106 protein-coding genes and 1 pseudogene (2 of these 107 cut by a window edge) are annotated in these 112,722 nt (G+C 71.0%); 55 read left to right on the top strand and 52 right to left on the bottom strand.

What is annotated here, in order from left to right:
- From G4Z16_RS31290 to G4Z16_RS31265, 6 genes are all read left to right on the top strand, one after another.
- Positions 1-883, top strand: partial view of a M20 family metallopeptidase gene (locus G4Z16_RS31290; RefSeq protein WP_246531167.1) — the 3' portion only. It extends 317 nt beyond the left edge of the window; the window shows 883 of its 1,200 coding nt (coding positions 318-1,200); its start codon lies beyond the left edge, outside the window; the stop codon is at positions 881-883.
- Positions 880-2,364, top strand: a complete 1,485-nt coding sequence (locus tag G4Z16_RS31285; RefSeq protein WP_246531166.1) for an aldehyde dehydrogenase family protein — start codon at positions 880-882, stop codon at positions 2,362-2,364. The genes G4Z16_RS31290 and G4Z16_RS31285 overlap by 4 nt, the downstream gene beginning before the upstream one ends.
- Positions 2,365-2,396: 32 nt before the next feature.
- Complete coding sequence (locus tag G4Z16_RS31280) at positions 2,397-3,197, top strand: SDR family NAD(P)-dependent oxidoreductase (RefSeq protein WP_197353918.1); 801 nt, start codon at positions 2,397-2,399, stop codon at positions 3,195-3,197.
- A gap of 69 nt (positions 3,198-3,266) precedes the next feature.
- Positions 3,267-3,653, top strand: coding sequence for a DUF3311 domain-containing protein (locus G4Z16_RS31275; protein WP_197353917.1), 387 nt, complete (start codon positions 3,267-3,269; stop codon positions 3,651-3,653).
- Complete coding sequence (locus G4Z16_RS31270) at positions 3,650-5,176, top strand: sodium:solute symporter family protein (protein ID WP_197353916.1); 1,527 nt, start codon at positions 3,650-3,652, stop codon at positions 5,174-5,176. Before G4Z16_RS31275 ends, G4Z16_RS31270 begins: the two co-directional genes overlap by 4 nt.
- The gene (locus G4Z16_RS31265; protein WP_197353915.1) at positions 5,173-6,798 is read left to right on the top strand and encodes an amidohydrolase; all 1,626 of its coding nucleotides are present in this window, start codon (positions 5,173-5,175) and stop codon (positions 6,796-6,798) included. The genes G4Z16_RS31270 and G4Z16_RS31265 overlap by 4 nt, the downstream gene beginning before the upstream one ends.
- Before the next feature lie 100 nt (positions 6,799-6,898).
- On the opposite strand, the gene G4Z16_RS31260 is transcribed toward G4Z16_RS31265, so the two are convergent.
- The 5 genes from G4Z16_RS31260 to G4Z16_RS31240 all read right to left on the bottom strand — a co-directional run bounded on the left by G4Z16_RS31260 (position 6,899) and on the right by G4Z16_RS31240 (position 10,883).
- Positions 6,899-7,108: a hypothetical protein gene (locus tag G4Z16_RS31260; protein ID WP_197353914.1), complete on the bottom strand. Its 210-nt coding sequence runs from the start codon at positions 7,106-7,108 to the stop codon at positions 6,899-6,901.
- Positions 7,109-7,251: 143 nt separating this feature from the next.
- Positions 7,252-8,391: a LacI family DNA-binding transcriptional regulator gene (locus tag G4Z16_RS31255; RefSeq protein WP_197353913.1), complete on the bottom strand. Its 1,140-nt coding sequence runs from the start codon at positions 8,389-8,391 to the stop codon at positions 7,252-7,254.
- A gap of 85 nt (positions 8,392-8,476) precedes the next feature.
- Complete coding sequence (locus G4Z16_RS31250) at positions 8,477-8,923, bottom strand: SRPBCC family protein (RefSeq protein WP_197353912.1); 447 nt, start codon at positions 8,921-8,923, stop codon at positions 8,477-8,479.
- Between the two features lie 46 nt (positions 8,924-8,969).
- Positions 8,970-9,506: a Dps family protein gene (locus tag G4Z16_RS31245; protein WP_197355044.1), complete on the bottom strand. Its 537-nt coding sequence runs from the start codon at positions 9,504-9,506 to the stop codon at positions 8,970-8,972.
- A gap of 222 nt (positions 9,507-9,728) precedes the next feature.
- Positions 9,729-10,883 carry a polyprenyl synthetase family protein gene (locus G4Z16_RS31240; protein ID WP_197353911.1) on the bottom strand — a complete coding sequence of 385 codons (1,155 nt, stop codon included), beginning with the start codon at positions 10,881-10,883 and terminating at the stop codon, positions 9,729-9,731.
- 496 nt (positions 10,884-11,379) lie between these two features.
- On the opposite strand from G4Z16_RS31240, the gene G4Z16_RS31235 reads away from it, so the two are divergent.
- Positions 11,380-11,724: a DUF3140 domain-containing protein gene (locus G4Z16_RS31235; RefSeq protein WP_246531165.1), complete on the top strand. Its 345-nt coding sequence runs from the start codon at positions 11,380-11,382 to the stop codon at positions 11,722-11,724.
- 103 nt (positions 11,725-11,827) lie between these two features.
- Positions 11,828-13,363 carry an ATP-dependent DNA ligase gene (locus G4Z16_RS31230; protein WP_197353910.1) on the top strand — a complete coding sequence of 512 codons (1,536 nt, stop codon included), beginning with the start codon at positions 11,828-11,830 and terminating at the stop codon, positions 13,361-13,363.
- A 94-nt stretch (positions 13,364-13,457) separates the two neighbouring features.
- Here the strand turns inward: G4Z16_RS31230 and G4Z16_RS31225 are convergent, their stop codons facing one another.
- Positions 13,458-14,510 carry a phosphatidylinositol-specific phospholipase C domain-containing protein gene (locus G4Z16_RS31225; RefSeq protein WP_197353909.1) on the bottom strand — a complete coding sequence of 351 codons (1,053 nt, stop codon included), beginning with the start codon at positions 14,508-14,510 and terminating at the stop codon, positions 13,458-13,460.
- Between the two features lie 187 nt (positions 14,511-14,697).
- On the bottom strand, positions 14,698-14,964 hold the full coding sequence (locus tag G4Z16_RS31220) for a GlsB/YeaQ/YmgE family stress response membrane protein (RefSeq protein WP_197353908.1): 267 nt from the start codon (positions 14,962-14,964) through the stop codon (positions 14,698-14,700).
- A gap of 223 nt (positions 14,965-15,187) precedes the next feature.
- Between G4Z16_RS31220 and G4Z16_RS31215 the strand changes: the two genes are divergently transcribed.
- Positions 15,188-15,847, top strand: coding sequence for an alpha-ketoglutarate-dependent dioxygenase AlkB family protein (locus G4Z16_RS31215; protein ID WP_197353907.1), 660 nt, complete (start codon positions 15,188-15,190; stop codon positions 15,845-15,847).
- A gap of 71 nt (positions 15,848-15,918) precedes the next feature.
- Positions 15,919-16,149 carry a DUF6480 family protein gene (locus tag G4Z16_RS31210; RefSeq protein WP_197353906.1) on the top strand — a complete coding sequence of 77 codons (231 nt, stop codon included), beginning with the start codon at positions 15,919-15,921 and terminating at the stop codon, positions 16,147-16,149.
- A gap of 564 nt (positions 16,150-16,713) precedes the next feature.
- Here the strand turns inward: G4Z16_RS31210 and gndA are convergent.
- The 4 genes from gndA to G4Z16_RS31190 all read right to left on the bottom strand — a co-directional run bounded on the left by gndA (position 16,714) and on the right by G4Z16_RS31190 (position 21,468).
- The gene (gndA, locus tag G4Z16_RS31205) at positions 16,714-18,156 is read right to left on the bottom strand and encodes an NADP-dependent phosphogluconate dehydrogenase (protein WP_197353905.1); all 1,443 of its coding nucleotides are present in this window, start codon (positions 18,154-18,156) and stop codon (positions 16,714-16,716) included.
- A 96-nt stretch (positions 18,157-18,252) separates the two neighbouring features.
- Positions 18,253-18,840, bottom strand: coding sequence for a pyridoxamine 5'-phosphate oxidase family protein (locus G4Z16_RS31200; protein ID WP_197353904.1), 588 nt, complete (start codon positions 18,838-18,840; stop codon positions 18,253-18,255).
- 144 nt (positions 18,841-18,984) lie between these two features.
- Positions 18,985-19,785, bottom strand: a complete 801-nt coding sequence (locus G4Z16_RS31195) for a DUF427 domain-containing protein (RefSeq protein WP_197353903.1) — start codon at positions 19,783-19,785, stop codon at positions 18,985-18,987.
- A gap of 450 nt (positions 19,786-20,235) precedes the next feature.
- Positions 20,236-21,468, bottom strand: coding sequence for an acyl-CoA dehydrogenase family protein (locus G4Z16_RS31190; RefSeq protein ID WP_197353902.1), 1,233 nt, complete (start codon positions 21,466-21,468; stop codon positions 20,236-20,238).
- A gap of 154 nt (positions 21,469-21,622) precedes the next feature.
- On the opposite strand from G4Z16_RS31190, the gene G4Z16_RS31185 reads away from it, so the two are divergent.
- The 6 genes from G4Z16_RS31185 to G4Z16_RS31160 all read left to right on the top strand — a co-directional run bounded on the left by G4Z16_RS31185 (position 21,623) and on the right by G4Z16_RS31160 (position 26,633).
- Complete coding sequence (locus G4Z16_RS31185; RefSeq protein ID WP_197353901.1) at positions 21,623-22,270, top strand: TetR/AcrR family transcriptional regulator; 648 nt, start codon at positions 21,623-21,625, stop codon at positions 22,268-22,270.
- Between the two features lie 180 nt (positions 22,271-22,450).
- Complete coding sequence (locus G4Z16_RS31180) at positions 22,451-23,689, top strand: Mur ligase family protein (RefSeq protein WP_197353900.1); 1,239 nt, start codon at positions 22,451-22,453, stop codon at positions 23,687-23,689.
- A gap of 31 nt (positions 23,690-23,720) precedes the next feature.
- The gene (locus G4Z16_RS31175; RefSeq protein ID WP_197353899.1) at positions 23,721-24,449 is read left to right on the top strand and encodes a type 1 glutamine amidotransferase; all 729 of its coding nucleotides are present in this window, start codon (positions 23,721-23,723) and stop codon (positions 24,447-24,449) included.
- Positions 24,450-24,595: 146 nt separating this feature from the next.
- Positions 24,596-25,546, top strand: coding sequence for a cytochrome c oxidase assembly protein (locus G4Z16_RS31170; RefSeq protein ID WP_197353898.1), 951 nt, complete (start codon positions 24,596-24,598; stop codon positions 25,544-25,546).
- A 111-nt stretch (positions 25,547-25,657) separates the two neighbouring features.
- A complete protein-coding gene (locus G4Z16_RS31165; protein ID WP_028437290.1) occupies positions 25,658-25,816 on the top strand; it encodes a hypothetical protein in 159 nt (52 codons plus the stop codon).
- 85 nt (positions 25,817-25,901) lie between these two features.
- Positions 25,902-26,633, top strand: a complete 732-nt coding sequence (locus tag G4Z16_RS31160) for a lysophospholipid acyltransferase family protein (RefSeq protein ID WP_197353897.1) — start codon at positions 25,902-25,904, stop codon at positions 26,631-26,633.
- Between the two features lie 100 nt (positions 26,634-26,733).
- Here the strand turns inward: G4Z16_RS31160 and G4Z16_RS31155 are convergent, their stop codons facing one another.
- Positions 26,734-28,389, bottom strand: coding sequence for an alpha/beta hydrolase (locus tag G4Z16_RS31155; RefSeq protein WP_246531164.1), 1,656 nt, complete (start codon positions 28,387-28,389; stop codon positions 26,734-26,736).
- 247 nt (positions 28,390-28,636) lie between these two features.
- Positions 28,637-29,278: a TetR/AcrR family transcriptional regulator gene (locus G4Z16_RS31150; RefSeq protein ID WP_197353896.1), complete on the bottom strand. Its 642-nt coding sequence runs from the start codon at positions 29,276-29,278 to the stop codon at positions 28,637-28,639.
- Positions 29,279-29,385: 107 nt separating this feature from the next.
- Here G4Z16_RS31150 and G4Z16_RS31145 point away from each other — a divergent pair, with 107 nt between their 5' ends.
- Complete coding sequence (locus tag G4Z16_RS31145; protein WP_197353895.1) at positions 29,386-30,402, top strand: ABC transporter permease; 1,017 nt, start codon at positions 29,386-29,388, stop codon at positions 30,400-30,402.
- 239 nt (positions 30,403-30,641) lie between these two features.
- Positions 30,642-31,592 (top strand): M28 family metallopeptidase, encoded by a 951-nt coding sequence (locus G4Z16_RS31140; RefSeq protein ID WP_246531163.1) that lies wholly within the window; start codon positions 30,642-30,644, stop codon positions 31,590-31,592.
- A 54-nt stretch (positions 31,593-31,646) separates the two neighbouring features.
- On the opposite strand, the gene G4Z16_RS31135 is transcribed toward G4Z16_RS31140, so the two are convergent.
- Complete coding sequence (locus tag G4Z16_RS31135; RefSeq protein ID WP_197353894.1) at positions 31,647-31,949, bottom strand: type II toxin-antitoxin system Phd/YefM family antitoxin; 303 nt, start codon at positions 31,947-31,949, stop codon at positions 31,647-31,649.
- Positions 31,950-32,021: 72 nt separating this feature from the next.
- Here G4Z16_RS31135 and G4Z16_RS31130 point away from each other — a divergent pair, with 72 nt between their 5' ends.
- Complete coding sequence (locus tag G4Z16_RS31130) at positions 32,022-32,666, top strand: ATP-dependent Clp protease proteolytic subunit (protein ID WP_197353893.1); 645 nt, start codon at positions 32,022-32,024, stop codon at positions 32,664-32,666.
- Positions 32,667-32,672: 6 nt separating this feature from the next.
- A complete protein-coding gene (locus G4Z16_RS31125; protein ID WP_197353892.1) occupies positions 32,673-32,999 on the top strand; it encodes a hypothetical protein in 327 nt (108 codons plus the stop codon).
- Between the two features lie 54 nt (positions 33,000-33,053).
- Here the strand turns inward: G4Z16_RS31125 and G4Z16_RS31120 are convergent, their stop codons facing one another.
- Positions 33,054-34,277 (bottom strand): 8-amino-7-oxononanoate synthase, encoded by a 1,224-nt coding sequence (locus G4Z16_RS31120; RefSeq protein ID WP_197353891.1) that lies wholly within the window; start codon positions 34,275-34,277, stop codon positions 33,054-33,056.
- A gap of 242 nt (positions 34,278-34,519) precedes the next feature.
- Here G4Z16_RS31120 and bioB point away from each other — a divergent pair, with 242 nt between their 5' ends.
- The 4 genes from bioB to G4Z16_RS31100 all read left to right on the top strand — a co-directional run bounded on the left by bioB (position 34,520) and on the right by G4Z16_RS31100 (position 38,450).
- The gene (bioB, locus tag G4Z16_RS31115) at positions 34,520-35,602 is read left to right on the top strand and encodes a biotin synthase BioB (RefSeq protein WP_197353890.1); all 1,083 of its coding nucleotides are present in this window, start codon (positions 34,520-34,522) and stop codon (positions 35,600-35,602) included.
- Positions 35,603-35,618: 16 nt separating this feature from the next.
- Positions 35,619-36,950: an adenosylmethionine--8-amino-7-oxononanoate transaminase gene (locus G4Z16_RS31110; protein WP_197355040.1), complete on the top strand. Its 1,332-nt coding sequence runs from the start codon at positions 35,619-35,621 to the stop codon at positions 36,948-36,950.
- Positions 36,951-36,954: 4 nt separating this feature from the next.
- The gene (bioD, locus tag G4Z16_RS31105) at positions 36,955-37,653 is read left to right on the top strand and encodes a dethiobiotin synthase (protein ID WP_197353889.1); all 699 of its coding nucleotides are present in this window, start codon (positions 36,955-36,957) and stop codon (positions 37,651-37,653) included.
- A 119-nt stretch (positions 37,654-37,772) separates the two neighbouring features.
- A complete protein-coding gene (locus G4Z16_RS31100; RefSeq protein ID WP_197353888.1) occupies positions 37,773-38,450 on the top strand; it encodes a class I SAM-dependent methyltransferase in 678 nt (225 codons plus the stop codon).
- Between the two features lie 63 nt (positions 38,451-38,513).
- On the opposite strand, the gene G4Z16_RS31095 is transcribed toward G4Z16_RS31100, so the two are convergent.
- The gene (locus tag G4Z16_RS31095) at positions 38,514-38,885 is read right to left on the bottom strand and encodes a fic family toxin-antitoxin system, toxin component (RefSeq protein WP_197353887.1); all 372 of its coding nucleotides are present in this window, start codon (positions 38,883-38,885) and stop codon (positions 38,514-38,516) included.
- On the bottom strand, positions 38,882-39,127 hold the full coding sequence (locus G4Z16_RS31090; RefSeq protein WP_028437302.1) for a toxin-antitoxin system HicB family antitoxin: 246 nt from the start codon (positions 39,125-39,127) through the stop codon (positions 38,882-38,884). Before G4Z16_RS31090 ends, G4Z16_RS31095 begins: the two co-directional genes overlap by 4 nt.
- A 149-nt stretch (positions 39,128-39,276) precedes the next feature.
- Between G4Z16_RS31090 and G4Z16_RS31085 the strand changes: the two genes are divergently transcribed.
- The 7 genes from G4Z16_RS31085 to mug all read left to right on the top strand — a co-directional run bounded on the left by G4Z16_RS31085 (position 39,277) and on the right by mug (position 45,298).
- Positions 39,277-39,471, top strand: a complete 195-nt coding sequence (locus G4Z16_RS31085; protein WP_197353886.1) for a hypothetical protein — start codon at positions 39,277-39,279, stop codon at positions 39,469-39,471.
- A 36-nt stretch (positions 39,472-39,507) separates the two neighbouring features.
- Entirely contained in the window at positions 39,508-39,657 is a 150-nt protein-coding gene (locus G4Z16_RS31080; protein ID WP_197353885.1) for a hypothetical protein, read from the top strand.
- Between the two features lie 309 nt (positions 39,658-39,966).
- A complete protein-coding gene (locus G4Z16_RS31075) occupies positions 39,967-41,316 on the top strand; it encodes a hemolysin family protein (RefSeq protein WP_197353884.1) in 1,350 nt (449 codons plus the stop codon).
- Positions 41,313-42,356, top strand: a complete 1,044-nt coding sequence (locus G4Z16_RS31070; protein ID WP_197353883.1) for a hemolysin family protein — start codon at positions 41,313-41,315, stop codon at positions 42,354-42,356. Before G4Z16_RS31075 ends, G4Z16_RS31070 begins: the two co-directional genes overlap by 4 nt.
- A gap of 36 nt (positions 42,357-42,392) precedes the next feature.
- Positions 42,393-43,250, top strand: a complete 858-nt coding sequence (locus G4Z16_RS31065) for an SGNH/GDSL hydrolase family protein (protein ID WP_197353882.1) — start codon at positions 42,393-42,395, stop codon at positions 43,248-43,250.
- Between the two features lie 33 nt (positions 43,251-43,283).
- On the top strand, positions 43,284-44,714 hold the full coding sequence (purB, locus tag G4Z16_RS31060; protein ID WP_197353881.1) for an adenylosuccinate lyase: 1,431 nt from the start codon (positions 43,284-43,286) through the stop codon (positions 44,712-44,714).
- Positions 44,711-45,298: a G/U mismatch-specific DNA glycosylase gene (gene mug / locus G4Z16_RS31055; protein WP_197355039.1), complete on the top strand. Its 588-nt coding sequence runs from the start codon at positions 44,711-44,713 to the stop codon at positions 45,296-45,298. The genes purB and mug overlap by 4 nt, the downstream gene beginning before the upstream one ends.
- Here the strand turns inward: mug and G4Z16_RS31050 are convergent.
- A complete protein-coding gene (locus tag G4Z16_RS31050; RefSeq protein WP_197353880.1) occupies positions 45,295-45,735 on the bottom strand; it encodes a hypothetical protein in 441 nt (146 codons plus the stop codon). The two genes, mug and G4Z16_RS31050, sit on opposite strands and share 4 nt — an antisense overlap.
- Positions 45,736-45,894: 159 nt before the next feature.
- Here G4Z16_RS31050 and G4Z16_RS31045 point away from each other — a divergent pair, with 159 nt between their 5' ends.
- The gene (locus G4Z16_RS31045; protein ID WP_197353879.1) at positions 45,895-47,058 is read left to right on the top strand and encodes an ROK family protein; all 1,164 of its coding nucleotides are present in this window, start codon (positions 45,895-45,897) and stop codon (positions 47,056-47,058) included.
- On the opposite strand, the gene G4Z16_RS31040 is transcribed toward G4Z16_RS31045, so the two are convergent.
- Positions 47,045-47,860, bottom strand: coding sequence for a GntR family transcriptional regulator (locus G4Z16_RS31040; RefSeq protein WP_197353878.1), 816 nt, complete (start codon positions 47,858-47,860; stop codon positions 47,045-47,047). The genes G4Z16_RS31045 and G4Z16_RS31040 overlap by 14 nt on opposite strands.
- A 208-nt stretch (positions 47,861-48,068) precedes the next feature.
- Between G4Z16_RS31040 and G4Z16_RS31035 the strand changes: the two genes are divergently transcribed.
- Positions 48,069-48,824, top strand: a complete 756-nt coding sequence (locus tag G4Z16_RS31035) for an SDR family oxidoreductase (protein WP_197353877.1) — start codon at positions 48,069-48,071, stop codon at positions 48,822-48,824.
- Between the two features lie 35 nt (positions 48,825-48,859).
- Here G4Z16_RS31035 and G4Z16_RS31030 read toward each other — a convergent pair whose 3' ends face one another.
- On the bottom strand, positions 48,860-49,753 hold the full coding sequence (locus tag G4Z16_RS31030; RefSeq protein WP_197353876.1) for an RNA polymerase sigma-70 factor: 894 nt from the start codon (positions 49,751-49,753) through the stop codon (positions 48,860-48,862).
- A gap of 183 nt (positions 49,754-49,936) precedes the next feature.
- Between G4Z16_RS31030 and G4Z16_RS31025 the strand changes: the two genes are divergently transcribed.
- The gene (locus tag G4Z16_RS31025; RefSeq protein ID WP_197353875.1) at positions 49,937-50,812 is read left to right on the top strand and encodes an alpha/beta fold hydrolase; all 876 of its coding nucleotides are present in this window, start codon (positions 49,937-49,939) and stop codon (positions 50,810-50,812) included.
- Between the two features lie 75 nt (positions 50,813-50,887).
- On the opposite strand, the gene G4Z16_RS31020 is transcribed toward G4Z16_RS31025, so the two are convergent.
- From G4Z16_RS31020 to G4Z16_RS31005, 4 genes are all read right to left on the bottom strand, one after another.
- Positions 50,888-51,877: a glutathione S-transferase family protein gene (locus tag G4Z16_RS31020; protein ID WP_246531405.1), complete on the bottom strand. Its 990-nt coding sequence runs from the start codon at positions 51,875-51,877 to the stop codon at positions 50,888-50,890.
- Between the two features lie 230 nt (positions 51,878-52,107).
- Complete coding sequence (locus G4Z16_RS31015) at positions 52,108-52,554, bottom strand: VOC family protein (RefSeq protein WP_197353873.1); 447 nt, start codon at positions 52,552-52,554, stop codon at positions 52,108-52,110.
- A gap of 148 nt (positions 52,555-52,702) precedes the next feature.
- Entirely contained in the window at positions 52,703-54,229 is a 1,527-nt protein-coding gene (locus tag G4Z16_RS31010; protein WP_246531161.1) for an amino acid permease, read from the bottom strand.
- 92 nt (positions 54,230-54,321) lie between these two features.
- A complete protein-coding gene (locus tag G4Z16_RS31005; protein WP_197353872.1) occupies positions 54,322-55,341 on the bottom strand; it encodes a hypothetical protein in 1,020 nt (339 codons plus the stop codon).
- 679 nt (positions 55,342-56,020) lie between these two features.
- Between G4Z16_RS31005 and G4Z16_RS31000 the strand changes: the two genes are divergently transcribed.
- From G4Z16_RS31000 to G4Z16_RS30985, 4 genes and pseudogenes are all read left to right on the top strand, one after another.
- Entirely contained in the window at positions 56,021-57,619 is a 1,599-nt protein-coding gene (locus G4Z16_RS31000; protein ID WP_197353871.1) for an alkaline phosphatase D family protein, read from the top strand.
- Positions 57,620-57,638: 19 nt separating this feature from the next.
- Positions 57,639-58,240 (top strand): annotated as a pseudogene (locus G4Z16_RS30995) (DUF1990 domain-containing protein).
- Between the two features lie 56 nt (positions 58,241-58,296).
- On the top strand, positions 58,297-59,793 hold the full coding sequence (locus G4Z16_RS30990) for a GNAT family N-acetyltransferase (RefSeq protein WP_425508135.1): 1,497 nt from the start codon (positions 58,297-58,299) through the stop codon (positions 59,791-59,793).
- A gap of 146 nt (positions 59,794-59,939) precedes the next feature.
- Positions 59,940-61,643: a DUF885 domain-containing protein gene (locus G4Z16_RS30985; RefSeq protein WP_197353870.1), complete on the top strand. Its 1,704-nt coding sequence runs from the start codon at positions 59,940-59,942 to the stop codon at positions 61,641-61,643.
- A gap of 215 nt (positions 61,644-61,858) precedes the next feature.
- On the opposite strand, the gene G4Z16_RS30980 is transcribed toward G4Z16_RS30985, so the two are convergent.
- The 7 genes from G4Z16_RS30980 to G4Z16_RS30950 all read right to left on the bottom strand — a co-directional run bounded on the left by G4Z16_RS30980 (position 61,859) and on the right by G4Z16_RS30950 (position 72,662).
- A complete protein-coding gene (locus tag G4Z16_RS30980; RefSeq protein ID WP_197353869.1) occupies positions 61,859-62,686 on the bottom strand; it encodes an SDR family oxidoreductase in 828 nt (275 codons plus the stop codon).
- A gap of 70 nt (positions 62,687-62,756) precedes the next feature.
- Complete coding sequence (locus tag G4Z16_RS30975; RefSeq protein ID WP_197353868.1) at positions 62,757-65,882, bottom strand: AAA family ATPase; 3,126 nt, start codon at positions 65,880-65,882, stop codon at positions 62,757-62,759.
- Entirely contained in the window at positions 65,879-67,114 is a 1,236-nt protein-coding gene (locus G4Z16_RS30970; protein ID WP_197353867.1) for an exonuclease SbcCD subunit D, read from the bottom strand. Before G4Z16_RS30970 ends, G4Z16_RS30975 begins: the two co-directional genes overlap by 4 nt.
- A gap of 267 nt (positions 67,115-67,381) precedes the next feature.
- Positions 67,382-68,188, bottom strand: a complete 807-nt coding sequence (locus tag G4Z16_RS30965) for an SDR family NAD(P)-dependent oxidoreductase (protein WP_197353866.1) — start codon at positions 68,186-68,188, stop codon at positions 67,382-67,384.
- Between the two features lie 117 nt (positions 68,189-68,305).
- Positions 68,306-70,150, bottom strand: coding sequence for an asparagine synthase (glutamine-hydrolyzing) (gene asnB, locus G4Z16_RS30960; RefSeq protein WP_197353865.1), 1,845 nt, complete (start codon positions 70,148-70,150; stop codon positions 68,306-68,308).
- A 171-nt stretch (positions 70,151-70,321) separates the two neighbouring features.
- Positions 70,322-71,854 (bottom strand): MFS transporter, encoded by a 1,533-nt coding sequence (locus G4Z16_RS30955; RefSeq protein ID WP_197353864.1) that lies wholly within the window; start codon positions 71,852-71,854, stop codon positions 70,322-70,324.
- Positions 71,855-72,035: 181 nt separating this feature from the next.
- A complete protein-coding gene (locus tag G4Z16_RS30950) occupies positions 72,036-72,662 on the bottom strand; it encodes a YigZ family protein (protein WP_197353863.1) in 627 nt (208 codons plus the stop codon).
- Positions 72,663-72,737: 75 nt separating this feature from the next.
- Between G4Z16_RS30950 and G4Z16_RS30945 the strand changes: the two genes are divergently transcribed.
- Entirely contained in the window at positions 72,738-73,145 is a 408-nt protein-coding gene (locus G4Z16_RS30945; protein WP_197353862.1) for a CoA-binding protein, read from the top strand.
- 34 nt (positions 73,146-73,179) lie between these two features.
- Complete coding sequence (locus G4Z16_RS30940) at positions 73,180-73,671, top strand: GNAT family N-acetyltransferase (RefSeq protein ID WP_246531160.1); 492 nt, start codon at positions 73,180-73,182, stop codon at positions 73,669-73,671.
- A 44-nt stretch (positions 73,672-73,715) separates the two neighbouring features.
- On the opposite strand, the gene G4Z16_RS30935 is transcribed toward G4Z16_RS30940, so the two are convergent.
- Both G4Z16_RS30935 and G4Z16_RS30930 read right to left on the bottom strand, forming a co-directional pair.
- The gene (locus tag G4Z16_RS30935; protein ID WP_197353861.1) at positions 73,716-74,267 is read right to left on the bottom strand and encodes a YbaK/EbsC family protein; all 552 of its coding nucleotides are present in this window, start codon (positions 74,265-74,267) and stop codon (positions 73,716-73,718) included.
- Positions 74,268-74,310: 43 nt separating this feature from the next.
- Positions 74,311-74,883: a helix-turn-helix domain-containing protein gene (locus tag G4Z16_RS30930; protein WP_197353860.1), complete on the bottom strand. Its 573-nt coding sequence runs from the start codon at positions 74,881-74,883 to the stop codon at positions 74,311-74,313.
- 102 nt (positions 74,884-74,985) lie between these two features.
- Between G4Z16_RS30930 and G4Z16_RS30925 the strand changes: the two genes are divergently transcribed.
- The gene (locus G4Z16_RS30925; protein WP_197353859.1) at positions 74,986-75,855 is read left to right on the top strand and encodes a DMT family transporter; all 870 of its coding nucleotides are present in this window, start codon (positions 74,986-74,988) and stop codon (positions 75,853-75,855) included.
- A 28-nt stretch (positions 75,856-75,883) separates the two neighbouring features.
- Here the strand turns inward: G4Z16_RS30925 and G4Z16_RS30920 are convergent, their stop codons facing one another.
- Positions 75,884-76,633 carry an acyltransferase gene (locus tag G4Z16_RS30920; RefSeq protein ID WP_197353858.1) on the bottom strand — a complete coding sequence of 250 codons (750 nt, stop codon included), beginning with the start codon at positions 76,631-76,633 and terminating at the stop codon, positions 75,884-75,886.
- Between the two features lie 126 nt (positions 76,634-76,759).
- On the opposite strand from G4Z16_RS30920, the gene G4Z16_RS30915 reads away from it, so the two are divergent.
- Complete coding sequence (locus tag G4Z16_RS30915; protein WP_197353857.1) at positions 76,760-77,302, top strand: gamma carbonic anhydrase family protein; 543 nt, start codon at positions 76,760-76,762, stop codon at positions 77,300-77,302.
- A 10-nt stretch (positions 77,303-77,312) separates the two neighbouring features.
- Here the strand turns inward: G4Z16_RS30915 and G4Z16_RS30910 are convergent, their stop codons facing one another.
- From G4Z16_RS30910 to G4Z16_RS30890, 5 genes are all read right to left on the bottom strand, one after another.
- A complete protein-coding gene (locus G4Z16_RS30910; protein WP_197353856.1) occupies positions 77,313-78,008 on the bottom strand; it encodes a DedA family protein in 696 nt (231 codons plus the stop codon).
- A gap of 213 nt (positions 78,009-78,221) precedes the next feature.
- Positions 78,222-78,680, bottom strand: a complete 459-nt coding sequence (locus G4Z16_RS30905; protein ID WP_197353855.1) for a DUF4442 domain-containing protein — start codon at positions 78,678-78,680, stop codon at positions 78,222-78,224.
- Between the two features lie 71 nt (positions 78,681-78,751).
- Positions 78,752-79,600, bottom strand: a complete 849-nt coding sequence (locus G4Z16_RS30900; protein ID WP_197353854.1) for a spermidine synthase — start codon at positions 79,598-79,600, stop codon at positions 78,752-78,754.
- A gap of 102 nt (positions 79,601-79,702) precedes the next feature.
- On the bottom strand, positions 79,703-80,878 hold the full coding sequence (gene tuf / locus G4Z16_RS30895) for an elongation factor Tu (protein ID WP_197353853.1): 1,176 nt from the start codon (positions 80,876-80,878) through the stop codon (positions 79,703-79,705).
- Between the two features lie 106 nt (positions 80,879-80,984).
- A complete protein-coding gene (locus tag G4Z16_RS30890; RefSeq protein ID WP_197353852.1) occupies positions 80,985-81,155 on the bottom strand; it encodes a hypothetical protein in 171 nt (56 codons plus the stop codon).
- Between the two features lie 219 nt (positions 81,156-81,374).
- Between G4Z16_RS30890 and G4Z16_RS30885 the strand changes: the two genes are divergently transcribed.
- From G4Z16_RS30885 to G4Z16_RS30855, 7 genes are all read left to right on the top strand, one after another.
- The gene (locus tag G4Z16_RS30885) at positions 81,375-82,130 is read left to right on the top strand and encodes a TVP38/TMEM64 family protein (RefSeq protein ID WP_246531159.1); all 756 of its coding nucleotides are present in this window, start codon (positions 81,375-81,377) and stop codon (positions 82,128-82,130) included.
- An 88-nt stretch (positions 82,131-82,218) separates the two neighbouring features.
- Complete coding sequence (locus tag G4Z16_RS30880) at positions 82,219-83,106, top strand: undecaprenyl-diphosphate phosphatase (RefSeq protein WP_197353851.1); 888 nt, start codon at positions 82,219-82,221, stop codon at positions 83,104-83,106.
- A gap of 159 nt (positions 83,107-83,265) precedes the next feature.
- On the top strand, positions 83,266-84,258 hold the full coding sequence (locus G4Z16_RS30875; protein WP_197353850.1) for a DMT family transporter: 993 nt from the start codon (positions 83,266-83,268) through the stop codon (positions 84,256-84,258).
- 1,241 nt (positions 84,259-85,499) lie between these two features.
- Positions 85,500-85,826: a hypothetical protein gene (locus G4Z16_RS30870; protein ID WP_197353849.1), complete on the top strand. Its 327-nt coding sequence runs from the start codon at positions 85,500-85,502 to the stop codon at positions 85,824-85,826.
- Complete coding sequence (locus tag G4Z16_RS30865; RefSeq protein ID WP_246531158.1) at positions 85,823-87,904, top strand: bifunctional polysaccharide deacetylase/glycosyltransferase family 2 protein; 2,082 nt, start codon at positions 85,823-85,825, stop codon at positions 87,902-87,904. The genes G4Z16_RS30870 and G4Z16_RS30865 overlap by 4 nt, the downstream gene beginning before the upstream one ends.
- 46 nt (positions 87,905-87,950) lie before the next feature.
- The gene (locus G4Z16_RS30860) at positions 87,951-89,429 is read left to right on the top strand and encodes an LCP family protein (RefSeq protein WP_197353848.1); all 1,479 of its coding nucleotides are present in this window, start codon (positions 87,951-87,953) and stop codon (positions 89,427-89,429) included.
- A gap of 70 nt (positions 89,430-89,499) precedes the next feature.
- Positions 89,500-90,930 (top strand): hypothetical protein, encoded by a 1,431-nt coding sequence (locus G4Z16_RS30855; protein WP_197353847.1) that lies wholly within the window; start codon positions 89,500-89,502, stop codon positions 90,928-90,930.
- A 60-nt stretch (positions 90,931-90,990) separates the two neighbouring features.
- On the opposite strand, the gene G4Z16_RS30850 is transcribed toward G4Z16_RS30855, so the two are convergent.
- A complete protein-coding gene (locus G4Z16_RS30850; protein ID WP_197353846.1) occupies positions 90,991-92,736 on the bottom strand; it encodes an IlvD/Edd family dehydratase in 1,746 nt (581 codons plus the stop codon).
- A gap of 79 nt (positions 92,737-92,815) precedes the next feature.
- On the bottom strand, positions 92,816-95,227 hold the full coding sequence (locus G4Z16_RS30845; RefSeq protein WP_197353845.1) for a GH92 family glycosyl hydrolase: 2,412 nt from the start codon (positions 95,225-95,227) through the stop codon (positions 92,816-92,818).
- Positions 95,228-95,383: 156 nt separating this feature from the next.
- Between G4Z16_RS30845 and lnt the strand changes: the two genes are divergently transcribed.
- Entirely contained in the window at positions 95,384-96,988 is a 1,605-nt protein-coding gene (lnt, locus tag G4Z16_RS30840; protein WP_197353844.1) for an apolipoprotein N-acyltransferase, read from the top strand.
- Here lnt and G4Z16_RS30835 read toward each other — a convergent pair.
- Complete coding sequence (locus G4Z16_RS30835) at positions 96,968-98,218, bottom strand: FAD-dependent monooxygenase (protein ID WP_197353843.1); 1,251 nt, start codon at positions 98,216-98,218, stop codon at positions 96,968-96,970. The two genes, lnt and G4Z16_RS30835, sit on opposite strands and share 21 nt — an antisense overlap.
- Positions 98,219-98,328: 110 nt before the next feature.
- Here G4Z16_RS30835 and G4Z16_RS30830 point away from each other — a divergent pair, with 110 nt between their 5' ends.
- Positions 98,329-98,946 (top strand): TetR/AcrR family transcriptional regulator, encoded by a 618-nt coding sequence (locus tag G4Z16_RS30830; RefSeq protein WP_197353842.1) that lies wholly within the window; start codon positions 98,329-98,331, stop codon positions 98,944-98,946.
- Positions 98,947-99,040: 94 nt separating this feature from the next.
- Here the strand turns inward: G4Z16_RS30830 and G4Z16_RS30825 are convergent, their stop codons facing one another.
- The 7 genes from G4Z16_RS30825 to G4Z16_RS30795 all read right to left on the bottom strand — a co-directional run bounded on the left by G4Z16_RS30825 (position 99,041) and on the right by G4Z16_RS30795 (position 105,313).
- Positions 99,041-99,514, bottom strand: coding sequence for a tetratricopeptide repeat protein (locus G4Z16_RS30825; RefSeq protein WP_197353841.1), 474 nt, complete (start codon positions 99,512-99,514; stop codon positions 99,041-99,043).
- Between the two features lie 83 nt (positions 99,515-99,597).
- Positions 99,598-100,284 carry a uracil-DNA glycosylase gene (ung, locus tag G4Z16_RS30820; protein ID WP_197355033.1) on the bottom strand — a complete coding sequence of 229 codons (687 nt, stop codon included), beginning with the start codon at positions 100,282-100,284 and terminating at the stop codon, positions 99,598-99,600.
- A 214-nt stretch (positions 100,285-100,498) separates the two neighbouring features.
- On the bottom strand, positions 100,499-102,034 hold the full coding sequence (locus G4Z16_RS30815) for an ABC transporter substrate-binding protein (protein WP_246531156.1): 1,536 nt from the start codon (positions 102,032-102,034) through the stop codon (positions 100,499-100,501).
- 373 nt (positions 102,035-102,407) lie between these two features.
- Positions 102,408-103,175, bottom strand: a complete 768-nt coding sequence (locus tag G4Z16_RS30810; protein ID WP_197353839.1) for an SDR family oxidoreductase — start codon at positions 103,173-103,175, stop codon at positions 102,408-102,410.
- 17 nt (positions 103,176-103,192) lie between these two features.
- Positions 103,193-103,954: a 3-oxoacyl-ACP reductase FabG gene (fabG, locus tag G4Z16_RS30805; RefSeq protein ID WP_197353838.1), complete on the bottom strand. Its 762-nt coding sequence runs from the start codon at positions 103,952-103,954 to the stop codon at positions 103,193-103,195.
- A 112-nt stretch (positions 103,955-104,066) separates the two neighbouring features.
- Positions 104,067-104,465, bottom strand: a complete 399-nt coding sequence (locus tag G4Z16_RS30800; RefSeq protein ID WP_197353837.1) for a DUF3037 domain-containing protein — start codon at positions 104,463-104,465, stop codon at positions 104,067-104,069.
- Entirely contained in the window at positions 104,462-105,313 is an 852-nt protein-coding gene (locus tag G4Z16_RS30795; protein ID WP_197353836.1) for a HipA family kinase, read from the bottom strand. The genes G4Z16_RS30800 and G4Z16_RS30795 overlap by 4 nt, the downstream gene beginning before the upstream one ends.
- An 81-nt stretch (positions 105,314-105,394) precedes the next feature.
- On the opposite strand from G4Z16_RS30795, the gene G4Z16_RS30790 reads away from it, so the two are divergent.
- Together G4Z16_RS30790 and G4Z16_RS30785 are read left to right on the top strand one after the other, a co-directional pair.
- Positions 105,395-107,545 carry a S9 family peptidase gene (locus tag G4Z16_RS30790; protein WP_197353835.1) on the top strand — a complete coding sequence of 717 codons (2,151 nt, stop codon included), beginning with the start codon at positions 105,395-105,397 and terminating at the stop codon, positions 107,543-107,545.
- 80 nt (positions 107,546-107,625) lie between these two features.
- Entirely contained in the window at positions 107,626-108,060 is a 435-nt protein-coding gene (locus G4Z16_RS30785) for a Rieske (2Fe-2S) protein (RefSeq protein ID WP_197353834.1), read from the top strand.
- 36 nt (positions 108,061-108,096) lie between these two features.
- Here the strand turns inward: G4Z16_RS30785 and G4Z16_RS30780 are convergent, their stop codons facing one another.
- Positions 108,097-109,002: a LysR family transcriptional regulator gene (locus G4Z16_RS30780; protein WP_197353833.1), complete on the bottom strand. Its 906-nt coding sequence runs from the start codon at positions 109,000-109,002 to the stop codon at positions 108,097-108,099.
- 74 nt (positions 109,003-109,076) lie between these two features.
- Between G4Z16_RS30780 and G4Z16_RS30775 the strand changes: the two genes are divergently transcribed.
- A complete protein-coding gene (locus G4Z16_RS30775) occupies positions 109,077-110,111 on the top strand; it encodes a DMT family transporter (protein WP_246531155.1) in 1,035 nt (344 codons plus the stop codon).
- Here G4Z16_RS30775 and G4Z16_RS30770 read toward each other — a convergent pair.
- Positions 110,102-111,433, bottom strand: coding sequence for an aminotransferase class I/II-fold pyridoxal phosphate-dependent enzyme (locus G4Z16_RS30770; RefSeq protein ID WP_197353831.1), 1,332 nt, complete (start codon positions 111,431-111,433; stop codon positions 110,102-110,104). The two genes, G4Z16_RS30775 and G4Z16_RS30770, sit on opposite strands and share 10 nt — an antisense overlap.
- A 30-nt stretch (positions 111,434-111,463) precedes the next feature.
- Between G4Z16_RS30770 and G4Z16_RS30765 the strand changes: the two genes are divergently transcribed.
- A complete protein-coding gene (locus G4Z16_RS30765; protein WP_197353830.1) occupies positions 111,464-112,165 on the top strand; it encodes a pyridoxamine 5'-phosphate oxidase family protein in 702 nt (233 codons plus the stop codon).
- Positions 112,166-112,220: 55 nt separating this feature from the next.
- Here G4Z16_RS30765 and G4Z16_RS30760 read toward each other — a convergent pair whose 3' ends face one another.
- Positions 112,221-112,722 carry the final stretch of an EamA family transporter gene (locus tag G4Z16_RS30760; protein WP_197353829.1) on the bottom strand. It continues 521 nt past the right edge of the window, so the window shows 502 of its 1,023 coding nt (coding positions 522-1,023); its start codon lies beyond the right edge, outside the window; it ends in the stop codon at positions 112,221-112,223.

The raw sequence follows: 112,722 nt of genomic DNA, 5'->3' as shown, positions 1-112,722 counted from the left end.
GCGCGGCTCGGCCGACATGAAATCGGGTCTGGCGGCGATGATCCACGGCGTGCGGGGGCTGCAGCTGGCGGGTCCGTTCCCCGGCCGGATCGTGCTGGGCGTGCTGTGCGACGAGGAAGAGATGATGCTCGGCGCCAAGGCGTTCGCCGCGTCACCGGCCGCGGCCGAGGTGGACGGCGTCATCGTGTGCGAGCCCGAAGGCTACGAGGTGTGCACCTCGGCCCGCGGCGGCATCCGCATCCGCCTCGATCTCACGGGGGTGATGGCACACGGCGCGATGCCGCAGGAGGCACGGTCTCCCCTGGTCGCCGGGGCGCGGATCATCGAGGCGCTGGCCGGTGTGGAGGCGTGGGCGGTGCGGCGCTTCGGCAAGCACCGGCACGCCGGCTCCGTGACGGTCACTCCGACCGTGCTGCACGCGGGAGACCCGGGCCAGCTGAACGTCATTCCCGCGCACGGCATGGTCGGCGTCGATGTGCGTACGGTCCCGGGGACCGACCACGACGAGCTGATCACCAGGGTGCGACAGGCGGCCGCCGACGTCGCCGGCACCGTGGGTGTGACCGTCGAACTGACCGTCGTCGACGACCGGCCCGCCGTCGAGATCGACGAGGACCATCCCGTGGTCACGGCGCTGATGGCCGGGCACCGCGACGAGCACGGCTCGGAGCCCGCCATCGGCGCGGTCCCCGGCACCACGGACGGCACCATCCTCACGCGTGACGCAGGCCTGCCGACGGTGGTCTACGGGCCGGGCGGCAAGTGGATCGCGCACCAGAAGGACGAGTACGTCGAGGTGGCGGAGATCGGCGAGTACGCGAGGGTCTACGCGGCAGCGGCCCGGCACTTCCTGACGGCCGGAACGAAGGGGGGCCCGCGGTGAACGCCTCCCCCGCTCCGGGCCCTCCCGCGCCGGTGGTCTCGCTCCCGGAGGGTCTGACCGATTCGCTTCCCGTCGGCGAGGAATGGGTGCCGGCCGCCCTCAGCGAGCCGGTGCGCTTCCCGTACGACGGCAGCGAGGTCGCTCCGGCCCCGGTCGGCGACGAGGCCCTCGCGCGGCGGGCGGCAGAGCATGCCGCGGGGCTGCGCAGGCGGATCGCCAAGATGCCGACGCGGGTGCGCAGGCAGGTCCTCGCCGGTGTCGCCGCCGCGCTGGAGGAGGTCGCCGGCGGCATGGAGGACCTGCTCGTACTGGAGACGGGCAAGCCCCGCGCGGACTGCCGCACCGAGGTGGTGCGGGCGATCGCCACGTGGGAGGCCGCGGCCGGCGAGGTCTTCCATGTGCACGGTGAGACGGTTCCGCTGGACGGGCTCCCCTCCGGAGACGGCATGACGGGGTACTGGACGCGCCGTCCCGTCGGCGTCGTCGTGGGCGTCGCCGGGTTCAACTACCCGATGATGCTGGCCTCGCACAAGATCGCCCCGGCGCTCGCGGCGGGCTGTCCGGTCATCGTCAAGCCCGCTCCGGCGACGCCGCTGGCCACGCTGTGGCTGGTCCGTCTCGTACGGGAACAGCTGGTGGCCGCGGGCGCACCGGCCGGTGCGGTGCAGCTGGTCACCGGTGACGCCGCGGTGGGCGAGGCGCTCACGACGCACCCGGAGGTCGCCGCGGTCTCCTTCACCGGGTCCGCCGGGATCGGGCACCGCATCGCGCGCCAGGCGGCGCCGCGCAAGGTCGTTCTGGAGCTGGGCTCCAACGCGGCGCTGGTCGTGGCCGCGGACGCCGATCTCGACGCGGCGGCCGACGCCGTCGTGCGCGGCGGTCTCTACGCCTCGGGCCAGGCGTGCATCTCCGTGCAGCGGGTGATCGCCGTGGAGAAGGTCGCCGGGGAGCTGGAGCGGAGGATCGCGGAGCGGCTGCCGCACATCGTCGTCGGTGATCCGCGCGAGGAGGAAACGCGCGTCTCCGCGCTCATCGACGAGGCGGCCACGGAGCGCGTGTGCTCCTGGATCAAGCGTGCCCGCGCGGCGGGCGCACGGGTCGTGCACGGCGGTACGCGCAGCGGCCGGTGCATCACGCCGACGCTGCTGACCGGCGTGCCCGACGGCGAGCCCGCGTGGGACGAGGAGATCTTCGGCCCGGTGATCTGTCTGCGGGCCGTGCCGGATCTGGAGGCCGCGTACGCGACGGTCAACGCCAGCCGCTACGGGCTGCACGCGGCGGTCTTCACCCGGGACCTGGGCTCGGCTTTCGATGCCGTCGAGGAGCTGGAGGCCGGCGGTGTGGTGATCAACGAAGTGCCCGGCTACCGCTGCGACATCGCACCGTACGGCGGCGTGAAGGACTCCGGCACGGGCCGCGAGGGGCCGCGGTTCGCCATCGAGGAGATGACGGTGACGCGGATGGCGGTGTTCCGCCGGTGACCGCCGCACGCGGGACGGCAGAGGAGGCCAGGGTGCGGTATGCGGACCTGTTCCGTCTCGACGGCAGGCGGGTGGCGGTGGTCGGCGGCGCCAGCGGCATCGGCAGGGAGTCGGTGCGGGCGCTGGCAGCGCAGGGCGCCGAGGTGCTCGTGGCCGACAAGGACGTGCGGGGCGCGGAGGAGACGGCGCGGCTGGCCGCCACTGAGCCGCCCGCGCCCGGATCCCGCACGGGCCCCGTCAGCGTGCATTTCCTCGATGTGCTGGACGACGACGCCGTGCGGGAAGCCGTGGCCGGGTGGGGCGTGCTGGACGGACTCGTCGTCACCGTCGGCGCCAACGTGCGCAAGAGGATCGCCGATTACACGCTCGCCGACTTCGAGCGGGTCGTCGCGCTGAACCTCCGCGCGTATCTGTCGCTCGTGCAGTCGGTGGCACCCGCGATGGCAGAGCGCGGCCGCGGCAGCGTGGTGGGCCTGACATCGATGCGGGCCTTCCAGGTCGAGGCGGGGCAGAGCGTGTACGCGGCCTCGAAGGCGGGCCTGGTGCAGTTCCTGCGTACCGCTGCCGCGGAGTGGGGACCGCGCGGGGTGCGCTTCAACGCCGTCGCGCCGGGTGTGGTGCGTACCCCGCTGACGGACCAGATCGCCGCCGATCCCCAGTGGTACGACGCCTACGCCCAGGCGTCGGCCCTAGGACGCTGGGCAGGCGCGGAGGAAATCGCGGGTGCCGTGACGTATCTCGTCTCCGATGCCTCGACGTTCGTCACCGGCAGCGTGCTGTCCGTGGACGGCGGCTGGACAGCGGTGGACGGACGCTACGAACCGTCCGTATGACCGGTTCCGGCGGCGGCCCGGGACCCGAGTGAGCGAACAGCAGCACAGGCAGCGCACAGAAGGAGAGATATGTCCGACAGCCTCTCAGACGCGGAGCAGGTGGGCGCGGGCCGGCCGGCCCGGCTGCCCTTCCGTGCACTGCCCGCGGCGAACCGGCGCCGCCGTTCGCTGTGGCTGCTGCTGGTGCCCGGTGTGCTGTACTGCGCGGCACCCGTCGTGGCCAACAGCATCGAGCCGCGCATCCTCGGGGTTCCGTTCCTGCTGGCGTGGATCATCATGGCGTCCGTCGTCAGCCCTCCGATCATCTGGGTCGCGGCCCGGCTCGATCCGGCGTACCGGTCGGACGCGCTGGAACCCATACCCGCGGACGACGTTCCCGGCGCGGTTGCCGACGGCGCCGACGGGGACGGGCCCGCCGCCGGCGGACTGCGCGGAACGGCGGGTGGTGCGGCATGAGTTCGTCAGCCGCGATAGCGACAACGATCTTCGGGCTGGCGATGGTGGCGACCCTCGCCGTGGGCCTGCTCAGCGCGCGCGGCCGGGACAAGGGCCTGGCGGAGTGGTCGGTCTCCAGCCGGGGACTGGGCGTGCTGTTCATCTGGCTGCTGATGGCCGGTGAGACCTACACCAGCTTCTCGTTCCTGGGCACGGCCGGCTGGTCGTTCTCCATGGGTGTTCCGATCCTGTATCTGGTGGCGTATCTGACGACGGGCTTCGCCGTCGCGTACGTGGTGGGGCCCGCCCTGTGGACGTACGCGAGCCGGCACCAGCTGATCTCGATCGCCGACATGGCCGAACACCGCTTCCGTTCCCGGCCATTGGGGATACTCGTCGCCGTGGTGGCCACGGTCTTCATCGTCCCCTACATCCAGGTGCAGATTCAGGGCATGGGCGTGGTGGTCAACGCCATGACGTACGGGAGCATCGATCTGCGCGTGGCCGCGGTGATCTCCTTCGTCGTCGCCGAGGTGTTCATCCTGGTGTCCGGTCTGCGCGGCTCGGCGTGGGTCAGTGCCCTCAAGGACGTCCTGGTGATCGCGGTGGTGGTCTTCCTCGCCGTGTACGTGCCCGTCCATTTCGTCGACGGACTGGGCGACTTGATGCACCGGATGGTGACGGAGAAGCCGGAGTGGCTCACCTTCCCCGGCCATGAGTCGGGCGGCCTCGACGGCACGTGGTTCGTCACGACCCTCCTGCTGAACGCCGTCACCATCACGATCTTCCCGACGACGGTCGCCGGCTATCTGAGTGCCAGCTCCCCGAACGCCCTGCGGCGCAACGCCGTTCTGCTGCCCTGGTACCAACTGCTGCTGTTCATCCCGATGATGGTCGGCGCGACGGCACTGTTCGTCGTGCCGAACCTCAAGAACCCGGACCTGGCTCTGTTCTCACTCGTCACCGACGCTCTGCCGGCTCCGCTGGTGGCGGTGATCGGTGTGGCGGGCGCTCTCTCGGCGATCGTGCCGATGAGCGTGTTCATGCTGGCCATCGGCACGCTGTGGGGCCGCACCCTGCTGGGCGGCGGAAACGGCGCCGACCCGCGAGGCCGCCGCAGCGGAACGGAACCGGCCGACGACATGCGCACCAAGCGGCTCTCCCAGCTGGTGTGCCTCCTGGCGGGGCTGCTGGCGCTGGCCGGGAGCCTGTTCTTCCCCAACACCCTGGTCCAGCTGTCCGTTCTGTCCTACGAGGGGCTGGCGCAACTGGTTCCCGCCGTACTGCTGGCGCTGTACTGGCGCCGCATGCCCGCCTCCGCGGCCGCCGCCGGAATGCTGGTGGGGCTGACGGTGATGACGCTGCTGTGGGCAACCGGAAACGACCCACTCAACGGCATCAACGGCGGCGTCATCGCGCTGGCGGCGAACCTCGCCGTGACCGGCGCCGTCACCGCGCTGCGTCCCGCCACCGGCGGACCGCCCGCTCCAACCGAGCGGGCAGGAGCGGCGAGTCCCGCACCCGCTGCCGGGGAGGCCCCGTGACCCAGAATCTCCACGAACTGCGCCCGGTGATCTACCGCGCCGCCCGCATCCTCAGCCAGCAGGCGCGCGGCGGCCCGGAACCGGAGGCGATCGCCGTCGCCGGCGGACGGATCGCCGCCACCGGCACGGCATCGCAGCTGCGGGAGCGCTTCCCCGGCGCCGAGGAGGTCGACTTCGGCGACGCGGCGCTCGTGCCGGGTCTCAACGACGCGCACATCCATCTCGCCATCGCCGCCGAGGACTTGCTGCATCTGGACCTGTCGGCCGGGGCCGTCTCCAGCATCGAGGACCTCCTGGGACAGGTACGGGCCGAGGCGGCGCACGCCGAGCCCGGGGAGTGGATTCGCGGCAGCCGCTACGACGACACCAAGACCGGCCCGCTCACCCGCTGGGACCTGGACCGGGCGGCTCCCGGGCATCCCGTGCTCGTCGTGCAGGTCGCGGGCCACTGGGGAGTCGCCAACTCCGCGGCGCTGCGCGCCCTGCACATCGATGAGGATTCCTCCCCTCCCGACGGCGGCGACTTCGGGCGGGACGCGGACGGACGCCTCGACGGGCGGCTCGTCGAGCGGGCGCTGATGAACGTCGTCTATCCCGCCACGGCCCGCGGCGGCGCTTCACCCCTGCCGGCCAGCTCACCGCAGGAGAAGCTGCGCGGCCTGGCTCGCGCCCAGCGGCAGTGGCACGCGGCAGGACTGACCTCCGTGTGCGACGCCCTGATCGCTCCCGAGGACATCTCTCTGCTGCGGCAGGCACGGGCACGCGACGAACTGACCCTGCGCGTCGGCATGTTGCTCTCGATCGATCACTATGCCGCCGCGCAGGCGCTGGGTGTCGGCAGCGGCTTCGGCGACGACATGCTGCGGCTCGTCGGCGTGAAGGCGTTCGTGGACGGTGCGATCGGCGGGCGAACCTGCCTGCTGGCCGAGCCCTACGCGGACTCGGACGGCCACGGACTGCAGACGACGCCCACCGAGGAACTGTTCTCCCAGGTCCGCGCCGTGCACGGCGACGGCAACCGCATCGGTGTGCACGCGAACGGGGACGCCGCGATCCGTCTCGTCCTCGACGCCTTCGAGGCGGCGCAGCGGGAGGTGCCGCGACCGGGACTGCGTCACCGCATCGAGCACTGCAGCATCGTCGACGCGGGCATCCTGAAGCGGATGCGTGAACTGGGCGCGGTCGCGGTGCCGTTCGCGGGTTACGTGGCCTATCACGGCGGTGCGCTCAACCGCTGGTACGGCCCGGACCGCGCCGAGCGGATGTTCGCGCACCGCTCCTTCCTGGACGCCGGTGTCGCGGTGGCGGGTTCGTCCGACTATCCGTGCGGCCCCTACCAGCCGCTGCTCGGAATCCAGTCGATGGTCACCCGCGAGGGCATGGACGACGGTGTGCCGGTCGGAGCGACGCAGCGAATCAGCGCGGAGGAAGCGCTGGCGGTCTTCACGCTCGGGTCGGCCGAGGCGGAAGGCACCGGCCATGTGAAGGGGCGTCTGGAGCCGGGCTGGCTCGCCGACTTCACCGTCCTGGGCGAGGACATCCTCACCATCGACCCCGGCGGCATCGCCTCAGTGCCTGTACGGGCGACCTACGTGGGCGGTGAGTGCGTCCACGAGGCGTGAACGCCGACGCGGAACCGGCGGCAGGACGAGGCCGATCGGGCAGGGCCGGACGGACCACGGGGGTCCGTCCGGCCCTGCTGCTTCCCCCGCCTGCCCGCCCTCACTGGGTGCGCGGCTGGAACGCCGGGTCCACGCAGCGCGGGGGCTCCAGACGGTCGGCGAGGGTACGCAGCGTCCGGGCCAGCGTCTGCCGCGACCGGTGAACCTTCGGCGGCTTCTCCGGGTCCGGGACGACGGGTGCGTCGGGCAGCGCGGAGTGGGCCAGGTGCCTGGTGGCGTCCGCGACGATGGGGCCTTCTATCGGGAACATTTCCTCTCCTGACTGATGAGCGGTGCGGCACGGGCCGGTGCGGCCCGTGAGGTGAGTGCGGCCGGACAGGCCGGCAGGACCGGATCGGCCGGAATCGGTGGTGGGCTGGGAATCGGAGTTGACGGCGATCTGTGCCGGCCGGGTCAGTGGGGTGCGGGACCGGTGGTGGCCCGTACGACCAGTTCGGTGGGGAGCTTGATGCGGGGCACCTTCTGCTCCTCCGGCGGTTCGAGGAGCAGGCGGCCGGCGATGCGTCCCTTCTCCCCCATGGGCTGGCGCACGGTGGTCAGGCGGGCCCGCTCCGCCTCGGGGACGTCGTCGAACCCGGCGACGGAGATGTCCCGGCCCACGACGAGGCCCCGCTGCTCGCAGGCGTCGAGCACCCCGAGCGCGAGCACGTCACCGATCGCAAGCACGGCGGTGGGCCGGTCGGCGACATCGAGGAAGTGAGCGGCCGCGGAGGCCGCCGCGGAGCGGGAGTTGCGGCCCGCGGCGACGACGCGGACACTCCGCCAGTCGACTCCCACCTCCTCCAGCGCGTCCCGGTAGCCCCCGAGGCGGCCCTGCAAGTCCCCGCAGTCGGAGGCGAGTTGCTCCTCCACGGTCGCGGGGCCCGAGGTGCCCGGCGCGACGACCTGATCGACCATCACCGCGACCCGCCGGTGACCGAGCCGGACGATGTGCTCCGCGGCGAGCCGCGCCGAGGCCCGTTCGTCGATGCCGACGTACGGGATCGAGGGATCGTCCCTCTCGTCGGTGGTCACCATCGGCAGGCCCCGTGCCCGGATCAGCGCCTTGGCGGGATGGCCCACGGGGACGCAGTAGAGGCAGAAACCGTCGACCACCGCGTTACGTACGGCCGTTTCCGGATCGTCGTTGCCGGGCGGCACCGGAGCATCCTTGTCGCCCGCCGGGCCGTAGGCACGGGGCGGCATGGGGATGAGGAGCAGGCCGGTGCCGGAGGCTTCGGCGACCTCGGCGACTCCGCGCAGAAAGCCCACGGAGTACGGGTCGGCGAAGGCGTACGAGAGGGTCTCGGTGAAGAGCAGGCCGATCGCTCCTGCCCTCCCCCGCCGCAGTGAACGCGCCGTCGCGTCGGGCCCGGAGTAGCCCAGGCGCCGCGCGGCGTCGAAGATCCGCTCGCGCAGGTCCTTGTTGAGCTGGTCGGGGCGGCCGTATGCGTTGGAGACGGTCGTACGCGACACCCCGACCTCGTCCGCGACGGTCTGCAGCGTCGCCCGCCTACCGCGCGAGTCCTTGGCCCCCACCGCTCGCCCACCCATCTTCTGTATCGATTAAGTCTGTATCGATACAGTAGCCGGGCGCGGCAGCGGCTGTCCACTTCTTTTTTTCGCGACAGGGGCTTGTTCAGGCCGATTCGGCGGCCTGCTTGATGCGCCGGCCGAAGTCGTCCGCATCCTTGCGCGCGGCGTTCAGGGCGACGCCCGCGATCATCTTCCCGACGCCGTGACCGGTCAGCGAGTTGAAGAGCCGCACACGCGTGGTGGAGTCGCCGGACCGCTCCAGGTCGTAGCCGCCCTCCTCCGCGGTCACGAGATTCTCCGAGGTCTCCGTCCAGCGGATCCTGGTGGGCACCTCGAACTCCGTGATGCGGAACTCCCGGCGGGTGCGCACCCCGGCGTCCTTGACCGTGCTCCTGTAGACCGTGCCGACTCCGGTCGGCCCCTCGGTCACCTTGGCCATCTCAAGCACCCTGGGGCTGAACTTGGGGTCGTTCTCACCGTCGGCGAGGAAGGCGAAGACCTCCTCGATGGGGCGATCGATCTCCGTGGTCACCTCGAACTGTCCGGCCATCGTCTCTCCCCTGCCTCTGATCGCTCCCTCGCGGCGGCAAAGCCGCTCAGGGCTGCTTCCGGGCCTGCTTGCCGGCCTTGCTCGCGGCGTCCCGTTCGGACCTGGCGCTCGATGTGCTCAGCACACCGCCAGCGCTCTCCAGGTGCGCGCGGACGAACCACTGGAAGAGTTCGAGGTCGCGCAGCTGCTCGATGAGCATGTCCTGCGTGATCAGGTCGGTCTCTTCGGTGGCACGCACCGCCTCCCGGTGGTCCTCGATGACCCCCGTGTAGACGAGGTCCAGAGCGCCGAGGTGTTCGATGGCTTCGGCACGGCCGATGGCGTAGTCCTCCCACTGCCGCTCGGCCACGAGAGCACCCGGGGTGCCGTGCGGCGAGCCGCCGAGGGTGGAGATGCGCTCCGCCGTCGTGTCGGTCATCTTACGTACGGAGTCGACCTGGGGATCCAGCATTTCGTGCACCGCGATGAAGTGCGGGCCGACGACGTTCCAGTGGATGTGCTTGAGCGTCAGGGCGAGGTCGTTGAGAGCGTGCAGACGCATGGTCAGCAGCCGGATGACGTCGCCGCCCTCCTGCTGGGACATGCCGGGGACCGTGTACTTCGGTTCGGGTGCGCTCCTGGGCACGGCTCTCTCTCCCTCTCGGCATGGACGGCCCGCCCCGGGTCGGCGGCTTCTCCCCATGCCAACACCGCTCACTCCCTCACGCGCGCCGGGAGCCCGCCGAGTCCTCCATTCGGTAGGGGTGACTCCCCGCTGCCCCTGCCCACACCTGCCGGCGTGTGCGGGCGGCTTCGGGGGACGCGATCAGGCGGGCGGCGCCGAGACGCTCCGTACGAGCGAGCTGAGCCGCTGGTCCGCCGGCGGCGCGAGGTTCGCCTGGTCCAGGGCGGTGAGCGCGGACGCGGTGAGGCGGCCGATGCGGGCCTCGACGGCGGCGACGGCGCCCAGGCCGGTGAGCAGTTCCCGGATCCGCTGGAGTTCGTCCGCGTGCAGTTCCCGGTTCCCGAGCGCGGCACGCAGCTGCTGCTCGGCGTCGTGCCTGCCGTGTGCGCGGGCCCGCTGCAGCGCGATGGCCACCAGATAAGTGGAGGCGCCGTCCCTGATGTCGTCGCCCGCGGGTTTGCCCGTGCGGGCGGGCCCACCGAAGACGCCGAGGAGATCGTCGCGGAGCTGGAAGGCCACGCCGGCGCTGCGGCCGGCCCGGCGGAGGGCGGCGATGAGGTCGGGGTCGGCGCCCGCCATGGCCGCGCCCAGGTGGAGTGGCCGCTCGACCGTGTAGAGGCCGCTCTTGAGATAGGCCACCCGCAGTGACTCCTCGGGCGAGTCCACGCCGGTGCCCTGCCCGTACAGGTCCAAGTACTGTCCGGCGATCGTCTCGGTTCGCATGGCCTGCCAGGCGGGTCCGACCGCCCGTCTCGCCCTGCTGTCGAGTCCGGAGGTCTCGTACAGGTCGTCCGCCCACACCAGCGCGAGGTCGCCCGCGAGGATGGCGGCGGAGACGCCGAACGCGTCGGGGTTGCCGCGCAGGCCCGCGGCCCGGTGCTGGTTGGCGAAGGCGACGTGCGCGGCGGGCGCGCCCCTGCGCAGCAACGACCCGTCCATCAGGTCGTCGTGGATGAGCGCGCAGCCCTGGATCAGCTCCAGGGCGGTGGCGACCTTGAGGACGGCCTCGGCGCCGGCTCCGCGCGGCGCACCCCCGGCGCCCCGCCATCCCCACCACACGAAGGCGGGCCGGGTGCGCCTGCCGCCGCGCAGGACCACGTCGGCGAGCAGGTCGATGACGTCCTCGGCGAACCGGTCGCTGCTGCGGGCGGCCTCCTCGCGGCGGACCGCGATGTGCCGGGACAGCAGCGCCTCGATGACGGCCGCCGTGTCCTGGTCGGGGTCGATGCCGAGCGTGCGGACGTCCCGGACGTCCTGGTTCCCCTCGCGTACATGGGCGCTCGGCCGGCGCTGCATGGCGGCTCCTTCCCGAGAGTTCGGCCCGGCAGCGCAGGCAGGAGCATTCGCGCTCACGGACGGTGAAGGAAGATGTACGACGAGTTTTTCAGCCATGGCTCCCGGCTGCACCTCCGCGCCGTGCGCCTGCCGCACGGCCGTACGGGGTGTGCAACGCCGCGCGGTCCGATGCCGGGCACGGGAAGCACAGGCATTCACCGCAGCTGGGAGGGCACTCGTAGGACGAAAGCCATGAATCATCTGAAAGGCGTCGTACATCCATGTCGAGGGGCAGAACGATCCCAGGGCGCGACCGGCCGCACTGGAGGACTCAGGGAAACGCGGTACTCGGCAGGGTCCGTCGCAAGATCGCCGAAGGCACGCGCACGGTGGCCCGTACGGACGCCGCTGTTGCGGTCGTTCCCGCCACTGCCGACCGGGTCGGCAGAAAGCCGACGGGTTCCTCCGGGACGACAGGCGGACAGGAACGCCCCGGCGCCAGTGGGGGGTGCGACTCATGAGCGACATGAAGCAGCAGGACCAACACGACGCGCTCTTCGCCGACTTCGCGAAGGCCGTGAATCTGCCCGCGGGCCAGCTCGAACGGTGGCTGGAGACGGAGCGGTCGCGCAACGTGGGCCGCCACAAGGGGCAGCGCGAGAGTCACGGGCACGCGGCGGGACGTCGCATCGTGAAGCTTCTGCGGACCCCCAGGGCGGACTTCACCGCGGACGACCTCGTCCACATGCGCAAGGCGATCCACCACATAGACCGGCAGCTCAAGCGCCGCCCGCGGGGCGACATCAGCGAGACGGACTGGCGCTTCGCCCTCATGAACTGGGGGCACGACCCGCAGCGCTGACGGCAGTCGACGGGCCCGCCCGGGATGCCGGGAACGGCCCGGAAGCCGGAACCCCCTCGTCCGTGGTGCTGCGAGGCGGGGGCGGCGGAGCGAGGATGGAGTCATGCTGCTCGCCGACATCGCCCGGACCTCGAGGGAGATCACGACCGTCTCCTCGCGCAAGGAGAAGGTGGCGCTGCTGGCGGAGCTGTTCCGCGCGGCCTCGCCCGACGAAGTGCCGGTGGTCGTCACGTACTTGGCGGGCAGCCTGCCGCAGCGCCGGACGGGTGTTGGCTTCCGCACCCTCTCCGAGCGCCATGTGCCCTCGTCCGAGGCGCACTTGACGATCGCGGACGTGGACGCCGCGCTGGAGGAGATCGCCGGTGTGCGCGGCAAGGGCGCCCAGACCGAGCGGAAGCGGCTGCTGGCGGCGCTGATGTCCGCGGCGACCGAGGAGGAGCAGCACTTCCTCTTCCGGCTGCTCACGGGTGAGTTGCGGCAGGGAGCGCTCGACGCCTTCGCCGTGGAGGGCCTCGCGGAGGCGGTCTCGGTCCCTGCGGGTCAGGTGCGACGTGCGGTGATGTTCGGGGGCTCGCTCGGCGCGGTCGCGAGCGCTCTGCTGGCCGAAGGACCGTCGGCGCTGGAGGCGTTCCGTCTGGAGACGGGACGCCCCGTGCAGCCGATGCTGGCGCAGAGCGCGAAGAACGTGCTGGAGGCCGTCGACAAGCTCGGCCCGTGCGCGGTGGAGGAGAAGCTCGACGGAATCCGGGTGCAGGTGCACAAGGACGGCACCAGCGTGGGCATCTACACGCGCACCCTGGACGACATCACCGCCCGGCTCCCCGAACTCTCGGAAGTCGTGGGCGGGTTGGCCGCTCAGCAGGCGGTGCTGGACGGCGAGGTGATCGCCCTGGACGAGCAGGGCCGGCCCCGTCCGTTCCAGGAGGTCTCCCAGCGTGTGGGCTCGCACGTGGACGTGCCGACGGCGCGGGTGACGCTGCCGGTCACGCCGCGCTTCTTCGACGTGCTCTCCGTCGACGGACGCGACCTTGTGGACCTGGACGCGGCACAGCGCCACGACGCTCTCGCGCAGGTCGTACCGGAGTCCCTGCGGGTGCGGCGCATGGTGGTCCAGGATCCGCAGGCGGACGAAGAGCGCCGCGCGGCCGAGGAGTTCGCGCAGCGGGTCCTGGAGGAGGGGCATGAGGGCGTCATGGTCAAAGCGCTCGATTCCGCCTACAGCGCGGGACGCAGGGGTGCCTCGTGGCTGAAGGTGAAGCCCGTCTTCACCCTCGATCTGGTGGTGCTTGCCGCGGAGTGGGGCCACGGGCGCCGCACGGGACGGCTGTCGAACCTGCATCTGGGCGCGCGATGGCCGGACGGATCGTTCGCGATGCTCGGAAAGACCTTCAAGGGGCTCACGGACGACCTGCTGGCCTGGCAGACCGAGCACCTTCGCGGCATCGCGGAGCGCGAGCATTCCTGGGGCGTGACGGTGCGGCCGGAACTGGTGGTGGAGATCGCCGTCGACGGGCTGCAGCGCTCCACGCGGTATCCGGCCGGTGTGACGCTGCGCTTCGCCCGCGTGGTGCGCTACCGGCCCGACAAGCCGGCGTCGGAGGCCGACACGGTCGACGACGTCCTCGCGCTCCAGCGTTAGCGGGCGAAGCGCGAGGACGGCGGTACATCCGCACCGCATCGGCGGCGCGGATGACCGGGGCGCGGCGACGAACAGCGGCCGCGGCAGGCGCCGTTCAGCCGCGCGGGACCACCATCGAGAGGACCTTCGGCAGCGGGTACCAGTCGGAGGTCGTGATGCTGGCGTGCGAGGCGGCGAGTTGAGTGACGCGGTCCCGGGCCTCCTGCTCGCTCGGCTCGGTGTTGTCGATCTCCGGGTCGACCTTGTGTGCGTCGGTCATGATCGTGAGATAGCCGTGCTTCTGATACCAGGCGGTGTCGATCCCGCCCCCCGCGAACGTGGCGGCGTCGCCGTCGAAGACGACGAACCAGGGCCGCAGGGCCTCGTCGTAGCGCTCGGTCCGGGGATCGCCCTTCTCGGCACCGTGGACCGCCGGGAAGGCGCCGGCCTCGCCCAGTGCGCCCTTGGCGGAGAGATCCTTGAGGTGGGTGGCGTACTCCTCGTCCGTCCACAGGTCGTCGGCTGGGTTGTCCTCCTCGACGGTGCCCGGGATGAGTTCGAAGAGGAACTTGCCCGCCATGGCGTCCCGGTCGGGCCAGCCCGTGCTGCCCACCGCCTCGTCGAGGTTGGCGTGCGATCCGGTGACGTCGGAAGGACGAAAGAGCGCGTCGCCCAGCTTCTCGCTGAGCAGTGAGTCGAGTTCGTCCGGGCCGCGGTCCGCCTTGTCGTAGAAGCCGTCCTTCATCTCGACCTTGATGAGGACGGGCGGGTGGCCGGGGTGCGCGTCGTGCCAGGCGCGCATGTCTGCGAGGCAGCCGTCGAGGCTCTGGTCGCGTTCCTTGGTGCGCAGTTCGTCCGCCGACGCCGCGTTCTCGCAGTTGTTGTCGTTGCCGGTCGGGTTGCTGTGGGAGACGCGCCAGCCCTTGCCGATGACGTTGGTCCACACGTCGAGTTCGAGGAGGGAGGCGCCCGAGTCGAGCGCGTCCGCGAAGTACTCGTACTTGTCCTGCTCGTAGGCGTTGTGCACACCGACGCTCGTGGTGTCGCCGTAGGTGGGGGCGGCGGCCTTCTCGGGGCCCGCCTGGGCGGTGACGGGAATGGCGAGCGCCGTGGCAGCGGTGACCAGAGCGGCCGTCGATATGGCGACGGCTAGGCGGGATCTGCTCATGGGCTGAGTCCTTGGTGGTGTGGGGGGTCCAAGTGAGCATCAGCGTAGAGCGATTCGCGTGCCGCGGGTACGGTGCGCGGCGAAAGTGCGGAGAGCGGGAGAGTTCAGGACGTCGAGCATGAGGGCCCCTCGCCGGGATGCCTGGCCCGGCAAGGGGCCCCGGGATCGGGCGAGTTGACGGTGCCGCTCAGCGGCGGCGGCGCTTCGAGCGGTCCAGGGCCGATACACCGAGTGCTGCCAGAACCAGCTGTATGAGCCACTCGATCCAGTCGACTCCGTTGGTGTCACCCACCCCGAAGTACGTGGCGATGGCCGAGCCTATGAGTGCGGCCACGATGCCGACCCCGATCGTCAGGAAAATGCCGACCCGCTGACGTCCGGGCACGATGAGCCGCCCCAGCACACCGATGATGGTCCCGATCACGATGGCGCTGATGATGCCTGAGATCTCCATGATCTCCCCTTGTCGGTCGTCGTGTCCCCTCCTTCTGCCCGCATCCCGGGCCCGTACGCAGGGCTTTCCCCGTGGGCACCCGTGGGCACCGCAGCTTCGTGTCCGGTGGCCGCCGGGCGGTGTCGGCAGGGGCTGGGACACTTGCCGGTGCCGGTCGGCACGCACCCGTGGCAGCGTGGCCGGCGGTAGGTCCGTACGGCGCCGTCGTCACAGGAGGTCGCGAGTGGACGCACTCATCCCCGCTCCCCCGTCGCGCCCGGCGCCCGGGGCGGTGCACCTGCCCGGATGGCTCGGCCTCCAGGAGCAGCGCGACCTCGTCTCCGCCTGCCGGGCATGGGCGGCCGGCCCCGTGCCGCTGCGGCACACGAAACTCCCGCGCGGCGGCGTGATGTCGGTGCAGACGGTCTGCCTGGGATGGCACTGGCAGCCCTATCGCTACACGCGCACCGCCGACGACGTGAACGGGCTCCGCGTGGCCGGATTCCCCGAGTGGCTGGCCCGGCTCGGCCAGCGGGCGCTCGCCGACGCGTACGGGGACGACGCGGCCGCCCGCGAGTACGAGCCCGACACGGCCCTGATCAACTTCTACGACGGCAGCGCACGAATGGGCATGCACCAGGACAAGGACGAGAGGTCGGCGGCGCCGGTCGTCTCGCTGAGCATCGGCGACACCTGCGTCTTCCGCTTCGGGAACACCGAATCGCGGAGCAGGCCCTACACGGACCTGCATCTCTCCTCCGGCGACCTGTTCGTCTTCGGGGGCCCGTCCCGTTTCGCGTACCACGGCGTGACGAAGGTCTTCCCCGGCACGGGCGATCCGGCCACGGGGATGGCGTCCGGGAGGCTCAACCTCACGCTACGCGTGACAGGCCTGACGGACTGAGACCACGGCGGTGGCGGCGAAAATCGCCGCCCGGCAGGTATAGGTCGCGGCTCGCTGCCCACCCGGGCGGCATGGACGAGAAGTACCCCGACCCCGAGGACCCTCGCCACACGCCCGGTCTGGAACCGGGCGGGCAGGTGCCGCCCGGGGAGACGCCTCCCGGCGAGGACAGCACGGCGGGCGCAGGTCCGGACGAGCGCCACAACCCGGCCAAGGGCTGGGCGAAGACGCCGGTGATCATCCTGGCGCTGCTCGTCGCCGTCTTCTTCATCTACTTCCTGGCCTGGGCGATCGAGCTCTGAGCGGAGTCCGCCGCGCCTGTCACTAGGGTTCCGGTGCAGGTGCGGCGGCGTGTCTGCGGACCCATGCCGCCCCGGGCACACCTGAGGCCGTGGGCCGGCAGGTGGGAAGGGGTTTCACCTGTCTGCCCACGGCCTTGTGCCGTGCCCGCCTACGCGGGCCCGTTCTCTGCCTGCGGCGTGGGCGTCACGGCGCCGGCGGCGCAGGCTGCGGTTCCGGCTCCGGCGGGACCGGCTCCGGCGTGGGAGACGGCGGAATCGGATCCGGTGCGGGTCCCGGCGGAGGGGCGGGCGTCGGCGCCGGCACCGGATCCGGTGCCGGTCCGGGCCCCGGCCCACCGGGCCCGGGCGGCGGAGTGGGGTTGGGAGGAACCGGGTCTGGCCGCCTGCAGACCGGGAACCTCGTGCCTGACTGCTGTGGCATCACAACTCCGGATTTACGTAGCGGCATATCCGTCAAGGACCGGGTGCCCGCTCGCGCGGCCACCACTCCCCTCCCCGCTCTCCGTCCGTACCGGGACGCACACCCGTCTCCGGCCTGCGCAAACCTGGCTGTGCCACGTGTGGTCAGTCCGCGGACAACTCGCTGCGGTCCCCACCCCAGAGCGTGTGGAAGGACCCGTCCCGGTCGGTGCGCCGGTAGGTGTGCGCTCCGAAGAAGTCGCGCTGCCCCTGGGTGAGAGAGGCGGGCAGGCGTGCACTGCGCAGGCTGTCGTACGAGGCGAGCGCGGCGGAGAAACCGGGCACGGGGATGCCGTGCTGCACCGCGGTGGCCACGACCGTGCGCCAGTCGCCCTGCGCATCGCCGATCTCCTTGGAGAAGTGCTCGTCCGCCAGCAGCGTCGGCAGATCGGGCCGGCCGGCGAACGCGGCACGGATGCGGTCCAGGAACACGGCACGGATGATGCAGCCCGCACGCCAGATGGCGGCGACGGCACCCGGGTCGATCTCCCAGCCGTACTCCTGGCTGCCGCTGCTGATCATGTTCCAGCCCTGTGCGTACGACGTGATCTTCGAGGCGTACAGGGCCTGTTCGACCTGCCCCGCGAACCGCTCGGCGTCGTCCGGGGAGAGCGCAGCGGCAGCGGGACCCGCCAGATGGGAGCTGGCCGAGCGCAGGTCGGCATGGCCGGAGAGGGAGCGGGCGAAGACGGCCTCGGCGATGCCGGAGACGGGCACTCCCAGATCGAGCGCGGTCTGCACGGTCCAGCGGCCGGTCCCCTTCTGCTCGGCCTCGTCGGCGACGACGTCGACGAAGGGCTGCCCGGTGGCGCCGTCGGAGTGCGAGAGGACCTCCGCGGTGATCTCGATGAGGTAGGAGTCCAGGCGGCCGGTGTTCCACTCGCGGAAGGTCTCGGCGATGCGGTCGGGGCTGTATCCGGCGACGTCGCGCAGCAGGTGGTAAGCCTCGCCGATCAGCTGCATGTCGGCGTACTCGATGCCGTTGTGCACCATCTTCACGAAGTGGCCCGCACCGTCCGGGCCCACGTGGGTGGTGCAGGGCGTGCCGTCGGGAGCCTTGGCGGCGATGCTCTCCAGCATCGGGCGGAGCGAGTCGTAGGCCTCGGCGGAGCCGCCGGGCATGATGCTCGGCCCGTGCAGGGCGCCTTCCTCGCCGCCCGAGATGCCCGTACCGACGAAGTGGAGTCCGCGTTCGCGCATCGCCTTCTCGCGACGCCGCGTATCGGCGTAGTGGGCGTTGCCGCCGTCGATGATGACGTCGCCGGGTTCGAGCAGCGCGGCGAACTCGTCGATCACGGCGTCGGTCGGGGCTCCCGCCTTCACCATGATCACCAGCCTCCGCGGCCGCTCCAGGGCGGCGACGAACTCCTCCGCGGTCTCCGCGGCGATGAAGCTTCCCTCGTCGGAGAAGTCGCGCACGAGGTCACGCGTCCTGGAGACGGTCCTGTTGTGCAGGGCCACGGTGTATCCGTTGCGGGCGAAGTTCCGGGCGAGGTTGCGGCCCATGACGGCGAGGCCGGTGACGCCGATGTGTGCACTGCTGCTCATGCTGATGCTCCTGGGGTGAGCAGACCGACGGGCCGGTCCGCTCGGCTCGGGGTTGACGGAGTGCGGGTGTTTCCGCGGGTCGTGCGGCGGGAGATGTCAGCGGATGCGTCTGGGAAGAGGCAGGGGCAGGGCGGGCAGACCGTCGAGGCTGACACCGACGTGCTCCTTCTTCTCGCAGTATCTGGAGAAGGACTCGTCGGTCTCGCGCGCGAAGCGCTGCGTGTGCAGCTGCCGGTCTCCTTTGTGATCCATGAACGGCACCGCGAAACCGCATGTGTCGCTGATGCGCTCCGCGCGCACGGTGATGACGGCACGCAGGTCCGTGCGGCTCTGCATGCTGACGTCGAAGTGCGGGAGCAGTTCCTGCCAGCGCGGGTCGTCGCGGAAGACGGGCACGCCGGTGCCGTGGATGCGCACGATGCGGGGCGGCCCGTCGAAGGCGCACCACATCAGGGTGACGCGGCCGTTCTCACGCAGATGGGCGATGGTCTCGGCTCCGCTGCCGCCGAGATCCAGATATCCGACGGTGACGTCGTCAAGGACGGCGAACGACCCGGCGAGCCCCTTCGGCGAGACGTTGACATGCCCGTCGGCCGCCAGCGGGGCGGTCGCGGTGAAGAAGATGTGCTGCTCCTCGATGAAGGCACGGAGCCGCTCGTCGATGCGTTCGTAGATCTTCCCCATCCCGGCATTGTGGGCCCGGCGGCGGCCTGGCGCGCGGGTATCCGTGAAAGCACGCCGCACCTGCGCACACCGGGCGCGTCACGGACCCGATATCTCCCCCCGCGCCCTGCGTCCACCGGGGTTGTGAGCCTGACGCGCCGGGCCTTAGCTCAGGGGCGTGCCGTCCACGACGGTCTCGACGCCGTCCGCGAGGAAGCACAAATACCCCGCGATGCGCGTGGCCTCGTCCAAGGGCTGCTCGTAGCACCAGGCCGCGTCCTCGATGACGCCGTCGGCGGTGCGGAGCGTCCGGTAGGAGGCCTGGCCCTTGTAGGGACAGTGCGTGTGGGTGGCACTCGGGCTGAGCAGCTCCGCGCGCACGTCCTGCTGCGGCAGGTAGAAGCGGTTGGGCAAACCCGTCTCGGAGAGCAGGAACGCGCGGCGGCTCTCGGCGACGTCGGTGCCGCCGGCCCTGACCACGACGTGGCGGCTGGTGGGACGTACGTCGATGCGGTGGTACGGGTCGCGCACATGGCCGCTGACCTCCTCGTCCTCGTCGAACCAGGCGTCCATGGCCGACCAGTACACGGCCGCGTGGCCCTTCAGCCACTCCGCGCCGTCCAGCGGCTCGGGGTAGCTCCACACGGCGTTCTCGACGAAGCGGTCCCCCACGCGCACGCTCCAGTAGCGGGCGTCCCCCTTGAAGGGGCAGTGGGTGCTGTGGGAGCTCTCCTCCAGCACCTCCTCGCGCAGATCGGCGAAGGGGACGTAGAGCTGCGGCAGCAGGTTGCTCTCGTGCAGGAGCTTGGCGTCGGTGGAGTCCAGCAGCGTGCTGCTGCCCAGCAGCGCACGTACTCGGCGCGGGAAGTGCTGCCACAGCAGCCGGTGTGCAGGGCCGTCGATCGTGTAGTTGACGGTCTGCGGGGACCGCGATGCGAGCGGTCCGCCGCCGAGCGTGAGGGTCATGGGTCCGGCCTCCGGATCGATGTGGCAATGCGGTCCGTTCCCCACTCTCGCACCGCCGGGGACCCACAGGCGCGCGACCCGGTATGCGTCCGCGGAGTCCTGGCCGACGCGGATTCAGGCAGCCTGAAGTCGTCCCGGTGTGGACGTCACGGCCTTCGCAAAGCGGTGACCGGCCACTCCGCCGCGCCCGGCTCCCACGTGCCCCGCGGTCACGTACTGGAAAGGCATCGGGCAGGTCGACCGGCGACCGGACCTCCGGAGCGGCGACATGCCGTCGATCCCGCCGGGCGACGCGTCCTGACCGGAAGCACCGGCGAACCCCGGGCATCCGGCGCGCGGTCCGCCGGGCCCGCTCGTCGTGCTGTGGCGCTCGTGACGAAGAGGCCTCTCCGGGCTCGCCCGGAAAGGCCTCTCACGACAGCCGGCCGGTGCCGTCCGGCCCTTCGACCCTCAGCGGATGGGAACGCCCGAGAGCGTACGGGCGATGACCAGGCGCTGGATCTCGCTGGTGCCCTCGAAGATGGTGTAGATGGCCGCGTCCCTGTGCATCCGCTCGACGGGGTATTCGCGTGTGTAACCGTTGCCGCCGAGGATCTGCATGGCCTGGGCGGTGACCGTCTTCGCCGTCTCGCCGGCGTAGAGCTTCGACATGGAGCCCTCGGCGGAGTCGAACGGCTTGCCCGCCGCCGCCATCCACGAGGCGCGCCACACCAGCAGGCGGGCAGCGTCGATGCGGGTGCGCATGTCGGCCAGCTGGAAGGCGACGCCCTGGTTGTCGATGATGGGGCGCCCGAACTGGACGCGTTCCTTCGCGTAGTCGAGCGCGACCTCGTACGCGGCGCGGGCGATGCCCACGGCCTGCGCACCAACCGACGGCCGGGACGCTTCGAAGGTCGCCATGGCCGCGTTCTTCACGCGCTCGCCGCCCTTCTTGGCGCGCTCGCGCGCCCGGGCGAGGCGCTCGTCCAGCTTCTCCTTCCCGCCCAGCAGGCAGCTGCCGGGGAGGCGTACGTCCTCGAGGACGACCTCGGCGGTGTGGGAGGCGCGGATGCCGTGCTTCTTGAACTTCTGGCCCTGGGAGAGGCCGGGCGTGCCGGGCGGGACGATGAAGGAGGCGTGGCCCTTGCTGCCCAGTTCAGGGTCGACGACGGCGACGACGACGTGGACGTTGGCGATGCCGCCGTTGGTGGCCCAGGTCTTGGTGCCGTTGAGCACCCACTCGTCCTTGGCCTCGTCGTAGACGGCGCGGGTGCGCATGGCCGACACGTCGGAGCCTGCGTCGGGTTCGGAGGAGCAGAACGCAGCGACCTTCACGTCACCGGCGTCGCCGTACATCTGCGGGACCCAGGTGCCGATCTGCTCCTCGGTGCCGTTGGCCATCACGCCGATGGCTGCCAGACCGGTGCCCACGATGGACAGGGCGATTCCCGCGTCCCCCCAGAACAGCTCCTCCATCGTCATCGCGATGCCGAGGCCGGTCGGATCGAAGAACTGCTGCGCGTAGAAATCGAGTGAGTACAGACCGATCTTCGCGGCTTCCTGGATGACGGGCCAGGGAGTCTCTTCGCGCTCGTCCCATTCCGCGGCGGCAGGGCGGATCACATCGGCGGCGAAACCGTGGATCCATTCACGGATCTCCTTCTGATCGTCATTGAGATCGAGCGCGAATGCGGTGTCGCCCATGACCGGTCCTTCCAGCAGCTGAGTTACCAATGGTAATGGCAAGTCTGTTACTGGTCGGTAATGGATGTCAACTCCCGGTCTCGAGCGTTCGTGGCGCTGTCGCGGGTGTTACGTTTCGCTGGGGTAGCGAGAATGAAAAGGGAGGGGAGGCGCCATGGAGACCAAGCAGCCGACGGAGCAGCGAAGCTCCGCCGATCGCCGCCGCAAGGAGCTGCTCGAGGCCGCCGACCGCGTCGTCCTTCGCGACGGTCCCGGTGCCTCGATGAACGCCATTGCCGCCGAGGCGGGCATCACCAAGCCCATTCTCTACCGGCACTTCGGTGACAAGGAAGGCCTCTACCGCGCGCTGGCCGTCCGGCACACGGACGCCCTGATCGGCGCGCTCAGAGCCGCGCTGGACGCCCCTGCAGAGCGGCGAAAACGCGTCGAGGCCACGCTGGACACCTACCTCGCCGCGATCGAGACCCGCCCGCAGGTCTACCGCTTCCTCATGCACCCCTCCGAAGGCGCCTCGGGCGGCGACCGCGGTTTCGAGGCCGGACAGCACTCCGCTCCCCTGCTGCGCCGCCTGGGCGACGAACTGGGCAAGGTCATCGAGGAACGCCTCGACCTGGGCCCCGGCGGCCAGGAGACGGCACGCATCTGGGGACACGGCGTCGTCGGGATGGCATACGCGGCGGGTGACTGGTGGCTGCGTGAACGTCCCTGCTCCCGCGCCGAGTTGGTCAGGCAGCTCGCCGACCTGCTGTGGGGTCGGCTGGCGATGGCCGACGACCATCCCGGAGCCCCCGGCAGTCTCTGAACACCGGCGGGAGCCCGGCACGCGGCGGGGCGTTCCGGGTACGCACGACGGAGCCGCATCCCGGACGCACCGGGCTGGCCCGGTGCGGGATGCGCAACTTCCCTGTGGGTGAGGCGGTTCGGGCGCGGCTGCGGACCTCGGTAGGCTGCTCCCGACCGAGGGGCAAGGAGGAGCAGGACGATGGCAGGCAACCAGGAGCCGCTGTCTCCGCGGGCCAGGCTGGCCGTGACGGCAGGCAAGGCCGCGGCAGCGGTATCGCGTGCGGCGGGTCGCGGCAGCGGATCGGTGATCGGCGGCAAGGTCGCGCTCAGACTCGATCCCGACCTGCTGGCCCAGGTGGCCCATCACCTGGACGTTGTCCTGGTGTCCGCGACGAACGGCAAGACGACCACCACGCGGCTGATCGCGGAGGCGCTGCGCGCCAACGGCGGCGTGGTCTCCAACGCCCTGGGCGCGAACATGCCCGCCGGGATCACCTCGGCTCTCGCGGGCGGATCGGACGCCCAGTACGGCGTGATCGAGGTGGACGAGAAGTACCTCGCCACGGTCGCACGCGATGTGACCCCCAAGGCCATCGCCCTGCTCAACCTCTCCCGTGACCAGCTCGACCGCGCCGCCGAGACGCGCATGCTCGCCGAGCGCTGGCGCGAGGGCCTCTCCGGCACGAAGGCCGTGGTCATCGCCAACGCCGACGACCCCCTCGTCGTCTGGGCCGCCTCCTCCGCGCCGAACGTGGTGTGGGTCGCCGCCGGCCAGGAGTGGAAGGACGACGCGTGGTCGTGCCCGGCGTGCGGCGGCGTGATGCAGCGTCCGGACGACGACTGGTTCTGCGCCGAGTGTGGCTTCCGGCGCCCCACCCCGAGCTGGGCGCTCTCCGGTGACGAGGTGCTGGACCCGCACGGTTCGGCCTGGCCGATCAAACTTCAGCTGCCCGGCCGTGCCAACAAGGCCAACGCCACCACCTCCGCGGCCGTGGCCGCGGCGTTCGGCGTTCCCCCGCAGGTGGCGCTGGAGCGCATGCACGCGGTGACCGCCGTCGCCGGCCGCTACGACGTGGTGGACTACCGCGGGCGTCAGGTAAGGCTGCTGCTGGCGAAGAACCCCGCGGGCTGGCTCGAGACCTTCTCCCTCATCGACGCTCCCCCCGCTCCGGTCATCCTCTCGGTCAACGCCCGCGGCGCCGACGGCACGGACACCTCATGGTTGTGGGACGTGGACTACTCACGTCTGGCCGGGCACCCGATCTGCGTGATCGGTGACCGCAAGCTGGACCTGGCGGTACGTCTGGAGGTCGCCGGCGTCGACTTCCAGGTCTGCGAGAGCCCGGCAGAAGCGGTCTCGGCGTCCCCGCCCGGGCGCATCGAGGCGATCGCGAACTACACGGCCTTCCAGGATCTGCGCCGCGTCGTCGGCAACTGAACCCATCGACCCGCTCAAGGAGTTGGCGAGCATGAGTGACACGGGCCTGCGAGTGGTGTGGGTGTACCCCGACCTCCTCAGCACCTACGGGGACCAGGGCAACGCCCTGGTGGTGGAGCGGCGCGCGCATCAGCGCGGGCTGAAGGTGCAGCGCACCGACATCCGCTCCGACCAGCAGGTGCCCACGTCCGCGGACATCTATCTGATCGGCGGCGGCGAGGACCGGCCGCAGCGGCTCGCAGCGGAGCGGCTGCTGCGCGACGGCGGGCTGCACCGGGCCGTCGACAACGGCGCCATCATCTTCTCCGTCTGCGCCGGCTACCAGATCCTGGGCCGCGAGTTCGTCAACGACCTCGGTGAGCCGCAGAAGGGCCTCGGGCTGCTGGACGTCGTCAGCACGCGCGGTGAGGCGGAACGGTGCGTGGGTGACGTACTGGCCGACATCGACCCGGAACTGGGCCTGCCGGAGCTGACGGGCTTCGAGAACCACCAGGGCATCACCAAGGTCGGGCCCGGGGCACGGCCGCTGGCGCAGGTACGGCTGGGCAAGGGCAACGGCACGGGCGACGGCACCGAGGGCGCGTGGAACGACACGGTCTTCGGCACCTACATGCACGGTCCGGTGCTGGCCCGCAATCCGCAGATCGCCGACCACCTCATCAAGCTGGCACTGGATGTGAACGCGCTGCCGTCCGTCAACGACCAGTGGTACGAGGCGCTGCGCAAGGAGCGGATCTCGGCGGCCCTCCAGCCCGCCTGACACCCCCCGCTTCCTCTCCCCCGCCCCGGGAGCACCTTCCGGGCGGGGGATTCGCATGTGCGGGCACAGTCGGGGGTCCCTACGGGCCGCGGAACCGGGGGGAATACGCTTGTCGGGCAGAACGCCCAAGTCAGGAGAGAGCGCGGATGGACCACGGTGGACACGGCATGACGACGGATCTGCCGCCGTTCACACTCGGCCGCGGCCTGGAGTTCACCGGCGAGCCGTTCTTCCTGGTGGGGTGCCTCCTGGCGCTGGTGCTGTACGGGGGGGCAGTGGTGCGGCTCCGTCGGCGGGGCGACGCGTGGCCCGTCGCCCGCACCGTCGCGTGGGTCCTGGGTGTGCTCGCCGTCGCGGTGGCGATGTGCACGGCACTGAACGAGTACGGGATGCTGCTCTTCAGCGTCCACATGGTGCAGCACATGATCATCAGCATGCTGGCGCCGATCCTCCTGCTGCTGGGGGCGCCGGTGACCCTGACGCTGCGGGCGCTGCCGTCGGCGGGGCGCGGCCGCAAGGGACCGCGGGAGCTTCTCGTGGCGCTGCTGCACAGCCGCGTCCTGCGCGTGCTGACCCACCCCGGTTTCACGATCCCGCTGTTCATCGCGAGCCTCTACGCCCTGTACTTCACGCCGATCTTCGACTTCCTGATGCGCTCCACGGCCGGGCACCTGGCGATGATGGGGCACTTCCTGCTGGTCGGGCTGGTCTTCTTCTGGCCGATCATGGGTGTCGATCCGGGCCCGCACCGGCCCGGCTATCTGATGCGGATGCTCGAACTGTTCGCCGGGATGCCCTTCCATGCCTTCTTCGGCATCGCGCTGATGATGGCCACTGAGCCGATGATCGCCACGTACGCGAACCCACCGGCGTCACTGCAGGTGACGGCGCTGTCGGACCAGACGGCGGCCGGCGGGATCGCCTGGGCGTTCAGCGAGATCCCCTCGGTGCTGGTGCTCCTCGCGCTGGTCTTCCAGTGGCACAGGTCGGAGGAGCGCGAGGCGCGGCGCAGGGACAGGATGGCCGACCGCGACGGCGACAAGGAGCTCGCCGAGTACAACGCGTATCTGGCCTCCCTGCAGGCCCGTCAGCAGTGACCGGGGGCAGTAGCGCCACTGCCACTGCGCGAGCGACCATAGGAGTCGGACCCGGTTCCATTTGCACGCGATCCCCGTCGCCGGCCGGATCGCCGGGAGGAGGGTGTTGTGATGCCTCGCTCTGCCAAGGCTCTGACCGTCGGTACGGTGGCGGCGCTCATTCTCGTGACGGCCTACACGGTGACCATGGGGAGCAGCGGCTGGCTCTGGTTCGGATGGGTCGTCCTGGCTCTGGTCACGGTGGGGGCCGTATCCACGAAGCGCAGCTGAGACCCCGTCCGGTGGGCCCCCTCCCCCGCATGCGGTGGTGGGGGCTACTCTGCGATCTCATCGACGCATGGGGGAAGGCCGTAGCGTGTTCTACAACTTGTTCAAGTACGTACTGCTGGGGCCCCTGTTGCGGCTGTACTTCCGCCCGCGGATCGAGGGGCTCGAGAACATTCCGGATGAGGGTGCGGCCATCGTGGCCGGCAATCACCTCTCCGTCTCCGACCACTTCCTGATGCCGGCCATCCTCCGACGGCGCATCACATTCCTGGCGAAGTCCGAGTACTTCACGGGGCCGGGCCTGAAGGGGCGGCTCACGGCGGCCTTCTTCCGGAGCGTGGGCCAGATCCCCGTGGACCGCTCGGGCAAGGGCGCCGGCCAGGCCGCCATCGACGAGGGCCTCGGCGTGCTCCGCAGGAGCGAGCTGCTGGGCATCTATCCCGAGGGCACCCGTTCCCACGACGGCAGGCTGTACAAGGGCCGCGTCGGTGTCGCGTCGATGGCGCTGCAGGCGGGCGTGAAGGTCATTCCCTGCGCGATGGTGGGGACCTTCGAACTCCAGCCGCCCGGACGGAAGATGCCCCGGTTCGGCAAGGTGACGATCCGTTTCGGTGAGCCGCTGGACTTCTCGCGCTACGCGGGGATGGAGAGCGAGCGCACGGTGCTGAGGGCGGTCACGGACGAGATCATCCACGAGATCCTTCAGCTGTCCGGCCAGGAGTACGTCGACATGTACGCGCCTGAGGCGAAAGCGCTGCAGGCGAAGGAGCGTCAGGAGGCCCGTGCACGCGGGCGGAGCGAGGAGCGCAAGGACTCCTGAACGGGATCTCCCGGAACGGATTCGGGAGGCCCGAACGACGAAGGGGACGACCGGAGTTCCGGCCGTCCCCTTCGCATGTCGCGCTGTTCGGACTCCCGTGTCAGTGCGGGGCCCGCAGCCAGGCCGCCGTGCCGGCCTTGGCCTCCGGAGCCGTCAGACCGCCGATGATCTGAGGCACGGGCTTCGAGTGCGGAGCGCAGACGACGTCCTTGGCACCGGCGTCTCCCTTGAGGAGGTAGGTCTCCACGCGCTCGTTGATGCAGGGGTTGCGGACGTTGGTGATGCCGTGCGATCCCGCGTCCCGCTCGGTGATCAGGCGTGAGCCCTTCAGACGCTTGTGCACCTCGACGGCGCCGCCGTACGGCGTGGCGGCGTCGCGCTCGGACTGCGCGATGAGGACGGGCGGCAGGCCCTTGTCCGCACCCACCTCGACCGGCTGCTGCTGCTTGACGGGCCAGGTGGCGCAGGGCAGGTTCAGCCAGGCGTTCGACCAGGTGAGGAACGGGTACTTCTGGTGCAGCCGGCTGTTGTCCCGGTCCCACTTGTTCCAGCTGGTGGGCCACTTGGCGTCGGTGCACTCGACGGCGGTGTAGACGGCGTTGCCGTTCTCGGCCGCCTTGTTGCCGGCCTTGTCCGCCATGTCAGGTCCGGCGGCCTCGACGAGCGCCTTCTCGTCGCCCTTGACGTGCGAGGACCAGGCCTTGGCGACAGGAGCCCACATCTGGTCGTAGTAGGGGGCGTTCTGGAAGAAGCCGAGCAGTTCGGCCGGTCCGACGACACCGCCGATGGGCTTCTTCTTCGCCTCGGCCCGCAGCTTCTTCCACTGCGCCTCGACCTTCGCGGCGGTGTCGCCGAGGCCGTAGGTGGCGTCGTTCTCGGCGACCCACTTCGTCCAGTCCTCCCAGCGTCCTTGGAAGGCGACGTCCTGGTCGAGGTTGTTCTTGTACCAGATCTGGTCACGGGAGGGGTTGACGACACTGTCCACGATCATGCGGCGCACATGCGTGGGGAAGAGGGTGCTGTAGACGGAGCCGATGTAGGTGCCGTAGGAGACGCCGAGGTAGTTCAGCTTCTTGTCGCCCAGCGCGGCACGGATGACGTCGAGGTCGCGGGCCGTGTTCGGCGTCGTCATGTGCGGCAGAAGGCTGCCGCTGCGCTCCTTGCAGCCGTCTGCGTACTCCTGGGCCAGCTTGCGCTGGGCCTGCTTGTCCGCCTCGTCGTCAGGCACCGGGTCCAGCTTCGGAGCCTTGACGAACTCCTGCGGGTCCATGCAGGAGATGGGCGAGGAGTGGCCCACCCCGCGCGGGTCGAAGCCCACGAAGTCGTATGCCCTGGCGGTCTTGGTCCACAGGGCGTTGTCCTTGGTGACACGCGTGGGGAAGGACATGCCGGAGCCGCCGGGCCCGCCCGGGTTGTAGATCAGCGATCCCTGGCGGTCGTCCTTGCCGCCGGTGCTCTTGGCGCGGTCGACGGCGAGCTTGATGGTCCGGCCGTCCGGGTCGGCGTAGTCGACGGGCACGGTGACGAACCCGCACTGGATGGGCTTCGCAAGGCCCCAGTCCTTGGGACAGTCCTTCCAGTCGACGCCCTCCTTGGCCGCACGGACGGCCGCGGCCTTCACACCGCGGGCCTCGGCACCCCCACCGGGCGCGGCTTGACCGCTTCCGGAGTCCGCGAACGCCGAGGGGACGAAGATGAGACCTGCGGTGAGCGCCGCTGCGCCGGCGGCGGCGAGGCTCGTATTGCGTATGTTCACTGGGGGCTCCCCCCTGAAGTGGGCCGCTGGACGCAACAGTGATCGTTGATCACAGTTGCGCCGATCCTTCCTGCCCACCGCAGGCAGGGGACAGAGCGCGCTTGTGATCTTTACCAAGTCGTGAATCTACCGGCCCGCTCCGGGGCGCGCCTGCGCAGCGCGGCCATCCGGGCGCACGGCCGTCACCCCGCCCTGTGGGCCCGGCCCGCGGGTCATCCCCCGTGCGCCGGCGAGGAGTTGCCGGCCGTCACTCCGGTGCCCGCTCCGGGTTGCGCAGTTCCGGGACGTTCATGGTGACCAACGCCCGCAGACCTTCCTGGAATTCGGCCGGGTCCAGGCCGCCGAAGAGCGCCTGCTGCACGAAGTAGCCCTGGACCGTGCCGATGAGAGCACGTGCCAGATGGTCCGAGTTGACCTCGGGGTCCACCCAGCCGCGGGCCTGGTACGCCTCGACGAGCACCACCCACTGGCCGCGCAGACCCTGGTACCCGTCCGCGAGGACCCGTGCCACGTCGGGATTGCGCAGCGTCTCGCCCCACACCTGCATCAGCAGCTGCGGCAGTGCGCGCTGGTCGTCGGAGTCGCCCAGTGACTTGCGGAGGCGGGAGAGGACGGTGCCGAAGAGCTCGTCCGGAGTGGGCGGCGGATCCGCGGCGGCGACCGTCGCGTACGCCTCGCGCACGCTCTCCAGCGTCTCGGCGGCGACCGCCGCGACGATCTCCTCCTTGCTGCGGAAGTAGCGGTAGACCGCACCTGCCGAAAGGCCCGCTTCCTTGAGCACGTCCTGCATGGACGTGGCGTGGAAGCCGTTGCTCTTGAAGCAGCGACGGGCACCGTCGAGGATCTGCCGCCGCCGTGCGTCGAGGTGCTCCTGGGAAACGCGGGCCATGCCCGAAGACTAAAACGAACGTTCATTCTTGACAAGCGAGGACGGGAGCGGGACCGTGAGCAAAGTAAAACGAACGATCCTTCTCTTTAGATCGGAAGGGCCACCGCATGCCCGGTTCCTCGCTCCGTCGCCCGCCGGCGCCGCACCCCCGCGCGCTCCTCGCCGTACTCCTCCTCGTCCCGGCGATCGTCGCCCTCGCGCTGTGGGCATTCGCCTGGCCGGCTGCCCGTACGGCACCCCGTGATCTCCCCGTTGGCGTCGCCGGACCGCCGGCCGCCGCCGCATCCGTCGAGCAGAAACTGAGCCGGGACGGTGAGGCGTTCGAGATACACCGGTACGACGACGAGGCGGCTGCCCGCGACGCGATCGAGCGCCGCGAGGTCTACGGCGCGGTCGTGGCGACCCCGAAGGGACCGCACGCCCTGACGGCGAGCGCGGCGAGCCCGGTTGTCGCCCAGGCCCTGCAGCAGGTTGCGGGCGGGCCCTCCGGGGCCGGTACGGCGTCGCGTTCGACGGACGTGGTCGCCGCCCCCGAGGTCGATCCGCGGGGTGCGGCGCTGAGTTCGAGTGTGCTGCCGCTGGCGATCGGCGGGGTGGCGGCGGGCGCCATGGTCGCCGTGCTCGGGCTGCGCGGCACCCGTGCCGTCGTCGCGCTGCTGGGTTCGGCGGCGCTTTCCGGCGCGGTGGCCGCCGCGCTCACGCACAGCTGGCTCGGAGTGCTCACGGGCAACTGGTGGGCGGAGTCGGCCTCGTTCGGACTGTTCTCGCTCGCGGTGAGCGCGAGCGTTGCCGGACTCGGCGCACTGCTGGGGCGGGCGGGAATCGGATCGGGGGCGATGGCGATGGTGCTTTTCGGCAACCCGTTCTCGGGCGTCACCTCCGCCCCTGAGATGCTGCCCGAGCCTCTCGGGACGATCGGCCAGTGGCTGCCGCCGGGCGCCGGCGCGACGCTGCTGCGCTCCGTCGGCTTCTTCGACGGCAGCGCCTCCGACTCCCCCGTGCTGGTGCTCACCGTGTGGGCCGTGGCCGGGCTCACGTTCGTCACCGTCGGCGGACTGCGCAAGCAGACCACCGAGGTGCCTGAGGACTCCTCGCGGACGGGACGTCGGATTCCGACTGCCTGAACAGCGACGCCGCCGCCTCGAGTACGGGCCGTACGCCGCCCGTTGGGGCCACGTGGGCGGCATTCAGCTCCTTGTTCATCCGATGTCCGGACGTACCGGCACCTCCGGCCGCGACTCTCCGTATGCCGCAACCCCGCGTCCGGTGAACGCTCTTGACGGAGCGGTGACGCTCGGATGATTCTCATGTGGACGCAACACCGAGCAGTAACTTCGAACCCCCCACAAACATCGGAGTCCCTGTGATCCGCAAAGAGAAGCGTCGTGTGCTCATCATCGCCTCCGCGAGCACCGCGTTGGCAGCCTCACTCCTCGGGGCAGGCGCCGCTCAGGCGGCCAAGCCCGAGCAGGCCGCGGCACCCGACATATCCGTGGACGCCGTCCAGAAGGACCTCAAGGAACTGCAGTCCGTGGCCGAGGAGAACGGCGGCAACCGCGCTCACGGCGAGCCGGGCTTCAAGGCGTCCATCGACCTCATCAAGAAGAAGCTCGACGACGCCGGATTCAAGACCGACGTCCAGGAGTTCGACCACGGCGGGACGACCGGATACAACCTCATCGCCGACTGGCCGAAGGGCGGCTCCGAGGACAACACGGTGATGGCCGGCTCCCACCTGGACTCGGTGGGCAGCGGCCCCGGAATCAACGACAACGGTTCGGGCTCCGCCGGAATCCTCGAGGTCGCTCTCGCCGTCGCCAAGGAGAAGCTGGAGCCGAAGAAGCACCTGCGCTTCGCCTGGTGGGGTGCTGAGGAAGAGGGCCTGGTCGGCTCGCAGAAGTACGTCAGCAGCCTCTCCGAGGGCGACGTGAAGAAGATCAACACCTACTTGAACTTCGACATGATCGCCTCACCCAACGCGGGCTACTTCGTCTACGACGACGACGCGGCCGTGCAGAAGGTCTTCCAGGACTACTTCAAGTCCAAGGACATCACCACGGCCACATCCCCCGAGGTCAACGGGCGCAGCGACCACGCCTCGTTCGCGGACGCGGGAGTGACCGTCGGCGGCACCTTCACCGGGGCCGGCGAGACGATGACCGAGGAGCAGGCCAAGCAGTGGGACGGCAAGGCGGGTGAGCCGTACGACAAGTGCTACCACTCGGAGTGCGACGACATCTCGAACGTCAACGAGAAGGCGCTCGACCTGAACAGCGACGCCATCGCGCACGCCGTGTGGGAGCTCAGCTCCTAGGCATCGGCGCAGTTCCTTCACAGTGAGCCGAGGCGGGGCCTCGCCCCGCCGGGCTCAACTCTCCCGGCCCGGCCGCCTGTTACCGGTGGCCGGGCCGCGGTGCTGCGCGGCGATTCCGAAGCGCTGCCGTTCGCCTTCAGCGGACGGCACCTCGCGCACCGCCGAGACGGTGCTGATCACGCCCTCTTCGGCCGCCTCGTTGAGCTTCTCGAGTTTTTCCAGGTCAGCAGCCGATACGAGCGCCACCAGCGGCTTGCCGTGCCGCGTGACCACCACACGCTCGCTGCCGTAGACCACACGGTTGATCAGATCCGCGAGGGCCGCGCGTGCTTGCGTCACCGGAATCTCGTACGTCATGCTCCCAGCATAACGTCATGTACGTCCTGTACATTTTTGACGTTCCAGCCCTGACCCAGGGAGAGGTGGCGCATGCCCGACAGACCGTCAGCCCGCTATGTCCTTCCGGAGCTGACCGAGCGCACCAGCGCCGGCATCCGCACGCTCGATCCGTACTCCAAGCTCCTCGACGAGCGGATCGTCTTCCTCGGCACGCAGATCGACGACACGGCCGCGAACGACGTCATGGCCCAGCTCATCCACCTCGAGGCGGCCGCCCCCGACCAGGACATCTCGCTGTACATCAACTCCCCCGGCGGCTCGTTCACGGCGATGTCGGCGGTCTACGACACGATGCGGTACGTCAGCTGTGACATCGAGACCGTGTGCCTGGGACAGGCGGCCTCCTCGGCGTCGGTGCTGCTGGCCGCCGGAACTCCCGGCAAGCGCCTGGCACTTCCCGGCGCGCGCATCGTCATCCATCAGCCGGCCTTCGCCGAGACCGTGCAGGGGCAGGCCGACGATCTGGCCATCCAGGCGAAGGAACTGCTGCGCACACGGGACCTGCTGGAGGAGATGTACGTACGGCACACCGGGCAGAGCCCGGAGACCGTCAGGGCCGATCTCGAGCGCGACAAGATCTTCGATGCCGAAGGTGCCGTGGCGTACGGGCTGATCGACCGTCTCACCGCCAGCCGCAGGACCGGCACCGCCGTCCGTCACACCTCCGAGAGGTGAGAGCCGGTGCTTCCTCCCGAACTGCCGCCGCTGCCCGCGCTGACCGGCGCGGAGTGCCAGATGATCGACGCGTACCTGGAGGTGGTCGATGTCCTCGGCCGCATCAACCCGGCGCGGGGCGAGCACACCTACAGCGGGCTCCGCGCGGCACAGGCACTGGTGGGCAAGGCCGCTGCGCTCCGCGACGCTCTGACATTGATGCACGAGCGTGGCGAGAGCGAACTCCACAGCGCGACCCTGGCAACCGCATTGCGCGTGCTGGACGGTGAGCGGCGCTCCTCACTCGTGGGGCTGCCGCCCGCCCGGCCGCGCGCGGGCGGAGGCCCCGGCTGAAGAACTGACGGAGCGGAGGCGGGCTGAGGGCAGGGGCTTGAGGCGGTCGCCTGCTCAGCGGGCGCCGGCCGGTGCCGTGCCTGCGATGGTGCGGGCCGCCCACTCCAGTTGCTCCTCACTCAGGTCCGCGTGCGCCGTCAGACGCAGCCGGGAGATGCCGTCCGGCACCGACGGCGGCCTGAAGCAGCCGACCTGAAGTCCTGCGGCACGGCATTCCGCTGCCCAGCGCACGGCGTCCTCGGGTGCGGGCGCCCGTACGGAGATCACCGCGGCGTCGGGCCGTCCGGCGCGCAGCCCGGCTTCGGTGAGCCTCTCGTGGAGCAGGATGGCGGCGGCACGCACACGATGGGAGCGCTCCGGCTCGCGGCGCACGACCCGCAGGGCGGCGAGCGCCGCGCCCGCCGCCGCGGGCGCGAGCCCGGTGTCGAAGATGAACGTGCGGGCGGTGTCGACGAGATGGCCGATGACGTGTGCCGGTCCCAGGACCGCTCCGCCCTGGCTGCCGAGGGACTTGGAGAGGGTGACGGTGGCGACCGTACCGGTGGCACCCGCGAGGCCCGCGGCGTGCGGCGCACCACGGCCGCCCTCGCCGAGCACGCCGAGGCCGTGGGCGTCGTCGACGACGAGGGCAGCCCCCTGCGCCCGGCACACCTCCACGAGCGCGGTGAGCGGTGCGGCGTCGCCGTCGACGGAGAAGACTGAGTCGGTGACGGCGAGCGCCTGCCCGCCGTGCCCGTCCAGCACCTTGTGTACCGCCTCGGGGTCGGCATGCGGGACGACGTGGGTCTCGGCGCGGGAGAGGCGGCAGCCGTCGATGAGGGAGGCATGGTTGCCGGCATCCGAGACCAGCAGGCTTCCGGGCGCGGTGAGGGCGGTGATCGCCGCGAGGTTCGCCGCATAGCCCGAGGAGAAGACGAGTGCTGCCTCGAAACCGCAGAACTCGGCCAGCTCCGCCTCGAGTTCGGCGTGCAGGGAAGTCGAGCCGGTGACCAGACGCGAACCGGTGGAGCCGGCTCCCCACGTCTGCGCCGCCGCGGCGGCGGCCCCGGTCACCTCGGGATGGCGGGCCAGGCTCAGATAGTCGTTGCCGGCCAGATCGAGCAGGGGTGAGCCGGCGGGGCGGGGGCGCAGCTCGCGCACCAGCCCCGCACGCTGGCGGGCGCGGCGGGCCCGGACCGTCCACGCGAACGGGTCCTCGCCCGGCGCGGGACGCGCACCGTGACCGGTCCCGTCGGACGCGCCCGACGAGCCGGTGGCGGCACGGAACTCATCGGGCATGGCTCGTCCTCCTGGTGTCCGCCCGGCTCAGTACCGGACCGGGCCCGTCCGCAACAGGAGCAGGGACGGGGCCCGGAAACCGGAACCGGCAACCGGGCACGCGGCGCGCTCTTTTGTCGGCACTCCATAGACGGTAGCCCCTGGGCCGCAGGGCCGTGGTGTGGCGATACACACACCGCCCGCGGGCAGTGTTGTGAGTTCCCCCCTTGGCCTTGAGCGGCGGAATTGCAAGGATCGCCATCATGGACCTGCTGAATGACTTGGTTGAGAAGGGTCTGCGCCGCGAGCTGCCGACACGTGACGAGGCCCGCGCCGTTTTGGAGACCTCCGACGATGAACTGCTGGACGTTGTGGCGGCCGCCGGGAAGGTGCGCCGCCACTGGTTCGGGCGGAGGGTGAAACTCAACTACCTCGTCAACCTCAAGTCCGGCCTGTGCCCGGAGGATTGCTCGTACTGCTCGCAGAGGCTCGGTTCGCAGGCGGAGATCCTCAAGTACACCTGGCTGAAGCCGGACGAGGCGACCTCGGCCGCCGAGGCCGGTCTGCGGGGCGGCGCAAAGCGGGTCTGTCTGGTGGCCAGCGGCCGGGGACCGACGGACCGCGACATCGACCGTGTCTCCAAGACCATCTCCGCCATCAAGGACCAGCACGAGGGCGTCGAGGTATGCGCCTGCCTCGGACTGCTCTCCGACGGCCAGGCCGCCCGCCTGCAGGAGGCCGGCGCCGACGCCTACAACCACAACCTCAACACCTCCGAGGCGACGTACGGGGACATCTGCACCACCCACGACTACTCCGACCGGCAGGAGACGGTGCGTCAGGCGCAGAGCGCCGGCCTCTCGGCCTGTTCCGGGCTGATCGCGGGCATGGGCGAGAGCGACGAGGACCTGGTGGACGTGGTCTTCGCGCTGCGCGAGATGGACCCGGACTCGGTGCCGGTCAACTTCCTCATCCCCTTCGAGGGGACGCCGCTGGCGAGCGAGTGGAATCTGACTCCGCAGCGTGCGCTCCGCATCCTCGCGATGGTGCGGTTCGTGCACCCGGACGCGGAGGTGCGGCTGGCCGGCGGGCGCGAAGTGCATCTGCGCTCGATGCAGCCGCTCGCGCTGCACCTGGCGAACTCCATCTTCCTCGGCGACTACCTGACGAGCGAGGGGCAGGAGGGCCAGTCCGACCTGAACATGATCGCGGACGCGGGATTCGAGGTCGAGGGCGCGGAGACCACCACGCTGCCGGAGCACCGCGAGCAGGCCGGGAAGCGCCCCGAGGAACTGGTCGCCGTGCGCAGGCGGGGAGCCGGCACCACGCTGCCGCCCAATGCCTGAGCGGGCCCGACTTCGCATGGACCTTGACCGCACCTCCCCCGGCCCTCAAGTCCCCCTGGAGCCGGACGAGTTGCTCGACCTGGACCGGCGGCACGTATGGCATCCGTACGGGCCCATGCCCGGCCGTACCGCGCCGCTGGTCGTCGAGTCGGCGGCCGGCGTGCGTCTGCGTCTGGCCGAGGAGTTCTGCGGGCGGCGGGAGCTGGTGGACGGGATGTCCTCATGGTGGTCGGCCGTGCACGGCTACAACCACCCGGTGCTCAACGAGGCGGCGCACACGCAGCTGGAGCGCATGAGCCATGTGATGTTCGGCGGGCTGACGCACGAACCGGCCGTGCGGCTCGCGAAGCGTCTCGTCGACATCGCACCGGAGGGCCTCGAACACGTCTTCCTCGCCGACTCCGGGTCCGTCTCGGTCGAGGTCGCCGTCAAGATGTGCCTGCAGTACTGGCGTTCGCGGGGGCGGGGCGCGAAGCAGCGGCTGATGACGTGGCGGGGCGGATACCACGGCGACACCTGGCAGCCCATGTCGGTCTGCGACCCGGAAGGCGGCATGCACGAGCTGTGGTCGGGGGTGCTCCCACGGCAGGTCTTCGCGGACGCCCCGCCTTCCGGTTTCGAGGCAGCCCCGGACGAGAACTATGTGCGTCACCTCCACGAGACGGTCGGCCGGCACGCGGACGAACTCGCCGCGGTGATCGTGGAGCCCGTCGTGCAGGGAGCAGGGGGCATGCGCTTCCACTCCCCCGCCTACGTGAGGGCGCTGCGTGAGGCGTGCGACGAGCACGACGTGCTGCTCGTACTGGATGAGATCGCCACCGGATTCGGCCGCACCGGCGCCCTGTTCGCCGCGGAGCACGCCGGTGTCACACCGGATGTGATGTGCCTCGGCAAGGCGCTGACCGGCGGCTACCTCACGCTCGCGGCGGCGCTGTGCACCCCGCGGGTGGCCGAGGGGATCTCGCGGGGCGAGGTGCCGGTGCTGGCGCACGGCCCGACCTTCATGGGGAATCCGCTGGCCACCGCCGTCGCCGACGCCTCCGTCGGCCTGCTGCTCGAGGGGGACTGGGCGGGCGAGGTACGTCGCATCGAGAACGGACTGCGGGAGGGACTGGCGCCCGCCGCGGAGCTGCCCGGCGTGACCGATGTGCGGGTGCTCGGCGCCATCGGCGTGCTCCAGCTCGGCCACGACGTCGACATGGCCGCCGCTGCACGGGCGGCCGCGAGCAGCGGCGTGTGGCTGCGGCCGTTCCGCGACATGGTCTACGCGATGCCGCCGTATGTGACGAGCGACGAGGACGTGTCGGCGATCTGCTCGGCGATGCTCGCCGCGGCGTCGGAGGGCTGAGGCGGTGCGCGGCATCACCGTCGTCACCGGGACGGGCACCGAGGTCGGCAAGACCATCGCCACGGCGGCGATGGCCGCGGCGGCCCTGTCACAGGGGCTGTCCGTGGCGGTGCTGAAACCCGCCCAGACGGGCGTGGCCGCGGGCGAGCCCGCTGATGTGGAGCAGGTCCGGCAACTGGCGGGCGAGGAGGTCACCGGGGCCGAACTCGCCCGCTACCCCGAACCGTTGGCGCCCGAGACCGCCGCGCGGCGGTCCGGTCTCGCCTGCGTCGCTCCCGCGCGGATCGCGGAGGCCGCTCGCGGCCTGGCGCAGCGGCACGACCTGGTGCTGGTCGAGGGGGCGGGCGGGCTTCTCGTACGGTACGACGAGGCCGGGTCGACGCTCGCGGACGCGGCCCGGCTGCTGGACGCCGAGGTGGTGGTGGTCGCCGCCGCGGGGCTGGGCACGCTGAACGCCACGGCGCTGACCACGGAGGCCCTGCGCGCCCGCGGGCTGCGCACCCTTGGTGTGGTGATCGGCAGCTTCCCCGCCGAGCCCGACCTGGCGACACGCTGCAACGTCGAGGACCTGCCGACGGCCGCCGGGACCCCTCTGGCCGGTGTGCTGCCCGCCGGTGCGGGAGCGATGAGCTCCGCCGAGTTCCGTGCGGCGGCGCCGAGTTGGCTCACGGGTGCGCTCGGCGGCAGCCGTACGGACACCTGAGAGCCTCTCCTCCGGCCGGAACCCGCTCATACCGATCGGCAGGGCAGAATCAGGGCATCCTGGCCCCGCCGCCCCGACGCGGTCAGGCGCCGACGCCTAAGCCACGGGAAGGAGCGGACATGCCCGCACCGGAGACACACCCGCCACGTGAACGGCCCGTACGCCACCCGCTGTTCGCGCGCTTCTACGAGCGGCTGAGCGAAGCGGCCGACGTACGGGCCGGAGTGAAGGAGCACCGCGAGGAGCTGCTGGCCGGGCTCTCGGGCCGGGTGATCGAGATCGGGGCCGGCAACGGCCTCAACTTCGCCCGCTACCCCGCGAGCGTCACCCAAGTGACTGCCGTGGAACCCGAGCCGCACCTGCGTGCGGCCGCCGACGCGGCGGCACGGAGCGAAGCGGTGCGGGTGCCGGTGCAGGTGGTGGCGGGAACGGCGGACGCACTCCCCGCGGAGGACAGGACGTTCGACGCGGCGGTCTTCTCGCTGGTGCTGTGTTCCCTCCCCGATGTCTCCCGTGCCCTCGCAGAGGTGCTGCGCGTGGTGCGGCCCGGTGGTGAACTGCGCTTCTACGAGCACGGCCGCGCCGAGGGACGTCCTCGCATGGTTCGGTTCCAGCGGGTGCTGGACGGCACGGTGTGGCCCCGGCTCTTCGGCGGCTGTCACACGGGCAGGGACCCGGTCGGGGAGATCACCGCTGCCGGGTTCACGGACGTCTCCTTCCGCCGGCTGCTCGTGCCGAAGGGCGGCCCGGTCTTCCCGTCCTCGTTCCACGTGCTGGGCGGCGCACGGCGACCCTGAATCCCCCGGCCGACCGGGCAGCCGGGCCAGCGTCGCCGACAAGGGAGGGTGGTTCCCGCTGGGTCAGCCCGTCCAGCTGCGCAGTTCGAGGGCGATGTCGCGCACGCCCGCGGAGCCGTCCTTGACGAGCCATGCCAGGTCGCGGATCTTCTCGGGCGAGGCCTGGACGCGCAGTCCGCTCGCGACGAGATAGCCGTAGGCGACGGCGCACGCGAACAGGGCGTTGCCGCGTTCCAGCGCGGGCACGTGGAGCAGAAGCTGCAGCAGCGCGGCCGCCCGGTCCTGCGGCTCGGCGTAGACGGGGCGCTCGAATATTGTCGCTTCGTGCCTGCTGACGGCAGCGACGAGAGCCCCGTAGTCGGTGACACGCGGATCACCAGGGGCCTTCGACTCCGCGACCATCAGAAGCCAGGCGAGGTCGATACGGAGAGTCACGTACGCGGAAGGCCCTCGCTCTCGCGGTGCCCGGGCTCCGGAAACTCCTCGGCGAAGACCGACTCGTAGCTCTTCATGAACTCCGACGCCGCTTCGACGAACGTCTGGCCCGCCTCCCCCGCGTCCCGCTCGACGAGCTCCTCGATGTAGCGGTTCATGCTCACCCCCCGCTCGAGGGCGCGCTCACGCGCCGTGTGTGCGGTCGCTTCGTCCACCCGGACGTTCAGCTGAGTCTTCGACACACCTCAAAGCTAGCACCCATCTGCTAGCAGTGGCCATGGGGCGGAGCACGGGGCCTTGCCCGTCCAGGGCCGATGTCAGTGCCCCGCCCTACAGTTCTGCGTCGTGAGGGACTGCGGGGAAGCTCGTGACCGATGTGGGGGGAGGCAGCGTGAACTGGGCGGGATGGACCGTGGTCGCAATGGTGGCGGTCACGGGTGGATGGATGCTCTTCGACGGGCTCCACGCGCTGGTCACGGGTGATTTCGTGACGCCCAGCAGCGGTACGCACGCCGGCCGGCTGGGCCCCTGGGCGGACCTGGTCTCGGGCATCGGACTCGACCCCAGATCGCTGCTGGTCAAGTGAGTGTTCGTCGGCTACGCGGCGGTTTATCTCGCCTCGGTGGCCGCATTCGCCGCGGGGGCGTCGCAGGCATGGTGGGCGGTGACGCTGCTCGCCGTACTCGGGCTGTGGTACCTGCCGTTCGGGACGGTGGGGAACCTGATCGTGCTGGTGTTGATGCTCATGCCCTCGCTGCGAATACGTGGCTGACGGCCGGGCGGCGAGGAGCGGGGCCGAACCCCGGGTCCGGCAGCATACGCGCCGCTTCCCTGGGAACTCGCCGCCGCTACCGTCCGTCTACGATGAACCACCGCCGTCACTTCCGGACCCGCCTCCCGTGACGCCCGCGCCCCCGCACCGAGCAGGGGCAGCCCTGACCGAAAGGTGTGAGAGTCCGCCCATGGGCGACCCTCCCAACAGCACACAGCACCGTGCCCGGCACGGCGTGACCGCACCCTCCCGCGCCGCATCGCTCGCCGCCTCCCGCCATGCGTTCCCGTCCGCTGCGGAGGCGGCCCGGTGACCGAGGTGCTCTTCCTCCTCGTCGCGCTGCTGCTCGCCCTGGCCTGCGGTGCGTTCGTCGCCGCCGAGTTCTCACTGACGACGGTGGAGCGCGCCGATCTGGAACGTGCCGTGCAGCGGGGAGAGCGCGGCGCGCGAAGCGCCATGGAAGCGGTGCGGTCGCTGACCTTCCAGCTGTCGGGCGCTCAGCTCGGCATCACGGTCACCAACCTCGTCGTCGGCATGCTCGCGGAGCCGTCGATCGCGAAGCTGATCGCCGGACCGCTGAGGGCGGTGGGTGTGCCGTCGTCGGCGGCTCCCTCTGCCGCGCTGGTCCTCGGCACGGCGCTCTCCACGCTCGTGCTGATGGTGGTCGGCGAGCTCGTCCCGAAGAACTGGGCGATCTCCCGGCCGCTGCCCATCGCCAAGGCGGTGGCCACGCCGCAGCGGGTCTTCTCGGCGGTCTTCCGTCCGCTGATCCGGCATCTGAACAACACGGCCAACCGCATCGTGTACAGGATGGGGCTCGAACCCACCGAGGAGCTGGCATCCGCCCGCTCCCCCCGCGAACTCGTCGCGCTCGCCCGCCACTCGGCCAAGGCGGGCGCGCTGGAGCCGGACACCGCCGACCTGTTCGTCAGAACGCTGCACCTGGCGGAGCTGACAGCGGAGAACGTCATGACGCCGCGCGTGCAGGTCACCTCGCTCGATGTGCAGGCGAACGCCGAGGACGTGGCCAACGCCACCCGCGCCACGGGGCTCTCCCGTTTCCCGGTGGTGCGCGGCGGACTCGACACGGTCGTCGGCATCGTACGGATCAAGGACGTGCTGGCCGTGCCGGCCGACGACCGTGCGCGCTACCCGGTGACGGAGCTGATGCGGGAGGCCCTGCTCGTGCCGGAGTCTCTGACGGTGGACCGGCTGCTGGACCGCATGCCGGGCGGGGACCGCAGCATCGCCGTCGTCATCGACGAGTACGGCGGCACGGCGGGCGTCGTCACCCTCGAGGACATCATCGAGGAGGTCGTCGGCGAGGTGCGCGACGAGCACGACCCCCAGGAACCCCCGGACCTCGCCCCCGCGGGCCGCGACCCGGACGGGCGGCGCGTCTTCGACGCGGACGGTGCCACGCGCATCGACCAGTTGGAGGCCATCGGCCTGCGAGCCCCCGAGGGCCCGTACGAGACGCTGGCCGGCCTGGTCGCCACCGAGCTCGGACGGATTCCCGAACGGGGCGATTCACTGGACGTCACCGACTGGCACATCGAGGTCGTCGACGCCCACGGACGCCGTGCCGCCCGCTCCCAGCTGACCGCTCCCCCGGAACCCGAGGAGGAGCACGGGGCCGAGGATGAGGTGGACCGATGACGGCGATCCAGCTGCTGATCGGGCTGCTGACCCTCGTTGCCAACGCCTTCTTCGTGGGCGCGGAGTTCGGGATGATCTCCGTACGGCGCGCGCAGATCGAACCGCTCGCCGAGCAGGGTGACCGGCGGGCGAGCCGGGTCCTGTGGGGGCTGGAGAACGTCTCCGCCCTGCTGGCCGCGGCGCAGCTGGGCATCACGCTGTGCACGCTGGTCCTCGGTGTGGTCGCCGAGCCCGCCATCGAGCATCTGCTGGAGCCCCTCTTCCATCTGATGGGCGTCAGCGAGGGCCTCGCCGGCATCATCTCCTTCGTCATCGCGCTGACGGCGGCGACGTACGCGCACATGCTGCTGGGCGAAATGGTGCCCAAGAACATCGCTCTGGCCGGGCCCGAGCGTGCGGCACTGCTGCTGGGTCCCCCGCTGGTGGCGCTCTCGCGCGCGCTGCGTCCGGTGATCTTCACCGTGAACGCCTTCGCCAACAGCCTGCTGAAGCTGCTGCGCGTGGAGCCGCGGGGCGAGGTCATCTCGACGTTCTCGGACGACGAGCTGGCGCAGATGGTCGCCGACTCCAGCGAGGCGGGCCTGCTCGACGAACGCTCCACCGAGCGGCTGCGTGACGCGCTGGAGCTCGGGCGCCGTCCCGTCGGCGCGATCGCGAAGCCCACCGAGGTCGTGGTCGCCGCCCGGCTGGGAGTGACTCCGGAGGAGCTGGAGCAGCTCGCGGCCAGCTCGGGCTTCTCCCGCTTCCCCGTCGTCGACAGCAAGGGGCGGGCACTGGGATACCTGCACGTCAAGGACGCGCTGGACGCCCTCCCCCGCGACGCGGCCTTCCCCGCCACGGCGATGCGCCCGATCGCCCGGGTCTCCGCGTCGATGCCGCTGGACGACGTGCTGGGAGCGATGCGCTCCAGCAGCACGCACCTCGCCGCGGTGATGGACGACGGCGGGCGCACGGCGGGCGTGGTCACCATGGAGGACGTGCTGCGCGAGCTGGTTCACCGCAGCCCGGAGGAGGAGCCGAACAGCGGCCGAGAGCGGTGAAAAGTGGCCCTGAGCAACCGGATACGATGAACTCCCGTGAGCACCACTCAGGACTCTCCAGACGCCTCCGCGACTCCTGAGGCCCCCGTCATTCGCAGCTTCGTCGCCATCGGTGACTCCTTCACCGAAGGCATGTCCGACCGGCTTCCGGACGGCAGTTACCGCGGCTGGGCGGATCTCCTCGCGAGGCGTCTCGCCATCCACGCCGCGGGCTCGGCACCCGCCCAGGGGGCGCCGGCGGAGGGCGACGGCTTCCGGTACGCGAATCTCGCGGTGCGCGGCAAGCTCATCGGGCAGATCGCCGCGGAACAGGTGGATGCCGCCGCCGCGATGAACGCGGACCTGGTGACGCTCGTCGGCGGCCTCAACGACACGCTGCGCCCCCGGTGCGACATGGGCAGGGTGTGCGGCGTGCTGGAGGAGAGCGTGGGCAAGCTGGCGCCGAGCTGCGGGCAGCTGGTGCTGATGCGCAGTCCCGGACGCGACGGCCCCGGGCTGGAACGCTACCGGGCCCGCATGGAGCACCTGTTCGGCTTCATCGACGAACTGGCCGCACGGCACGGTGCGACCGTCGTCGATCTGTACACCGGCGGGCCGCTGGCCGATCCGCGGCTGTGGGCCGACGACCGGCTGCATCTGACCGACGAGGGCCACCGCCGGGTCGCCGAAGCGGTGTGCCAGCAGCTCGGCCATTCCCCGGTCTCGGACTGGCGCGCACCCCTCGCACCCTCCCCCTCACCGTCGTGGCTGGCCCGGCGCCGAGCCGATGTGCGCTTCACACGCGAGCACCTCGTACCCTGGATCGGACGGCGGCTGACCGGCCGCTCCAGCGGTGACGGCCGCATCCCCAAGCGGCCGGAGCTGGCCGCGCTGGCCTGCGAGGACACCCCGTAGAGGGCGGAAGGACACCCCGTAGAATCGGGTGATGTGACTGACAAGCCCCGCATCCCCGACGTCCTTGCCTCCCGCTACGCCTCCGCCGAGCTGGCCCGTCTGTGGTCCCCAGAGCAGAAGGTGGTGCTGGAGCGGCGGCTGTGGCTGGCGGTGCTGCGGGCCCAGCGCGACCTGGGTGTCGACGTGCCGGAGCAGGCGGTCGCCGACTACGAGCGAGCGGCGGAGAACGTCGACCTGGCGTCCATCGCCGCACGGGAGCGGGTCACCCGGCACGATGTGAAGGCCCGCATCGAGGAGTTCAACGCGCTGGCCGGGCACGAGCACGTGCACAAGGGCATGACCTCCCGGGACCTGACGGAAAACGTCGAGCAGCTGCAGATCCGGCTGTCTCTGGAGCTTGCCCGGGACCGCACCGTGGGGCTGCTGGCGCGGCTGGGCCGGCTGGCCGGGGAGCACGCTGAACTGGTCGTCGCCGGACGTTCTCACAACGTGGCCGCACAGGCCACCACCCTCGGAAAGCGCTTCGCCACCGCCGCGGACGAACTCCTCGTCGCCTACGGGCGGTTGACGGAACTGATCGCGCGCTACCCGCTGCGCGGCGTCAAGGGTCCGGTCGGCACCTCGCAGGACATGCTGGACCTGCTCGGCGGGGACGAGCAGAAGCTCGCCGAACTGGAGCACAGGGTCGCTTCCCACCTCGGCTTCGCGCACACCCTCACGTCCGTCGGGCAGGTCTACCCCCGCTCCCTCGACCACGACGCGGTGACGGCCCTGGTCCAGCTGGCCGCGGCACCCTCGTCGCTGGCGAAGACGATCCGGCTGATGGCGGGCCAGGAGCTCGTCACGGAGGGCTTCAAGGAGGGGCAGGTCGGCTCCTCCGCCATGCCGCACAAGATGAACACCCGTTCCTGCGAGCGCGTCAACGGCCTGATGGTCGTCCTGCGCGGGTACGCCTCGATGACCGGCGAGCTGGCCGGCGACCAGTGGAACGAGGGCGACGTCTCCTGCTCCGTGGTGCGCCGCGTCGCTCTGCCCGACGCCTTCTTCGCCCTCGACGGGCTGATGGAGACCTTCCTGACGGTTCTTGAGGAGTTCGGTACCTTCCCGGCAGTCGTGGAACGCGAACTCGACCGCTACCTCCCCTTCCTGGCGACCACGAAGGTGCTGATGGCGTCCGTACGGGCAGGAGTCGGCCGGGAGACCGCGCACGAGGTCATCAAGGAGCACGCGGTGGCTTCGGCGCTGGCGCTGCGGGCCGGGGCGGAGCGCAACGAGCTGCTGGACCGGCTCGCCGAGGACCGGCGAATCCCCCTCGGACAGGGCGAGTTGAGCGCCCTGATGGACGACCGGCTCGCCTTCACCGGCGCCGCCGCGGGCCAGGTCGGCGCTGTGGTCGCCCGTATCGAGGAGATCACGAAGGAACATCCGGAGGCCGCCGCCTACACCCCGGGGGCGATCCTCTGACGCGGCGCGCACCCCGTCCCGGCCGGGAGGAGCTGGAGGCCGCCCGCGACAAGCTGGTCCCGGACGTAGCGGCGGAAGGGCTTCGAGTGCTCTTCTGCGGCATCAACCCGGGTCTGATGTCGGCGGCCACGGGTCACCACTTCGCCCGTCCCGGCAACAGATTCTGGCCCGTCCTGCATGCATCAGGGTTCACACCGCGCCTGCTGCGGCCGGACGAGGAGCGCGAACTGCTCACGTACGGGCTGGGCATCACCAACGTCGTGGAGCGGGCCAGCGCGCAGGCCGGCGAGCTGAGCGCCGAGGAGTACCGGGAGGGCGGCAGACAGCTCGCCCGCAAGGTCGCGCGGCTGAGGCCCAAGTGGCTGGCCGTGGTGGGAGTTACGGCCTACCGCACGGCCTTCGGCGAGCGTGCGGCCCAGATCGGCCCGCAGGAACGGATGATCGGCGGCGCCCGGGTGTGGGTGCTGCCCAACCCCAGCGGGCTGAACGCACATTGGACGCCGACGGCCATGGCCGAGGAGTTCTCCCGGCTGCGGAAAGCCGCCCTGGCGCAGGAGGCCGCGGAACCCGAACAGGGCGGCTAGGGAGGGTCGTTGACGGTGACGGCGGCGATCAGCTGGAAGGGAAGCACCGGACCCAGCTGCGAGACGCCCACGGCGACCCACCGGCCCTCCGCCCGCCACAGCTCCAGATACGGGACTCCCCCGCTCAGCCCCTGCCAGGGCTCCGCTATCTCCTCTCCCTCGGTGCTGCGCATCAGGGCGCTGCTCAGGCTGAAGACCTGCGGCTCGCCCCATCGTCCGGTGAGCAGCACGCTCAACGCCCCGCACTCCGCCTCGTACTGCTCCCCTGCGACGAGCCGGGCCGAGCCGTCGTCCTCCCAGAACTCCTCGCTCGTCGCCAGCTCGGCCAGGTGGTAGCCCGGGCCGCTGACCACTCCGGCCCGCCGGCCCCGCTGCTCCGGGAAGGGGCGGGCACGTAACAGGTCGATGGTGGCGAGGTGTTGTGCGAGGTCGTTCATTCCCCCAGTAAACCGCCACCGACCGACATCCGGGCAGGTCTCACCTCGCCGGACTGCCGCTTCGCCCGAGTCCGGCCGCACCGGGGCGAGATATCCGTACTCGCGGTAACTGCGGCTTCCGGATACCATCCGGCTCAGGGCGGAGGCAAGGAGGCGGACTTGGCGCGGCTCTCCGGCAGAGATCCCTCTCTGCTGCGACGGATCAACTCGACCGCTGTACTGCGCGTGCTGCGCACGGAGTTCGGCGGATCCCCGCTGACTCTCACGGACCTGGCGAACGCCACGGAGCTGTCGCGTCCCACCGTGGAGGGCGTGATCGAAGGGCTCGTCGGCGCGGGGCTCGCGGCCGAGGCGGAGGAGAATGCCTGCGGCACGCAGCACGCCGCGCGGCGCGGGCGTCCCGCGAGGCGTTTCCGCTTCAAGGCCGAGGCGGGGCACGCCATCGGGGTCGAGATCGGCGTGCACCGGATCGCCGCCGTACTCTCCGACCTGACCGGCGAGATCGCCGGTACGGTCACCCACGAGGTCGACGAGGACGCCCCCGCCGCCGAGCGGCTGATGCAGGCGCACAACACCGTCTCCGAGCTCATCAGCACGAGCGGGACGGGATGCGAATCGCTGCGCGCGGTCGGTGTGGGCACCCCGGGAATCGTCGAGGCCGACGGCACCGTGCGGCTGGGCACGGCACTGCCCGGCTGGACCGGCCTGGCGCTCGGCGAAAGGCTCCGGGAGACGGCCTTCGGCTGCCCGGTCATCGTGGAGAACGACGCCAACGCCGCTGTCGTGGCGGAGCGTTGGCAGGGCGCGGCGAAGGGCGCCGAGGACGTCGTGATGGTGCTCGTCGGGCTGAGTCCGGGGGCCGGCTCGCTGATCGGCGGGCGTCTGCACCGCGGGTTCGGCGGGGCCGCCGGCGAGATCGGCGCGCTGCATCTGCTGGGCCGTGAGGCGACTCCGGAGCGGCTGCTGTCGACCACGGGCGAACCACTGCACCCCCTGGACGAGGCGGCCGTAGCCAAGGTATTCGCCCTGGCACGCGCCGGCGACGAGCAGGCGGAGCGAGCCATGGAGCGGTTCGTCCAACGGCTCGTCCACGACGTTGCGGCGCTGGTGCTCGCCCTCGACCCGGAACTGGTGGTCATCGGGGGCTGGGCCTCAGGGCTTGACGACGTACTGGGGCCGCTGCGCGCCGAGTTGGAGCGCTACTGCCTGCGGCCGCCGCGTGTCGCCCTGTCGGTGCTGGGCGAGGCGGCCGTCGCCACGGGCGCACTGCGGCTCGCTCTCGACAAGGTCGAGAGCGAGCTCTTCAGCGTCAGCGGTGGCTGAGACGTCCCGCGGTCGCGGCGCGGTGGCGCCGCGGCGCAGCCTCCGGCGCCGGGCCCTCCGGGGCCGGCACGACCGGCTCGCGCACCTTCTCGCCGAAGGTGAGGCGGCAGGTGTCGGCGCGGTAGGTGGAGACCGAGACGGCGGCGGTGACGCCCTGTGAGACGTAGCGGGTGGTGACGACCAGCACGGGAGCGCCGGGCAGCCGGTCGAGCTGACGGGCGTCGTCGGCGCGCACGGAGCCGAGTTCCACGGTGCGCTCCTGGCCGTCCAGTTCGAGGCGATGCAGTTCGCGCAGCACGGCTCGGCCGCGCGCGGTACCCCCGGTCGAGTCCATGGCCGGCAGCCCGGGCACCGAGGAGTGCGGGACATAGAGCAGTTCGGTCGCCACAGGCTGACCGTGCGTCATGCGGGTACGCCGCACCGAGTGCACGGGTTCGTCCGCGTCGCGGCCCAGAAGCGCGGCCACGGCGGCGGGCGCGGTCGTCTCCTCGCTCTCGCCGGTCTGCCACGCGTCATCCGGAGCACCGGGCCAGCCCTGCTCACCGGGGCCGACGTCCACGCCGAAGCGGGGCGGCGCGACGGTGGTGCCGACGCCACGGCGGCGCTGCAGGCGGCCTTCGAGTTCGAGCTGTTCCAGGGCCTGACGGAGGGTGGCGCGCGCGACGCCGAAGCGTGCGGCCAGTTCGCGCTCGTTGGGAAGGATCTCGCCGACCTCGAACTCGGAGTCCAGCGCGTCCGACAGCACGGTCTTCAAGTGCCAGTACTTCGGCTCCGGCACCGCGTCCAGCTGAGTGGTCCCCACTGTGGATCCGCCTTCCCCTGCATCCGCCGGCCCGTGCGGAACGGGCTTTATTCGAGCTTGTTTTTTAAAGGTCCTTGCGTATGGCCGACCTTAGGGCGAGGCCGGGACCTTGGTCAAGACCAATCAGGCAGCGACGGCGACTGTTCAGCGGTCACGGCGAGTGAGATGATCGATCATCGTTCGCCGAGACCTCTGGAGTGGAGGACCCATGGCAGGACAGCATCGGATCACGGTCGTCACCGGCGGCAGCCGCGGCATCGGCTCCGCCGTCGCCGTGCGCCTGGCGCGTGCCGGCCACGACATCGCCATCGGGTACGAGCGCTCCCGTGAAGCCGCCGAGGACACCGCACGCGCCGTACGCGCCCATGGCGTACGGGCAGTACCCGTACAGCTGGACACCAGTGTCGAGGAGGACGTGGACCGGCTCTTCGACACGGCACGCGATGAACTCGGGCCAGTCACCGGGCTGGTGAACAACGCCGGGGTGACCGGGCCCCTGGGACGCTTCACCGAGACACCCACGGACGTGATGCGCCGTGTGCTCGACGTGAACGTGCTGGGAGCGCTGCTGTGCGCACGTCGCGCCCTGCTGGAGATGTCGACGGCCCACGGCGGTGGCGGCGGCTGCGTCGTGAACATCTCCTCCGGGGCCGCGACGCTGGGCGCGCCGGGCGAGTACGTGCACTACGCCGCCTCCAAGGCCGCCGTCGACGCGATGACGGTCGGCCTCGCCAAGGAGTTCGGGCCGGAGGGTGTGCGGGTCAACTCCGTGCAGCCCGGGGCCGTCGTCACCGACATGCACGCGGCCATGGGCGACCCGGACCGCCCGTGGAAGAAGGCACCGGCGATCCCGCTGGGACGGCCGGGAGAGCCCGACGAGATCGCGGCCGCGGTGGCCTGGCTTCTCTCGGACGAGGCGTCGTTCACGAACGGCGCGGTGCTGAGGGTGACCGGCGGGGCCTGAGGCGCGGACCACTCACCGCATGCGGTCCGAGCCCCTCACCGTGCCTGGAGGTGCGCCAGCTTGTCGGGGTTGGCGACCAGGTAGATGCTCTGGATGACGCCGTCCGCCACGTCCACGAGCATCACGGCGGACGGCTTGCCGCCGATCGAACCGACGAGGGCCGCCCCGCCGTTGATCTCCGCGAACTCGAACTCCAGGTCTGCGACGCCTTGTTGGGCGATGGCGGCCATGAAGCGGCCCACCTTGTCGGCCGAGGTGATCGTCCGCTTCGGCGCCTTGACCTTGCCGCCCCCGTCGCCGACGAAACGCGCGTCCGGAGCGAGCATCTCGAGCAGCCCGTCCAGGTCCCCCCTGGTGGCCGCGTCGAGGAACCTCTGGGTCAGCTCGCGCTGCTGCACGGGGTCGACCTCGTAGCGGGGCGTGCGCTCGGCCACATGGCTGCGGGCGCGGGCGGCGAGCTGCCGCACGGCGGCCGGGCTGCGGTCGAGGACGGCGGCGATCTCCTCGTGCGGGAAGCCGAACGCCTCGCGGAGCACGAACACGGCGCGCTCCAGCGGCGAGAGGGATTCCAGCACGACCAGGACGGCGACGGAGACGGACTCGGTCAGCACGACGCGGTCCGCGCCGTCGGGAACCGCCTCTGCACGGACGTCGGTGAGGAGCGGCTCGGGAAGCCACGGTCCGACGTAGGTCTCGCGGCGTGACTGCGCCGAGCGAAGCCGGTCCAGGGCGAGCCGCGTGGCGGCGCGTACGAGGAACGCGCGGGGCTGCCGTACCTCCGCGCGGTCGGCCGAGGCCCAGCGCAGCCAGGTGTCCTGGACGACGTCCTCCGCGTCGGCGACGCGTCCCAGCATGCGGTAGGCGACCCCCAGCAGGACCGGCCGGTGCTCCTCGAAGACCGCGGTCCCGTCGCTCTCTTCGACGTCCACGGGCCCATGATGTCACCCCCACCCGGCACGGTTGTGCGCACCCGTGCCCGGCCGCGCCGGGTGCGTACGCAGCTGGAGGGTTCCCCGACGGGGCAGTTGCTGACATTGTGTCTACGTACTGGTGTCCCCCTCCGCAGGGAGGCGTCCGGTGCCCGACGTATGAGAACCGACGAGGAGTGGACCATGACAGCCGTCGCCTCCCCCCATGCGCCCGTGCCCGTCACCGAGTCCTTCGTGCACGTCTCCCCCGACGGGCGGCCGGACTTCGACCTCGCCTACGAGCGCCGCGGAAGCGGCGAGCCGGTCGTGCTGCTGCACGGCATCGGGCACCACTGGCAGGCATGGGAGCCGGTCCTGAGCGTCCTGGCCGCCTCCTGCGAGGTGATCGCCGTCGATCTGCCGGGCTTCGGCGCCTCACCGCAGCTTCCGGACGGTGTCTCCTACGAACTGGACAGCGTCATACCGCTGTTGAACGACGCGTTCTCCGCGCTGGGCCTGGAGCGACCGCATGTCGTGGGCAATTCACTGGGAGGTCTGCTCGCCCTGGAGCTGGCGCTGCACGGACACGCCCGTTCGGTGACGGCCCTCTCCCCCGCCGGGTTCTGGAACGGCTGGGAGCGGCGCTACGCCTATGCCGTACTGATGGGGATGCGGGTCGGCGCCAAGGGGATCCCCGACGGCATGCTGCGGGGTATGGCCCGCAGTGCCGTCGGCCGCGCGGCGCTCACCAGCACCATCTACGCCCGTCCGGGACGCCGTTCCCCCGAGGCCGTGGTGGCCGAGACGCGCTCGATGCGTGCGGCCACCGGGTTCGCCCCGACGCTCGAGGTCGGGCGGAGCCCGGATGTGATCTTCGACCAGGACATCCCCGGCCTTCCCGTCACGATCGGCTGGGGCGACAAGGACCGGCTGCTGCTGCGCCGTCAGGCCAGGAGGGCGAAGAAGGCGATACCGGGGGCACGTCTCGTACCGCTGCCCGGCTGCGGTCACGTGCCGATGAACGACGACCCGGCCCTCGTTGCCAGCCTTGTGCTGCAGACGGTACGGGCCACGGCCTGAGGCGGATCACCACACAGCGGGGAGACTCTCGGCAGTGCGACGCGGGACCCGGCGGGTGCCGGGTCCCGCGTCTGCTCAGGGCCTGTGGTCCGCGGGCACCTCTTCCCCGGCGGGCACCGGGCCCGGCGGAGTGCCGTCGCCGAACGGCCGGCCGCCCAGCTGGTCGCGGTGGTGCGGGGTCAGCCAGCCCGCAAGATCCGGTCCGGCCGGGACGATGCCCGTCGGATTGATGCCTGTGTGCACCCCGTAGTAGTGCCGCTTGATGTGGTCGAAGTCGACCGTGTCGCCGAAACCGGGGGTCTGGTACAGGTCACGGGCGTACGCCCACAGCACCGGATCCTCGGAGATCTTGGAGCGGTTGCACTTGAAGTGGCCGTGGTAGACGGCGTCGAAGCGTACGAGAGTGACGAAGAGACGGATGTCGGCCTCGGTAATGGTCTCCCCGACCAGGTAGCGGCGGCCGGCCAGCCGTTCGGAGAGCAGGTCCAGGCGGCGGAAGACGTCGCCGTACGCCCTCTCGTGCTCCTCCTGCCCGGTCGCGAAGCCGGACCGGTAGACGCCGTTGTTGAGGTCCTCGTAGACGCCCTCCATCACCTCGTCGATCTCGTCGCGCAGCTTCTCCGGGTACAGTTCCGGGGCACCCGGGCGGTGCAGACCGGTCCACTCCGTGGCCAGGTCCAAAGTCAGCTGCTGGTAGTCGTTGGTGACCAGCCGGCCGCTGGGGACGTCGACGATCGCGGGGACGCTCACGCCGCCCGGGTACTCGCTCTCGCGGGCGTCGTAGGCCTCGTGCAGGAAGCGGATGCCGAGCACCGGGTCCTTGCCCCCCGGGTCGAGGGTGAAGCGCCAACTGCGGTCGTCCTGAAGGGGATCGGTGATGGCGAGCGACAGCGCTCCCTCAAGTCCCAGCAGTCGCCGCGAGATCGCCGCCCGGCTCGCCCACGGGCAGGCTCGGCTGATGACGAGGCGGTAGCGGTCCGCCTCGACGGGCCAGCCGTCCGCGCCGTCGGCGGTGATCCGGTCCGTGAAGTGGCTCCTGGACCGCTTGAAGGTCTTGCGTCCCAACGCGGCGTTGCCCGATGCGGTGCTGTCCGCCGTGTCGCTCGCTGTGCCCCCCTGCCCGGTTCTGCCCTGCTCCGTGCTGCCGGTCGCGTCGACGTCGCGGCTCAATGTGCGTTCCTTCCCTGTGGGTCTCGGATGATCCCCTACCCCCCTTCCGGGCAGGTCCACCGCCGGGAGCCGGGACGTGACGGAAACGCCGGGCACGAACCCGGCGCCGACCGCACGCGCGAACCTCAGCCGCCGCCTTCCGGTGCCCAGTCCCGAGTCGAGAGCACCAGGCGGTAGCCGTCGGGATCCTGAACGGTCACGCCCCATCGGTCCCAGTACGGATTGCGGGCGGGAACGCGCGTCCCGCCGCATCGCTCCAGCCGCTCGACGAGGCTGTCGGGTACGGGCCCGTCCAGATAGATCACCAGCAGATCCTCGTCGGTGGGCCGCGGAGTCACAGGAGCCCGCGGGTCGAGAGCCAGCTCCAGGTGCCAGCCGGCGTCCCGCCACCCGATCATCAGCAGCGCGTACGGCTCGTCGTCATCGCTCCCGTCGTCGTCGGCGTCCCCTCCGCCGGGCGGCGCTTCCGTGCGGAAGAGGACGTCCATGCCCAGCCCCTCGGTCCAGAAGTGCTCGGCCGCCGTCAGGTCCCTCGACGGCCGTGCGATGCGGATGTGGTGACGGCCGTACACGGCGGCTCCCGGTGCTGGTCGGTGCGGGACGGCGCGCCGGGAGGCGGCCGCACACCGGCACCGTATGCGCGCCACTCAGGAGGTGCATCGGGCCGGAGCCGGAGGAGGTCCTCCGCCCCAGGGCCCGGGACCGGCCCGCAGCGGGCTGTCAGACGATCTCCTCGCTCATCTCCGCGAGTTCACGGTCGCCGCTGCTGGTGCTGAACGTCGGCGTCGTGTACGACCCGCGCCCCGCCACCGCCCACCAGAAGGACGCGAGTGCGAGCACGCAGATCAGGGCGATGGGCGCGTAGTTGAAGGACTCGACGTTGACCGGGTTCGTCTGCGGGAGGCAGAAGAGCACCGTCACGAAGGCGACCCACACCACGGCCGTCCAGCCGATCGGCACGCTCCAGCGGCCCAGGTTCCACTTCCCCTGACGGAAGCGCTCCTTGTACCGCAGCCGGAGGAAGATCGGGATGGCGTAGGCCGGGGTGATGCCGATGACGGCGATGGCGGTGACCGCGCCGTAGGCCGCCTTGCTGTACAGGGCGGGGAGCGCGAGCAGCGCCGCCACGGCGACGGTCAGCAGCACGGCAGCCGCCGGAGTGCCCGTCCGGGGGCTCACGCGCCGCCACAGCGCGGAGAAGGGCAGCGCCCCGTCGCGGGAGAACGCGAAGACCATGCGGCTGGACGCGGCGACCTCGGCGTTGCCGCAGAAGAGCTGGGCGATGATCACGATGAGCAGCAGCAGCTTCGCGCCGGTCAGGCCCAGCGCGTCGAGGAAGATCTGTGCGGGCGGCACACCCGTGGCGCTGTTCTGGGTGCCCGCGTAGTCCTGGATGGCGAAGGTCACGCCGACGAGCAGGACGAAGCCCGCGACCCACGACCATCCCAGGGCGCGGACGATGCCCCGTGCGGCGCTGACCTCCGCGTCGGTGGTCTCCTCCGACAGATGGGCGCTGGCGTCGTATCCGGTGAACGTGTACTGCGCCAGCAGCAGCCCGATCATCACGACGTAGAGCGAACTGGACCAGCCTGTGTGGTTGACGAACTCACCGAAGACGAAGGAAGCCGTGCGGTGCTCGGAGGGTACGAACGCCAGCACACCGACGATCACGGCGACACCGGCGAAGTGCCACCACACGCTCACCGAGTTGAGCACGCTGACCAGCCGGACCCCGAAGAGGTTGAGGGCGGCGTGCAGCACGAGGATGCACAGGAAGATCAGCATCACGACGCCCGGTGTCGGATCGACTCCCCACTGGAGGTTGAGCAGCGCGCCGGTGAACAGGGCCGCGCCGTAGTCGATTCCCGCGAGGGTCCCCAGCAGCCCCAGGAGGTTCAGCCACCCCGTGTACCAGCCCCACCGGCGCCCGCCGAGCTGGTCGGCCATGTAGTACAGCGCCCCGGAGGTGGGGTAGGCGCTGGTCACCTCGGCCAGCCCGGCACCGACGAACATCACCATCAGGCCCACCAGGACCCAGCCCCACACCATCACCGCGGGCCCGCCGGTTATCAGGCCGAAGCCGTACAGCGTCATGCATCCGGAAAGGACGGAAACGACCGAGAAGCTGATGGCGAAGTTGCCGAACGGGCCCATGCGCCGGACCAGAACGGGGTGGTAGCCCAGATCGCGCAGCTTGGCGTCGTCGTCGATCCGGTCGTCACGGCGATGCCTGACCGTGGGAACCAACGGAACCTCCTGGTGGTGCGAGGGAGCGGTAGAGGAGAGACGGGGGGCGGCGGGTCTGAGAAGGGTGGGAGACGAGCGGGGCGGTGCGGTGATCAGCTGTCCGCGGCGAAGGATTCTTCGCGTGCCCGGCAGTACTCCGCCCTGGCGGCTTCGGGACGTTCAGGATCCTCCGCGACCTGGAGCCAGGGCTGCTGGGTGAAGTAGGGGCCCAGCGCGGCGAAGACGCGAGCCGCGTCCGCCGCCCGCTTGCCGGCCCACAGGGCGTGCGCAAGGTGGTTGAGGTCCAGAACGGACTGGCTGGTCGGATCCGTGTGGTCGAACCAGCCGTGCAGAGCCGTACGGGCATCGAGGGCGACGGGATCGTGGGCCCACTGCTGCCGAAGGAGCGGATCCGTCCTGCCTTCCGCGACCTGGCGGCGGTACTGCTCGACGTAGGCGTAGAGCGGGAGCGCCAGCAACGCCGACCCGGCCGGTGCCCATGAGGAGACCCAGCGGACGAAGTCGACCGCGGAGGCACGCGTGGAGAAGCTCCCCTCCGAGCGCGCGTGCAGGAAGTGGAGCATGCGGTGATGGGCCTCGCGGTTGTATCTGTCGCGCTCGTAGACGCGGTAGAGCAGTCCCCACGGGCCGGGCGGCAGCATGGGCTCGGCGGCGCGCTCGCGGTGCTCGCCCCGCTCCTGGCGCTCGTCCAGGCGCGCCAGCGCGAGCAGGCACACCCACGGCACCGGGTCGGCAGGCAGCATCTCGGCGGCGGCGTGGCACTCCTGGCGGGCCGTCTTCTCCAACTCGCCCGCGCTGTGGTGGTGTTCACGACGCGCGCGGACGGCACGCTCCACCGACACCCTCGCGAGCATGGTGTGCGCGTCGGCGCTGTGGGGGTCCTCCTGCAGCCAGGCCTCCACCACCTGCGATCCGGCGGCCACGACGCCCAGCACCTGCGAACGGGCCGTCCGAAGACCCCATGAGGTGCCCGTACGGTCGAGAAGAGCGCGCATCGCCATCCAGCGCCCCGCCCGCAACTCCTCGAGTGCGCCGCGCAGTTCGTTGTCGAAGCCGGCCGGGCTGTACACGGGACGGATCCCGCGGCCCTGCCCACCGGTCGTCCGCCGCATCAGCTCTGCTCCGTTGCCACCCGGCGCGGCAGCGAACGGCGCGCCGGGCTGGGAGGGGGCAGGGGCGGATGGTGCGGCATCACGGCAGTTCCTCAACGACAGGGGCAGGGAACGCGGCAGCCTGCACAGGGCCCTTGGCAGGCGAGAAGGGATGCGTCGCCGCGTGTCCCGGATTCTTCACCGAACTTAACTCCTCGGAGGTCACAAGCTGGCATTGGGGATTGTGACGGTCCTGCGCCGAAAGTCCGCCGGGCGGAAGGGCTTCCGGCCTCCGTGCCGCTGCTGCGTCCCTCCCGCGGCGCTCTCCGCGACCCCCTTTCCGCAGGCGCTTCCCCACGGTGGTCCCGCCGCTCCCCGTCACGGAGCCGCGCGAGCGCCTGCATGGACGCGTGCGCGCACGGAACAGCGCCGACGCTCCAGGTCAGGACGCATGGAGAGAGCTTGGGGGCAGCCGGGACGGCCGTCAAGCCTCCGGATGCGATAGGTACCAAACCGCCGGAGGCGGGCAGGAGTGACCGGAACCCTTTCTGCCGTTGCGGCGTCGGTGTTCACTGAGTCCAGTGTTCACCGCTGCGCTCGCCGAGGTGTCGCGTGCACCGCCCATGAGGGGGTGGTACGTATCGCCCCGTTCGGTCCGTACAAGCCTGCTCCGTCCATCAGCGATCCAGGAGGCTCGTCCATGGCGCACGAGGACCCCATCTCCCGCACGACCGGCGGGACGGCACCGGGACGGCGCGCGATGCTGCGCGGCTCTCTCGCCGCTTCCGCCGCTCTCTCCCTGCCCGCACTCTCGGGAGCCGCCCCGTCGCACGCGCTCGCGGGGCGTCCGGAGGCCAAGTGGGGTGTGCAGGCCGGTGATGTGACGACCTCTTCGGGCCTGGTATGGGTGCGATCCGACCGCCGGGCCCGGATGCTCGTCGAGACCTCGGCGACGGAGTCCTTCCGCCATGCGCGCCGCTGGCAGGGGCCCGTCGTGGGGCCCGGCACCGACTTCACCGGTGTCACGCCGGTGCGCGGGCTGCCCGCAGGGGAGCAGATCTTCTACCGCGTCACGCTCGCGGACCCCGACGATCCGCGTCGTACGGGAGAGCCAGTGCGCGGCACCTTCCGCACGGCGCCGGACCGGCGCCGGAAGGGCGTGCGGTTCCTGTGGTCCGGGGACCTGGCGGGGCAGGGCTGGGGCATCAACCCCGACCGGGGCGGCTATGCGATCTTCGAGGAGATGCGCCGTCTGGACCCGGACTTCTTCCTCAACAGCGGCGACACCATCTACGCCGACGGGCCCATCGCGGAGAAGGTCGAACTGCCCGACGGCGGCGTGTGGCGCAACGTCACCACCGAGGAGAAGTCGAAGGTCGCCGAGACCCTCGCGGAGTTCCGCGGCAACTTCCGCTACAACCTGCTGGATGCGAACCTCCGCCGGTTCCAGGCTCAGGTGCCCTCGATCGTCCAGTGGGACGACCACGAGGTGCTCAACAACTGGTATCCGGGCGAGATCCTTGAGGACGACCGCTACACGGTGAAGGACGTCGACACGCTCGCGGCCCGGTCGCTGCGGGCGTTCAGCGAGTACCACCCGCTGACCACGCTCCCGGCGAAGGACCGGCACGGACGCGTCTACCGCGTCGTCCGCCACGGCCCGATGCTCGACGTCTTCGCCCTCGACATGCGCACCTACCGCAACGCCAACTCCCCCGGCAAGCAGGAGCAGGACCCCCAAGGCATCCTGGGCGAGGCCCAGTTGAAGTGGCTGAAGAAGGAGCTGTCCCGCTCGCGGGCGGTATGGAAGGTCATCGCGGCGGACATGCCACTCGGACTCGCGGTGCCCGACGGGAAGACCGACTTCGAGGGCGTCGCACAGACCGACCCCGGCAAGCCGCTGGGCCGGGAACTCCAGATCGCCGAACTGCTGCGCCACATCAAGAGTGAGCGCATCACCGGCACCGTGTGGTTCACCACCGACGTCCACTACACCTCGGCTCAGCACTACGACCCGTCACAGGCGGCCTTCAAGGACTTCGAACCCTTCTGGGAGTTCGTCTCGGGGCCGCTCAACGCCGGCGGATTCCCCGCACTGAAACTCGACAGCACCTTCGGGCCGTCGCAGGCCTTCATCAAGGCGCCGCAGAAGGCCAACACGCCGCCCAGCGACGGCGGTCAGTACTTCGGGCAGGTCGACATCGACGGCGGCAGCGGCGAGTTGACGGTCCGGCTGCGGGAGCAAGGAGGCGAGGTCCTGTTCACGAAGGTGCTGCAGCCGGGCCGGGTCGGCCAGTGAGCGTTGGGCCGGTGACTGCGTGACTGACGCTCAGGAACCGCTCGGCTACCCGGGCGTCGGAGCTACGGCGAAGGGCCCCGCGCACTGGCCGGAGGGTTTCCGCACCCTGCGGGTCAGCAGCAAAGTGGGCCGCGGTGACGCCGAGTTCGCCGTCGCCGCCGACGCGGTGATGACGTGGCGGCTGCACCGGACCGCGGGCGTGCGCTTCGGCACGGACGCGGCCCGGGCGGCTCCGGGCGCGGAAGTCGTCGTGGGCCTGGGTGTCGGTGCGCTGCGCACCCACGCACCGTGCCGGGTCGTGTGGACCGTGGAGGAGGAGCGGCGGACCGGGTGGGCGTACGGAACGCTTCCCGGCCATCCGGTGCGCGGCGAGGAGGCGTTCGTCGTCGTCCTCGACGAGGACGGGACCGTCCGGCTGGAGGTGCTTGCCTTCAGCCTGCCGGCCACCTGGTTCACAGTGGCGGCGGGCCCCCGCTCCCCGTCTTCCAGAGGTGGTACGCGCGCAGATGCGGGCGCGTACTGCGCAGGCTCGTACGCGAAGAGGCAGGGACCGCTTGCACCCGTCGCGGTCCTCGCGACGGCGGGGAAGAAAGCGGTATCGACCGGACAGAACATCCTTAACTCATCGGTCACAAGGCGTTCTTGATCAGGCAATGCCGGTGCGTGAGGGTGGTCCCATGACTGACATGTCACAGAACGAGCAGCGATCCCGGCAGGACCTCCGCGGCCTCCTCGCGAGGCTCGGCAACTGCCGCTCGCTGTTCCTCCGACACCGCCCGCAGTCACCGCCGGGAGACGCCGCGGGTGCCGTCCCGGCCGGAGTGAAGTCCCAGTCGACCGGGGCGACTTCGCTGTGGCGGATGCGCACGACTGTTCCTGACGAGCCGGGGACCCTCGCGCAGCTGTGCGGGGCGTTCGCCCGGCAGGGGGTGGACATCGTTTCGTTGCAGACCTTTCCCCTGGGCCTCCGGCCCGGGGAGACCCCGACCTTGGGCCTTCGGCCTGGGGACGCTACGAGCTCCGGTGGACCCAACGGGGAGAGCCCGGCCGTCGGCCCGAAGGCGGACGGCACGGACGGGGAGGACCGGAAGAAGGGCGAGAACTCCGGCGGGAGCACGACGCCCGGCGGCGAGCACGCCATGGACGAGTTCGTCCTGCGCGCACCCGAGGATCTGGAGGCCAGCGAACTGACAAGGCTCGTGAACGAGGCGGGCGGAACCAGCACCTGGGTCGAGCGGGCCGACGCGCACGACCTCGTCGACACCCCGACCCGCGTGCTGCGCCTGGCCGCCCGCACGGCCCTCGACACCGCCGAACTGCCGCTCGCGCTACGGCAGTTGCTCGGCCGGTGCACCGTGCGGTCTGTGCCGGCCGTTTCGCCCGTCTCCGGAGTGGCGTCATCGCTCGAGGTGCCGCCGGAGGGAACGTACGAGGAGACCGTGCTGCGGCTGCCGGACCCGGCCGGTGGCGTCCTCGTCATCGAACGGCCTCAACTGCCCTTCACACCCGCAGAGTTCGCTCGGGCCGGTGCCCTCGTGGAGCTGGACCGGGTGCTGGGTGCGCGCGCCCGCGTCCCGCGCTCCCCGGACAGGCTGACGCTGCCCGAGGGCCTGCCGGTCACCGTGCGGCGCGCGGACACCGCCGACCTGGATGCCGCCGTGAAGATGCACGAGCGGTGCTCGAGGGAGACGCTGGCCCAGCGCTACCACGGTCCTGTGAGCGAGGCCGACCGCTACCTGCGCCACCTGCTCTCGCCGCACTTCGGCCGGACGCTGGCGGCCCGGACGGCGTCGGGGAAGCTGGTCGCTCTGGGCCACCTGCTGTGGGACGGCGACGAGGCCGAGGTCGCCCTCATCGTGGAGGACGACTGGCAGCACAGGGGCATCGGCACCGAACTGCTGCGCCGGCTGGCCCGGTTGGCGATCGAGGCGGGGTCCTCCGACGTCTACGCCGTCACCCAGGCGTCGAACACGGCCATGGTCGCCGCGATGCGCAAGCTGGGGATGCCCCTCGACCACCAGGTCGAGGACCGGACGCTCGTCATCACCGCCCGGCTCACGGGTGACGCTCCCGGAGTCGCGGGCAGCGCGGCGGCTTCCGCATCGACGTCCGTCTCAGGCGCGCCTGTCGTGGTCCCGGCCGGTGCCCCGGCGTCCTTCGACGGGCGGCGCTGAGCGGCCGGCGGCCGCGCGGACGGAAGCACCGGACCCGGGGCACCGCAGGGTGACCGCGGCGGGCCGGTGACCAGTGGAAGCCTCGCGGGCCCCCGGCACGGCGGATGCTGATGACGCCGGGGGCCTGCGCGTACCAGGATGGGAGCATGTCCGATCCCATGAACCCCACCCCCCTGCCGCGACAGGTCGCCGACGCCTACGTCGACGCTCTCGTCGAACTCGACCCGATCACCGGCACGTACCTCGGAGTGCCGGAGAGTCACAGCCGCCTTCCCGACTTCTCCCCTGCGGGTCAGGAGGGCCTCGCCGAGCTGAGCCGCACCACATTGCGCCGTCTCGCCGAGGCCGAGGAGCGGCCCGGAGCCGACAGCGACGCGGAACGGCGCTGCGCCCGGCTGCTGCGGGAGCGGCTGACGGCGGAACTCGCCGTGCACGACGCGCAGGAAGGCCTGCGTGCTGTCAGCAACCTCCACTCCCCCGTCCACGCGGTGCGCGGGATCTTCACCGTCATGCCGTCGGAGACGCTGGCGGACTGGACGAACGTCGCCCAGCGGCTGCGCGCGGTGCCCGAGGCCCTCGACGGCTACCGCGAGTCGCTCGAGGCCGGTCTGGCCAAGGGTCTGCACGCGGGGCCCCGCCAGGTCTCCACCGTCCTCGGGCAGCTGGACGAGTGGGTCGGCGAAGGGGAGAACGGCGACGGCAAGGGCTGGTTCGCCGCCTTCGCGGCGGAAGGCCCCGAGGCGCTGCACGAGGTCCTCGAGTCCGCCGCGGCCGAGGGAACCGGTGCGATCAGGGAGCTTCGCGACTGGCTCCGTGACGTGTACCAGCCCGGCGTCGCCGGCTCCCCGGAGACCGTCGGCCGCGAGCGGTACGCCCGGTGGGCGCGCTACTGGAACGGCGCGGACCTCGACCTGGACGAGGCGTACGCCTACGGCTGGGCCGAATTCCACCGGCTGCTCGGCGAGATGCGCACCGAGGCGGAGAAGATCCTGCCGGGCGCTGCCACTCCGTGGGAGGCTCTGCGCCATCTCGACACCGAGGGCGAGGCCGTCGAAGGGGTCGACGAGGTGCGCGAGTGGCTTCAGGGCCTCATGGACGAGGCGATCGAGAAGCTGGACGGCACCCACTTCGAACTGGCCGAGCGCGTCAAGCGCGTGGAGTCCCGCATCGCTCCCCCGGGCGGCGCGGCGGCGCCGTACTACACCCAGCCGTCACTGGACTTCTCCCGCCCGGGCCGCACTTGGCTGCCCACCATGGGTGAGACCCGCTTCCCCGTCTACGACCTGGTCTCCACCTGGTACCACGAGGGCGTGCCGGGCCACCATCTGCAGCTGGCGCAGTGGGCACACGTCGCTGACGAACTCTCCCGCTACCAGACGACGGTCGGCATGGTCAGCGCCAACGCCGAGGGCTGGGCGCTGTACGCGGAGCGGCTCATGGACGAGCTCGGCTTCCTCGCCAACGCCGAGCAGCGGCTGGGTTATCTGGACGCGCAGATGATGCGCGCGACGCGGGTCATCGTCGACATCGGCATGCATCTTCAGCTGCGCATCCCGGACGACTCGCCCTTCCGTCCGGGCGAGCAGTGGACCCCCGAGCTCGCGCAGGAGTTCTTCGGCATGCACAGCGGCCGTCCCGCGGACTTCGTGGAGAGCGAGCTGGTGCGCTACCTCGGCATGCCGGGGCAGGCGATCGGCTACAAGCTGGGCGAGCGCGCCTGGCTGACGGGACGTGAGGCGGCACGCAAGGCGCACGGGGACGAATTCGACCCGAAGCAGTGGCACATGGCCGCCCTGTCGCAGGGGTCGCTGGGTCTGGACGACCTGGTTGCGGAGCTGTCAGCGCTCTGACGCCCCGCCAGGGCCCGTACCGGCCTGGATGAACGCGGCGTGTGCGCCCGGCTGTTGAGGCCGGGCGCACACCGCTCGGAGCGCTCGTCGACCCACGGCCCCCCTTCGGCCCACGGCCCCCTTCGGCCCGGACAACGTCCCCCTGGGACAGCACACTTCGTCGGTTGAGCGACTTGGCGACAAATCGGCCCGTCGACTGGTCGGTTCATTGACCGTCACAGTGAACGCGCGAAGCCGTTCTCGGAGTTGATGACCTCGCCGGTGATCCAGGCCGACTCGTCCGTGGTGAGCCAGGAGACGAGGCGTGCCGGATCGTCGGGCGTGGCCCAGCGGCCGCCCGGGAACAGCGCGGCGACCGCGGCGTGTTCCTCGCCGTGAAGGTAACCGGTGTCCACGGGGCCGGGGTTGACCGCGTTGATGGTGATGCGGGGTGCGAGCGCCGTCGCGAGAGTACGTACGGACGAGGCCAGCGCCCCTTTCGCGAGGCTGTAGCAGACCTCCTCGGGCATGCCGCCCCGTACGTCCTGGCCCGAAGTCATCACCACGATCCGGCCTGCGGGGCCGTCGTCGGGGCGCGGGAGACGTGCGAAGGCCTGGATCAGCAGGATCACCGAGCGCGTGTTCACCGCCCAGTGCGCGTCGAGCATCTCCGCGTCGACCGTTTCGAGCGGCCCGTCGCTGCCGCTGAGCGCGTGGTTGGCCACGAGGATGTCCAGCCCGTTTCCGCCCAGTGCCTCCGATGCCTCGGCGATCAGGCGGGACGGCGCCCCGGCTGCCGTGAGGTCGCCGGGGCCGTGTGCGACGGTCGCGCCCGGCGCGGCCACCAAGCGAACGGCGTCGGCGAGCGCTTCGGGCTCGTCCGGGTCGCTGCCCCAGGGCTGTGCGGAGTCGTGCGGTCGATGGTGGTGCATGTAGACACTCGCGCCGTAGGCCGCCAGACGGCGGGCCACGGCAAGCCCGATGCCGGCACGGCGGCTGGCTCCGGTGACGAGGGCGGTGCGGCCGCGCAGCGGCAGCGGGTCGCGGCGAGGTGAGGAGGTCATGGCGCACAGCCTGATGCCCCTCAGCGCTCACGTCAGCTGGATTTCCCGCGCGGCGGACCCGCCACGCCGCTCAGGTGTGGGCCGGTGCCGACCGGTGGTGCAGCGCCGAGCCCTGCCGGGACTTGGTGACTTCCAGCTGGACGGGGATGCGTTGCCGCAGGTCGGCGACGTGACTGACGATGCCCACGCACCTGTCGCGTTCCCTCAGGGAGTCCAGGACGTCGAGGATCTCGTCGAGGGTCTGCTCGTCCAGGCTGCCGAATCCCTCGTCGATGAAGAGGGTCTCCAGTCTTGTGCCGCCGGCCTCGTCGGTGACGACGTCGGCGAGGCCGAGGGCCAGCGCGAGGGACGCGGAGAACGTCTCACCGCCGGAGAGCGTCGCCGTGTCGCGCTCCGCCCCGGTCCAGGCGTCGATGACATGGAGACCGAGCCCGGAGCGTGCCCGCCCGCCGGCGCGTGCGTCGGAGTGGACGAGGGTATAGCGGCCCGCGGACATGCGGGACAGACGGGCGCTCGCGGCCGCGGCCACCTGCTCCAGGCGGGCGGCCAGCACATAGGACTCCAGGCGCATCCGGTGCTCGTTCTCCGCAGAGGTGCCGGCCGCCAGACCCGCGAGGTGCGCCACCCGCTCATGGGCCTCACGCAGGGGAGCGAGCCTCCGCGCACCGTCGACGGCCTGCCGGGTGAGCCTGTCGAGCTCGGCGCAGCGCGTGCGGGCGGCGTCCTCGGCGGCCGAGGCCGCGCGCAGACGGCGGGTGGCCTCATCCGTGGCGTACTGCGCGGCTTCGGCGTCAGCCGGCGGGAGCGCCGCCGCCGCGATCAGGTCCGGGTCCTTCAGCTCGGTGCCGACGGTGGCCTCGGTTGCCCTCCACTCCTCCAACCGCCCTGCGAGGACGCGCTGTTCATCGTCGCCGAGGACCGCGGCGCCCGCTGCGCCGGGGCTCTCGAATCCCGCGCGGTCCGCTGCGGCGGCAAGCTGTGCGGCGGTCTCCTCGACACGGCTCCCGGTCTCCTGTGCCCTGCGGGCGGCGTCGGCGGCCTCGTCGAGCAGGGCGGTGCGGCGCTGGAGGACCGCTGCGCGTTCGGCGACGCTGGGGGCGTCACCGCGGGCCTTCTCCAACTGGGCCGTCGCCGTGGCCCGTTCACGCTGGAGCGCCTCCCGGTGCGACGTACGGGCAGCGACGCGGCGCTCGGCGGTCTGCAGCTGAGCGAGGCGTTCGGAGTGCTCCCGCTCGGCCCGTGCGAGGGCCTCCCGTGCGGCGTGGGCGTCGGCCGCTTCCTCACGTGCGCGCTCATGTGCCTCTGCCAGCTCCGCGACAGTGGCGCTGAGCGCTCCGGTCTCCTCTCCCTGCGACTCGGCCACGGCCGCGGCCAGCGCTTCGCGCAGGCGGTGCGCCGCGGCGTCCGCCTCCTCGCGCGCTGCTTCGGCCGTGCGGTACGCGGTCAGCGCCCCGTCCTCGGCGGCCTGGTCGACGGCTCCGGCTCCGGGGAGCGCCGGATCGGGGTGCGCGGTTGCTCCGCAGACGGTGCAGGGCTCGCCGTCGCGCAGCTGGGCGGCGAGTTCGGCCGCGATACCGCGCAGCCGCTGGTCCTTGAGGCGCAGCCACTCCTCGTGGGCCTCGGCCGCCGACTCACGTGCGTCCAGGAGCCTCTGCCCGGCCTCCGCCTCCTGCTGCGTCAGTTCGTCGCGGCGCCGGGCGGCGTCGAGGCGCTGCTTCGCCGGCTCCAGCCGGCCCGCCAACTGCTCGGCCCGAGTGGCGGCTTCCAGCGCCCGGTCGACGCGCTGCTGGTGCGTATGGCGCTCGCTCTCCCAGCGTGAGAGCCAGTCCGTGGCCTCGCGCAGCGTCTCCTCGTCCGTGCGCGATTCGCGTTCCAGTCCGGCGAGTTCACCGTCGATGTCCCGGCGGCGCTCCTCCGCGCGCCGCGCTCCGTCCAGTGAGCCGAGCTCCTGGCGGTACTCCCCCGCCATGCGCGCCAGTTCGGGCGCGGGCGCCTCGCTCAGCTCCGCGGGCAGCAGGCCGCGGCGCTGTGTCTGCTCGGCCAGCGCCGTCTCATGGGCGGCGACCGCGGACTCGTGGAGGGCGACCGCGGGGGCGACCGCCGCGGCGGCGCGGGCGCGCTCCAGGCGCTGCCGGGTCTCCTCGCGTTCGGCCGCTCGTTCCTCCAGGTCCCGGGCGCGTTCCTCCGCGTCGGCGTACTGCCGCTGCCGCCGGGCGAGTTCGCGGGTCTCGGCAAGCTGCGACATCGCCTCGGCGTGTGCCGATTCGGCGGTGGCGGAGGCGATGACCGCGATGTCCAGCCGTTCGCGGGCGCTCGTACGGGCCAGGGCGGCCCATTCCAGTACGGCCGCGGTCAGCCCCGGGGCACCCGGCGACAGGGAATCCTCTCCGGCGGGCCCGTCATGAGGCTGGCCCTGCCGGCGCGTGGCCTCACGTGCGCGCTGACCGGGCAGCGCGCCGCCCGCGTCCTCCTCGGCGGTGCCCAGGCCGCGGGGGGCGGTCCCGTCCGGGTCGCCCCCGCCGCCGAGCGCCTGCCGCATGCGGTGCAGGAGGCCGAGCAGCGTCTCGTCCCCCGCACGCACCTCGTCCTGCGCGCTTCGCCGCATCCGGGCCAGCTGTTCCTCCGCGGCGGCGAACCGGCCCGTGTCGAAGAGCCGTCCGAGCAGCTTCGCGCGGTCCTCGGCGCTCGCCCGGAGGAATCGGGCGAAGTCGCCCTGCGGAAGCAGGACGACCTGGCAGAACTGGTCACGGCTCATGCCGGTGAGCTGGGCGATCTCTTCGCCGATCTCCTGGTGCGAGCGGCTCAGGCCCCGCCATTCCCCGGTGCCCGCGTCGTACTCGCGCAGCCATGACTGCGCCCGCTCCCGTGTGCTGCCGGTGCCGCGGCGTTTGGGGCGGCTCTGTTCCGGGCGGCGGGTGATCTCGAGCCGGCGGCCTCCCACGGTGAGGTCGAGCACGACCTCGGTCAGGGTGCCGGGCGCGGCATGGTCACTGCGGAGCGTCCCGCCGGGCTGCTGGCGCGCGCCGGGGACGGTCCCGTACAGGGCGAAGCAGACGGCGTCGAGCACGGAGGTCTTGCCCGCGCCCGTGGGACCGTGCAGGAGGAAGAGCCCGGCGGCGGACAGTTCGTCGAAATCGACGTGCTGCGTGCCTGCGAAGGGCCCGAAGGCCGTGACCGTCAGCCGGTGCAGCCTCATCGGCGGACCTCCGCGCGTTCCGGGGAGCCTTCGGCGCCCGACCGTCCGTACTCCCCCGGCGCCCGGTCCGTGGCCCCGTCCGCCATGTCTTCGGCACGGGCGGCCTCCAGGGCCTCGCCGAGCATCCTGCGTTCTCCGCTGTCGGCGGCCCGGCCGGTGCGGACGTGGCCCACGAAGTCCTCGGCGATCTCCTGGTCGCTGCGGCCCTTCAGCCTCCGCGCGTAAGAGACCTCAGGCTCCGACTCGCCGGTGGGCTCGGGGTCGAAGACCAGGCTGACGATGTGCGGGAACCGCTCGGACAGGAGGGCCATCGGCCCGTGCGGCCGGGTGGCGTCGGTGAGGGTGGCCTCGACCCACGCCTCCTCGTGCGCCGCGTGGGCAGGCTCGTGCAGGAGCTCTTCCAGGCTGCCGCGCAGCCGGGCGAGAGGCCGCGGGACGGGGCAGTCGATGCGGCGCGCGCCGACCTCTCCCTCCGCGTCGAGGTCGATGATCCACATGGACTTGCGGTGGGCGGCCTCGGAGAAGGAGTAGGCGAGCGGCGAACCCGAGTAGCGCACGCGCTCGCTGATGGTCTGACAGCCATGGAGATGGCCGAGCGCCGCGTAGTGGACGCCGTCGAAGACGGAGGCGGGCACCGAGGCCACTCCTCCGACGGTGATGTCCCGCTCGCTGTCGGAGGACTCGCCCCCGTGGACGAAGGCGTGGGCGAGGACGACGGCGCGCGTGGTGGCGGGACGGGATGCGAGATCGGCGCGGACCCGGTCCATCGCGGCCCGCAGCACGGCGGTGTGGCCGCTGCCCTCGGCGCCCAGCGACGCGGACACGAGCCCCGGCTCCAGGTACGGCAGCCCGTAGCAGGCCACGTCTCCGTGAGCGTCGGAGAGCAGCACGGGGGTGCCGCAGCCCTCAGGGTCGGTGCGCAGGTGGACACCGGCGTGCTCCATCAGCCCGGAACCGACGCCCAGTCGGCGGGCCGAGTCATGGTTGCCGGAGATCATGACGGTGGGCACGCCCAGCCGTGCGAGCCGGTGAAGCGCCTCGTCGAAGAGCGAGACGGCCGCCAGCGGGGGCACGGCCCGGTCGTAGACGTCGCCTGCGACGAGGACGGCGTCGACCTGCTCCTCCTCGACGGTCCGGAGCAAGTGGCCGAGGAAGTCCCGCTGGGCATCGAGCAGGCTGACGCGGTGAAAGCTCCGGCCCAAGTGCCAGTCCGATGTGTGCAGCAATCTCACAGCACTGCTCCCGCCCGCACGCGCGCTCCCCGTCGTAGGTCGTCTGATCACGGACCGGTCTACCAGTCGCCACTGACAACGCGGGAATCGCCTTGCGCGGTACGGACGTTCACCACCCTTCACTCAGGGCCCCGACCAACGGCCCTGAAGAGCCGTTCACCTGACGAGGCATCGCCCCGCTCCGCACGACCACGGACACGGAAGCCGCCCGCCGCAGGGCGAGTTGACCCCGGCCGGCGAGCGTCGGGCAGTCACGTCTTGTGAGCGTCAGTCCGCGGAGGGGCGCAGCCGCAGCCCCTGCATGCCGCCGTCGACGGCGAGTTCGATGCCGGTCGTGGCACCGGCCGACGGGCCCGCCAGGTAACACACGGCGGCAGCGACCTCCGCCGCCGAGACCAGCCGCCCCATCGGCTGCCGCGCCTCGAGCGCGGCCCGTTCGGCTGCCGGGTCGGGAGCGGAATCCAGCAGCCGGCCGATCCACGGGGTGTCGGCCGTACCGGGGTTGACGCAGTTGACGCGAATGCCCTCGCGAACGTGGTCGGCGGCCATCGCACGAGTGAGGGAGAGGACGGCGCCCTTGCTGGCCGAGTAGAGGGCTCGCTGCGGGATCCCTGCGGTCGCCGCGACGGAGCAGGTGTTGACGATCGCGGCACCGCCCGGTGCCCCGCCGTCCCCGGTCGCCGCTGCGCGGCGCAGCAGCGGAAGGGCGGCGGCGCTGACCCGGGCCATGCCGGTCACGTTGACGTCGAGGACCCGGCGCCACTCCTCGTCGTCGTTGTCCTCGACCGTGCCCTGGGCACCGATGCCGGCGTTGTTCACCAGCACGTGAAGACGTCCGAAGCGTTCGTCGACCGCACTCAGCGCGGCATTCACCGAGGCGCGGTCGGTGACGTCGCAGGTCAAGCCCTCCAGCCCGGGCGGCAGTTCGTGAAGGGCGAGGTCCAGTACGCACACCCGCGCGCCCCGCCGCGCCAGTTCGGTGGACACAGCGAGTCCGATGCCGGATGCACCGCCGGTCACGACGGCGACCTGCCCGCCGAACTCACCCTCGGGAGATGCCGTTTGCTGAGCCATGGCTGCCTCGCCGTCCTTCGTACGTGCCGGATGTGCTGACGCGTGCCGGATGCGGCGGGGAGTGACCGGACGCACCGGAGCGCGGCCCGCGCTCCCCGCCGCATCCTGGCGATGCGCTCAGGAGAGCGTAAGGGCGGGTGCGTACATGTCCACCCACAGGGCCAGGTCGAGTGCGTGCTCAAGGCCGTGCCTGTGCCCCGGGCTGATCCGGGCGCTGTCGGCTTCCACGGCGCTCTGCAGCCATTGGCGGCTGACGAGTTCGAAGACGGGGTGCGAGGGCGCGGCCAGGATGTCGGATGCCGTCTTCTGGACGGCGGCGACGTACTTCGGGTCCTGCGTGGAGGGGTACGGACTCTTCACCCGGTCGTACACGGAGCGCGGCAGCACGTCCGCGGTGGCCTCGCGCAGCAGGCTCTTCTCCCTGCCGTCGAAGGACTTCAGGCTCCACGGGGTGTTGTAGACGTACTCCACGAGCCGGTGGTCGCAGAAGGGCACTCGGACCTCCAGGCCGACGGCCATGCTGGCGCGGTCCTTGCGGTCCAGCAGTACGCGCACGAAGCGGGTCAGGTGCAGGTGGCAGATCTTCCGCATGCGGAACTCGAAGTCGCTCTCGCCTTCCAGGCGTTGGATGCCGGAGACCGCCTCGTTGTAGCTGTCCTGGGTGTACGTGGCCAGGTCGAGAGCCTTGCGTGCCTCCTCGGTGAGGTACTCCCCGGGTTCTCCGGCCATCTCCTGGATCCGTGCGAGCCAGGGGAAGGTCTCCGACTGCTGTGCCAGGGGGTCGAAGAACTGCTTGTACCCGCCGAAGACTTCGTCGGCCGACTCGCCCGACAGCGCTACCGTCGACTGTTCGCGTATCGCCTTGAACAGCAGGTACAGGGAGGTGTCGATGTCTCCGAAGCCCATCGGCAGGTCGCGTGCACGGATCATCCTCGACCGCAGCCGCGGATCGGCGAGTTCCTCCGAGGAGAGGACGATGTCCTCGTGCAGCGTTCCCGCGCTGTCCGCGACGTCGTGCACGAACGGCCCGTCGGGCGTGTCCCGCAGTGCGTCGGCGACGAAGTTCTCCGTGTGGCCCACGAAGTCCACCGCGAAGCTGCGAACGCGCTGTCCCTCAGCGGCCAGTTGCCGTGCGGCCATCCCGGTCAGTGCCGAGGAGTCGAGGCCGCCGGAGAGCAGGGTGCAGCGCGGTACGTCGGCGACGAGCTGGCGGCTGACGATGTCCTCGAGCAGGTCGCGTACGCGGGCGACCGATGTCTCCTGGTCGTCGGTGTGGGGCCTGGTCTCCAGGGACCAGTAGGGCGTGGTGCGGATGCCTGTGCGCCCGACGGTGACCACGGTGCCGGGCTCGACCTCCCGCATGCCCTCCCAGATGGCGTGCCCCGGAGTCTTGATCAGGGTGAACAGCTCGCGCAGCCCGTCGGCGCCCACCGCGGGCCGGGCGAGCGGATTGGCGAGGATCGCCTTCGGCTCCGACCCGAACAGGACGCCGTCGTCGGTCGCGTAGTAGTAGAAGGGCTTGATGCCCATGCGGTCGCGGATCATCACGAGCTTCTGCTCACGCTCGTCCCAGATCGCGAACGCGTACATGCCGTTGAGGCGCTCGGCCACGGCCTCGCCCCACTCCAGGTAGCCCCGCAGCACGACCTCGGTGTCGGAGGAGGTGCTGAAGTGGTGCCCCCGGGTGCGCAGTTCGCTGCGCAGCCCTTCGAAGTTGTAGCACTCCCCCGAATAGACCATGGCGGCCGTGTGCTCCGAGGAACCCTCCGTGCTCATGGGCTGGCGTCCTCCGGGCAGGTCGATCACGGCCAGCCTCCGGTGGCCCAGAGCGGCCGGGCCCGCGATCCAGGTCCCGCTGTCGTCGGGGCCGCGGCAGGACATCGTCTCCGTCATCGCCTCGACGGTCTCGCGCTCGCGCGACAGATCGCGGTCGAACGAGACCCAGCCGGCGATTCCGCACATGCTCTCTCCCAGTCCGGGCCGGCCGGCGCCGGCCCCGGTCCAATCAGTTGTATATGGCAACTACCTGGCCAGGGTCAGCCCTTTCGGTTGCCTCAGTCAACCGGGTCGGGGGACGAGCCCGCGAATTCCGGCCGGGCCTGGAAGTCGGGGAAGAGCAGCGGCGGCACGCTCTCAGTTCTCGGCTTCGGCCTCGTCGCCCGTCGTCCGGCCGGCCACCAGGTCCCGCGGCCGTCCCCGCTGGTAGAGCAGTCCCGTCACGATCAGTCCGGCCGCGAAGAATCCCGCAGCGGACCAGTAGGCGATCGCGAAGCTGTGGACGTTCGCCCGCGCGATCAGGTCCGGCGAGCGCGGATGGGTGCGTACGTAGTCGCTGAAGGCGTGGGCCGCCATGGTGTTGAACAGGGACGTGCCGACCGAACCGCCCACCTGCTGCATCGTGTTGACGGTCGCGGAGGCCACACCCTGGTCCCGCTTGACGACACCCAGCGTGGCCAGGCTGATCGCGGACGGCATGACGAGACCCAGCCCGACGCCCAGCACCAGCAGCGGCGGCAGGACATGTGCCGCGTAGCCGCTGTGCAGGCTCAGCGCGGTGAGCCAGACCAGCCCGACCGTGGCGAGTCCCATTCCCGTGGGCACCACGGGCTTCGGCCCGATGCGCGGGATCAGCACGTTCGTGGAGAGCTGCGCGGTGGCGACCAGCGCGAGGACCATCGGCAGGAACGCCAGGCCCGTCTTGACGGGCGAGTAGTCGAGCGTCCTCTGCAGGTAGAACGTGAGGAACAGGAAGACGCCGAACATCCCGGCACCCGCGACGAAGATGCTGATGAAGGACGCGGCACGGTTGCGGTCCCGCACGACGCGCGGCGGCAGCAGAGGGTTTCTGGTGCGCGACTCGTGGACGACGAAGCCGGCCAGCAGCAGACCGCTGAGCGTGAGCGAGCCCCAGCACCGCCAGTCGCCCCAGCTCTCCGTGTCGGCGCTGGAGAAGCCGTAGACCAGGCAGAAGAGCCCGCCGCCGACCAGCGCGGTTCCCAGCAGGTCCAGCTTCGGGCGCCGGGTGGGCCGGTGCGGAGGCAGGATCGTCATGCCGCAGACCACCCCCACGACGGCGATGAAGACGTTGACGTACAGCGTCCAGCGCCAGCTCAGCTGCTCGGTGAGCAGGCCGCCCAGCAGCAGCCCGATCGCTGCCCCGGACCCCGCGATGGCGCCGAAGATGCCGAACGCACGGGAGCGTTCACGCGGCTGGGTGAACGTGGTCGTCAGCAGGGACAGTGCGGAGGGAGCGAGCAGCGCCCCGAACATGCCCTGCAGCGCCCGTGCGCCGACAAGCGCCGAGAAGGTGCTCGCGGCCCCGCCCAGAGCGGACGCGGCGCCGAATCCGATGAGGCCCGTCACGAACGTCCTGCGGCGCCCGATCAGGTCGGACAGCCGGCCGCCGAGCAGGAGCAGGCTGCCGAAGGCCAGCGTGTATGCGGTGATGACCCACTGCCGGCCGTCGTTGGAGAAGGCGAGGTCCCGCTGCGCCGAGGGAAGTGCGATGTTCACGATCGTCGCGTCCAGGACGACCATCAGCTGGGCCAGCGCGATGACCGTCAGCGCCAGCCAGCGGTGTGGGGTCGGGCTCTCCTCGCCGGCAGCCGGGGCGGCCCCTGCGCCCGCACCGCCGCCGGGCGACGGACCGGCCGGACTGGGGGGCATCGACGGACCTCTCGGCTCCACGGCTGACGGGACGGAGACGCTTCGCAGTCGTCACGTTATGTCCGGTTTGCGGGGGCCGCAAAAGATCAGCGGCGGGCCTCAGGGCCAGCACTCGGCAAGGACGGGACCTGGGACGCCAAGGAGCGCGGGCGCTCCCGCGAACCGGAAGCCCGCGGAGACGTCAGGGACTCCCGTATGCCTCGCCGCCGACCGCCAGTCGAGCCGTGCCGGCGGTGCTGTCCGCGAGCCAGCCGCGGAAGTCGTCGAGTTCCGCCTCCGGCAGCCCCACTTCGATCGTCACCTCGGCTCCGTAGGTGACCTCGCGCACCGAACGCCCGCTGGAGCGCAGGTCGTTCTCCAGCCTGCCCGCACGCTGGTGGTCGGTCGTGACCGTCACCAGCCGGTAGCGCCGCCGTACACGCGTGCCGACGGCGTCCAGCGCCTCGCCGACGGCCCCGCCGTACGCGCGGATCAGGCCGCCCGCCCCCAGCTTCGTGCCGCCGAAGTAGCGCACGACCACCGCGACGGCGCAGCGAATCCCGCGCCGCGTGAGCATCTGCAGCATGGGCAGGCCCGCGGTGCCGCCCGGTTCGCCGTCGTCGTCGGACTTCTGCAGGCCCCCGTCCGCGCCGATGACGTAGGCCCAGCAGTGATGGGTCGCCCCCGGGTGCTGCGCGCGCACCCGTGCGATGAAGGCTCTCGCCTCCTCCTCGGAGGCCGCGGGAGCCAGGACGCACACGAAGCGCGAGCGGCTGACCTCGGTCTCGTGCTCGCCCTCACCGGACACGGTGACGTACTGCTCCTGCATACGGGCACCCTACGTGCGGGCCCACCGGGGCCCGGCCCGGGAATGGTCAGGCCGCCACCGCTCGTTGGAGAGATCATGTACGCAGACACTGAGACCGTACGCAGGATCCTGACGGAGTCGGGCGACACATGGGCGGTCGTCGGCCTGTCCACGAACCGGGCGCGTGCGGCGTACGAAGTCGCGGGCGTCCTCCAGCGCTTCGGCAAGCGCGTGGTGCCGGTGCACCCCAAGGCCGAGACGGTGCACGGGGAGCAGGGCTACGCGAAGCTGGCCGACATTCCCTTCCCCGTCGACGTCGTGGACGTCTTCGTCAACTCCGACCTGGCCGGGGACGTCGCGGACGCGGCCGTCGACATCGGCGCGAAGGCGGTCTGGTTCCAGCTGGGAGTGATCGACGAGGCCGCCTACGAGCGCACGCGCTCCTCCGGCCTGGAGATGGTCATGGACCGCTGTCCTGCGATCGAGATCCCGAAACTGAAATGAACCGCATCCCCCGGCGCCGCTATGGTGCGTGGTCGTGATCACGACCCGGATGGCGTCCCCGGACGACGCCCCCGAACTCGTGCGGCTGCGGCGGCTGATGTTCCTGGGCATGCACGGACGGGACGAGCCGGGCCCGTGGGAGCGTGACGCGGAACGGATGGCCCGCCGTCAGCTGGACCGGGAGCTCTCGGGCGGCGAATGGCTGGGCGCGTTCGTGGTGGACGGCGACCGGCCGGGGCCGCCGCATCTGGCGGCGTGCGCGGTGGGCAGGATCGAGGAACGCCTGCCCGCGCCGAGGCATCCCGCCGGGCGCTTCGGCTTCGTCTTCAGCGTCTGCACGGACGAGCGGTACCGGGGCCGCGGCTACGCACGAGCCACGACCGAAGCACTGCTGGAGTGGTTCGCCGAGCGGGACGTGACCCGGGTCGACCTCCACGCGAGCCCGGACGCCGAACCTCTGTACCGCTCCATGGGCTTCAGCGAGCACTCGATCGCGCTCTCGATCGACCTGTCAGGACGCGGCTGAGGACGTTCGGGCCGGCGGCGAGGCTCACCGGTCCCGGCGCATGCTCAGATGCCCAGGCCCTCCAGGACGACGGCACCCGGCAGTTCGGCCAGCGCCTTGCCCGGGACGATGAGCTTGCCGCGCCGGAGCCCGCTGCCGATCAGTGTCCACGGCAGATCGGTGACCGCGGAGTCGATGAGGACGGGCCAGCCTTCAGGGAGGCCGATCGGCGTGATGCCGCCGTACTCCATGCCGGTCTCCTCGACGGCGGTGTCCATGGGCGCGAACGACGCCTTGCGCGCCTCCAGTTGGCGCCGGACAGCTCCGTTGACGTCGACGCGCGTCGTGGAGAGCACCACGCATGCGGCGAGCGTGCGCTCGCCGCCCCGCTTCGCCGCGACGACGACGCAGTTGGCGGACGTACCGAGGAGGTCCTCGCCGTAGTTCTCGATGAAGACGGCGGTGTCCGCCTTCGCGGGGTCCGTGTCGACGTGGAGCAGCTGATCGCGCGGCACCGCGCCCTTCCAGCCACGGATGGCCTCGGCAGCCGGCCCGGTGAAGTGCTCGACCGACGCGGCGGGGGCAGCCGATTCGAAGTTCCCGATGGGTGCGCGCATGCGCGGCACGTTAACACCGGCCCGCAGGCCGCGGGAGAGCCGGTCAGCGCGGTGCGGGGACGGAGATGGCCATGGTCATCTCGACCGGCTCCCCACCGTCGTTGTGGTAGCCGTGCGCCACGTTCGCCTCGAAGGACGCGGAGGTTCCCGCGGGCACTTCGTAGTCCTTGCCTTCGACGTTCAGGGTGAGCATGCCCTCGCGTACGTGCACCAGCTCGGTCGTCCCGGCCGGGTGCGGGTCCGAGCGGCTTCCCTCGCCCGGCATGAGCCGCCACGACCACAGCTCCAGCGGGCCGGGAGACTCGGCACCGGCCAGCAGCGTGCTGTGACTTCCCGCCTCCGTGGACCACAGCCGCACCGCCTGCTCCGCCGGCACGAGGCGCACCTGCGGTTCCTGGTCGAAGTCGAGCAAGGTGGTGATGCTCACGCCGAGGGCGTCCCCCACCTTGACGACGGTGCCCACGCTCGGGTTCGTGCGGCCCTGCTCGATCTGGATGAGCATCCCCCGGCTCACACCGGCGCGGGCCGCGAGGGCGTCGAGGGTGTAGCCGCGTTCCTGCCGCCGGCGCTTGAGATTGCGGGCCAGGGACTGCGTGAGGTGGTCGAGATCCGTCACGGGCTCCGTACACCGTCCAATATTCTGAATGCGAGAGTTCAGTTTGCTAAACTGCGCTGCGTTGTACTTCCTTGTTCACGCCACTGTACTGCGAGGTGTCTCATGACCGCTGCTCTGGCCCTGGTCACCAGCCTGATGTGGGGGCTGGCCGACTTCGGCGGAGGGCTGCTCACCAGGCGCATGTCCGCGTTGACGGTCGTGGTGGTCTCCCAGGCGCTGGCGGCCGTGGTGCTCGGGGCAATCGTGATCGCCATGGGCGGCTGGAGCGAGTGGGGCGGGCAGCTGTGGTTCGCGGCGGCTGCGGGTCTCGTGGGCCCGGTGGCCATGCTGGCCTTCTACAAGGCGCTCTCCCAGGGACCGATGGGCGTGGTCTCACCGCTGGCCTCGCTCGCCGTCGTCGTCCCCGTCACGGCCGGCCTGGCGCTGGGCGAACGGCCCGGCTGGATCCAGGCCGCCGGCATCACCGTCGCGGTCGCCGGAGTTGTCCTCGCGGGCGGCCCGGAGCTGCGCGGCGCACCCGTGCAGCGCAAGACGATCGCTCTCACCCTCATCTCGGCACTGGGCTTCGGCGCGGTGATGGCGCTGATCGAGCACGCCGGGACGAGCACCATGGCCGGCCTCTTCCTCGCGCTGTTCGTGCAGCGCGTGTGCAACGTCACCGTGGGAGGCGCCGCCCTGTACGTGCAGGTCAGGCGGGGCACGCCTGCGCTGCCCGCCGAAGGGGGCCGCAGGGCCCTGACCATGGCGCTGCCCGCGCTGGCCTTCGTGGGCCTCGCGGACGTCGCGGCCAACGGCACGTACATGCTGGCCACGTCGTACGGACCCGTGACGACGGCCGCGGTGCTCGCCTCGCTCTACCCCGTGGTCACCGCCCTCGCGGCGCGGGGTGTGCTGCGGGAGAGGCTGCGGGCGGTGCAGACCGCGGGGGCCGGGCTGGCTCTGGTCGGCACGGTGCTGCTGGCGTCGTCCTGACCACCCGCACGTCTGAGTCCCCATCCGGTCAACGAGGCCGTGGGGCAGGCTCCTCCTCGCAGGCGGCCAGCTCGGCTGCCGCGCGCAGCTGCCGAGGGGTGACGCCTTCCGGCACCGGTACGGGCGCGGGCGTGCGCAGCGGCGGCTGCCAGCCCCGCTCGCCCTCCCAGCGGCGCACGATCCGGGCGGGGGCGCCGGCCACCACGGCGTGATCGGGGACCTCGCCCCGCACGACCGAGCCGGCGGCGACGACCACGTTCCGTCCCAGCCGCGCTCCCGGCAGGATCACGGCGCCGGCACCGAGCCAGCTGCCGCTGCCGATCTCCACGGCCGCGCTGCGCGGCCACTGCTTGCCGACTGGTTCGTGCGGGTCGTCGTAGGAGTGGTTGGTCGAGGTGATGTAGACGTACGGGCCGCAGTAGACGTCGTCGCCGAAGGTGACGGATCCCTGTACGTCGGCGATGACATGGCTGCCGCGCCCGAGGACCACACCGTTGCCGATGGTGAGGACCGGGTCCGGGCCGAGGTCGAGGTCCGGCAGCATCCCGGCCGCCAGGGTCACCTCCTGCCCGATCACGCAGTGGTCGCCGATCTCTATCCAGGGCGTGCCGAAGACGGTGCCCTGCGGGAAGGCGAGCCGGGTGCCGGTCCCGATGCGGCGGAATGCGTAGGGCCCGGGGCGCTCCGCGGTGATGGCACCTGCGTACTGCGCCCGGCGCCATATCCCGTGCACCGCACGGGAGGCGAGAGCAGCGAAGGTGTTCCGGATGGATCGCACGCCGTCACGGTAGCCGGGCGGGGCCGTCGTGGACCCGTACAGGCCCCTGTGATCTTCCGCCCACCCATCGCATACGGTTCAAGTAGGGGCCGGTGCCGACCGGCCGGGGATCGAGCGGAGACGACGATGACGGAACAGCGAGCGGTGATCGCGGGTGTGAGCGGCAGGGAGCCCAAGCTCGACGAGGACACCTACACCGCACCGACATCCGTGGTCGTGGGGGCCGTGACCATCGGCGCGGGATCCAGCGTCTGGTACGGAGCGGTGATGCGCGCGGACTGCGACGTGATCACGCTCGGCGAGGGCTCCAACATCCAGGACAACTGCACGGTCCACGCCGACCCGGGGTTCCCCACGCACATCGGCTCGGGCGTCTCGGTAGGGCACAACGCGGTACTGCACGGCTGCACGGTGGAGGACGACGTCCTCGTCGGCATGAGCGCCACGGTCCTCAACGGGGCCGTCATCGGGGCCGGTTCACTGGTCGCCGCCCACGCGCTCGTGCCGCAGGGCATGCAGGTGCCGCCGGGATCGCTGGTGGCGGGCGTGCCGGCGAAGATCAAGCGGGAGCTGACGTCGGAGGAGCACGAGGGCATCAAGGCCAACGCAGCCGTGTACCAGCACCTCGCCCGTAACCACCGGGACGAGTTCTCCCCCGTGGAGGACTGAGCTCCGGGCGTCAGTCGCCGGCGCGGACCGCCCCGGATCCGGCGCGGTCCTCGCCGGATCCGCTGTCCGGCTCGCCCTCCGCGGCCAGGGCGACATGTTCGGCCTCGGCCTTGCGGGCGCGCCGCCGCATCACGATCATCGAGCCGACGCCGAAGAGCACGGCGATCACCAGGCCCATCCACGAGAAGCGCTTGAGCCAGGCCTCGGCGACGATGCCGACGTAGTAGATGACGGCCGTCGTGCCGCCCGCCCAGACGATGCCGCCCAGCACGTTCGCCGTGAGGAACTTCCAGTAGGGCATCTTCAACACACCCGCGAGCGGCCCGGCGAAGATGCGCAGCAGCGCGACGAAGCGGCCGAAGAAGACCGCCCACATCCCCCACTTCTCGAAGGCCCGCTCCGCGCTGGCGACATGATGCGGCCCGAAGTGCTTCGGGAACTTCCCGCCGAGCCACGTCAGCAGCGGTTTGCCGCCCCTGCGGCCGATCGCATAGCCGATGGAGTCGCCGATGATCGCGCCCGTGCTGGCGCAGGCGCCGAGGATCAAGGGATCGATCTCGCCGTGCTGGGAGGCGAGGAGCGCGGAACTGACGAGGACGATCTCACCCGGGAGCGGAATGCCCAGGCTCTCGAGCCCGATGACGACCCCGACCAGGAGGTAGACGCTCACGGCCGGCACGCTCTCGAGCCACTCCTGGACGTGCAACTGAGCTTCCTCCCGCCGGTGATGGACGCGGGAGGCCCTGTTCTGCCGCGTCCCGCGCACGCGCCCGGACCGTCGCGGGGCGCGCGTGCGGGCAGCCTAACCGATGCCGGGAAACGCCGGGCGGCGCCACGGGAGGATGCCGCAGGTCACACCGCTCAAGCGGAAGCCGCCGCTCCCCGGAACGGTCAGATGTGCGGGAGCAGCGTCCTGTCGTCAGTTGTTCGGGCGCAGCGTCCAGATGATCGTCATCTCGCCCGTGACGGCGCCGTCCTCGCGGGAGATCTTCACCTCCACGGGGAATTCGGGCCGCTCCCCCGCGTCCAGTTCGGCCAGCACCTGCGCCACGGGCCTGCCCAGTTCGGCGGTCGCGGTCACCGGGCCCATGGCCAGCTTCTTGTAGCCGATCTCAGCCCGTACGGCCAGCGGCACCGCGCGGGAGAGCTGGTCGCCGAACGCGGCGAGGACGATCGCACCGCTGGCCGACTCGGCGAGCGTGAACATGGCGCCGGCGTGCGGGCCCCCGACGTGGTTGTGGTAAGCGCCCTGGTCGGGCAGCGAGACGACTGCCCGCTCGGCACTCGTCTCGGAGAACTCGAGGCCGAGGGTGCGGACCATGGGGACGGTGTCCGCCATCATCTGGCCGATGGACGGAAGGGAATCTGTGGAGGACATGGCCAGATGTTACCACTCAGTAACTGCTCCTGGCCAGGGGAGTCGTCCTCCTTGCTACCGTCCCGCTGTCCTCAGCCGATGGTGAAGGCGCCGTCGGGCGGTTCCGGTGAGGGCGCCGCGTCGCCGTCCTGGACGGGTGCGGCCCCGCCGGTGAGGCGCGCCAGCCCCGCGCCGTGTTCGACCCGTGCGGGAAAGATGTCCGAGGCCGTTCTGCGGGCGAGCGCGTCCACGGGGAAGGGCTCGTGCGAGCCGACCAGCACGATGTTGCCGAAGCGCCGACCGCGCAGCACGGAGGGCTCGGCAACGAGGCACATGTGCTCGAAGGCCGTACGGAACGTGGCGACTTGGGAACCGGCGAAGCGGAAGGGCGCGGCGTCGGCCACATTGACGACGCAGACGCCGTCCTCCCGCAGTACGCGGCGTACGGCCTGCGCATAGGTGACGGTGGTCAGATGCGCCGGCACATGCGCTCCGCCGTAGACATCGGCTATCACGACGTCCGCGGACGCGGCGGGCGAAGCGTCGAGGAAGGCGCGGGCGTCCTGTGCCGCCACGGAGATCCCGGCGCCGGGCTCCAGCGGCAGATACTCCTCGACGAAGGCGAGCAGCGCCTCGTCGGTGTCGGCGACGCGCTGCCGGGATCCGGGACGGGTCGCCGACACGTACCGGGGCAGCGTGAGCGCGCCGCCGCCCAAGTGCACGACGTCCAGGGCCTGTTCGGGCGGTGCCGCCAGATCCAGTACGTGGGCGATCCGGCGGGCGTACTCGAATTCCAGGTACGTCGGATCGCGCAGGTCGACATAGGACTGGGGCGCGCCGTCGACCGTGAGCAGCCAGCCGCCCTCGTGGTCGATGTCGGGCAGCAGCTTTGCGGTGCCGCCTTGAACGGCGCGCGTCACGGGTATCGGCTCGTCGTCCACCAGGCCATTGTGGCTCCGGCCCGGACGTGCAGGGCAGTCCGCCTCCGCACGTCCGGGCCGGGCATCACGCGGGCCCCGGGCCGGGCCCGGCCTCCGTCCCGTTCACTCCTCCCCGACGCTGACGACCGTTCCCGCGCCGACCGTGCGGCCGCCCTCACGTACCGCGAAGCCGAGGCCCGGCTCCAGCGGGACCTCGTGGCCCAGCTCGACGTCGAGCGTCACGGTCTCACCGGGCAGAGCGATGCCGTCCGTGCCGAGGGTGACCTCGCCGACCACGTCCGCCGTGCGCAGGTAGAACTGCGGCCGGTAGCCGCTGTGCACCGGGGTGCGCCGCCCGCCGTCCCGCGTGGGGAGCAGACGGACCCGGGCCGTGAAGCGGCGGCGCGGTGCGAGACTGCCGGGGACGGCGACGATGTGCCCCCGGCGTACCGCGTCCCGGGGCACGCCGCGCAGCAGGAGCGCGACGCTGTCCCCGGCCTGGGCCTCCTCCATGGGTTTGCCGAAGGTCTCGACGCCGGTCACGACCGTCTCTGTGCCCGCCCCGAGCACCTCCACCTTGTCGCCGACGCGCACGGTGCCGCGTTCGACCGCGCCGGTGACGACGGTGCCGCGTCCGGTGATCGTCAGCACGTTCTCCACGGGCAGCAGGAACGGCGCGGCCAGGTGCCGCTCGGGGTCGGGGACGTAGGTGTCCACGGCGTCCAGCAGCGCCTCGATCGAGGCCGTCCAGCGCGGGTCGCCCTCCAGCGCACGCAGTCCGGAGACGCGTACGACCGGGAGGGTGTCGCCGGCGTAGCCGTGAGCGCTCAGGAGCTCGCGGACCTCCAGCTCGACCAGCTCGGTCAGTTCCTCCTCCCCGGCGTCCGCCTTGTTCAGTGCGACGACGATGTGCTCGACGCCGACCTGCCGCGCCAGCAGCACGTGCTCCGCGGTCTGCGGCATGACTCCGTCGACGGCGGAGACGACCAGGATCGCGCCGTCCAGCTGCGCCGCGCCGGTGACCATGTTCTTGATGAAGTCCGCGTGACCTGGCATGTCGACATGCGCGTAGTGCCTGGTCCCGGTCTCGTACTCGACGTGCGCGATGGTGATGGTGATGCCGCGAGCCGCCTCCTCGGGCGCCTTGTCGATGCGGTCGAACGGCACGAAAGTGCCGGTGCCGCGGTCGCTGAGGACCTTGGTGATGGCGGCGGTGAGCGTCGTCTTGCCGTGGTCGACGTGCCCCATGGTGCCGATGTTCAGATGCGGTTTGGTGCGCACATAAGCCTGCTTGGCCATGTTCTTCCTCGTCTGCTGCGCGCCGTGACAAGGCGCGGTGAAGGCCGGGACCCCTCGGATCGGCCGACCCTCCCCCTGCGGGGTCCTCGGAGCGATCCGGGAAGGGTCAGCCTCGGGCGCCGTCGGCGGCCACTGCGGCAGCGGCTGCCAGCGCGGTGTCGGTGGCTGAAGCAGCGGCGGCGGCGATGAGCCGTGCGTCCGGGAAGAGCGAGGAAACGGCAGCCCTGAGCACGCCCGCTGCCGCGGGCCGTGCCATGTGGTGGGTCTGCCGGAACATGACCTTGATGGTTGCGCCCCAACGGCCGTACGTCGACTGATTTTTCTCCGTGCCGACGAACGCGTCGGCGCCCCCGTCAGGGAGTTGCGAAGTCGCCGCTGGGAGCGGTGCCTCCGACAGGGTCACTCGAGTTGTTCGGACGCGGAGGTGACCGTTCCGGGGAGAAGCGATGTGCTTCTCGCCCGGCGGGCGATCACATTCGTCAGTTACGCTCGCCGCGTGTCCGTCCCCTCCACGCAGCAGTCAGACGGTCTCCCCAGCCGACTGGCGCAGGCGCTGCTCTCCCCGAGGTGCCGGCTCGCAGTACTCCTTGTGCTGCTGTGCGCGGCGGGGATATCGATGCTGGTGTACGAGCCGCAGCGGTTCGTCACCCATGGGCTGCCCGCGCATCTCTCGGGCGGTCTCGCGGGTTTCTTCTTCACCGTGGCCTACGGGCTGTGCACCGCCGCTTTCGTCCCGCGTCCGGTCCTCAACGTCGCTGCGGGCGCACTCTTCGGCACGCAGGCCGGAACGGTCGCCGCCGTCGTAGGTACCGTCATCGGCTCCGGTCTCGCCTTCGGTCTCGGCCGCGTCCTCGGGCAGGACGCATTGCGTCCGCTGCTGCGGGCCCGCTGGGTGACCGCCGTCGACCGTCAACTGAGCCGGCACGGCTTCCGTTCGATGCTGGTGATCAGACTTCTCCCCGGCGTTCCCTTCGCGGCTTCCAATTACGGCGCCGCCGTCTCCCGCATGGGATGGACGGCCTTCCTGGCCGCGACGGCACTGGGCGTCGTCCCCAACACGGCCGCTTATGTGATCGCCGGCAGCCACGCCACGGCGCCCACCTCGCCCGTCTTCCTCGCCGCCTTCGGCTTCATCGCGCTCTCCGGTCTGGGAGGCGCCGTGCTGGCCTGGCGCAAGCGGCATGTGCTGGGCAACGAGCCCGCGGGATGCGCGGCGAAGACCCTCTACAAGCAAGGCGCCTCACGCTCCTGAGGGCTCATCACCCCCCGCTCACCCGTCATCCGTGTGGCTGTAGTCTGCTCCGCGTGATCATTGCCGCGGCGAGGACGGGTCAGAGAAGATGTCTTGGTTCGAATCGTTCATTCTCGGGCTCGTCCAGGGACTGACCGAATTTCTCCCGATCTCCTCCAGCGCCCACCTTCGGCTCACCGCGGCCTTCGCCGGCTGGCAGGACCCGGGCGCCGCCTTCACCGCCGTCACTCAGATCGGCACCGAAGCTGCGGTCATCATCTACTTCCGCAAGGACATCGGGCGCATCATCTCCGCCTGGTGCCGTTCCCTGGTCGACCGCAGCATGCGGCGCGACCACGACGCGGAGCTGGGCTGGCTCGTCATCGTCGGCTCGATCCCGATCGGCGTGCTCGGGCTGCTGTTCAAAGACCAGATCGAGGGCCCGTTCCGGGACCTGCGGCTCATCGCGACGACGCTGATCGTCCTCGGCATCATCCTCGGCATCGCCGACAGGCTCGCCGCACAGGGCGGACGCTCCGGGAAGGGCAAGAGGGCCCGCCCGCGCAAGACGATCGAGGAACTGAACGTCAAGGACGGTCTGCTCTACGGCTGCGCGCAGGCTCTCGCACTGGTTCCCGGCGTCTCGAGGTCGGGCGCCACCATCAGCGGCGGGCTCTTCATGGGCTACACCCGGGAGGCCGCCGCCCGCTACTCCTTCCTGCTCGCGATCCCGGCCGTGATGGCCTCGGGCTTTCTGGAGCTGACGGAGATCGGCGAAGGGCACGTCTCCTGGGGGCCGACCATCTTCGCGACGGTTCTCGCCTTCGTGGTGGCCTACGCGGTGATCGCCTGGTTCATGAGCTACATCTCGACCCGCAGCTTCATGCCCTTCGTGATCTACCGCGTGGTGCTCGGCATCGCCATTCTCGTGCTCGTCGCCACGGGCACCCTCACCCCGAACGAGGGCGCCTCGTCCGGGGGTGTCTCGTCCGGCTGAGCCCGGGCAGCCGAAGGTAAGACGTGCGGTGCACACGCATCGGCGGGTGTACTCCTGAGGCCGTACGGCAGGACTCACCTGCCGGACGAGGACATGGCGCCGGACACGAGGCATCGTTGACGGTATGAACCGGATGCGGGAATTCCACCTGGATCGTCCGTGAACGCCCTCCTGGCAGCGGTGCTGCTGTCGCTGGTCTCGGCGTTCTGCTACGCCACCGCGGCCATCGTCCAGGAGCGCATCGCGGCGACCACACGGCCCAGCCGGTACGGGCTCCTCCGCTCGCGCCGGTGGTGGGGAGCGGTGGCGCTGAACAGCCTGGGCGCCATTCTCCACGTGGGTGCATTGAGTCTGGGCCCTCTGACCGTCGTGCAGCCTCTCGGCGTCCTCACGCTGGTACTGGCGGCCCCGCTGGCGGCCGTGCTCGTCAGACGGACGGTGAGCGCCTCGGCGTGGCACGGCATCTTCATCGTCTCGGGCGGGCTGGCGGTGCTCCTGGTTCTCACGGGTTCGACGCCTGTGCGCGGCCTCGGCGGAGCGGGTCAGATCGGCCTGACGGTGGCCGTGGCGTGCCTGCTCGCCCTGCTGCTGGTCACGGCGACGACCGCCGGGCGGAAGGTGCCGATGCTGAGGTCCGTCACGCTCGCGGCCGCGGCGGGCGTGGCCTACGGGGCGGCCTCGGTGTTCATCAAGACGGTTGCGGACAGCTGGAGTCCCACCCTGCCGGGTCTGATGTCCACGGCGCCGCTGATGGTCCTGATCGGGGTTCTCGCCGCGGTCGGCCTGGCCGCTTCGCAGTCCTCCTACCGGGGCGGCGGGCTGGCCGCACCACTGGCGACGACGACCGTGGTCAACCCCGCCTTCGCGGCCGCCGTGGGCATCGTGATGCTCGGCGAGGGCTTCCGCTTCGGGATCGCGGGCGCCGTCGGGGCACTCGTGGCCGGAGCGGTCACGGCCTGGGGGCTCGCCGTGCTCGCGGCCGACAGCGCCGGACACCGGCTCAGGCCGTCCAGGCCGCCTCAGGTGCCGGCGGAAGGCCCCGGGCCGGTCGTCATCCGCGCCCCCGGGCGGTTGTCCGGAGCGGTGCATCAGGCGGTGGTGCGGATGCCGCCCGTACGGGCGAGCACGCGACCGCCGGCCTCTCGCCGCTGACGGGCGACCGCGCAGTAGCGCCGGCGGGGATGTGCCTGGCCGTGACGGTCCGGCCGCATGTCACTGCCGGTACGCGGCAGTTGGACCGCCGGTGTGCGGTGCCGGGCGAGTGGACGCACGCTCCCTCACGCCATCCGGGCTTGCTCTCATGGCCGTTGGCACCGGTTTCGCGCTCGACCGGCACACCCCGGAGCGGGCGCCCGGAGGTCGCAATCCTCGGGGTGACGTCCTTGCGCGCGCTCCCCTGACCGCAATACCGGCGCACCGTCCGCCGACCGACGGCACCGCCACGACCCCCACGCCTTTCCGGCGGCCGGCGATGTCCCGCAGCGACCTCGTGCATGCTCGCGGAGAGCATCGTGGTCACAGAATCTTTACACCGTGTTCATAGTCACCATCGGGGCCGGACGGGCACGTCGAAGTGCGCGCCGAATGTCGTGTTTCAGAGGAAGATTCCACTTCATTCGCGCCCACGCAATTGGTCGGCGAATGAGGCAAACAAAAGCCCATTTACGCAAGGGCGGTTACGCGCTGAATTCGCAAGTTCCCTGTGGAATTCAGCCCGCACTCGCAGCTATACATGGTGAGGGTGACCGGCCGGTACGCAGCGAGCAGATCAAGCCAATGTCCTGCGCGGGAGGGGCCGATTCGTGTCGCGCCAAGGACATGACGAGTCGCCGTGAAAAGGACAGAACGGCAAGGCCGCCTTCTGCGCTTCGGTAGCTGACGGTGCGTCGGGCGGACGGACTCGCCACAAGGCCCAATAGCCGCCCCCACCTGGGGTTTCCGCCGTCCTCGAGGCGCTTCGCACAGGGCGGCGGATCCTCGCCGGCCCCCCGTCCGGAACGCCCTGTGACCACGCCGGGGCGGATTTCCGCGCCACCTGTCCTCCCGTCGTCCCTGCGGTGAGGACAAGCCCCTCCCGGTACAGCCCGAGTACACCGCCGCTGAAGAGCGGCATCATGCCATCAGGGGAACCGGGGGAAGACCGACCATCACCGACCATCCGATCAGGAGTGGTGGACCATGAGATTCCGAAGGCTGCTGGACCGGCCCCCGACGAGGGCGACACAGTTCACAGGGGGATTACTGAATCTTTCCGGGTCGCTCGCGTTCTCGGCTAGCTACACTCACGCCCCATGCGATCCATGAACCACAGCCGACGGAGGCGTGCAGACGGGAATAACCCGATATTCATTGCCAGTTCAGGTCGGCGAAGAAGACTCGTCCGATATGCGGCAGTGACCGTCGGGACCGCCTGCACCGGGTACATGGCGCTCTTCGTAGCTGTTTTCGGTGGTGTGCAGCCTGCCGGGGACAACCCCCCGCGCATGGACGAGCCGCTGCCGAGCAGCTCCTCACAGGACGACTCCGACGTACCGGCGGGTGCACACTTCCCGGCCCGCTCAGCCTCCCCCCACAATTCGTCCTCCCCCCACGACCCCAAGGCCTCGACCGGGCCCGACCGCAAGACCACACCCCCCACCCCCTACAGCGACGACAACCCCGCCAAGACCACCCCCACGCCTGGTGATTCCTCGGCCCGTCCCGGCGGCGCGACCAGGTGAGCCGGCACGCGCTGCGCCGAGACCCCCGCGGGCACTGGTTGCTGCTTCTGCTCTTCCTGCCCGTGGTGACGGCTGCCCTGCTCTTCGAGGGCTGGACGAACCACGAGGTCGACGCCGCACGCACCAAGGCCCCGTGCACCACGCCGATACCGCGCGCCGCCGACAACGGGGACCCGGTGCTGCGGCTGTCCGGGACGAAGGTCGAGACCGCGGCCATGCCTGCCCGCACGGCCGCGCTCACCTTCAACGGCGGCCCGGATCCGCGGTGGACTCCGCGCATCCTCGACCTGCTGCGCAGCCACCACGCCAAGGCCACATTCTTCATCTACGGATCGCAGGCCACCAGGCATCCCGAACTCGTGCGGCGCATCCACGCCGAGGGCCACGAGATCGGCTCGTACACCTACACGGGCGGTGACCTGGGCATCGCCTCGCCCGTCCGCTCCCAGTTGGAGCTCTCGCTGACGCAGACCGCGCTCGCGGGCACCGCCGGCGTCAACACGGGACTTCTGCGCCTTCCCCACACCAAGGCGGCGGACACGATGTGCGGCAAGGAGTGGACCGCGGCGCAGCGCAGCGCCGACCAGGGCTATCTCCTCGTCGCCACCGACAAGAAGTCCCGCAAGCCCTCTCAGGGAGTGATACGGCAGTACAGCCATACCGACCTCGGTTATCACGAAGCTGAGCAGTTGCTCCGCAACCGGAACGTCAAGAAGTTCACTACCGTCACAGGGGGGCTGGGGCAGCAGTCAGCGATGACGACGGTGTCCGCGGCCGACCGGCTGCGGGGTGAGGGACTGATATGGGCGCGCACCCTGGGCAGCTTCTTCACCAGTGCCATGGCATGGGCGCTGGGCATCGCCGGTGGCCTCGGTGTGCTGCGGCTGCTGATGCTCGTGCTGTTCGCCCGGGTCCACATGAGGCGCCTGCAGAGGTTCCGTCCGGGCTCGCCGTGGCTGCGGGAGGTGAACGAACCTGTCACTGTCCTGGTCCCGGCGCACAACGAGGAGGCCGGGATCGAGGCAACCATCCGTTCGCTTCTGGCCTCGACGCATCCCTACCTCCAGGTCATCGTCATCGACGACGGCTCCACGGACCGGACCGCGCAGATCGCCGAGGGCGTCCGCGACCCGCGCGTGACGGTCGTGCGGCAGCCCAACGCGGGCAAGCCGGGCGCGCTCAACACCGGTCTCGGCTACGCGCGTCACGACATCGTCGTGATGGTGGACGCCGACACGGTCTTCGAGCCGGACGCCCTCTACCGGCTCATCCAGCCGCTCGCCCACCCGGCGATCGGCGCGGTGAGCGGCAACACCAAGGTCGGCAACAGGACCAGGCTGCTGGGCAGATGGCAGCACCTGGAGTACGTCTTCGGGTTCAACCTGGACCGCAGGATGTTCGAGGTCCTGGAGTGCATGCCGACCGTTCCCGGTGCCATCGGTGCCTTCCGCAGGGACGCGTTGATGGGCATCGGGGGCGTCAGCGACGACACCCTTGCCGAGGACACCGACCTGACGATGGCTCTGTGGCGGGCCGGATGGCGCGTGGTCTACGAGGAGTCGGCCATCGCCTGGACCGAAGTGCCGGGAAGCCTGGGGCAGTTGTGGCGGCAGCGGTACCGCTGGTGTTACGGCACGCTCCAGTCCATGTGGAAGCACCGCCGTGCCGTCCTGGAGGTCGGCCCGGCCGGGCGCTTCGGCCGCAGGGGCCTGAGCTATCTGGCTCTCTTCCAGATAGCGCTGCCGCTCTTCGCACCGGTCGTCGACGTCTTCTTCCTGTACGGCATCTTCTTCCGCGACCCGGCACAGGCGGTGAGCGTCTGGCTCGGCTTCATGGCCGTCCAGCTGGTCACGGCCGCGTACGCCCTGCGGCTGGACAAGGAGCGGATGCGCGAGCTGTGGGCGCTGCCGCTCCAGCTGTTCGTCTACAGGCAGTTGCTGTATCTGGTCATCATCCAGTCGGTGGTGACCGCCATGCTCGGCAACCGGCTCAAGTGGCAGCGCATGAACCGCTCGGGCACTGCCGACGAGTACCTGCTCAGCGAACCGGTGGAGCGCAAGAGTCTCCTCTCGAAGTGAACGACCGCATCTGACCGAATCGACGTGATCGAAGGAGAGTCGGACCATGAGGGACCCACTTGACCAGTGGGCCGAGGGTGGGACGCCGGACGCGTCCCAGGGGGATTCTCCGGGCCACACCGCCGAGTTGGCAGGCGAGTGGCGGCAGTACGGACCCGAGGGCTCGAGCGTCCACGGCTGGGCCGGAACCGGCCAGGGGTGGGCGGTCTCGGACCCGGTGAACGTCCGGGGCCCGTCACGCCAGAACTCGGACCAGCCGCTGCGGCCCTCCTGGGAGACCAGGGACACGATCAAGGGCGAAGTGGCGCGGTCACGTACGGAACCGGTGGGACGTCCCGCGACGGTGCCGGCATATACCCCGGTGCCGCGCCCCGCGCAGGGCCCGCAGCCCGGCAGACCCTCAGGCCCGGGAGGACCGTCGGGCCCGGGCGGACCGGGCAGGACCGGAGGGCGCGTCGGGACCGGAGGCCCGGGCGGCGGGCCGCCCTCACGGGAGAACAACTCCCGCTTCGGCCCCACTCCCCCGCGCGCGCCGCGCCGCCCCAAGCGCCGCCGGCCGCTCAGACGGGCGGCCGTGGTGCTGCTCGCCACGATCCTCGCCGGCTCCGGCGGCACGTTCGCCTGGGCCGAGACGAAGCTCCAACGCGACGTGGACCTCAACAAGTTCACCGACCGTCCGCCCCCCGGCAAGGGCACCAACTACCTCATCGTGGGCTCCGACAGCCGTGAGGGACTCTCCGAGGCGGACAGGAAGAAGCTGAAGACCGGTGTCTTCGGCGGGCGCCGCACCGACTCGATGATCCTCATGCACAAGGGCGAGAACGGCACGACCATGATGAGTCTCCCCCGCGACTCGTGGGTGACCGTCCCCGGCTACAAGCGCCCGTCCACGGGGAAGACGTCGAAGGCCGCGAAGAACAAGCTCAACGCGGCCTTCTCGCTGGGCGGTCCGGAACTGCTGATATCCACGATCGAGCACAACACCGGTCTGCGCATCGACCACTACGCCGAGATCGGGTTCGCCGGGTTCGTCAAGATTGTCGATGCCGTCGGCGGTGTGCCGATGTGCATCGAGCGGGACATCAAGGACGAGGACTCGGGCGCCGACCTGCGGCGGGGCTGCCAGAACCTCAACGGGGCGGAGGCTCTCGCCTTCGTGCGGCAGCGCCACCAGGAGGCCAAGGGCGACCTCGGCCGTACGCAGAACCAGCAGAAGTTCCTCTCCGCCCTTGCGAAGAAGGCGACTTCGCCGCGCACGATGCTCAACCCGTCCGACATGTATCCGGCGCTCAGCGCGGGACTGGACACTCTCGTCGTCGACCAGGACATGAGCATGCGGGCGCTGACCAGCATGTTCCAATCCGTCCAGGGCGTCTCCAAGGGAGGCGGGAAGCAGGTCAACGTGCCCACGGCGGGCGGCATCGCGACGTCGAAGGGCAGCGCGCTGCGCTGGAACGCCGTGGAGGCGAAGAAGCTCTTCTCCCAGCTGAAGGAGGACCGGCCGGTCACCGTGACCAACAAGTGACCCCGTTCCGGGGCCCGTTGACGGTGGCCCACGGGGAGCAGACGGGCAAGTCAGCAGATACGGTGCTGACATGGGGTACGGGGCGCGGCACGAGCACGGCACGGACGGCGAACAGGCGGGGCGGGGCTACGGATTGCTGGTGGCGGCCACTCCGCCGGGCAGACACCCGGCGGTCTCCGCCACCGAGGCCCTTCCGGCGCTGGCCGCGACTCACCCGTCGGTTCTGCTCGGCACCGGAACGGGCAGCGTCGTCCAGCTCGCCGACCCCGGCGACCCCAACACCGTGCTGTCACACCTGCGTACGGCCGCTGCGCACGACGGGCCGCTGCTGGTCTATCTGTCGGGTCAGCTCATGCTCGACTCGCGTGAGCATCTGCCGCATCTGGCCCTGACACGCTCCACGCCGCGCTCCGTGCGCTACACGGGCCTGCCCTGGCACTGGCTGTCGGCGGAGTTCGGGCGCAGACCCCCGGGGCTCACCGCCGTCATCGCCGACCTGGTCGCCGACGAGATGATGTGGCAGCGGCGTTCGCAGCATCACCTCGCGGGCGGACTGGTGCTGTACGGGTCGCTCTCGGCGCCGCCCGCCAGGCGAGGGACGTCCGCTCCGGAGTACAGCCGCGCCCTTGCCGCGGTCCTGCGCGTGAGCCGGGTGCGGCCGCCCCTGGACGAGCTGCACCAACTCACGTTGCATCAGGCAGGTTTCGGCTTCGGTGACACCGAGCGGATGCTGCTCGGCACCGGCCCCTCCCCCGCCTCCTCCGGGACGGGGTACGTGCCCGCTCCGGCACCCGGAGCCGCGGCGCCGCCCGCTTCGGTGCCAGCACCCGCAACACCCGTGGGGCCGCCCCCGGTCGAGTTCACTGCCGCGACCGTCACGCCCCTCCCGGCACCCGCAGCGCCGGCGGTGCCTCCCCGTCCGTCGTCGCCCCCGCCCGCGCCCACCCGTGCCGCACCGACCCCTCAGGCTCCGGGAGCAGGGCCCGCGCAACCCGACGCCTCCGCGCCCGAGGCGCCGCCGCCCGGCACGGACGACGAGGCGCCCGCGGATGTGCCCGCCGGCGTGCACGACGCCATCTACCAGGCAGCCCGTGAGGGCCGGCACAGCGAGGCGGCGACGATGGCGGCCCAGTGGGAGACGGCCGCCCTGCGCGCCTCGGGCCCGCACTCCAAGGAGGCCGTCCACTGGGTGGAGGTGCGGGCCGACCTCGCCCACCAGGCGGGTGACGCCGGCCGGGCCTGCACCCTGTGGCTGCAGGCTGCCGCCGTACGGCTCCAGCGCGGTCAGGCCACCGACGCGGTCGAGGTCTTCGGCGCCGTCGACCGCGCCCACCACTGCTGGCACCAGGTCACCGACCCCGCGCAGGCCTACCCCCTCGGCGTGCAGCTGGCGGAGCTGAGGGAGCTGGCTCCGGGGCGCAGGCCGGGTGCGGTGCGCGACGTACGGGACCGGCTCGCCTCCCTCACGGCCGCTCCGGGGGAGCAGGCGGCAGCGGGCTGACAACTCCCCGCCGCTGCACGGAAGTCGGCGCCCCGCCCCGGGGGCGCCGATGCCGAGGCGTCAGTGTGAGTGCCGGGGCACCTCGCTGCCGCCGGCGCCCGTGAGGAAGTCCAGGTCGGCGCCGCGGTCGGCCTGCATGACGTGGTCGGTGTACAGCTTCGCCCAGCCGCGCCGCGCCCGGCCCTCGTCCTCGGTGTCCCGGTTGGCCGCAACTTCCTTGGCCCGGGTGGCGAGTTCGGCCTCGTCCACGCACACGTCGAGCCTCCGCCCCGGGACGTCGAGTTCGACGGTGTCCCCCGTCCGTACAAGGGCGAGGGGCCCGCCGACGGCCGCCTCGGGGGCGACGTGCAGGACGCACGTGCCGTACCCGGTGCCGCTCATGCGCGCGTCACTGATGCGCACGACGTCCTCGATGCCTGCCTCCAGCAGCTTCTTCGGCACGGGAACGTTTCCCACCTCGGGGAAGCCCGGGTAGCCCTTGGGCCCTGCGTTGCGCACGACGATGACGGTGGACCGGTCGACCGGCAGCTCCGGGTCGTCGGCCGCGGCCGTGTAGTCCTCGACGCGGTCGAAGACGAGGGCCTTCCCGCGGTGGTTGAGCAGCTCCGGGTCGGCCGCGGAGACCTTCAGCACCGCCCCGTCGGGGCACAGGCTGCCGTACAGCACGACGGTTCCCGCTCCCGCGGGCATGAACGGCTCGGCGACCGTGCGGATGACTTCGCGGTTGTAGCACTCCGCGTCGGCGATCTCCTCGCCGATGGCCCGTCCCGTGACGGTGACAGACTCCCGGTGGATGAGGTCTCCCAGTTCACGCATCACGACGGGGAGGCCCCCCGCGTAGTAGAAGTCCTCCATCAGGAAGCGGCCGGAGGGCATCATGTCGGCCAGTACCGGGACTTGGGCCGTCAGCTCATCGAACTCGCCGAGTTCCAGGGGCACTCCGACGCGGCCCGCGAGGGCGAGCAGGTGCACCACCGCGTTGGTCGAGCCGCCGAGGGCCGCGTTCACACGGATCGCGTTCTCGAAGGCTTCGCGCGTGAGCACCTGGGAGGGCCGCAGATCCTGCTCGACGAGCTCGACGGCACGCCGGCCGGACGCCTGCGCCAGGACGTAACGCCTGGCGTCGACGGCGGGGATGGCGGCGCCACCGGACATCTGCATGCCCAGGCTCTCTGCCATGCACGCCATCGTCGAGGCGGTGCCCATCGTCATGCAGTGGCCGCGGCTGCGCGACATGCAGCCCTCCGCCTCACGGAGGTCCTCCTCCGTGAGCTTGCCCGCGCGCATCTCCTCGCTGAGCTTCCACACCGCGGTGCCGGAACCGATGTCCCTGCCGCGGAACTTGCCGTTGAGCATCGGTCCGCCGGTCACCATGATCGACGGGATGTCGACGCTCGCGGCGCCCATCAGCATGGCCGGCGTCGTCTTGTCGCAGCCGGAGAGCAGCACCACACCGTCGAGGGGGTTGGCCCGCAGGGTCTCCTCGACCTCCATCGCCATCAGATTGCGGTAGAGCATCGTGGTGGGGCGCATGAGCGGTTCGCCGAGCGACATGGTGTTGAACTCCAGCGGCAGCCCGCCGGCCTCCCACACGCCGCGCTTGACCGCCTCCGCCACGTCGCGCAAGTGGGCGTTGCAGGGGGTGAGTTCGGACCAGCTGTTGCCGATGCCGATCACGGGCCGCCCGTCGAAGACCTCGGGGCCGAATCCCTGGTTGCGCATCCAGGACCGGTGGATGAAGCCGTTGCGGCCCTCCGCGGCGAACCAGGCCGCGCTGCGTCGGGCGGCTCCGTCGTTGCTGCTCATGCTCACTCCCTGGTGCTGCTGCTCGTTGCATGACGGCCCCCGGGTCAACTGCGATCTTGGTGTGCGGTTGTCCGCCGGGTCAACGGTCGTGTTCGTCCCGCTGCCCGAGCGGGGGTGGCGCGTCCTGCTTACCGGTACCCCATTTCGAGGGCTCCGTGCCGAGCCGGAAGTCGAGGGAGCGGCCACGGCGAATGTCCTCCGTGCTGATCCAAGTACGGGAGATCTCCGAGCCGTTGGCGGACGCCGAGCGTATGTAGCGGTCCGCGGAGTCTCCTCGCGGCGCACGGATGGTGAAGTGCCCGTTCGGATACATCTCACGGTCAAGGGTCAGGTCCACGCGCTCGAACGCCGGGGTGTTCAGACCCCAGGTGTCCGTGCCCGGGGCCACCGGGAAGATGCCCATGGCCGAGAGCACCATCCACGACGACATGGTGCCCAGGTCGTCGTTGCCGGTGACCCCGTCCGGGGAGTCGGTGAAGCGGCACAGCGCGGCGTCGACGACGTCGGTGGTCTTCCAGGGGGACCCGGTGGAGAGGTAGGTGTACGGCGCGATGAGGTCGTGCTCGTTCTGCGGGTTGTACTTGTCGGAGTCGTAGTAGTCGTAGGGGCTGTCGACCCACACGTCGCTCGCCGTCTTCCGCGGGTCCTCGGCGAGTTGGTCGTAGGCGAAGAAGGAGTCCAGGCGTTTCTCGGTGGCTTCGCGTCCGCCGGTACGGGACATCAGACCCGGAACGTCCTGCGGGACCATCCACATGTACTGCCAGGGCGTCCCCTCGTGGAAGCCCTCGCTCCTGGACGGGTCGGTGGGCCCGTCGAAGGTGCCGTCGGCCTTGCGGGCGCGGAAGAACCCCGTGCCGGGGTCGATGATGTTGCGGTAGTTGCGGGAGCGCTCGGCATAGCGGTCGGCGTCGGCCGTGTGACCGAGATCACGTGCCATCTGGGCGAGCGCGGCGTCGGCTGTCGCGTATTCGAGGGTGGCCGAGCCGCTGTGCTTGAAGTCGGGACTGCCTGGTTTTACCCGTTTCCTTCCGGGCTCGTGCGGGATGTATCCGTCCTTGATGTACTCCTTGTTGGCCATCCGTCCCAAATAGGGGGAATCCGCGGGCGGTACACCGTCGGCGTTCTTCTTCAGCGCCCGGTAGGCGCGCTCTTCGTCGCCCTTGAGCAGTCCTTGCTGGTAGGCGTTCGTGAGGAACGGCGTGACCGGGTCACCGGCCATGATGTTCGTCTCCCGCGTGGCGTAGCCCCACCGGGGCAGCCAGCCGCCCTGTTCGTCCACGTCCAGCAGCGAGAGCGCCATGTCACGGGACTCGCGGGGGGCGACGAGCGCGAGCAGCTGCGCCTGGGTGCGGTAGGTGTCCCACAATGACCAGTTCTGGTAGTAGGTGTGCCCCTTCGAGTGGTGGATCTTCTGGTCCCAGCCCCGGTAGCGCCGGTCGACGTCCTCACCCGTGTTGGGGTGCAGCAGCGCCCGGTAGAGCGAGGAGTAGAAGACCCGCAGGCGCGCCTCGCTGCCACCGCTCACCCGTACGCTGCTCAGCCGCTCCTGCCAGGCCCGGCGGGCGGCGTCGCGGGTCTCGTCGAAGGAACGGTCGCCTTCCGCGTCGAGATTGCGCGCGGCGCCCTCGGCGTCGACGTAGGACAGCGACGTCACCGCCTCCACGTCGCGGTCGCCGCCCCGGGTGTCGAAGCGGGCGTAGGCCCCGCGCCGCCCGCCTCCCGCCGAGGACTCGCCGCCTGCCGTGACCTTGTCGCCGTCCCATGTGCCATGGGAGTCGAACGGCCGGTCGAAACGGGTCACGGCCCATACGGTGTAGGGCTCGGTGCCCTGGCAGAAGCCGCTTCCAGTGACTCTGGCGGCGATGGTCCGCTCGTCGAGGACGCGAACCGAGCTGTCGGTGACCTTGTGCAGCGCCTGGCCGGAGTTGAGCAGCACGTTCGCCTTACCGGTGGCGGGAAAGGTGTAGCGCTGGTGCCCGGTGTGCTTGTCCGCGGTCAGCTCCGCCTTCGTGCCGCCGTAGTCGTCGAGGGCGACCTTGTACGAGCCGGGTGAGGCGCTCTCGTTCCCGTGGCGGAAGCCGGAGGCGTAGTCATTGTTGTCCGTGCTGGTGATGTCGCCGGTGGTCGGCATGACCGGCAGGTCACCGCCGATGCCGCACCCCACCCCGGAGAGGTGGACGGAGGAGAAGCCGCGGATGCGGTCGTCGTCCCAGTCGTAGCCGGTGCTGCTGCCGGTGGTGTCGGGTGAGAGCTGCACCTTCCCGAACGGGACGGCGGCACCCGGGAAAGCGTTGCCTTCGTTGCGGGTGCCTATGAAAGGGTCGACGAACGCGGCAGGGTCCTTGACGGAGCCCGCGTACGTCTCGCCTCCCGCGCACGGGGCAGCGGGCGGAGAGGCCCCGACGAGACCCGCACAGAGCGTCGCGGTGGCCAGACCCAGCAGGGTCCGGATCCGTTTCGCTCGTAGCACCTGGGCCTCCGACCGGGACATCGTTGTCGAACGGCCCAGCGTTGCCACCGCGTCGGCGGCTGTCTATGCCCCAGGTCACAACAATCCGTACGGTCCCCTCCGGTGCATGCGCCCTTCCCCGCCGGGGAAGCCCTCCGCACAGTCGGTGATCCGGTGACCGGACGGTGGAGGCGACACATGGCCGCAGGACATGAGGACGACCGGCTTGCCGGGAGGCGCGCCTCCCGCTGGGTACGTCCGGTGTCGGCGGCGCTCGCGGGTGCGCTGCCTGCGTTCGCCTTTCCGGAACCGTCTCTGTGGTGGCTCGCGTGGGTGGCGCTGGTGCCGTGGCTGCTGCTCGTACGTGGGGCCGCCACCGACGGGCAGGCGCTGGTGGCGGGCTGGGCCGGAGGTACGGGTTTCATGCTCGCCGTGCACCACTGGCTGCTGCCGAGCCTGCATGTCTTCCTCTTCGTACTGGCGGCGCTGCTGGGGCTGTTGTGGGCGCCGTGGGGATGGCTGGTGAGACGGCTGCTGGGCGGGAGTCCGGGGCCGGGCAGCGTGGCGGCGGCCGTCGTACTGGTGCCATCGGGCTGGCTCTTCGCCGAACTGGTCCGTTCCTGGGAGTACTTGGGGGGACCGTGGGGGCTGCTCGGCGCGAGCCAGTGGCAGATCGGGCCCGCGCTGCGGCTGGCGTCCGTGGGCGGTGTGTGGCTGGTCAGCTTCGTGCTGGTGGCTGCGAACACGGCCCTGGCGGCTGCGGCGGCGCTCCTCCTCGCACGTGGTGCCGGCCGTCCGGCAATGTCCCTGACATCGGTGACCGCCGCTGCCGCGGCCCTCGCCGTGTGCGGTGGTGCTCTCGCCGCGGCGTGGGCCTGGGCGCCGAAGCCGCACACGGGCGGGAAGATGCGCGTCGCCGTCATCCAGCCCGGAGTGGTCAAGGGCCAACGCGCCCGGCTGGAGCGCAGCGAGGAGCTGACCCGCCGGCTCGAGGGCCGGAAGATGGATCTGATCGTGTGGGGCGAGAGCAGCGTCAGCTTCGACCTGGGCGCCCATCCCCGGCTGCGCGAGCAACTGGCGGATCTCTCCGCGCAGGTCGGCGCACGCATCCTGGTCAATGTGGACGCGCGCCGCTCCGACCGGCCCGGCATCTACAAGAGTTCGGTGCTCATCAGCCCGGACGGTCCGATCGGCAAGCGCTACGACAAGACCCGCCTGGTGCCCTTCGGCGAGTACGTCCCCGCCCGGTCCCTGCTCGGCTGGGCCACGTCGGTGGGCAGGGCGGCGGGCGAGGACCGGCTGCGCGGCGACGGCCCCGTGATGATGCAGGCGGCGGGCGTGAAGTTCGGGCCGCTGGTGTGCTTCGAGAGCGCCTTCCCCGACATGAGCCGTCAACTGGCCCTCGACGGAGCAGGGTTGATCATCACCCAGTCCTCCACCTCGACGTTCCAGGACAGTTGGGCACCGGCGCAGCACGCCTCGCTGGGCGCGCTGCGCGCGGCCGAGACCGGGCGGCCGATAGTGCACGCCACCCTCACCGGCATCAGCGCCGTGTACGGGCCGCGCGGTGAACGACTCGGCCCCTGGCTCGGCACCGACCGCAGCACCAGCGAGATCTACTCGGTGCCGCTGGCCACCGGCACCACGCTCTACCTCCGCACCGGCGACTGGATCGTCCACGCGGCGCTCGCCGCGCTGGCGGTCTACGGGGCGGTGACGGCGGCCCGCGCACTGCGCGGCCGCAGGCGGCGGGACACGGATGAACCGGGGCGCTCCGACTCCTCACCCTCCGCGCGCCGCTGACGCGCCGTCCTCGCGGCCGTCACTCGAGCTGTCCCGTGAGCCGGAGGTGTCCTGGTGTCCCGGCGGGCTCCAGTCGGCGATCCCGTCGAGCGCGCGCAGCGCCAGGTGCGGGCCCAGCCGGTTGACCGCAGCCACCGCGGCATCGCGCAGGGCACAGGCGGGAGCGGACGTCAGGGTGACGAGCCGGCCGACCCTGATAGCGCGCCGGACCACCTCGCTGGTACGGGGCAGCCGGTCACGGGTGTAGGCAGCCACCGCGTCGGGAACGTCCGCTCTCTGCGCGACGTGATGAGCGAGTACGACGGCGTCCTCGACGGCCTGGTTGCCGCCCTGACCGAGCGTCGGAGGCATGGCGTGGGCGGCGTCGCCGAGGAGGGCCACACGCCCGCGGTGGTAGGCGGGTAGCGGCGCCGCCGCCTGGTGGACGTCGTTGCGCAGCACATCGCCCGGTCCGGCGGCGTCGAGAATCGCGGGCACCGGATCGTGCCATGCGCCGAACCGGCGCCGCAGCTCCGCGAGTTCGCCGTCCGGCGCGCGCTGCCCGGCCGGTACCGCCGCCGCGGCGTAGGCGTAGACGCGTCCGTCGTGCAGCGGCTGCGTGCCCCACAGGACGCCGCGGCCCCACGTCTCGTGCGGCGCGTACGCCACTTCGGGTGCCGGGACGACGAGCCGCCAGGCCGTGAAACCCGCGTACCGGGGACCGGGCGATCCGGGGAAGAGGACGGAACGCGCCGGGGAGTGGACGCCGTCGGCCGCGACGACGAGGTCCGCCTCCCACTCCTGGGCACCGCTGCGCACCCGGGCTCGCCGGTCGGCGTGGCCGGGGTCCGCGACCTCCGCCGCAGCGTCCGTGCGTACCGCTCCCGCGGGCAGCCGGGAGTGGAGCAGCGATATCAACGTGGCCCTGTGCAGCGCCACGAACGGGCCTTTGAAGCGGGCGGCCGCGGCGTCCTGGCTCGTATGGGACAGCCACCGCCCGGACGGTGTGCGCAGCCCTCCCTCGGCGGTCCACGCGCGCATGGACCTGACGGTGTCTCCGAGACCGATCATGTCCAGCGCCCGAAGCGAGTTGGGCGTCAGCCCCAGGCCCGCGCCCACGGCTTCGATGGCTGGTGCCCGTTCGAGGACGGTGACCCGCCCCCCCTGCTGATGCAGTGCGACGGCAGCCGTGAGCCCGCCGATGCCGGCTCCGATGACGAGTGCGCTGGGCTGGGAGCGGGACTCGGACATGCTGCGGTCTCCTTCTCCGTCGGATGACCGTCACTCGGTCACTACACCCGTAGTGTACTACGGGTGTAGTTCCGGGATCACCGCGGCGGCCCCGTCGTACATTTGCTGCCATGACCGCGCCCCGTTCCTCTCCCCCGACCCCCCGCTCCGAGGTGATCGCCGACGCCGCCATCTCTCTTCTGGCGGGGGGCGGGTTGCGTGCGCTGACCCACCGGGCAGTGGACGAGGCGGCCGGCCTTCCGCAGGGTTCGACCTCCAATCACGCCCGTACGCGGGCGGCACTGATCGAGGCGGCCGTGCGGCGCCTGGCCGTTCGCGAGTCTCAGGTGATCTCGCTCGAGGAGATGCCGCGCGGGGAGAACGCCGACGAACTCGCGGACGGGCTGGCGCTGGCCATGCACCGCTACCTCACGCGCGACCCCTCGCTGCTCATCGCACGGTACGAACTGGCGCTGGAGATCACACGGCGGCCGGAGCTGCGGGAGATGTATGTGCGCACCGGCACGAGCGCCTTCCGTGAGCCGCTCATGGCGATGCTGAGTCGCGCCGGGTCGGCCGAACCGGCGCGGCACACGCTGTCCCTGGTCGCTTGGTGCGACGGCATGCTCTTCTCGTGCACCGCCGGTTCCTACGCCGAGGAGGTCCCGACCCTGGATCAACTGCGCACCGGGCTCCGGGAGTTGCTCCAGGGAATGCTCGGCGACCTCCCTGCACGACAAGAGGGCTGAGCCCCGGCGTGAGCCCCGACGCCGTGGCGGCCGACGGGACGGGGCCGGGAACATCAGGGCCCCGATGCTCTCCGGTGCGAAACGCGAACGACGGTCAGACCGGCCCCAGCCGGGTCTCCAGCCTTCCTACCGCGGCCCTGATGCCCGCGCCGTACTCGTCGTCGGCCAGGGAGCCCAGCGCGCCCTGCGCACGCCGCAGTTCACGGCGTGCGGCACCGCTGTCCCCCAGCTTTGCGTGGTCCGCGGCGAGGTTGAGATACAGCGACGGGTAGAGGGAGCGCACGGCCAGCGAGTGCTCTCCCCACTCGACCTCATCGTCGGTGAGCGCGTCCGCAGCAGCCAGCGCGCGGCGGTCCCACTCCAGTTCGGCACCGGGGTCGTCCTGGGTGTCCGCCATGTAGTGCGCGATGGTGCAGCGATGGAAGAGGTCGCCCTCGCCTGTCGTCTCCGACCACAGCAGCGCGAGGCGGTTGCGCGCCTCCTCCCGGTCGCCGGCGCGGTGGAGCATGATCGCCTGCCCGATCCGGACCAGGACCCCGTCCGGGGACGTCTCCTGCTGCGGCTCCATCACGGCACTCCTCCTCCACACGCCCACCGGGTGCTGCTGCCACCTGCAACGACGACGCTAGCCGCAGGCACTGACAATCCCGCTCAGGCGCGTGCGCCGGACTCCGGGATGCGCCAGTCGACGGGTGGGTGGCCCGCGGCGGCGACCGCTTCGTCGATCAGACTGAAGGGGCGGGAGCCGAAGAACTTACGCGCCGAGAGCGGTGAGGGGTGCGCCCCCTGCACCACCGTGTGCCGTTCGGTGTCGATGAGGGGAAGCTTCTTCTTGGCGTGGTTTCCCCACAGCACGAACACCGCGGGGGTCTCCCGGGCCGCCACGGCCCGGATGACGGCGTCCGTGAAGGTCTCCCAGCCCTTCCCCTTGTGGGAGTTGGCCTCCCCCGCCCTGACGGTCAGCACCGCGTTGAGGAGCAGCACGCCCTGCTCGGCCCAGGGCATGAGATATCCGCTGTCCGGAACGGGGTGGCCCAGGTCGTCGCGCATCTCCTTGTAGATGTTGCGCAGTGAGGGGGGCGTACGGACACCGGGACGCACGGAGAAGCACAGGCCGTGCCCCTGGCCCTCACCGTGGTACGGATCCTGACCCAGGATCAGCACCTTCACCCGGTCGTAGGGGGTCGCGTGCAGCGCGGCGAAGACCTCCTCGCGCGGCGGGTAGACAGGACCGCGCTCGCGCTCCTGCTCGACGAACTCGGCCAGCTCCTTGAAGTAGGGCTTGCCGGTCTCATCGCCGAGGGCCTGCTGCCACGAGTCCGGCAGGGTGCCCAGCATGTCGTTCAACTCTCGTACCTCCGCGGCGGCTTCGCGCTCCGTCGTTTGCCGCCACGAACCTACTGGCTGCCACTGACACTCCCGCCGGGACCCGCCACCAACGTACGGCAGCAGCTCCGCACCCGGGCCCCGGTCGCGGGCAGGGCGCAGAAACGACGAAGGCCGGGAGAGCGCGCCGCCGAGACGGCTGGCGCTGCTCCCGGCCGGTGCCGGTCTACCAGCTGGACTTCTTGTGCAGCTCCCACAGGCGCGGCAGCGTGGACGGGTCGAGGACCCATTCGACCCCGGCCACGTCCTTGAGCGAGGCCACGTACACCCGGCCCTGCCACAGCGGCAGCAGCCTCGCGTCCTTCGCGATGATCTTCTGTGCCTGGGTGAAGTCGCGGCTGGCGGTGGCGCGGTTGCTCTCCTTGCGCGACTTGGGCAGCAGCTTGTCTGTGATCTCGCGGTTGTCGTACGGCGTGGCGAGCGCGTTGTTCTTGCCCACGAACGGCGCGACGTAGTTGTCGGCGTCCGGGAAGTCTGGGAACCAGCCACGGCCGAAGACCGGGTACTTTCCCTTGCTGTAGCCCTCGACGAACTCGGACCAGGGACGGCCCTGGACGGAGACGTCGAACAGACCGGACTTGTTGAGCTGGCGCTTGAGCTCGGCGAACGTTTCTCCAGTCGTGGAGCCGTAGCGGTCCGTGGTGTACCAGAGCTTGAGCGGCACCTTCTTGTTGATGCCGGCTTCGGTCAGCGTCTGCTTCGCCTTGTCCCGGGAGGGGTCGCCGTAGCGGTCGTAGTAGGCGGCGGTGTGGCCCGTGATGCCGCCGGGGACCATGGAGTACAGCGGGTCGGTCGTGCGGTTGTAGACGTTGCGCACGAGCGCCTTGCGGTCGATCAGCTCGGCGACGGCCTTGCGCACGGCGGCGTTTCCGGCCATCCGGTCCTTCGGATTGAAGACGAGATAGCTGATCTCGGTACCCAGGAGCTCGGTCAGCTCCACCTCCTGGTTCCCGTTCGCCTGCGACTTCTGGAAACCGCTGACCTGATCCGGAGTCAGCCCTCGGAATGCGACATCGATCTTCTTGTCCTTGAGCGCGGTCACCATCTTCTTGGAGTCCTGGAAGTACTCGATGGTGACGACGTCGTTCTTGGCCTTCGCGGGACCGCGGTAGCCGTTGTACTTCGTCAGCTCGGCCCTCTTGCCCTTGCTGTAGGACTTCAGCGAGTACGGGCCCGATCCCACGAGCTTGCTGCCCTTGCGCAGCTTCTTCGCCGGGTAGGTCTCAGGGTCGACGATCGCCGTCGCGGGGGTGGCGAGGATGAAGGGGAATGTGGCGTCGGACTTCTTCAGGTGGAAGACGACGGTGCGCTTGTCGGGCGCCTCGGTCCGCTCCAGGCTGCCCATCAGGCCGAGCGGTCCGGACTTCGCCTTGATCGCCAGGACGCGGTCGACCGAATGCTTCACCGCGCGCGCGTCGAGCGGATTCCCGTTGGAGAACTTCAGCCCCTCCTTGAGGGTGCAGCGGTAGACGCGGCTCGCGGAGTCGGTGAAGCCGCAGCGCTTGGCGGCATCGGGCTCCGGCGAGGAGCTGCTGCTGGGGAAGGACAGCAGGGTCTGGAAGACGTTCTTGTAAAGCTCCCACGACCCGTCCCAGGCCGCCGCCGGGTCGAGAGTGCTGGGCGCGCTGGTGGTCCCCGTGACGATCTCGCGGCGCTTCTCGTTGCCGCCGTCACCCGAGATCGAACTGCACCCAGCGACCATGGCCGTTGATATGACAACGGTCGCTGCGATCCTCAGAGGTCCGTTCCGGTCGAACACCTGCGCGCTCCTAGTCGGCGAGGGGGGCACTACTGCCGATGCAGTTGCAAAAGGGAAAACGCCGCCGGCCGGTCGAAGCGTCGCTAGCGTTTTCTCCACGCCTTCGTACGGAGGTACGGGGGCGCCCTACGCGGAGCCGCTGGCCGATGGGCGAGAGAGACCCTACCTCAGCATCCGACCCTCGAACATGCAGTGGTCAACCATTCGTCAATTACCAACGAGACGCGCGCCATTCCGATGACTGCGGGTGCCGGTCCGGCGACGGACCGGCACCCGAATTCCCCCAGGGGGGAGGTGCGCACAGGGCGGGAAATCGCTACTCGACTCCGGCGTTGAGCGCGAGCCCGCCGTCGACGACCAGAGTCTGGCCGGTGATCCACGCCGATTCGGGGGAAGTGAGGAAAGCCGCGGCCCCGCCGATGTCCTCGGGCACTCCCAGCCGGTTCATCGGGTATCGCGCGGCGGCTTCCTGCTCACGCCCCTCGTAGAGGGCCGCGGCGAACTTCGTCTTCACGACCGCCGGAGCGACCGCGTTGACCCGCACAGTCGGCGCGAATTCGTGAGCCAGCTGCTGTGTGAGATTGATCATCGCGGCCTTGCTGATGCCGTAGGCCCCGATGAAGGGCGAAGCGGACATTCCGGCAATGGAGGCGATGTTGACGATCGTCCCGCCGTTGTCCCGCTGCCACGCCGCGAAGGTGGACTGGGCGAAGCCGAGCGCGGAGATCACGTTGGTCTCGAAGACCTTGCGGGCCACGCCCAGGTCCAGCTCCGCGATCGGCCCGAAGACCGGATTTGTGCCCGCGTTGTTCACGAGGTGATCGATCCGTCCGTAGGCCTCCATGACCTGTTCGACGGCGGTCCGGCGGTGCTCGTCGTCGTGCGCCTTGCCGGCGGCGTACATCGCGCGATGCGGGCCGAGCGATGCGACGGCCTCCTTGAGGGCGTCCTCGTTGCGGCCCGTGATGCACACGCGGTGCCCCCGGGCCACCAGCGCCTCGGCGACGCCGTACCCGATGCCCCGGCTGCCGCCGGTGACGATCGCGACCTCACCGCTGTCCTGCTGTGCTGCGTCCTGTGCCATGTTCTTCGACCCTCCGGTCAGTTGAGCGGGCCGCCGGCCACGTACAGCACCTGACCGGAGACGAAGCCTGCCTGCTCACCACTGAAGAATGCGATGGCGTTGGCAATGTCCTCGGGACGGCCGACGCGCTGCACGGGGATCTGCGAGGCGGCGGCGGCCTGGAAGTCCTCGAAGCCCATGCCGACGCGCTCCGCGGTGGCGGCGGTCATGTCGGTGACGATGAAGCCCGGGGCGACGGAGTTGGCGGTGATGCCGAACTTGCCCAGCTCCTTGGCGAGGGTCTTGGTGAAGCCCTGCATGCCGGCCTTGGCCGCGGCGTAGTTGACCTGACCGCGGTTGCCGAGCGCCGAGGAGGAGGAAAGGTTCACGATCCGCCCGAACCCGGCGTCGACCATGTGCTTCTGGCAGGCGCGGGACATCAGGAAGGCGCCGCGCAGGTGCACGTTCATGACCGTGTCCCAGTCGGCATCGCTCATCTTGAACAGCAGGTTGTCCCGCAGCACGCCCGCGTTGTTCACGAGCACGGTCGGCGGGCCGAGTTCGTCGACGACCCGCGCGACTGCGCTGTCCACCTGCGCGGAGTCGGAGACGTCGCAGCCCACGGCGATGGCCTTGCCGCCCTCGGCTGTGATCTTCTCGACCGTCTCCTTGCAGGCCGACTCCTCGAGGTCGAGCACGGCTACGGCGCGGCCCTCCGCCGCGAGCCGTACCGCTGTGGCCGCGCCGATGCCCCGCGCCGCACCGGTGACGATCGCGACGCGCTGGTCGGTGGTGGACATGCTGAGTTCTCCTCGCCCTGATGATTGGTGAGCAACCGCTTAGTACCTTCTGGCAGTCGTGACGCTATGAGCCCCGGCACCCGCTGTCAACGGGTGCCCGTGGACATGAGATTCACCGCACCAGCAGCTCCAGCAGCCGCTCGGCCTCCGCCTCGGGGTCACTGGTCAGCCCGGTGTGCACGGGACCCGGCTGCACCACCGTGCTGCGCGGCGCGACGAGCCAGCGGAAGCGGATGCCGGGCGCCTCGTCCGCGGCCTGACCGGCGGCGTCCCCTCCGTGACAGACGCCCTCGGCGGCCCGCAGCGCCGCACGAACGCCGTCCAGGTCCGCACCCGGATCGAGCGCACGCAGCCTTTGCTCGTCCAGATGCGTGCGGGCCACGACGAGCGACCTGGCACGGCAGTAGACGACCACGCCCGCGTTCATCGTCTCCCCCCGCTCCACGCGCGGCACCACACGCAGCAGCGCGTACTCGAACACCTCGCGCCCGGCGCCCTTCTCTCCGTTCACCGGCGTGCGCTCCGCTCGCCGCGCCGCCCGTGCGGCAGGTCTCCGGTCAGCCACCCCGGCGCCCGCGAAGGGCCGTCGCGGCTCGGTTCGCCGATCGTGATCCGCTCGTGGAGCCCGGGGACGCGTGCGGACAGCGTCCTCACATACGCGTCGCGCAGCTCGCCCGGCCCCGCGAACCCCGGCTCGTCCGCGAGCCATTCGTCCGGGACCGCGGCGGCGCACTCGGCGAGGAGATCACCGGTCACCCGGGGCGCCAGCTCCTCCGCCGCCGAGGCCACGTCCGGTCCGAAGGGGGCGAGCACATGGTCGGACGCGTCGTACGGCTTGGAGGCACTGGACGAGGAGGCCGTCGCCGAAGGCCAGTTGTGATGCCAGACGAGCGTGGCGCCATGGTCGATGAGCCACATCTCGCCGTGCCACACGAGCAGGTTCGGATTGCGCCAGGACCGGTCGACGTTCCCCACCAGTGCGTCGAACCACACGACCCGGCCCGCTTCGGCCGGGCTGACGGCGAAGGCCAGCGGGTCCAGGCCCAGCGCACCCGGAAGGAAGTCCATGCCGAGGTTGAGGCCGCCGCTGGCCTTGAGCAGGTCCTGGACCTCCTCGTCGGGCTCGCTCAGGCCGATGACCGGGTCGAGCTGCATGCCCACCAGCTCCGGGACGCGCAGCCCCAGCAGCTGCGCGAGCCGGCCCGCGAGAACCTCGGCCACCAGTGTCTTGCGGCCCTGCCCGGCGCCGGTGAACTTCATGACGTACGTACCGAGATCGTCCGCCTCGACGATCCCGGGCAGCGAACCGCCCTCCCGCAGCGGGGTGACGTAGCGGGTGGCGGTGACTTCGCGCAGCATCCGCTCAGGCTAGCCGCCCCTCCCACGCGGCACCGCCGATAATCGGGTGCCCCGGGCCCGGGGCGGTGGGATCGTGCGCGCATGACTTCTCCCGGTATGCCCGGCACTCCCGGCACTGCTGCCCGCTCGTTCCCGGCCGAGGCCGTGGCCGCCTTCCCCCGTCAGTTCGCCCGCACCCGGCGCTTCTCACTCGGAACAGTGCGCCATGTGACGCTCTCACCGGACGGAGAGCGCGCGCTGTTCCTGCGCACCCGCAGCGGCACCGACACCTCCAGCGGACTGTGGATACGGGACACCGACGGCGAACGCCCCCTCGCCGACCCCGCCACGCTCGAGCCCGGCTCCCCCGCGGGACCACCCACCCCCGAGGAGGCGGCACGCAGGGAGCGGGACCGCGATCTGTCCACGGGCATCACCGGGTACGCGACCGACGACGCCATGGAACTCGCCGTCTTCGTCCTGGACGGCAGGCTCTGGGCGGTGCGTACGGGACAGGGCGAGCCGTTCGGCCTCCCCGCCGCCGGTCCGGTCACCGATCCCCGCCCGTCCCCCGACGGCCGGCTCATCGCGTACGTCACGGGCGGTGCGCTCCACGTCATGGCGGCGGACGGCACGGGAGACCGGTGCCTCGCGAGGCCAGGAACGGACGAGGAGGGGACGGTCACCTACGGCCTGACCGACCACGTCTCGGCCGAGTCCATGGGCCGGGCCCGCGGGTACTGGTGGGCACCCGACGGCAGCGCGCTGCTCGTCGCCCGGGTGGACAACACACATGTCCGCCGACGCTTCCTCGGCGACCCGGCGGACCCCGGTCGTCCGCCGCGTGTGCAGCACTATCCGGAGGCCGGGACCGCCAACGCCGACGTCTCGCTCCACCTGCTGCGCCTGGACGGGACGGCCACCGAAGTGGACTGGGACCGCGAGGCGTTCGAGTACGTCGTGGCGGCCGGCTGGGACGCCCATGGCCCGCTCACCACCGTGGAGAGCCGCGACCAGCGCACCCTGCTGACCCTCGGGGTCGATGCGGGGAATGGAGCGACGCGTGTGCTCGCGCGGCAGCGGGACGAGCTCTGGGTCGAGCTGCTGCCCGGCGCGTACTGCCGGACCGCTTCGGGGGCCCTGGTGCTTCCCCACGAGAGCGGGGACAAGCGCGGGCTGCGCGTCGGCGAGCAGGTGGTGACACCGCCGGAGCTGCAGGTCTCCCAGGTGCTCGGCACCGATGGGGACACGGTGCTCTTCGCCGCCGGCGAGGACCCCCTGGAGACCCACGTCTGGTCCTGGTCCCCGGACAAGGGAAACGTCGCGGTCAGCGACGGTCCGGGGCTGCACTCCGCGGTGCAGCGCGGAGGCACGGTGGTGCTCGACAGCGTCACGCCCGACGGCCCACGCGTGACGGTCATCCGCGAGGGCGTCGACAGCGGCTCCATCGCCTCCCTCGCCGAGGAGCCGCTGATCCGGCCGCAGCCGGAACTGCTGACGCTGGGGGAACGGCGGCTGCGCAGCGCGCTCTTCCTGCCCAGCTGGTACGAGCGCGGGGACCCGGATGCCTCCCCGCTCCCCGTGCTGGTGGCCCCCTACGGCGGACCGGGGATGAGGCTCGTGGTCCGGGCCCGCATCTGGCCGTCGCTGGTCGCCCAGTGGTTCGCGGAGCACGGCTACGCGGTGCTGATCACGGACGGCCGTGGCACGCCCGGGCGCGGCGCCTCGTGGGAGAAGGCGATCTGGGGCGACCAGTTCACTGCCGTACTGGAGGATCAGGTCGACGCGCTGCACGCGGCCGCCGAGGCAGTGCCGTGGCTGGATCTGAGCCGGGTCGGGATCAAGGGCTGGTCCTTCGGCGGTGCGCTGGCCACGGCGGCGGTCCTGCGACGCCCCGACGTCTTCCATGCGGCGGTCGCCGGCGCTCCGGCCATCGACCCGCGCCTGTACGACACGCACTGGAAGGAGCGCTTCCTCGGTCATCCGGACCGGTACCCGGAGCACTACGACCGCTGCACCCTGAGCAACGAGGCACATCTGCTGCGGCGTCCGCTGCTCCTGGTGCACGGCACCGCCGACGACAACGTCGCATTCGCACACACCTTGCGGATGTCCGCGGCGTTGCTGGCCGCCGGACGGGAGCATTCGGTGCTGCCGTTGCCCGGTCAGTCGCACATCGTAAGCGACCCTGTGACGGCCGAGCGGCTGCTCCTGACTCAATTGCTTTTTCTTGACAAAGCCCTTCGCAGTTGACCAGCGCCTGTGCAGGATTCACAGGGCAGAGGCAAGCAAAGGCAAATGCGTGCAGCTCCCGACAGAACAGGAAGTCCTCCATGACAGCATCGACCACCCGCAGGTCCGTGCTCGCCGCCGCGGGCGCCGCCTCGGCCGCCGTGACTCTCGCCGCCTGCGGATCGGGCGGCAGCGAGGGCAGCGACGAGAACGCCGGCGGTGACGGCGGCAGCGAGGCCGGGAAGGGCGAACTCGGCAAGGCCGCCGATATCCCGGAGGGCGGCGGCAAGGTGTTCAAGGAGCAGAAGGTCGTCGTGACCCGTCCCAGCGGGTCGGAGTACAAGGCCTTCTCCGCGACGTGCACGCACAAGGGCTGCTCGGTCTCTGAAGTCAAGGACGGGACCATCATCTGCCCCTGCCACGACAGCAAGTTCGACATCTCCGACGGCAGCGTCAAGGGCGGTCCCGCGACCAAGCCGCTTCCTCCTGCGAAGGTCTCCGTGAAGGGCGGCAACATCCACCTCGCCGAGGGCTGAGGTTCCCCTCCCTGGGTCGTCCGAGGCCGGCCACGGCTACACCGCGATGTCGCGAGCGGCCTTCTCCAGCGCCGCCACTGCGGCCCTGATCGACGGTCTGCGGTCGGCGTCCTCCCGCCAGACCGCGTAAATACGTCGCCGCAGGGTGTGGTGCACGGGCACGAGCGCCACACCCTGCGGCACAGGTCCCCGGCCCAGTCGCGGGGTGACCGCGACACCGAGCCCGGCAGCCACCAGCGACAGTTGCGTGTGGTGTTCCGCCGCCTTGTGCGAGAGGCGCGGTTCGATGCCCTCGGCGCGCAGCGTCCGCATCAGCCACTCATGGCAGAACTCGCCCTCAGGCCAGGAGATCCACTCCTCCTCCGCCACCTCCTTGAGCTCCAGGCGCCTTCGGCCCGCCAGGGGGTGGGTATCGGGCATGGCGAGATCGACGGGGTCCTCCAGCAGTAGCACCCTGCTCAGTCCGGCGGGCAGCGAGAGCGCCCTGTTGTGCCAGTCCAGGACGATCGCGAGGTCGGTGCCGCCTCGGATCAGCCGGGGCAGGGCCACTTCGGCCTCCGACTCCGTGAGGCGCGGCCGCAGTTGGGGATGCTCCCGGCGCAACTGCGTGAGGGCCGCGGGGAAGAGACCCCGGGCGGCCGTGGGGAACGCGCTCAGCAGCAGTTCGCCCGCCGCCTGACCCCGGTGTGCCTCCAGGTCCGCCTGCGCGACCTCCAGCAGCGACAAAATCCTCTCCGCATGCTCCGCCAGCAGCCGCCCGGCGTCCGTCAGCCGGACGCCCCTTCCGCTCCTGGACAGCAGCTGCTGTCCCGTCTCCCGTTCCAGCTTCGCCATCTGCTGGGAGATCGCGGATGTCGTGACGTACAGGGCTTCGGCGGCCCCGCCGACCGTTCCGTGCACGGAGATCTCGTGCAGCACCCGCAGGCGTTCCAGATTGAACATGTAAGCAACGCTACGCCTTTCCGTCTACGGATACTCGCTTGTGCTAAGAGATGGGCGACGGGATCGTTGCTCCCATGACCAGGTCCACGCGGCCCTCGGGCAGTGCCCCTCAGCCGGCCACTCCCCCGCCCCAGGCAGGTGAACCGCAAGGGACGCCGCACTCGCTGACGCCTCCGCCGCGGCGCCGCCTCAACTGGCGGGTGCGCTTCGCGGTACTGGCGCTGGTGTGGGGCTTCAGCTTCCTGTTCATCAAGGTCGGCACCCAGGCGTTCGCACCGCTCCAAGTGGCCCTGGGCCGCATGGTGTTCGGGGCCGCGGTGCTCGCCGTGGCGCTGGTGGTCAAGCGCGAGCGTCTGCCGGGGCGCATACGGATCTGGGGTCACCTGGCCGTCTCCGCGGTCTTCCTCAACACGCTGCCGTACTCGCTCTTCGCCTACGCCGAACTCACCATCTCCTCCAGCCTGGCGGGCATCTGCAACGCCACCAGCCCGCTGTTCGGCATGCTGCTGTCGCTGGCCGCCCTCTCCGATGACCGCCCCACACGTCGCAGAGTGGCCGGGCTGGTGGTCGGGTTCGGCGGTGTGCTGGTGGTGCTGGGCGCGTGGCGCGGATTCTCCGGGCAGGACCCGGCGGGTACGGCCATGGCCCTCGGTGCGGCCGCCAGCTACGCGGTCGGCTGGCTGTACGTGCGCCGCACCCTCGCCGACAGCCCGCACTCGGCGCTGTCCATGTCGGGTGGGCAGTTGCTGCTCGGCTCGGCCCAACTGCTCCTGCTGACGGGGCTGTTCACGTCCCTGCCGACGCGCTTCGCGGCCGTGCCGCTGCTCGCGGTGCTGGCGCTGGGCGCGCTGGGCACAGGGCTCGCCTTCCTCCTCCAGTACGGCATCGTCGCGGAAGTGGGCCCAACGACCGGGCAGATGGTCACCTACTTCATCCCCGTCATCGCGACGGTCGCGGGTGTGACCGTGCTCGGCGAACCTCTCACCTGGAACACTCCCGCCGGAGCGCTGATCGTGCTGCTGGGCGCCGCCCTCACACAGCTCGGGCCGCGCCGTGCACGGGAAGCGGCAGCGCCCGGCACGGGCGACGGCGGCACACGTCAGTCGTAGCGCCGAGCCGCGGCGGGACGAAGTGCGGCGGCGACCGCGTCGGCGAGTTGCCCGGCGTCCTCCGCCGTCAGCGGTGAGACGGTCAGGCGCACACCGGGTGGCGATGCGAGCCGGAAGCGCGCTCCCGGGGCGACGGCCCAGCCCGACTGCAAGAGGCGTGTGACGGCACCTGTCTCGTCCGGCACCGGCACCCACACGTTCATGCCGCTGCGCCCGTGCGCCCCGACGCCGCGCGCCTCCAGCGCCCGTACGAGCGCATTCCGGCGCTGCCCGTAGGAGCGCGCCACCGCCGTCACGTCGACCGCCCGCGTCTGCCAGAGATGCAGTACGGCGTCCTGGAGGAGATGGCTGACCCACCCGGGGCCGAGCAGCTGGCGGCCGCGCACCCGGTCGAGGGTGACGGCGTCGCCGGTGACGACCGCGAGCCGCAGATCGGGCCCGTACGCCTTGGCCGTGGAGCGCACCAGGGCCCAGCAATCGGTGGCGCCCGCAAGGGCGTTGAGCGGCTCCTCGACGATCCCGTGCCCGTGGTCGTCCTCGATGAGCAGCGTCCCGCGGTGCCGGGCGAGCACCTCGCGCAGGCCGCTGGCACGGCCGGCGGTCACCGCCGCACCGGTCGGATTCTGCGCACGGGCCGTGACGATCAGGGCGCGGGCGCCCTCGCGGAGCGCACGCTCGGCCTCCTCGGGCAGCGGGCCCTCGTCGTCGACGGCCATGGGCAGCGTCTTCAGCCCGAGTGCGGGGACGAGGTCGAGCAGGCTGCCCCATCCCGGGTCCTCGACGGCGACCGCATCTCCGGCACGCAGATGCGCCGCGAGCACCCGCTCGATGGCGTCGAGCGCGCCCGAGGTCACCGCGACAGGCCCGTCCGGCACACCGTCCTCGTCGAGTTGACGGCGGGCCGCAGCGGCGAGCGGCTCGCTCACGGCCGGGTCGCCGTAGAGCGCCGCACGACGCGAGGCGTTGTCCGCCGCCGCCGAAAGGGCCGAGTGCAGCGGCGGCAGCAGCGCCGTGTCGGGGTTGCCGGTGGAGATGTCCACGCACCCCTCGGGCACCTCGGCGCGGATGGCCTCCCGCGGCGTGCTGGCGGGCCGCGCGCGTACGCGACTGCCGCGGCGCCCGGCCGTCTCGATGACTCCGCGTTCACGAAGGCTCCGGTACGCGGCCGCGACCGTGTTCGCGTTGACGCCCAGCTCTTGCGCCAACTCCCGCATGGGCGGGAGCGGTTGGGCCGGGGCCAGACCGCCGGTACGCACGCCGTTCTCCACGCTCGCCGCGATCTCAGCTGCGCGCCGTCCCTCGATCCGGTATTCTCCTAGCACGAAACAGAGTTTGCACTAGTACTAAACAGGATGCAAGGGAGAGTTCCTTTGGCGTACACCGTCCCTTCCCCCGGCACCTCCTCCGACCCGTACGTCCGCACGGAGCGCACCGTCCCCACCAGGCATCGCGAACGCGCCTCCTACGACCGCGAGTTGGTGCACTCGATCCTCGACGAGGACTACATCTGCCACCTGGGGTTCGTACGCGACGGCGCACCGGTGGTCCTGCCCACGCTGTACGCCCGCAGGGGCGAGCAGGTCTATCTGCACGGGTCCACCGGCTCGCGTCCGTTGCGGGAGGCGGACTCCGGCGAAGGTCTGCCGGTCTGCCTCACCGTTACCCGCGTCGACGGGCTCGTCCTCGCCCGCTCCGCCTTCCACCACTCGCTCAACTACCGCTCGGTGATGGTCCACGGGACCGCGTACCGGGTCACCGAGGACGAGGAACTCACCGCCGCCCTCGACGCCTTGGTCGACGGAGTGGTCCCGGGGCGCGCGGCCGACTCCCGCCGTGCCGACGCCAGGGAACTGGCCGCCACAGCCGTTCTGCGTCTCGATCTGACGGAGGTCTCCGCGAAGGTCCGTCAGGGCGGTCCGTCCGACGACGCGGAGGACCTCGCGCTACCGCACTGGAGCGGTGTCGTCCCTGTCAGCCGGGTCTACGGCACCCCCGTTCCCGCCGAGGACCTTGCCCCCGGCACGGAGCTGCCCGCGTACCTCAAGGGCCGCTGATACGGGGGTGGTTCAGCGGGTTCAGCGCCGGGGCATGCCGATGGTCGGGCCCGGTTCAGGCGTGCGCGTCGTCCGGCAGGGCGCCGTCAACGGGCGCGCCGGACTCCGTCCCGCCGGATGCGACCGGCTCGTCCTGCTGCTGCTTGGGGGCAGAACTCTGCGCGATGAAGGCACCGAGCAGCACCACGGCACCGCCCACGAGCTGTACGGGGGCGAGGTGTTCACCGAGGAGCACCCAGGCAAGCACGGTCGCGATGACGGCCTCCAGGCACGCCACGACACCGGCGACCTGCGGGGAGAGCCTGCGTACCGAGACGACTCCGGTCAGGTACGCGGCAACCGTCGCCACCAGCACGATCCAGCCCAGCAGCACGAGCGCCGGCACCGTCCTGCCGTCCATGGAGGCCTCACCTGCCAGCACGTGCCACTCCATCTCCCATGGCCTGGCCAGCACGGTGAGCAGCAGCGCGCCGATGAGCAGACCGTAGGCGATCACACCCATGGGGTCGGAGGGGCGGCGGCCGTCCGACCCGTCGCTGCCGTGGTCCGAGAGTACG

This window comes from Streptomyces bathyalis (genome assembly GCF_015910445.1).
Taxonomy (GTDB): domain Bacteria; phylum Actinomycetota; class Actinomycetes; order Streptomycetales; family Streptomycetaceae; genus Streptomyces; species Streptomyces bathyalis.
This window is presented reverse-complemented; position numbering and strand designations above follow the sequence as displayed.

What these genes read in the sequence shown, in the direction of transcription:
- G4Z16_RS31275 (WP_197353917.1), top strand. Translation starts at nt 3,267, where the DNA reads ATGTCCGACAGCCTCTCAGACGCGGAGCAGGTGGGCGCGGGCCGGCCG.
- G4Z16_RS31270 (WP_197353916.1), top strand. Translation starts at nt 3,650, where the DNA reads ATGAGTTCGTCAGCCGCGATAGCGACAACGATCTTCGGGCTGGCGATG.
- G4Z16_RS31260 (WP_197353914.1), bottom strand. Translation starts at nt 7,108, where the DNA reads ATGTTCCCGATAGAAGGCCCCATCGTCGCGGACGCCACCAGGCACCTG.
- G4Z16_RS31255 (WP_197353913.1), bottom strand. Translation starts at nt 8,391, where the DNA reads ATGGGTGGGCGAGCGGTGGGGGCCAAGGACTCGCGCGGTAGGCGGGCG.
- G4Z16_RS31250 (WP_197353912.1), bottom strand. Translation starts at nt 8,923, where the DNA reads ATGGCCGGACAGTTCGAGGTGACCACGGAGATCGATCGCCCCATCGAG.
- G4Z16_RS31245 (WP_197355044.1), bottom strand. Translation starts at nt 9,506, where the DNA reads ATGTCCCAGCAGGAGGGCGGCGACGTCATCCGGCTGCTGACCATGCGT.
- G4Z16_RS31240 (WP_197353911.1), bottom strand. Translation starts at nt 10,883, where the DNA reads ATGCAGCGCCGGCCGAGCGCCCATGTACGCGAGGGGAACCAGGACGTC.
- G4Z16_RS31235 (WP_246531165.1), top strand. Translation starts at nt 11,380, where the DNA reads ATGAGCGACATGAAGCAGCAGGACCAACACGACGCGCTCTTCGCCGAC.
- G4Z16_RS31230 (WP_197353910.1), top strand. Translation starts at nt 11,828, where the DNA reads ATGCTGCTCGCCGACATCGCCCGGACCTCGAGGGAGATCACGACCGTC.
- G4Z16_RS31225 (WP_197353909.1), bottom strand. Translation starts at nt 14,510, where the DNA reads ATGAGCAGATCCCGCCTAGCCGTCGCCATATCGACGGCCGCTCTGGTC.
- G4Z16_RS31220 (WP_197353908.1), bottom strand. Translation starts at nt 14,964, where the DNA reads ATGGAGATCTCAGGCATCATCAGCGCCATCGTGATCGGGACCATCATC.
- G4Z16_RS31210 (WP_197353906.1), top strand. Translation starts at nt 15,919, where the DNA reads ATGGACGAGAAGTACCCCGACCCCGAGGACCCTCGCCACACGCCCGGT.
- gndA (WP_197353905.1), bottom strand. Translation starts at nt 18,156, where the DNA reads ATGAGCAGCAGTGCACACATCGGCGTCACCGGCCTCGCCGTCATGGGC.
- G4Z16_RS31200 (WP_197353904.1), bottom strand. Translation starts at nt 18,840, where the DNA reads ATGGGGAAGATCTACGAACGCATCGACGAGCGGCTCCGTGCCTTCATC.
- G4Z16_RS31195 (WP_197353903.1), bottom strand. Translation starts at nt 19,785, where the DNA reads ATGACCCTCACGCTCGGCGGCGGACCGCTCGCATCGCGGTCCCCGCAG.
- G4Z16_RS31190 (WP_197353902.1), bottom strand. Translation starts at nt 21,468, where the DNA reads ATGGGCGACACCGCATTCGCGCTCGATCTCAATGACGATCAGAAGGAG.
- G4Z16_RS31185 (WP_197353901.1), top strand. Translation starts at nt 21,623, where the DNA reads ATGGAGACCAAGCAGCCGACGGAGCAGCGAAGCTCCGCCGATCGCCGC.
- G4Z16_RS31180 (WP_197353900.1), top strand. Translation starts at nt 22,451, where the DNA reads ATGGCAGGCAACCAGGAGCCGCTGTCTCCGCGGGCCAGGCTGGCCGTG.
- G4Z16_RS31175 (WP_197353899.1), top strand. Translation starts at nt 23,721, where the DNA reads ATGAGTGACACGGGCCTGCGAGTGGTGTGGGTGTACCCCGACCTCCTC.
- G4Z16_RS31170 (WP_197353898.1), top strand. Translation starts at nt 24,596, where the DNA reads ATGGACCACGGTGGACACGGCATGACGACGGATCTGCCGCCGTTCACA.
- G4Z16_RS31165 (WP_028437290.1), top strand. Translation starts at nt 25,658, where the DNA reads ATGCCTCGCTCTGCCAAGGCTCTGACCGTCGGTACGGTGGCGGCGCTC.
- G4Z16_RS31150 (WP_197353896.1), bottom strand. Translation starts at nt 29,278, where the DNA reads ATGGCCCGCGTTTCCCAGGAGCACCTCGACGCACGGCGGCGGCAGATC.
- G4Z16_RS31145 (WP_197353895.1), top strand. Translation starts at nt 29,386, where the DNA reads ATGCCCGGTTCCTCGCTCCGTCGCCCGCCGGCGCCGCACCCCCGCGCG.
- G4Z16_RS31135 (WP_197353894.1), bottom strand. Translation starts at nt 31,949, where the DNA reads ATGACGTACGAGATTCCGGTGACGCAAGCACGCGCGGCCCTCGCGGAT.
- G4Z16_RS31130 (WP_197353893.1), top strand. Translation starts at nt 32,022, where the DNA reads ATGCCCGACAGACCGTCAGCCCGCTATGTCCTTCCGGAGCTGACCGAG.
- G4Z16_RS31120 (WP_197353891.1), bottom strand. Translation starts at nt 34,277, where the DNA reads ATGCCCGATGAGTTCCGTGCCGCCACCGGCTCGTCGGGCGCGTCCGAC.
- bioB (WP_197353890.1), top strand. Translation starts at nt 34,520, where the DNA reads ATGGACCTGCTGAATGACTTGGTTGAGAAGGGTCTGCGCCGCGAGCTG.
- G4Z16_RS31110 (WP_197355040.1), top strand. Translation starts at nt 35,619, where the DNA reads ATGGACCTTGACCGCACCTCCCCCGGCCCTCAAGTCCCCCTGGAGCCG.
- G4Z16_RS31100 (WP_197353888.1), top strand. Translation starts at nt 37,773, where the DNA reads ATGCCCGCACCGGAGACACACCCGCCACGTGAACGGCCCGTACGCCAC.
- G4Z16_RS31070 (WP_197353883.1), top strand. Translation starts at nt 41,313, where the DNA reads ATGACGGCGATCCAGCTGCTGATCGGGCTGCTGACCCTCGTTGCCAAC.
- G4Z16_RS31050 (WP_197353880.1), bottom strand. Translation starts at nt 45,735, where the DNA reads ATGAACGACCTCGCACAACACCTCGCCACCATCGACCTGTTACGTGCC.
- G4Z16_RS31035 (WP_197353877.1), top strand. Translation starts at nt 48,069, where the DNA reads ATGGCAGGACAGCATCGGATCACGGTCGTCACCGGCGGCAGCCGCGGC.
- G4Z16_RS31025 (WP_197353875.1), top strand. Translation starts at nt 49,937, where the DNA reads ATGACAGCCGTCGCCTCCCCCCATGCGCCCGTGCCCGTCACCGAGTCC.
- G4Z16_RS31005 (WP_197353872.1), bottom strand. Translation starts at nt 55,341, where the DNA reads ATGCGGCGGACGACCGGTGGGCAGGGCCGCGGGATCCGTCCCGTGTAC.
- G4Z16_RS31000 (WP_197353871.1), top strand. Translation starts at nt 56,021, where the DNA reads ATGGCGCACGAGGACCCCATCTCCCGCACGACCGGCGGGACGGCACCG.
- G4Z16_RS30990 (WP_425508135.1), top strand. Translation starts at nt 58,297, where the DNA reads ATGACTGACATGTCACAGAACGAGCAGCGATCCCGGCAGGACCTCCGC.
- G4Z16_RS30985 (WP_197353870.1), top strand. Translation starts at nt 59,940, where the DNA reads ATGTCCGATCCCATGAACCCCACCCCCCTGCCGCGACAGGTCGCCGAC.
- G4Z16_RS30980 (WP_197353869.1), bottom strand. Translation starts at nt 62,686, where the DNA reads ATGACCTCCTCACCTCGCCGCGACCCGCTGCCGCTGCGCGGCCGCACC.
- G4Z16_RS30975 (WP_197353868.1), bottom strand. Translation starts at nt 65,882, where the DNA reads ATGAGGCTGCACCGGCTGACGGTCACGGCCTTCGGGCCCTTCGCAGGC.
- G4Z16_RS30965 (WP_197353866.1), bottom strand. Translation starts at nt 68,188, where the DNA reads ATGGCTCAGCAAACGGCATCTCCCGAGGGTGAGTTCGGCGGGCAGGTC.
- asnB (WP_197353865.1), bottom strand. Translation starts at nt 70,150, where the DNA reads ATGTGCGGAATCGCCGGCTGGGTCTCGTTCGACCGCGATCTGTCGCGC.
- G4Z16_RS30955 (WP_197353864.1), bottom strand. Translation starts at nt 71,854, where the DNA reads ATGCCCCCCAGTCCGGCCGGTCCGTCGCCCGGCGGCGGTGCGGGCGCA.
- G4Z16_RS30950 (WP_197353863.1), bottom strand. Translation starts at nt 72,662, where the DNA reads ATGCAGGAGCAGTACGTCACCGTGTCCGGTGAGGGCGAGCACGAGACC.
- G4Z16_RS30945 (WP_197353862.1), top strand. Translation starts at nt 72,738, where the DNA reads ATGTACGCAGACACTGAGACCGTACGCAGGATCCTGACGGAGTCGGGC.
- G4Z16_RS30935 (WP_197353861.1), bottom strand. Translation starts at nt 74,267, where the DNA reads ATGCGCGCACCCATCGGGAACTTCGAATCGGCTGCCCCCGCCGCGTCG.
- G4Z16_RS30925 (WP_197353859.1), top strand. Translation starts at nt 74,986, where the DNA reads ATGACCGCTGCTCTGGCCCTGGTCACCAGCCTGATGTGGGGGCTGGCC.
- G4Z16_RS30915 (WP_197353857.1), top strand. Translation starts at nt 76,760, where the DNA reads ATGACGGAACAGCGAGCGGTGATCGCGGGTGTGAGCGGCAGGGAGCCC.
- G4Z16_RS30905 (WP_197353855.1), bottom strand. Translation starts at nt 78,680, where the DNA reads ATGTCCTCCACAGATTCCCTTCCGTCCATCGGCCAGATGATGGCGGAC.
- tuf (WP_197353853.1), bottom strand. Translation starts at nt 80,878, where the DNA reads ATGGCCAAGCAGGCTTATGTGCGCACCAAACCGCATCTGAACATCGGC.
- G4Z16_RS30890 (WP_197353852.1), bottom strand. Translation starts at nt 81,155, where the DNA reads ATGTTCCGGCAGACCCACCACATGGCACGGCCCGCGGCAGCGGGCGTG.
- G4Z16_RS30880 (WP_197353851.1), top strand. Translation starts at nt 82,219, where the DNA reads ATGTCTTGGTTCGAATCGTTCATTCTCGGGCTCGTCCAGGGACTGACC.
- G4Z16_RS30860 (WP_197353848.1), top strand. Translation starts at nt 87,951, where the DNA reads ATGAGGGACCCACTTGACCAGTGGGCCGAGGGTGGGACGCCGGACGCG.
- G4Z16_RS30855 (WP_197353847.1), top strand. Translation starts at nt 89,500, where the DNA reads ATGGGGTACGGGGCGCGGCACGAGCACGGCACGGACGGCGAACAGGCG.
- G4Z16_RS30850 (WP_197353846.1), bottom strand. Translation starts at nt 92,736, where the DNA reads ATGAGCAGCAACGACGGAGCCGCCCGACGCAGCGCGGCCTGGTTCGCC.
- G4Z16_RS30845 (WP_197353845.1), bottom strand. Translation starts at nt 95,227, where the DNA reads ATGTCCCGGTCGGAGGCCCAGGTGCTACGAGCGAAACGGATCCGGACC.
- lnt (WP_197353844.1), top strand. Translation starts at nt 95,384, where the DNA reads ATGGCCGCAGGACATGAGGACGACCGGCTTGCCGGGAGGCGCGCCTCC.
- G4Z16_RS30835 (WP_197353843.1), bottom strand. Translation starts at nt 98,218, where the DNA reads ATGTCCGAGTCCCGCTCCCAGCCCAGCGCACTCGTCATCGGAGCCGGC.
- G4Z16_RS30830 (WP_197353842.1), top strand. Translation starts at nt 98,329, where the DNA reads ATGACCGCGCCCCGTTCCTCTCCCCCGACCCCCCGCTCCGAGGTGATC.
- G4Z16_RS30825 (WP_197353841.1), bottom strand. Translation starts at nt 99,514, where the DNA reads ATGGAGCCGCAGCAGGAGACGTCCCCGGACGGGGTCCTGGTCCGGATC.
- ung (WP_197355033.1), bottom strand. Translation starts at nt 100,284, where the DNA reads ATGCTGGGCACCCTGCCGGACTCGTGGCAGCAGGCCCTCGGCGATGAG.
- G4Z16_RS30815 (WP_246531156.1), bottom strand. Translation starts at nt 102,034, where the DNA reads ATGGTCGCTGGGTGCAGTTCGATCTCGGGTGACGGCGGCAACGAGAAG.
- G4Z16_RS30810 (WP_197353839.1), bottom strand. Translation starts at nt 103,175, where the DNA reads ATGGCACAGGACGCAGCACAGCAGGACAGCGGTGAGGTCGCGATCGTC.
- fabG (WP_197353838.1), bottom strand. Translation starts at nt 103,954, where the DNA reads ATGTCCACCACCGACCAGCGCGTCGCGATCGTCACCGGTGCGGCGCGG.
- G4Z16_RS30795 (WP_197353836.1), bottom strand. Translation starts at nt 105,313, where the DNA reads ATGCTGCGCGAAGTCACCGCCACCCGCTACGTCACCCCGCTGCGGGAG.
- G4Z16_RS30790 (WP_197353835.1), top strand. Translation starts at nt 105,395, where the DNA reads ATGACTTCTCCCGGTATGCCCGGCACTCCCGGCACTGCTGCCCGCTCG.
- G4Z16_RS30785 (WP_197353834.1), top strand. Translation starts at nt 107,626, where the DNA reads ATGACAGCATCGACCACCCGCAGGTCCGTGCTCGCCGCCGCGGGCGCC.
- G4Z16_RS30780 (WP_197353833.1), bottom strand. Translation starts at nt 109,002, where the DNA reads ATGTTCAATCTGGAACGCCTGCGGGTGCTGCACGAGATCTCCGTGCAC.
- G4Z16_RS30775 (WP_246531155.1), top strand. Translation starts at nt 109,077, where the DNA reads ATGACCAGGTCCACGCGGCCCTCGGGCAGTGCCCCTCAGCCGGCCACT.
- G4Z16_RS30765 (WP_197353830.1), top strand. Translation starts at nt 111,464, where the DNA reads ATGCAAGGGAGAGTTCCTTTGGCGTACACCGTCCCTTCCCCCGGCACC.